Annotated in this window: 106 protein-coding genes, 5 tRNA genes and 1 other annotated feature (2 of these 112 only partly in view); of the genes, 32 read left to right on the forward strand and 79 right to left on the reverse strand. The window is 57.9% G+C overall.

What is annotated here, in order from left to right:
- The 6 genes from ACL2XM_RS17225 to tal form a co-directional block, all read right to left on the reverse strand.
- A protein-coding gene (locus ACL2XM_RS17225; RefSeq protein WP_410016466.1) for a catalase family protein crosses the window boundary here: on the reverse strand, positions 1 to 502 show its beginning. 599 nt of this gene lie to the left of the window's left edge; the window shows 502 of its 1,101 coding nt (coding positions 1-502); the start codon lies at positions 500 to 502; its stop codon lies beyond the left edge, outside the window.
- 169 nt (positions 503 to 671) lie between these two features.
- Positions 672 to 1,808, reverse strand: coding sequence for a molecular chaperone DnaJ (dnaJ, locus tag ACL2XM_RS17230; protein WP_413722114.1), 1,137 nt, complete (start codon positions 1,806 to 1,808; stop codon positions 672 to 674).
- A gap of 109 nt (positions 1,809 to 1,917) precedes the next feature.
- On the reverse strand, positions 1,918 to 3,837 hold the full coding sequence (gene dnaK, locus ACL2XM_RS17235) for a molecular chaperone DnaK (protein ID WP_410016468.1): 1,920 nt from the start codon (positions 3,835 to 3,837) through the stop codon (positions 1,918 to 1,920).
- 327 nt (positions 3,838 to 4,164) lie between these two features.
- The gene (locus ACL2XM_RS17240) at positions 4,165 to 5,475 is read right to left on the reverse strand and encodes an MFS transporter (RefSeq protein WP_413733234.1); all 1,311 of its coding nucleotides are present in this window, start codon (positions 5,473 to 5,475) and stop codon (positions 4,165 to 4,167) included.
- Positions 5,476 to 5,603: 128 nt separating this feature from the next.
- Positions 5,604 to 6,191: a molybdopterin adenylyltransferase gene (gene mog / locus ACL2XM_RS17245; RefSeq protein ID WP_410016469.1), complete on the reverse strand. Its 588-nt coding sequence runs from the start codon at positions 6,189 to 6,191 to the stop codon at positions 5,604 to 5,606.
- A gap of 154 nt (positions 6,192 to 6,345) precedes the next feature.
- Complete coding sequence (gene tal / locus ACL2XM_RS17250; protein ID WP_410016470.1) at positions 6,346 to 7,299, reverse strand: transaldolase; 954 nt, start codon at positions 7,297 to 7,299, stop codon at positions 6,346 to 6,348.
- 212 nt (positions 7,300 to 7,511) lie between these two features.
- Between tal and ACL2XM_RS17255 the strand changes: the two genes are divergently transcribed.
- Positions 7,512 to 8,954 carry an alanine/glycine:cation symporter family protein gene (locus ACL2XM_RS17255; RefSeq protein ID WP_413727168.1) on the forward strand — a complete coding sequence of 481 codons (1,443 nt, stop codon included), beginning with the start codon at positions 7,512 to 7,514 and terminating at the stop codon, positions 8,952 to 8,954.
- A gap of 55 nt (positions 8,955 to 9,009) precedes the next feature.
- Positions 9,010 to 9,783: a peroxide stress protein YaaA gene (gene yaaA, locus ACL2XM_RS17260; protein ID WP_413731289.1), complete on the forward strand. Its 774-nt coding sequence runs from the start codon at positions 9,010 to 9,012 to the stop codon at positions 9,781 to 9,783.
- Between the two features lie 150 nt (positions 9,784 to 9,933).
- Here yaaA and thrC read toward each other — a convergent pair whose 3' ends face one another.
- The 5 genes from thrC to ACL2XM_RS17285 all read right to left on the reverse strand — a co-directional run bounded on the left by thrC (position 9,934) and on the right by ACL2XM_RS17285 (position 15,661).
- Positions 9,934 to 11,223, reverse strand: a complete 1,290-nt coding sequence (thrC, locus tag ACL2XM_RS17265) for a threonine synthase (RefSeq protein WP_413731291.1) — start codon at positions 11,221 to 11,223, stop codon at positions 9,934 to 9,936.
- A gap of 3 nt (positions 11,224 to 11,226) precedes the next feature.
- Positions 11,227 to 12,156 (reverse strand): homoserine kinase, encoded by a 930-nt coding sequence (gene thrB, locus ACL2XM_RS17270; protein WP_413722111.1) that lies wholly within the window; start codon positions 12,154 to 12,156, stop codon positions 11,227 to 11,229.
- Between the two features lies 1 nt (position 12,157).
- On the reverse strand, positions 12,158 to 14,617 hold the full coding sequence (thrA, locus tag ACL2XM_RS17275) for a bifunctional aspartate kinase/homoserine dehydrogenase I (RefSeq protein ID WP_410016474.1): 2,460 nt from the start codon (positions 14,615 to 14,617) through the stop codon (positions 12,158 to 12,160).
- A 27-nt stretch (positions 14,618 to 14,644) separates the two neighbouring features.
- Positions 14,645 to 14,762 (reverse strand) — a sequence feature (Thr leader region).
- Positions 14,701 to 14,769 carry a thr operon leader peptide gene (thrL, locus tag ACL2XM_RS17280; protein WP_410016628.1) on the reverse strand — a complete coding sequence of 23 codons (69 nt, stop codon included), beginning with the start codon at positions 14,767 to 14,769 and terminating at the stop codon, positions 14,701 to 14,703. Its footprint overlaps the feature before it by 62 nt.
- A gap of 190 nt (positions 14,770 to 14,959) precedes the next feature.
- Positions 14,960 to 15,661: a tRNA/rRNA methyltransferase gene (locus ACL2XM_RS17285; protein ID WP_410016475.1), complete on the reverse strand. Its 702-nt coding sequence runs from the start codon at positions 15,659 to 15,661 to the stop codon at positions 14,960 to 14,962.
- Between the two features lie 452 nt (positions 15,662 to 16,113).
- Here ACL2XM_RS17285 and arcA point away from each other — a divergent pair, with 452 nt between their 5' ends.
- The gene (gene arcA / locus ACL2XM_RS17290) at positions 16,114 to 16,830 is read left to right on the forward strand and encodes a two-component system response regulator ArcA (protein ID WP_162364033.1); all 717 of its coding nucleotides are present in this window, start codon (positions 16,114 to 16,116) and stop codon (positions 16,828 to 16,830) included.
- Positions 16,831 to 16,893: 63 nt separating this feature from the next.
- On the opposite strand, the gene creA is transcribed toward arcA, so the two are convergent.
- Entirely contained in the window at positions 16,894 to 17,376 is a 483-nt protein-coding gene (gene creA / locus ACL2XM_RS17295) for a protein CreA (protein WP_413727171.1), read from the reverse strand.
- Positions 17,377 to 17,573: 197 nt separating this feature from the next.
- On the opposite strand from creA, the gene robA reads away from it, so the two are divergent.
- A complete protein-coding gene (gene robA, locus ACL2XM_RS17300; RefSeq protein ID WP_410016477.1) occupies positions 17,574 to 18,443 on the forward strand; it encodes an MDR efflux pump AcrAB transcriptional activator RobA in 870 nt (289 codons plus the stop codon).
- Here robA and gpmB read toward each other — a convergent pair.
- A complete protein-coding gene (gene gpmB / locus ACL2XM_RS17305; RefSeq protein WP_413722107.1) occupies positions 18,440 to 19,087 on the reverse strand; it encodes a 2,3-diphosphoglycerate-dependent phosphoglycerate mutase GpmB in 648 nt (215 codons plus the stop codon). The genes robA and gpmB overlap by 4 nt on opposite strands.
- A 50-nt stretch (positions 19,088 to 19,137) precedes the next feature.
- Here gpmB and yjjX point away from each other — a divergent pair, with 50 nt between their 5' ends.
- Positions 19,138 to 19,674, forward strand: coding sequence for an inosine/xanthosine triphosphatase (gene yjjX / locus ACL2XM_RS17310; protein WP_410016479.1), 537 nt, complete (start codon positions 19,138 to 19,140; stop codon positions 19,672 to 19,674).
- Here the strand turns inward: yjjX and trpR are convergent.
- Complete coding sequence (gene trpR, locus ACL2XM_RS17315) at positions 19,671 to 20,000, reverse strand: trp operon repressor (RefSeq protein WP_410016480.1); 330 nt, start codon at positions 19,998 to 20,000, stop codon at positions 19,671 to 19,673. The genes yjjX and trpR overlap by 4 nt on opposite strands.
- Before the next feature lie 57 nt (positions 20,001 to 20,057).
- The gene (gene sltY / locus ACL2XM_RS17320) at positions 20,058 to 21,992 is read right to left on the reverse strand and encodes a murein transglycosylase (RefSeq protein WP_410016629.1); all 1,935 of its coding nucleotides are present in this window, start codon (positions 21,990 to 21,992) and stop codon (positions 20,058 to 20,060) included.
- 574 nt (positions 21,993 to 22,566) lie between these two features.
- On the opposite strand from sltY, the gene ACL2XM_RS17325 reads away from it, so the two are divergent.
- Both ACL2XM_RS17325 and ettA read left to right on the forward strand, forming a co-directional pair.
- Entirely contained in the window at positions 22,567 to 24,084 is a 1,518-nt protein-coding gene (locus tag ACL2XM_RS17325; RefSeq protein ID WP_413731293.1) for a hypothetical protein, read from the forward strand.
- Positions 24,085 to 24,216: 132 nt separating this feature from the next.
- Positions 24,217 to 25,881 (forward strand): energy-dependent translational throttle protein EttA, encoded by a 1,665-nt coding sequence (gene ettA / locus ACL2XM_RS17330; protein ID WP_410016482.1) that lies wholly within the window; start codon positions 24,217 to 24,219, stop codon positions 25,879 to 25,881.
- Between the two features lie 116 nt (positions 25,882 to 25,997).
- Here the strand turns inward: ettA and nadR are convergent, their stop codons facing one another.
- Genes nadR through serB form a run of 3 tightly spaced genes read right to left on the reverse strand, consistent with a single transcriptional unit; the run spans position 25,998 to position 29,709 of the window.
- Entirely contained in the window at positions 25,998 to 27,227 is a 1,230-nt protein-coding gene (gene nadR / locus ACL2XM_RS17335; protein ID WP_410016483.1) for a multifunctional transcriptional regulator/nicotinamide-nucleotide adenylyltransferase/ribosylnicotinamide kinase NadR, read from the reverse strand.
- 60 nt (positions 27,228 to 27,287) lie between these two features.
- Positions 27,288 to 28,673: a DNA repair protein RadA gene (radA, locus tag ACL2XM_RS17340; RefSeq protein WP_410016484.1), complete on the reverse strand. Its 1,386-nt coding sequence runs from the start codon at positions 28,671 to 28,673 to the stop codon at positions 27,288 to 27,290.
- Between the two features lie 58 nt (positions 28,674 to 28,731).
- Positions 28,732 to 29,709 carry a phosphoserine phosphatase gene (serB, locus tag ACL2XM_RS17345; RefSeq protein WP_410016485.1) on the reverse strand — a complete coding sequence of 326 codons (978 nt, stop codon included), beginning with the start codon at positions 29,707 to 29,709 and terminating at the stop codon, positions 28,732 to 28,734.
- Between the two features lie 111 nt (positions 29,710 to 29,820).
- On the opposite strand from serB, the gene ACL2XM_RS17350 reads away from it, so the two are divergent.
- A complete protein-coding gene (locus tag ACL2XM_RS17350) occupies positions 29,821 to 30,516 on the forward strand; it encodes a YtjB family periplasmic protein (RefSeq protein ID WP_410016486.1) in 696 nt (231 codons plus the stop codon).
- A 94-nt stretch (positions 30,517 to 30,610) separates the two neighbouring features.
- On the opposite strand, the gene deoD is transcribed toward ACL2XM_RS17350, so the two are convergent.
- The 10 genes from deoD to ACL2XM_RS17400 form a co-directional block, all read right to left on the reverse strand.
- Complete coding sequence (gene deoD / locus ACL2XM_RS17355; protein ID WP_410016487.1) at positions 30,611 to 31,330, reverse strand: purine-nucleoside phosphorylase; 720 nt, start codon at positions 31,328 to 31,330, stop codon at positions 30,611 to 30,613.
- Between the two features lie 78 nt (positions 31,331 to 31,408).
- A complete protein-coding gene (gene deoB / locus ACL2XM_RS17360; RefSeq protein WP_410016488.1) occupies positions 31,409 to 32,638 on the reverse strand; it encodes a phosphopentomutase in 1,230 nt (409 codons plus the stop codon).
- Between the two features lie 114 nt (positions 32,639 to 32,752).
- Positions 32,753 to 34,081, reverse strand: coding sequence for a thymidine phosphorylase (gene deoA / locus ACL2XM_RS17365; RefSeq protein WP_410016630.1), 1,329 nt, complete (start codon positions 34,079 to 34,081; stop codon positions 32,753 to 32,755).
- An 83-nt stretch (positions 34,082 to 34,164) separates the two neighbouring features.
- Entirely contained in the window at positions 34,165 to 34,944 is a 780-nt protein-coding gene (gene deoC / locus ACL2XM_RS17370) for a deoxyribose-phosphate aldolase (protein ID WP_413722101.1), read from the reverse strand.
- A gap of 301 nt (positions 34,945 to 35,245) precedes the next feature.
- Positions 35,246 to 36,034, reverse strand: coding sequence for a TatD family hydrolase (locus tag ACL2XM_RS17375; RefSeq protein WP_413731295.1), 789 nt, complete (start codon positions 36,032 to 36,034; stop codon positions 35,246 to 35,248).
- A gap of 239 nt (positions 36,035 to 36,273) precedes the next feature.
- A complete protein-coding gene (locus tag ACL2XM_RS17380) occupies positions 36,274 to 36,435 on the reverse strand; it encodes a DUF1328 domain-containing protein (RefSeq protein ID WP_162364050.1) in 162 nt (53 codons plus the stop codon).
- A 167-nt stretch (positions 36,436 to 36,602) separates the two neighbouring features.
- Positions 36,603 to 37,199, reverse strand: coding sequence for a molecular chaperone OsmY (gene osmY, locus ACL2XM_RS17385; RefSeq protein ID WP_413731296.1), 597 nt, complete (start codon positions 37,197 to 37,199; stop codon positions 36,603 to 36,605).
- Between the two features lie 414 nt (positions 37,200 to 37,613).
- Positions 37,614 to 39,203: a peptide chain release factor 3 gene (gene prfC, locus ACL2XM_RS17390; protein WP_410016492.1), complete on the reverse strand. Its 1,590-nt coding sequence runs from the start codon at positions 39,201 to 39,203 to the stop codon at positions 37,614 to 37,616.
- A gap of 111 nt (positions 39,204 to 39,314) precedes the next feature.
- Positions 39,315 to 39,758 (reverse strand): ribosomal protein S18-alanine N-acetyltransferase, encoded by a 444-nt coding sequence (rimI, locus tag ACL2XM_RS17395; protein ID WP_410016493.1) that lies wholly within the window; start codon positions 39,756 to 39,758, stop codon positions 39,315 to 39,317.
- On the reverse strand, positions 39,727 to 40,140 hold the full coding sequence (locus ACL2XM_RS17400) for a DNA polymerase III subunit psi (RefSeq protein ID WP_410016494.1): 414 nt from the start codon (positions 40,138 to 40,140) through the stop codon (positions 39,727 to 39,729). The genes rimI and ACL2XM_RS17400 overlap by 32 nt, the downstream gene beginning before the upstream one ends.
- 120 nt (positions 40,141 to 40,260) lie before the next feature.
- Between ACL2XM_RS17400 and rsmC the strand changes: the two genes are divergently transcribed.
- The 6 genes from rsmC to ACL2XM_RS17430 all read left to right on the forward strand — a co-directional run bounded on the left by rsmC (position 40,261) and on the right by ACL2XM_RS17430 (position 44,044).
- On the forward strand, positions 40,261 to 41,319 hold the full coding sequence (gene rsmC, locus ACL2XM_RS17405; RefSeq protein ID WP_410016495.1) for a 16S rRNA (guanine(1207)-N(2))-methyltransferase RsmC: 1,059 nt from the start codon (positions 40,261 to 40,263) through the stop codon (positions 41,317 to 41,319).
- Positions 41,320 to 41,475: 156 nt separating this feature from the next.
- Positions 41,476 to 41,562: transfer RNA gene (locus ACL2XM_RS17410), tRNA-Leu, on the forward strand.
- Positions 41,563 to 41,610: 48 nt separating this feature from the next.
- Positions 41,611 to 41,697, forward strand: a tRNA-Leu gene (locus tag ACL2XM_RS17415).
- Positions 41,698 to 41,789: 92 nt separating this feature from the next.
- Positions 41,790 to 41,876 (forward strand) — tRNA-Leu (locus ACL2XM_RS17420).
- A gap of 302 nt (positions 41,877 to 42,178) precedes the next feature.
- Positions 42,179 to 43,273 (forward strand): GGDEF domain-containing protein, encoded by a 1,095-nt coding sequence (locus ACL2XM_RS17425; protein WP_410016496.1) that lies wholly within the window; start codon positions 42,179 to 42,181, stop codon positions 43,271 to 43,273.
- Positions 43,274 to 43,522: 249 nt separating this feature from the next.
- Positions 43,523 to 44,044, forward strand: coding sequence for a type 1 glutamine amidotransferase domain-containing protein (locus ACL2XM_RS17430; RefSeq protein WP_410016497.1), 522 nt, complete (start codon positions 43,523 to 43,525; stop codon positions 44,042 to 44,044).
- A 22-nt stretch (positions 44,045 to 44,066) separates the two neighbouring features.
- Here the strand turns inward: ACL2XM_RS17430 and ACL2XM_RS17435 are convergent, their stop codons facing one another.
- On the reverse strand, positions 44,067 to 44,540 hold the full coding sequence (locus ACL2XM_RS17435; protein WP_410016498.1) for a YhbP family protein: 474 nt from the start codon (positions 44,538 to 44,540) through the stop codon (positions 44,067 to 44,069).
- 242 nt (positions 44,541 to 44,782) lie between these two features.
- On the opposite strand from ACL2XM_RS17435, the gene ACL2XM_RS17440 reads away from it, so the two are divergent.
- Positions 44,783 to 45,142, forward strand: coding sequence for a GIY-YIG nuclease family protein (locus ACL2XM_RS17440; protein ID WP_413731298.1), 360 nt, complete (start codon positions 44,783 to 44,785; stop codon positions 45,140 to 45,142).
- Here ACL2XM_RS17440 and ACL2XM_RS17445 read toward each other — a convergent pair.
- Both ACL2XM_RS17445 and ubiT read right to left on the reverse strand, forming a co-directional pair.
- Positions 45,123 to 45,632, reverse strand: a complete 510-nt coding sequence (locus ACL2XM_RS17445; RefSeq protein ID WP_410016500.1) for a GNAT family N-acetyltransferase — start codon at positions 45,630 to 45,632, stop codon at positions 45,123 to 45,125. The two genes, ACL2XM_RS17440 and ACL2XM_RS17445, sit on opposite strands and share 20 nt — an antisense overlap.
- On the reverse strand, positions 45,626 to 46,150 hold the full coding sequence (ubiT, locus tag ACL2XM_RS17450) for a ubiquinone anaerobic biosynthesis accessory factor UbiT (RefSeq protein ID WP_410016501.1): 525 nt from the start codon (positions 46,148 to 46,150) through the stop codon (positions 45,626 to 45,628). Before ubiT ends, ACL2XM_RS17445 begins: the two co-directional genes overlap by 7 nt.
- Before the next feature lie 292 nt (positions 46,151 to 46,442).
- Between ubiT and ubiU the strand changes: the two genes are divergently transcribed.
- The 3 genes from ubiU to ACL2XM_RS17465 all read left to right on the forward strand — a co-directional run bounded on the left by ubiU (position 46,443) and on the right by ACL2XM_RS17465 (position 49,486).
- Positions 46,443 to 47,438, forward strand: coding sequence for a ubiquinone anaerobic biosynthesis protein UbiU (gene ubiU / locus ACL2XM_RS17455; protein ID WP_410016502.1), 996 nt, complete (start codon positions 46,443 to 46,445; stop codon positions 47,436 to 47,438).
- Positions 47,439 to 47,451: 13 nt separating this feature from the next.
- Positions 47,452 to 48,330 carry a U32 family peptidase gene (locus ACL2XM_RS17460; RefSeq protein ID WP_413731300.1) on the forward strand — a complete coding sequence of 293 codons (879 nt, stop codon included), beginning with the start codon at positions 47,452 to 47,454 and terminating at the stop codon, positions 48,328 to 48,330.
- A 145-nt stretch (positions 48,331 to 48,475) separates the two neighbouring features.
- A complete protein-coding gene (locus tag ACL2XM_RS17465; RefSeq protein ID WP_413722096.1) occupies positions 48,476 to 49,486 on the forward strand; it encodes a luciferase-like monooxygenase in 1,011 nt (336 codons plus the stop codon).
- A gap of 95 nt (positions 49,487 to 49,581) precedes the next feature.
- Here ACL2XM_RS17465 and ACL2XM_RS17470 read toward each other — a convergent pair whose 3' ends face one another.
- The 12 genes from ACL2XM_RS17470 to ACL2XM_RS17525 all read right to left on the reverse strand — a co-directional run bounded on the left by ACL2XM_RS17470 (position 49,582) and on the right by ACL2XM_RS17525 (position 63,724).
- Positions 49,582 to 51,510 carry a DEAD/DEAH family ATP-dependent RNA helicase gene (locus ACL2XM_RS17470; RefSeq protein WP_413722095.1) on the reverse strand — a complete coding sequence of 643 codons (1,929 nt, stop codon included), beginning with the start codon at positions 51,508 to 51,510 and terminating at the stop codon, positions 49,582 to 49,584.
- Between the two features lie 173 nt (positions 51,511 to 51,683).
- Entirely contained in the window at positions 51,684 to 52,568 is an 885-nt protein-coding gene (gene nlpI / locus ACL2XM_RS17475) for a lipoprotein NlpI (RefSeq protein WP_410016506.1), read from the reverse strand.
- 149 nt (positions 52,569 to 52,717) lie between these two features.
- Positions 52,718 to 54,835, reverse strand: a complete 2,118-nt coding sequence (gene pnp, locus ACL2XM_RS17480) for a polyribonucleotide nucleotidyltransferase (RefSeq protein WP_410016507.1) — start codon at positions 54,833 to 54,835, stop codon at positions 52,718 to 52,720.
- Positions 54,836 to 55,073: 238 nt separating this feature from the next.
- Positions 55,074 to 55,343 carry a 30S ribosomal protein S15 gene (gene rpsO / locus ACL2XM_RS17485; RefSeq protein ID WP_331123068.1) on the reverse strand — a complete coding sequence of 90 codons (270 nt, stop codon included), beginning with the start codon at positions 55,341 to 55,343 and terminating at the stop codon, positions 55,074 to 55,076.
- A gap of 117 nt (positions 55,344 to 55,460) precedes the next feature.
- A complete protein-coding gene (truB, locus tag ACL2XM_RS17490; RefSeq protein WP_413722094.1) occupies positions 55,461 to 56,402 on the reverse strand; it encodes a tRNA pseudouridine(55) synthase TruB in 942 nt (313 codons plus the stop codon).
- On the reverse strand, positions 56,402 to 56,815 hold the full coding sequence (gene rbfA, locus ACL2XM_RS17495) for a 30S ribosome-binding factor RbfA (RefSeq protein ID WP_410016509.1): 414 nt from the start codon (positions 56,813 to 56,815) through the stop codon (positions 56,402 to 56,404). Before rbfA ends, truB begins: the two co-directional genes overlap by 1 nt.
- Positions 56,816 to 56,879: 64 nt before the next feature.
- Positions 56,880 to 59,588, reverse strand: a complete 2,709-nt coding sequence (gene infB, locus ACL2XM_RS17500; RefSeq protein WP_410016510.1) for a translation initiation factor IF-2 — start codon at positions 59,586 to 59,588, stop codon at positions 56,880 to 56,882.
- Between the two features lie 25 nt (positions 59,589 to 59,613).
- Positions 59,614 to 61,101, reverse strand: coding sequence for a transcription termination factor NusA (gene nusA, locus ACL2XM_RS17505; protein WP_410016511.1), 1,488 nt, complete (start codon positions 61,099 to 61,101; stop codon positions 59,614 to 59,616).
- Between the two features lie 21 nt (positions 61,102 to 61,122).
- Positions 61,123 to 61,575, reverse strand: coding sequence for a ribosome maturation factor RimP (gene rimP / locus ACL2XM_RS17510; protein ID WP_410016512.1), 453 nt, complete (start codon positions 61,573 to 61,575; stop codon positions 61,123 to 61,125).
- A gap of 217 nt (positions 61,576 to 61,792) precedes the next feature.
- Positions 61,793 to 61,869, reverse strand: a tRNA-Met gene (locus ACL2XM_RS17515).
- 373 nt (positions 61,870 to 62,242) lie between these two features.
- Positions 62,243 to 63,331, reverse strand: coding sequence for a hypothetical protein (locus tag ACL2XM_RS17520; protein ID WP_413731301.1), 1,089 nt, complete (start codon positions 63,329 to 63,331; stop codon positions 62,243 to 62,245).
- Between the two features lie 306 nt (positions 63,332 to 63,637).
- A tRNA-Leu gene (locus tag ACL2XM_RS17525) sits at positions 63,638 to 63,724 on the reverse strand.
- Here ACL2XM_RS17525 and ACL2XM_RS17530 point away from each other — a divergent pair.
- The gene (locus ACL2XM_RS17530; protein ID WP_410016514.1) at positions 63,699 to 63,827 is read left to right on the forward strand and encodes a hypothetical protein; all 129 of its coding nucleotides are present in this window, start codon (positions 63,699 to 63,701) and stop codon (positions 63,825 to 63,827) included. The genes ACL2XM_RS17525 and ACL2XM_RS17530 overlap by 26 nt on opposite strands.
- A gap of 114 nt (positions 63,828 to 63,941) precedes the next feature.
- Here the strand turns inward: ACL2XM_RS17530 and secG are convergent, their stop codons facing one another.
- The 5 genes from secG to rlmE form a co-directional block, all read right to left on the reverse strand.
- Complete coding sequence (gene secG, locus ACL2XM_RS17535; protein WP_410016515.1) at positions 63,942 to 64,274, reverse strand: preprotein translocase subunit SecG; 333 nt, start codon at positions 64,272 to 64,274, stop codon at positions 63,942 to 63,944.
- 201 nt (positions 64,275 to 64,475) lie between these two features.
- On the reverse strand, positions 64,476 to 65,813 hold the full coding sequence (glmM, locus tag ACL2XM_RS17540) for a phosphoglucosamine mutase (protein ID WP_410016516.1): 1,338 nt from the start codon (positions 65,811 to 65,813) through the stop codon (positions 64,476 to 64,478).
- Positions 65,810 to 66,655, reverse strand: a complete 846-nt coding sequence (gene folP / locus ACL2XM_RS17545) for a dihydropteroate synthase (protein ID WP_413722092.1) — start codon at positions 66,653 to 66,655, stop codon at positions 65,810 to 65,812. The genes glmM and folP overlap by 4 nt, the downstream gene beginning before the upstream one ends.
- A 246-nt stretch (positions 66,656 to 66,901) precedes the next feature.
- Complete coding sequence (gene ftsH / locus ACL2XM_RS17550) at positions 66,902 to 68,833, reverse strand: ATP-dependent zinc metalloprotease FtsH (protein WP_410016518.1); 1,932 nt, start codon at positions 68,831 to 68,833, stop codon at positions 66,902 to 66,904.
- A gap of 55 nt (positions 68,834 to 68,888) precedes the next feature.
- Positions 68,889 to 69,518, reverse strand: coding sequence for a 23S rRNA (uridine(2552)-2'-O)-methyltransferase RlmE (gene rlmE, locus ACL2XM_RS17555; RefSeq protein ID WP_413722091.1), 630 nt, complete (start codon positions 69,516 to 69,518; stop codon positions 68,889 to 68,891).
- Between the two features lie 146 nt (positions 69,519 to 69,664).
- On the opposite strand from rlmE, the gene yhbY reads away from it, so the two are divergent.
- The gene (gene yhbY / locus ACL2XM_RS17560; RefSeq protein WP_162364080.1) at positions 69,665 to 69,958 is read left to right on the forward strand and encodes a ribosome assembly RNA-binding protein YhbY; all 294 of its coding nucleotides are present in this window, start codon (positions 69,665 to 69,667) and stop codon (positions 69,956 to 69,958) included.
- 107 nt (positions 69,959 to 70,065) lie between these two features.
- Here the strand turns inward: yhbY and greA are convergent, their stop codons facing one another.
- A complete protein-coding gene (gene greA / locus ACL2XM_RS17565) occupies positions 70,066 to 70,542 on the reverse strand; it encodes a transcription elongation factor GreA (protein ID WP_410016519.1) in 477 nt (158 codons plus the stop codon).
- A gap of 256 nt (positions 70,543 to 70,798) precedes the next feature.
- On the opposite strand from greA, the gene dacB reads away from it, so the two are divergent.
- On the forward strand, positions 70,799 to 72,232 hold the full coding sequence (dacB, locus tag ACL2XM_RS17570; RefSeq protein ID WP_413728890.1) for a serine-type D-Ala-D-Ala carboxypeptidase: 1,434 nt from the start codon (positions 70,799 to 70,801) through the stop codon (positions 72,230 to 72,232).
- Between the two features lie 127 nt (positions 72,233 to 72,359).
- On the opposite strand, the gene cgtA is transcribed toward dacB, so the two are convergent.
- The 4 genes from cgtA to rplU form a co-directional block, all read right to left on the reverse strand.
- A complete protein-coding gene (gene cgtA / locus ACL2XM_RS17575) occupies positions 72,360 to 73,541 on the reverse strand; it encodes an Obg family GTPase CgtA (RefSeq protein ID WP_410016521.1) in 1,182 nt (393 codons plus the stop codon).
- A 16-nt stretch (positions 73,542 to 73,557) separates the two neighbouring features.
- The gene (locus ACL2XM_RS17580) at positions 73,558 to 74,541 is read right to left on the reverse strand and encodes a DMT family transporter (protein WP_413728891.1); all 984 of its coding nucleotides are present in this window, start codon (positions 74,539 to 74,541) and stop codon (positions 73,558 to 73,560) included.
- Positions 74,542 to 74,673: 132 nt separating this feature from the next.
- Entirely contained in the window at positions 74,674 to 74,934 is a 261-nt protein-coding gene (rpmA, locus tag ACL2XM_RS17585) for a 50S ribosomal protein L27 (protein ID WP_162364084.1), read from the reverse strand.
- A gap of 15 nt (positions 74,935 to 74,949) precedes the next feature.
- Positions 74,950 to 75,261 (reverse strand): 50S ribosomal protein L21, encoded by a 312-nt coding sequence (gene rplU, locus ACL2XM_RS17590; protein WP_162364085.1) that lies wholly within the window; start codon positions 75,259 to 75,261, stop codon positions 74,950 to 74,952.
- A 257-nt stretch (positions 75,262 to 75,518) separates the two neighbouring features.
- On the opposite strand from rplU, the gene ispB reads away from it, so the two are divergent.
- On the forward strand, positions 75,519 to 76,490 hold the full coding sequence (gene ispB, locus ACL2XM_RS17595; protein WP_410016523.1) for an octaprenyl diphosphate synthase: 972 nt from the start codon (positions 75,519 to 75,521) through the stop codon (positions 76,488 to 76,490).
- Between the two features lie 54 nt (positions 76,491 to 76,544).
- On the opposite strand, the gene ACL2XM_RS17600 is transcribed toward ispB, so the two are convergent.
- Positions 76,545 to 76,931: a DNA-binding protein gene (locus ACL2XM_RS17600; protein WP_410016524.1), complete on the reverse strand. Its 387-nt coding sequence runs from the start codon at positions 76,929 to 76,931 to the stop codon at positions 76,545 to 76,547.
- Between the two features lie 183 nt (positions 76,932 to 77,114).
- On the opposite strand from ACL2XM_RS17600, the gene ACL2XM_RS17605 reads away from it, so the two are divergent.
- Complete coding sequence (locus tag ACL2XM_RS17605) at positions 77,115 to 77,378, forward strand: helix-turn-helix domain-containing protein (protein ID WP_410016525.1); 264 nt, start codon at positions 77,115 to 77,117, stop codon at positions 77,376 to 77,378.
- 48 nt (positions 77,379 to 77,426) lie between these two features.
- Here ACL2XM_RS17605 and ACL2XM_RS17610 read toward each other — a convergent pair whose 3' ends face one another.
- Both ACL2XM_RS17610 and mdh read right to left on the reverse strand, forming a co-directional pair.
- Positions 77,427 to 77,810 carry a DNA-binding protein gene (locus ACL2XM_RS17610; protein WP_410016526.1) on the reverse strand — a complete coding sequence of 128 codons (384 nt, stop codon included), beginning with the start codon at positions 77,808 to 77,810 and terminating at the stop codon, positions 77,427 to 77,429.
- Positions 77,811 to 78,317: 507 nt separating this feature from the next.
- Positions 78,318 to 79,256, reverse strand: coding sequence for a malate dehydrogenase (gene mdh, locus ACL2XM_RS17615; RefSeq protein WP_413722089.1), 939 nt, complete (start codon positions 79,254 to 79,256; stop codon positions 78,318 to 78,320).
- 453 nt (positions 79,257 to 79,709) lie between these two features.
- Between mdh and argR the strand changes: the two genes are divergently transcribed.
- Positions 79,710 to 80,180: a transcriptional regulator ArgR gene (gene argR / locus ACL2XM_RS17620; protein ID WP_410016528.1), complete on the forward strand. Its 471-nt coding sequence runs from the start codon at positions 79,710 to 79,712 to the stop codon at positions 80,178 to 80,180.
- A gap of 446 nt (positions 80,181 to 80,626) precedes the next feature.
- Positions 80,627 to 80,890, forward strand: coding sequence for a peroxide/acid stress response protein YhcN (gene yhcN, locus ACL2XM_RS17625; RefSeq protein ID WP_413722088.1), 264 nt, complete (start codon positions 80,627 to 80,629; stop codon positions 80,888 to 80,890).
- 274 nt (positions 80,891 to 81,164) lie between these two features.
- Here yhcN and mpl read toward each other — a convergent pair whose 3' ends face one another.
- On the reverse strand, positions 81,165 to 82,538 hold the full coding sequence (gene mpl / locus ACL2XM_RS17630; RefSeq protein WP_410016530.1) for a UDP-N-acetylmuramate:L-alanyl-gamma-D-glutamyl-meso-diaminopimelate ligase: 1,374 nt from the start codon (positions 82,536 to 82,538) through the stop codon (positions 81,165 to 81,167).
- Between the two features lie 265 nt (positions 82,539 to 82,803).
- Here mpl and fbp point away from each other — a divergent pair, with 265 nt between their 5' ends.
- Positions 82,804 to 83,808, forward strand: coding sequence for a class 1 fructose-bisphosphatase (gene fbp / locus ACL2XM_RS17635; protein ID WP_410016531.1), 1,005 nt, complete (start codon positions 82,804 to 82,806; stop codon positions 83,806 to 83,808).
- A gap of 2,008 nt (positions 83,809 to 85,816) precedes the next feature.
- On the opposite strand, the gene ACL2XM_RS17640 is transcribed toward fbp, so the two are convergent.
- Positions 85,817 to 87,421, reverse strand: coding sequence for a methyl-accepting chemotaxis protein (locus tag ACL2XM_RS17640; RefSeq protein ID WP_410016532.1), 1,605 nt, complete (start codon positions 87,419 to 87,421; stop codon positions 85,817 to 85,819).
- 270 nt (positions 87,422 to 87,691) lie between these two features.
- Here ACL2XM_RS17640 and ppa point away from each other — a divergent pair, with 270 nt between their 5' ends.
- Positions 87,692 to 88,219, forward strand: coding sequence for an inorganic diphosphatase (gene ppa, locus ACL2XM_RS17645; RefSeq protein WP_410016533.1), 528 nt, complete (start codon positions 87,692 to 87,694; stop codon positions 88,217 to 88,219).
- A gap of 69 nt (positions 88,220 to 88,288) precedes the next feature.
- Here the strand turns inward: ppa and ACL2XM_RS17650 are convergent, their stop codons facing one another.
- From ACL2XM_RS17650 to tamA, 3 genes are read right to left on the reverse strand one after another with little or no spacing between them, the layout of a single operon-like run.
- On the reverse strand, positions 88,289 to 88,636 hold the full coding sequence (locus ACL2XM_RS17650; protein ID WP_410016534.1) for a gamma-glutamylcyclotransferase: 348 nt from the start codon (positions 88,634 to 88,636) through the stop codon (positions 88,289 to 88,291).
- A gap of 2 nt (positions 88,637 to 88,638) precedes the next feature.
- Positions 88,639 to 92,454: an autotransporter assembly complex protein TamB gene (gene tamB, locus ACL2XM_RS17655; RefSeq protein WP_413731302.1), complete on the reverse strand. Its 3,816-nt coding sequence runs from the start codon at positions 92,452 to 92,454 to the stop codon at positions 88,639 to 88,641.
- Positions 92,451 to 94,187 carry an autotransporter assembly complex protein TamA gene (gene tamA / locus ACL2XM_RS17660; RefSeq protein ID WP_410016536.1) on the reverse strand — a complete coding sequence of 579 codons (1,737 nt, stop codon included), beginning with the start codon at positions 94,185 to 94,187 and terminating at the stop codon, positions 92,451 to 92,453. The genes tamB and tamA overlap by 4 nt, the downstream gene beginning before the upstream one ends.
- Positions 94,188 to 94,416: 229 nt before the next feature.
- On the opposite strand from tamA, the gene msrA reads away from it, so the two are divergent.
- Both msrA and ACL2XM_RS17670 read left to right on the forward strand, forming a co-directional pair.
- Positions 94,417 to 95,058 carry a peptide-methionine (S)-S-oxide reductase MsrA gene (gene msrA / locus ACL2XM_RS17665; RefSeq protein ID WP_410016537.1) on the forward strand — a complete coding sequence of 214 codons (642 nt, stop codon included), beginning with the start codon at positions 94,417 to 94,419 and terminating at the stop codon, positions 95,056 to 95,058.
- Positions 95,059 to 95,347: 289 nt separating this feature from the next.
- The gene (locus ACL2XM_RS17670; RefSeq protein WP_410016538.1) at positions 95,348 to 96,679 is read left to right on the forward strand and encodes a hemolysin family protein; all 1,332 of its coding nucleotides are present in this window, start codon (positions 95,348 to 95,350) and stop codon (positions 96,677 to 96,679) included.
- 118 nt (positions 96,680 to 96,797) lie between these two features.
- Here ACL2XM_RS17670 and ACL2XM_RS17675 read toward each other — a convergent pair whose 3' ends face one another.
- Positions 96,798 to 97,004: a DUF1107 domain-containing protein gene (locus ACL2XM_RS17675; RefSeq protein ID WP_162364102.1), complete on the reverse strand. Its 207-nt coding sequence runs from the start codon at positions 97,002 to 97,004 to the stop codon at positions 96,798 to 96,800.
- 297 nt (positions 97,005 to 97,301) lie between these two features.
- On the opposite strand from ACL2XM_RS17675, the gene ACL2XM_RS17680 reads away from it, so the two are divergent.
- On the forward strand, positions 97,302 to 97,871 hold the full coding sequence (locus ACL2XM_RS17680; protein ID WP_413731304.1) for a YtfJ family protein: 570 nt from the start codon (positions 97,302 to 97,304) through the stop codon (positions 97,869 to 97,871).
- Positions 97,872 to 97,878: 7 nt separating this feature from the next.
- On the opposite strand, the gene cysQ is transcribed toward ACL2XM_RS17680, so the two are convergent.
- Together cysQ and ACL2XM_RS17690 are read right to left on the reverse strand one after the other, a co-directional pair.
- Entirely contained in the window at positions 97,879 to 98,625 is a 747-nt protein-coding gene (cysQ, locus tag ACL2XM_RS17685; protein ID WP_410016540.1) for a 3'(2'),5'-bisphosphate nucleotidase CysQ, read from the reverse strand.
- Between the two features lie 120 nt (positions 98,626 to 98,745).
- Entirely contained in the window at positions 98,746 to 99,366 is a 621-nt protein-coding gene (locus tag ACL2XM_RS17690; protein ID WP_410016541.1) for a peptidylprolyl isomerase, read from the reverse strand.
- Positions 99,367 to 99,569: 203 nt separating this feature from the next.
- On the opposite strand from ACL2XM_RS17690, the gene ACL2XM_RS17695 reads away from it, so the two are divergent.
- Positions 99,570 to 100,220 (forward strand): LysM-like peptidoglycan-binding domain-containing protein, encoded by a 651-nt coding sequence (locus tag ACL2XM_RS17695; RefSeq protein ID WP_410016542.1) that lies wholly within the window; start codon positions 99,570 to 99,572, stop codon positions 100,218 to 100,220.
- Between the two features lie 150 nt (positions 100,221 to 100,370).
- Here the strand turns inward: ACL2XM_RS17695 and rplI are convergent, their stop codons facing one another.
- From rplI to yjfP, 5 genes are all read right to left on the reverse strand, one after another.
- A complete protein-coding gene (gene rplI, locus ACL2XM_RS17700) occupies positions 100,371 to 100,823 on the reverse strand; it encodes a 50S ribosomal protein L9 (RefSeq protein ID WP_410016543.1) in 453 nt (150 codons plus the stop codon).
- Between the two features lie 38 nt (positions 100,824 to 100,861).
- On the reverse strand, positions 100,862 to 101,089 hold the full coding sequence (gene rpsR / locus ACL2XM_RS17705) for a 30S ribosomal protein S18 (RefSeq protein WP_048637617.1): 228 nt from the start codon (positions 101,087 to 101,089) through the stop codon (positions 100,862 to 100,864).
- A gap of 4 nt (positions 101,090 to 101,093) precedes the next feature.
- Positions 101,094 to 101,411, reverse strand: coding sequence for a primosomal replication protein N (gene priB, locus ACL2XM_RS17710; RefSeq protein ID WP_331120002.1), 318 nt, complete (start codon positions 101,409 to 101,411; stop codon positions 101,094 to 101,096).
- Positions 101,412 to 101,417: 6 nt separating this feature from the next.
- Positions 101,418 to 101,813, reverse strand: a complete 396-nt coding sequence (gene rpsF / locus ACL2XM_RS17715) for a 30S ribosomal protein S6 (protein ID WP_162364108.1) — start codon at positions 101,811 to 101,813, stop codon at positions 101,418 to 101,420.
- Positions 101,814 to 102,264: 451 nt separating this feature from the next.
- Positions 102,265 to 103,011, reverse strand: a complete 747-nt coding sequence (yjfP, locus tag ACL2XM_RS17720; protein WP_413731305.1) for an esterase — start codon at positions 103,009 to 103,011, stop codon at positions 102,265 to 102,267.
- A 72-nt stretch (positions 103,012 to 103,083) separates the two neighbouring features.
- Here yjfP and bsmA point away from each other — a divergent pair, with 72 nt between their 5' ends.
- Positions 103,084 to 103,389, forward strand: a complete 306-nt coding sequence (gene bsmA / locus ACL2XM_RS17725) for a biofilm peroxide resistance protein BsmA (RefSeq protein WP_413727190.1) — start codon at positions 103,084 to 103,086, stop codon at positions 103,387 to 103,389.
- A 70-nt stretch (positions 103,390 to 103,459) separates the two neighbouring features.
- Here the strand turns inward: bsmA and rlmB are convergent, their stop codons facing one another.
- The 10 genes from rlmB to mutL all read right to left on the reverse strand — a co-directional run.
- Complete coding sequence (gene rlmB, locus ACL2XM_RS17730; protein WP_410016546.1) at positions 103,460 to 104,197, reverse strand: 23S rRNA (guanosine(2251)-2'-O)-methyltransferase RlmB; 738 nt, start codon at positions 104,195 to 104,197, stop codon at positions 103,460 to 103,462.
- 82 nt (positions 104,198 to 104,279) lie between these two features.
- Positions 104,280 to 106,787, reverse strand: coding sequence for a ribonuclease R (gene rnr, locus ACL2XM_RS17735; RefSeq protein WP_410016547.1), 2,508 nt, complete (start codon positions 106,785 to 106,787; stop codon positions 104,280 to 104,282).
- A 409-nt stretch (positions 106,788 to 107,196) separates the two neighbouring features.
- Positions 107,197 to 108,495 (reverse strand): adenylosuccinate synthase, encoded by a 1,299-nt coding sequence (locus ACL2XM_RS17740; protein ID WP_410012151.1) that lies wholly within the window; start codon positions 108,493 to 108,495, stop codon positions 107,197 to 107,199.
- Positions 108,496 to 108,595: 100 nt separating this feature from the next.
- Positions 108,596 to 108,796 carry a DUF2065 family protein gene (locus ACL2XM_RS17745; RefSeq protein ID WP_410012152.1) on the reverse strand — a complete coding sequence of 67 codons (201 nt, stop codon included), beginning with the start codon at positions 108,794 to 108,796 and terminating at the stop codon, positions 108,596 to 108,598.
- Between the two features lie 407 nt (positions 108,797 to 109,203).
- Positions 109,204 to 110,220 carry a protease modulator HflC gene (hflC, locus tag ACL2XM_RS17750; RefSeq protein ID WP_410012153.1) on the reverse strand — a complete coding sequence of 339 codons (1,017 nt, stop codon included), beginning with the start codon at positions 110,218 to 110,220 and terminating at the stop codon, positions 109,204 to 109,206.
- 3 nt (positions 110,221 to 110,223) lie between these two features.
- Positions 110,224 to 111,489 carry an FtsH protease activity modulator HflK gene (hflK, locus tag ACL2XM_RS17755; RefSeq protein WP_410012154.1) on the reverse strand — a complete coding sequence of 422 codons (1,266 nt, stop codon included), beginning with the start codon at positions 111,487 to 111,489 and terminating at the stop codon, positions 110,224 to 110,226.
- A 57-nt stretch (positions 111,490 to 111,546) separates the two neighbouring features.
- Positions 111,547 to 112,827: a ribosome rescue GTPase HflX gene (gene hflX / locus ACL2XM_RS17760; RefSeq protein WP_410012156.1), complete on the reverse strand. Its 1,281-nt coding sequence runs from the start codon at positions 112,825 to 112,827 to the stop codon at positions 111,547 to 111,549.
- Between the two features lie 96 nt (positions 112,828 to 112,923).
- A complete protein-coding gene (gene hfq, locus ACL2XM_RS17765; RefSeq protein WP_331121869.1) occupies positions 112,924 to 113,235 on the reverse strand; it encodes an RNA chaperone Hfq in 312 nt (103 codons plus the stop codon).
- A 115-nt stretch (positions 113,236 to 113,350) separates the two neighbouring features.
- Positions 113,351 to 114,283 (reverse strand): tRNA (adenosine(37)-N6)-dimethylallyltransferase MiaA, encoded by a 933-nt coding sequence (miaA, locus tag ACL2XM_RS17770; RefSeq protein ID WP_410016631.1) that lies wholly within the window; start codon positions 114,281 to 114,283, stop codon positions 113,351 to 113,353.
- A 4-nt stretch (positions 114,284 to 114,287) separates the two neighbouring features.
- Positions 114,288 to 115,343: the 3' portion of a DNA mismatch repair endonuclease MutL gene (gene mutL, locus ACL2XM_RS17775; protein WP_413731307.1), read on the reverse strand. Its footprint extends 870 nt past the window's final position; 1,056 of the gene's 1,926 nt are visible here — the last part of the coding sequence; its start codon lies beyond the right edge, outside the window; its stop codon occupies positions 114,288 to 114,290.

Genomic DNA, 115,343 nt, shown 5'->3' on the forward strand with positions numbered 1-115,343 from the left:
CTGCTTTGGCCCACTCCGCCCGACCGGTGGTCGCGGCCAGCAGCTTCAGGTTTTTCAGGAACGCCCGGCTGTCCGCTGCGGTAAAGGCGGGTCCCGTGGCCAGTAAAAAATCCTGGGTCAGGTCGTTTTCCGACCCGGGCAACCGTTCCCCTGCCACATCCAGCACCTTGATCGCCAGGCCACGCGGCAGGGAAACCCCGTCGCGCAACACGTCGCCGGGGATGGTCGAAATACGCAGCAGCACGTCATAGCTACGCGGCCTGGCAAAAATACCCTGGGCCAGCTCAGGCGCCAGGGAGCTGTGCACAACCAGCCGGCCTTGCAGCAGGGCGTGGCTTTTGGCATGGACGCCACGCTGGGCATGGCCCAAATCACGGTGTGTCTTGCCGATGATGTGCTTAAATACGTCGGCGATTTGCCGATGGGTCTGCTCTTCGTCGGGTCGGTACGTCTCTACGGACGGCGTGAAGGGGACTGCCGGGCGGAGTGCGGCACGGGCCATGGCGTCTATCTCCAGAGAATTATTCCCCCTAAATTATAGCGGCCATTATCGATGTCGTACCGGCAACAGCGCTTAAGCAGGAGAAAGCCTCGGGTGGACAGGCAAAGGCCAAAAAAAATCCCCGGCCGCTGGGCCGGGGATCGAAAGACACCGCCGATGGCGCAAAAATTCAGCGCGTCAGGTCGTCAAAAAACTTCTTCACGCCGTCCAGAAAGCTTTTGGAACGCGGGCTGTTCTGATCGCCGCTCGGGCCGCCAAAACTCTCTTCCAGTTCACGCAGCAGCTGTTTCTGTTTTTCGTTAAGCTTCACCGGCGTTTCGACCACCACGCGGCACAGCAAATCGCCCTGGTTGCCGCCGCGTACCGATTTCACCCCTTTGCCGCGCATACGGAACAGCTTGCCGGTTTGCGTTTCCGCAGGCACCTTCAGCTTCACCCGGCCGTCAAGCGTGGGAACTTCGATCTCGCCGCCCAGCGCCGCCATGGCGAAGTTAATCGGCACTTCGCAAAACAGGTTATTGTCTTCACGTTCAAAGATGGGGTGCTGACGCACCTGAACCTGTACGTACAGATCCCCCGCCGGCGCGCCCTGCTCGCCCGCTTCGCCTTCGCCCGACAGACGGATGCGATCGCCGGTATCGACGCCCGCCGGAATTTTCACCGACAGCGTCTTGGCCTTTTCAATACGACCGTGGCCGTGGCATTTGTGGCACGGTTCCTTGATAATCTTGCCGTGTCCCTGACAGGTGGGACAGGCCTGCTGCACCGCAAAAAAACCTTGGCGCATCTGCACCTGGCCTGCGCCATGGCAGGTAGGACAGGTAACGGGGGAAGTGCCGGGCTTGGCGCCGCTGCCATGGCAGACGTCGCATTCCTCAAGCGTCGGGATGCGGATTTCCTTGGTTACGCCACGGACCGCTTCCTCGAGGGTAAGCTCCATATTGTAGCGAAGATCCGACCCACGGCTGGCGCGCTGGCGGCGCCCGCCACCAAAGATATCGCCGAAGACGTCGCCGAAGATATCGGTAAAGTCCGCGCCGCCGGCGGCGCCGCCGCCATAACCACCGCCCATGCCGCCCTGTTCGAAGGCGGCGTGGCCGTATTGATCATACGCGGCGCGCTTTTGCGCGTCGGTCAGGATTTCATAGGCTTCTTTCGCTTCTTTGAACTTTGCTTCGGCGTCAGCATTCCCTGGGTTACGATCCGGGTGGAATTTCATTGCCAGGCGTTTGTAGGCCTTTTTGATTTCACGCTCTTCCGCATCTTTGGAAAGGCCTAAAATCTCGTAATAGTCTTTTTTCGCCATTGTCTCTTCCTGCCCTCAACATGCTTGCACGGGCGTAAGGTTTCCCCGACGCCCGTGCCTGTTGCCAGCCACGGCATTACTCACCGTGGCTGTGCCCGCTCAAGGGCGATTATTTTTTATCTTTAACTTCTTCAAATTCGGCGTCGACAACGTCGTCATCCTTTTTGCCCGCATTGGCTTCAGCGCCAGCTTCCGCCGCGCCGGCCTGAGCCGCCTGCTGCTGCGCCACTTCCAGCAGCTTGCCGGAAACCTGGATCAGCGCCTGCATCTTGGCTTCGATCTCAGCCTTATCCTCGCCTTTCAGCGCGGTTTCCAATGCGCTCAGCGCGGATTCGATGGCCGTTTTGTCATCGGCGGGCAGTTTGTCGCCGGCTTCTTCCAGCTGCTTGCGGGTGCTGTGCAGCTGATGGTCGGCCTGGTTACGGGTCTGCACCAGTTCCTCGAACTTGCGGTCGGATTCCGCGTTGGCTTCCGCTTCACGCACCATTTTCTGGATTTCATCCTCGGTCAAACCGGACGACGCCTTAATGGTGATTTTCTGTTCACGGCCGCTGTTCTTATCCTTGGCGGACACATGCAGGATGCCGTCGGCGTCGATATCGAAGGTGACTTCGATTTGCGGCGTACCGCGCATGGCGGGGGCAATCCCGTCCAGGTTGAACTGGCCCAGGGATTTATTATCCGCGGCGCGTTTACGTTCACCCTGCAGCACGTGGATGGTCACCGCGGACTGGTTGTCTTCCGCCGTAGAGAACACCTGGCTATGCTTGGTCGGTACGGTGGTGTTCTTGGCGATCAGCGGCGTCATGACCCCACCCATGGTTTCAATGCCCAGCGACAGCGGGCTGACGTCCAGCAACAGCACGTCCTTCACGTCGCCGGCCAGCACCCCGCCCTGCACCGCGGCGCCGATAGCCACGGCTTCATCCGGGTTAACGTCTTTACGCGGTTCCTTACCGAAGAAATCGGTAACGGTCTTCTGCACCAGCGGCATACGGGTCTGGCCGCCCACCAGGATAACGTCCTTGATATCGCCGACCGACAGTCCGGCGTCTTTCAGCGCCATCTTCAGCGGGTCCATGGTGCGTTTTACCAGGTCTTCAACCAGCGATTCCAGTTTGGCGCGGGTCACCTTGATGTTCATATGTTTCGGACCGGTGGCGTCCGCCGTGATGTACGGCAGGTTCACGTCGGTCTGCTGCGCGGAGGACAGCTCGATCTTGGCCTTTTCAGCGGATTCCTTCAGACGCTGCATGGCCAGCGGATCGTTGCGCAGATCGATGCCCTGGTCTTTCTTGAACTCATCCACCAGGTAATTGATCAGGCGGCTGTCGAAGTCTTCGCCACCCAAATGGGTGTCGCCGTTGGTCGCCAGCACTTCAAAGGTTTTTTCACCGTCCACGTCATCGATTTCGATGATGGAAATATCGAAGGTACCGCCGCCCAGGTCATAGACCGCGATGGTGCGGTTGCCCGTTTCTTTATCCAGGCCGTAAGCCAGCGCCGCGGCGGTAGGTTCGTTAATAATACGTTTAACTTCAAGGCCCGCGATACGGCCGGCGTCTTTGGTCGCCTGGCGCTGGGCGTCGTTAAAGTAGGCCGGCACGGTAATAACCGCTTCGGTAACCGGCTCACCCAGATAATCTTCCGCGGTCTTCTTCATCTTTTTCAGGATTTCAGCGGACACCTGCGGCGGGGCCATTTTCTGGCCTTTCACGTCCAGCCAGGCGTCGCCGTTGTCGGAAGCGATAATTTTATACGGCATGATATTTTTATCACGCTGTACTTCTTCATCCTCAAAACGACGTCCGATCAAACGCTTGATGGCGAACAACGTGTTCTGCGGGTTCGTAACGGACTGACGTTTAGCTGGCTGGCCAACCAGAATTTCACCGTCCTGCGTGTAAGCAATAATGGAAGGGGTAGTACGATCACCTTCGCTGTTTTCAAGCACCCGAGGTTTGGAGCCTTCAATAATTGCGATACAAGAGTTGGTCGTACCCAAGTCGATACCAATAATTTTACCCATCTAAACATCTCCACTAAAAAGTCATATTCGTTGTGGTCGTAAACCTGATATGTGGCCGGTTAACTTTTTTTCAAGCCAGCGACACGTTTTTGTTAGCAGGTTAAACAACGTTGGTTGCAAATAAGATGGGGTCACCGCGCCGCGCATCAAGGGGGAGCAGGAAAAAAAAAGCGTTCTGCGCGCTCCCGGCGCCCCCGGGCGCCGCGCATCGCTGAGCGGCTGGCGCGCAGTCCTTTGATATACAGGGCATTTTTATAAAAATGACTAAATCGTTCCCAAAAGTGCCATGACAAACAGGAACCTATTTATTTCACGCCGCACGTAAAATCAGGCGATGGAATTCAATCCACCGGCCAGCGGCGGCTTATGCCGCAGTCCGGACGGCAGGCAAATGCCGAGCAACACCCCCATTACCGATAGCCCGAGCACATACCAGGAAGGCGCCATCGGCGAGATGCGCATCAGCATGGTGACCATCACCGGGGTCAGTCCGCCAAAAATGGCGTACGCCACATTATAGGAAAACGAAATACCGCTGAACCGCACCGGCGAGGGAAACGCATGGACCATAACATAAGGCACGCCGCCCACCACGCCGACGCTCAGGCCGGCCAGCGCATAGGTGATGTACAGCGGCAACGGCCGATCCGCGCCGGTGTGGTAAAACAGCCAGCTGAAGACGCCCAGCATCACGCAGCCGGTGATAAAGGTTTTGCCCGCGCCCACGCGGTCGATGACGGCGCCGGTTATCACGCAGCCCACGGCCAGCGCGATAATCGCCGCGCAGTTGGCCTTGAGCGCCAGGGACGGGGTAGCGCCCATTTGCTGCTGCAGCCACAGGGGCGCCATCAGGATCACCACCACGATGCCGGCGGAGAGCAGCCAGGTCAGCAGCATGGAAATCAGCACCGCTTTTTTATGGTTCATCACCACGGATTTCAGCGGCAATTCCTGCGCCAGCGCTTTGCGGATCTGCATCTCGATAAACACCGGGGTCTCACGCAGCCAGCGCCGCAGGTACATGGCGACCAGTCCGAAGAAGCCGCCGAGGAAAAAAGGAATGCGCCAGCCCCCCTGGAGCACGCCCTGCGGCGTCATGAAGGTGTTTAATAAGGTGGCGACAAAGGATCCTAATAAAATGCCGATGGTCAGGCCGGCGGTTAACGTGCCGCAGGCGAACCCGATGCGCTTGTGGGGCACATGTTCGGCGACGAAGACCCAGGCGCCCGGCACTTCGCCGCCGATGGCCGCGCCCTGCAGGATGCGCAGCGCCAGTAACAGCAGCGGCGCGGTGACGCCGAGGGTTTCATAAGTGGGCAGCAGGCCCATCATCAGCGTCGGCAGCGCCATCAGCAGAATGGACAGGCTGAACATTTTTTTCCGGCCGGCTTTATCGCCGAAATGCGCCATGATAATGCCGCCCAGCGGCCGGGCCAGGTAACCGGCGGCAAAAATACCGAAGGTCTGCAGTTGCCGCAGCCACTCCGGCAAATCCGGCGGGAAGAACAGTTTTCCCATCACCCCGGCAAAGAACACGAAGATAATAAAGTCGTAAAATTCCAGCGCGCCGCCCAGGGCGGCAAGCGACAGGGTTTTGTAATCCTGTCGGTTCAATCGGCGTTGCGGGTCGGCAGGCATAGTCATTCGCGTCGGGCCAGAGAGAAAAAAGAAAAAAATATAGCATACAACGTAAAGGTAATCTTACTGCGCGGAAATATAATTTCACACCCTGGGGCGGCGTTTACCGCCGCCGCCGCGCGCCGCGGTTACTCCGGGTCGGGGCGCCGGGCGTTTTTGGGACGAAACGCCGCCACGATCGCGGGATCGGTCTCGATATAAGGCCCTTCCAGCAGTTGAATGCAATAAGGGATGCTGGCAAAGATGCCGTGCACCACCACGTTCCCCTGCGCGTCCCTGACGCCCGCCAGCGTTTCCTGGATAGCCCTGGGCTGGCCCGGCAGATTCAGGATCAGCGCCTGTTTGCGGATCACCCCCATTTGCCGGGACAGGATAGCCGTGGGCACAAAATGCAGGCTGATCTGGCGCATTTGCTCGCCAAACCCGGGCATTTCGCGATCCGCTATCGCCCGCGTGGCATCCGGCGTGACATCACGCCGCGCCGGGCCGGTGCCGCCGGTGGTCAGCACCAGATGGCAACCCATTTCATCCACCAGCTCGCGCAGAGTTTGCTCAATCAGCGGCTGCTCGTCGGGCACCAGCCGTGTTTCCAGCGTAAAAGGTGAAATCAGCGCCTGCCGTAACCAGGATTCCAACGCGGGGATGCCCTGATCCTGGTAGACGCCGTTGGCCGCGCGATCGGATATGGATACCAGGCCAATACGGCAAATTTGCATAGAACGTCCTCCGGTCGACATGATTTTTCCATAATAGCAATTTAACGGCGAAGCGCCGTGCGCACAAATAAAAACGGCCCGTTACCTACGGGCCGCCATGGCGCTGATAAACGGGTCCCGCGCCGGCTTGCCTGCCCGGCCAGGGCCACGGTGATTACAGCAGGTCTTTAATCATCGCTTCCAGCTTTTCCTGGTCGACGGCGAACTTGCGGATCCCGTCCGCCAGTTTGTCCACCGCCATAGGATCCAAGTTGTGCTGCCAGAGGAATTCAGCCTCGGTCAGTTTGGCCGGACGCGGCTTGATCTCGCCCGTATAGGAAAGTTTACGCTCAAGGGTGCCTTCGGTGGCGGCCAGCTCTTTCAGCAGCGGCGGCGCGATGGTCAGGCGATCGCAACCGGCGAGTTCAATAATCTCGCCCACGTTGCGGAAGCTGGCGCCCATTACCACGGTGTCATAACCGTGTTCTTTGTAGTAACGGTAGATTTCCGTCACGGAAATCACGCCCGGATCCTGCTCCGGGGAAAACTCCTTGCGTTCGCCGTTGGCTTTGTGCCAGTCAAGGATGCGGCCGACGAAAGGCGAAATCAGGTAGGCCCCGGCCTCGGCGCAGGCGCGGGCCTGGGCGAAGGAAAACAGCAGCGTCAGGTTACAGTTGATGCCGGCCTTTTCCAGTTGCTCGGCAGCGCGGATACCCTGCCAGGTCGAGGCCAGCTTAATCAGGATGCGATCGTTGCCGATGCCGGCGTCGTTGTAGAGTTTAATCAGGCTTTTGGCTTTGGCGACGCTTGCCTCGGTGTCATAGGACAGTCGGGCGTCGACTTCCGTGGAAACGCGCCCCGGCACCAGCTTAAGAATTTCCAGCCCGATGTTGACCGCCAGTTTATCGGTGGCGTATTTGACCTGTTCCGCCGCGTCCCGGCTTTGATCACGCGCCCAGGCAACCGCCTGGTCGATATAGCCGCGGTATTCGGGAATCTGCGCCGCGTTCAGGATCAATGAAGGGTTGGTGGTTGCATCCTGGGGCTGATACAGTTTAATGGCGGTGATATCACCGGTATCAGCGACAACGGAGGTCATCTTGCGTAGGGCACTAAGTTTATCTGTCATGGTGGAATATCTCATTGTGAAGGGTGTGCATATCTTATGGCGTTGCACTGCCTTTTTTGATAATACCACGCGCAAGCATGGGTGCAAGCGAGGCGCCAGCGTAATGGCACCGCCCCGGCGGCAGCGCATTATGCGGCCATGGCAGGATAAAATCGGCCGCTGCCGGCCGCGGGTCGGCATAAGCGCCGCTTATCAGGGAAGACGAGGAATAAATGGCTGAACTCTTCAACTTTATCGACGATTTGTTATGGAATTCAGTGTTAATTTACCTGCTGATTGGCACCGGTCTTTGGTTTACTTTCCGCTCCGGTTTTATTCAGTTCCATTACTTCGGCCACGTGTTTTCCATCTTGAAGGGATCGGGCCGCGCCGACGGCGCGGGCATTTCACCGTTTCAGGCATTATGCACGACGCTTGCGGCGCGCATCGGCTGCGGCAACCTGACCGGCGTGGCGTTGTCCCTGGTCATCGGCGGGCCGGGAGCGATATTCTGGATGTGGCTGGCCGCGTTTATCGGCATGGCCACCGCCTTCTTCGAAAGCACCCTGGCGCAATTATATAAGGTGCGCGACGGCCGCGGCCATTACCGGGGCGGCCCCGCCTGGTATATGGAAAAGGGCCTGGGCCTGCGCTGGATGGGCGTACTCTTTACCTGCTTTCTACTCATAGGCTACGGCGGTATATTCAGCGCGGTGCAGGCCAGCGCCATTACGCAGTCGCTGCATGACGCCTGCGGATTCGCGCCTTACCAGACGGGGCTGGGCCTGGCGGCGTTAAGCGGACTGGCCATGTGCGGCGGCCTGCGTCTTATCGCCCGGCTTTCCCAATGGCTGGTCCCGCTGATGGCCTTGTGCTATGTGCTGCTGGCGGCCTGGGTGATGGCGCAGCATGCCGGACGCCTGGGGGCGGTGGCGGAGCTGGTGTTCAACAGCGCGTTCGGCCTGCCGCAGGCCGCGTCGGGAATCCTGGGCTATGGTTTTTCCCAGGCCATTTTCCAGGGCGTGCAGCGCGGGCTGTTTTCCAACGAGGCCGGCATGGGCTCGGCGCCCAATATCGCCGGCGCCGCCACGCCCTGGCCGCCCCACCCCGCGTCGCAGGGATATATCCAGATGCTGGCGGTGTTTATCGATACCATCGTCATCTGCAGCGCCACCGCGGCCATTATCCTGACGTCGGGCGCACTGGAACAGGCCGCGCCCGATCTCGGCGGCATCGCCCTGATCCAGCGGTCATTGCTGGCGGCGACGGGACAGTGGGGCACGCCGTTTATGGTGATGGTGGTATTTATTTTTTCCTTTACCTCGATTATCGCTAATTACGCCTACGCGGAAAGCAGTCTGCGTTTTTTCCGCCATCGCTCCAAACGGCCGGTGCAGATATTGCGCGTCGTGGCATTGGCGACGGTGATGTTGGGCTGTCTGGCGGAAGTACCGGTATTATGGCGGCTGGCGGACCTGGCGATGGGCCTGATGACCCTGACCAACCTGATTGCGCTGCTGCTGCTGTCGCGCATCGCCCTGATGCTGGCGCGCGATTACAATAGCCAGCGCGCGGTCGGCAAACTGCCGACGTTCTACGCCGCGAATTTCCCCGCTATCGCGGCGCAGCTGGCGCCCGGCAGTTGGGACCGCCCGGCGGCGCGCAAATCAACATGACCGCCGCTTATCATCCCGCTGACCTCCAGCCCTTAAGAGACAGGAACAGTACGACATGCTAATCGTTATCTCTCCGGCCAAAACGCTGGATTACACCAGCCCGCTGGCGACCCGGCGTTATACCCAGCCCGAGCTGCTGGCCCGCGCCGAAAAACTGATGCGCGTGTGCCGCAAACTGACCCCGGCGCAGTTATCCGGCCTGATGGGCATCAGCGATAAGCTGGCCCAGCTTAACGCGGGGCGCTTTCAGTCTTGGCGGGCGGATTTTTCACCCGACAACGCCCGGCAGGCGATCCTGGCGTTTAAAGGCGATGTCTATGCCGGCCTGGCGGCGGAAAGTTTCAGCGAGGCGGATTTCGACTTCGCCCAAACCCATTTGCGCATGCTGTCCGGCCTGTACGGCATACTGCGCCCCCTGGACCTGATGCAGCCCTATCGCCTGGAAATGGGTATCAGGCTGGCGAACCCGGCCGGGCCGGACTTATACCATTTCTGGGGAAATACCCTGACTCAAAAGCTCAACGAGGCGCTGACGGCGCAAGGCGACAACGTGCTGATTAACCTGGCGTCCGGGGAGTATTTTAAGGCGGTGATAAAGGACCAGTTGGCCGCGCGGGTGATCAAGCCGGTGTTCCTGGATGAAAAAAACGGCAAGTATAAAGTGATCAGTTTCCACGCCAAAAAAGCGCGCGGCATGATGAGCCGGTTTATCATCACCCGGCGGCTGACGCAGCCGGAACAGCTGGCCGCGTTCAATGACGGCGGTTATGCCTATGCGCCGGAGGAATCCAGCGGGTCGGAGATGGTCTTTAAACGACCGGCACGCTAGGACGGCGGGCGCGATGCGCGATAACGCGTCCGTCCTATCGCACGGCGGCGCGGGCCCGAATGCCCCGCGGTGAAACCGGCGCGGCGGTACGGCCATGGCGGCTGTACCACCGCGCCGGCCGGCGGCTGAACCGGCGGCGGTCGTGGCGGATTACTGCGGCAAGGCCATCAGCAGGGCGCGCAGCTGACCAAAGTCCGCCGGCAGCCGGCTTGACAGCAGCGGCAGGGTCGCCCGCAGCGCCAGCGCCTTGGGCAGCGGCAGCGATTGGCCCAGCACCGCGTCCACGGTTTCCTTAAACTTCGCCGGATGCGCGGTGCCAAGGAACAGGCCGGACTCCCCTGGCTGGAGCTGGTCGCGCAGTAACCGGTAGGCAATAGCCGCATGAGGTTCCGATATATACCCCAGTCCCGCCAGTTCGCGCATCGTGTCGCGGGTAATATCGTCATTCACGCAGCCGTAGGCCAGGGTATCAAGGCGCCAGTTCTTACGCCGGAACAATTCCTCCACGCGCGGCCAGTTGTTCGGCTGGCTGACATCCATGGCATTGGATAATGTCGCCACGGTGGCGTTGGGCAACCATTTCCCGTCGGCGAGAAAGCGCGGCACGGTATCGTTGGCGTTGGTGGCGGCAATAAAGCGTTTAATCGGCAGGCCGAGGGATTTTGCCAATAGGCCGGCGGTCAAATCGCCAAAATTGCCGCTGGGCACCGAAACCACCAGTTGATTGCGTTGCTCCTGCGAGAGCTGCGCCGCCGCTTCGAAGTAATAGCAAATCTGCGCCAGCAGGCGGCTGATATTAATCGAGTTGGCGGAGTTCAGCCCCAGTTCGTGCTTGAGCTGCTCGTCGTCGAACGCATGTTTGACCAGCGCCTGGCAGGCGTCAAAGTCGCCGTCAATCGCCACGGTATGGATATTGCCGCCCAGGGTGCAGAACAGTTTTTCCTGCAGCGGGCTTATCTTGCCGTGGGGGTACAGGATCACCACCCGGACATTTTCCAGCCCGTAGAAGGCGTGCGCCACCGCGGCGCCGGTATCGCCGGAGGTGGCGGTGAGGATGGTGACCGGCTGGCCCCGGGCGACTTCGGTCAGCATCTGCGCCATAAAGCGGCCGCCGAAATCCTTGAACGCCAGGGTCGGGCCGTGGAATAGCTCCAGGACCGATATATCCTCGCTCACCTTGACCACGGGGGCCGGGAACTCGAAGGCGGCCTGCACCCGTTTATGGATAACGTCCAACGGCAGCTCGTCGCCGATATAGGCCGACAGGATGCGCGCGCTGCGGGTCACCAGATCGAGATCCAGCAGGGCGTCGATTTCCGTCGAGGCGAACTCCGGGAGATCGACGGGGAAAAACAGCCCCTGCTGGCGTCCCAGCCCCTGCTTTATCGCCTGCGCGAAGCTGACCTGCTCGTTATGATCTTTAATATTATACAGTTTCATACGTTATCCCATCACTCGCGCGCCGGTGGTATCCAGGCGGCATATATGAACAAAACCCTCATCATTTTGCAGGTAGTGCTGCTCCAGCCAGCCGGCCAGGCGCTGCGCGGTATCTTCCCGATCGCAGACCGCAAACAGCGTCGGTCCCGAGCCGGAGATGCCGCAAGCCAGGGCGCCGATACTGGCGCAGGCCTGGCGCGCTTCGGTAAATCCCGGCAGCAGTTTAGTGCGGTAAGGCTCGGCAATCACATCCTTCATCAGTTTTGCCGCCAGAGCCGGCTGCTGGGTATGGCTGGCGTGGATAAAACCCGCCAGGAAACGCCCGTGGCTGATGCAATCCTGCCGGCGATATTGAGCGGGCAGGATTGCCCGCGCCTCGGCGGTGGAGACCTTGATGCCCGGATAGGCCATGACCCACAGCCATTCGCTGAAACCGGGCACCTGCTGGCTGATGATACTGTTTTCCTCCAGCATCAGCTGGATGCCGCCCAGGAAACAGGGCGCCACGTTATCATAATGAACGCTGCCGGAAATACGGCCTTCCATTTCGCCCATCAGCGTCAGCATCTGGTTTTCATCCAGCGGATAACCGCAATGGGCGTTCATCGCCACCAGCGCCGCCACCACCGAACAGGCGCTGGAGCCCAGTCCCGAGCCGATGGGCATGTTTTTTTCCAGCCGCATGGCCACCGGGACGGTTTTACCCACCGCCTGGCAAAAACGTTCCCAGCATTGATAAACAATATTCTGCTCGGTTTCAGCCGGCAGCTTGCCGGCGAAACGCCCTTCGTTGCACAGGCTGAACGCCGCCGCGTCCTCCACCGTCACGCAGTCCCCGAGCAACGTACCGTCCACGGGCGATACCGCGGCGCCCAGCACATCAAAGCCGACACTGACATTGCCGATCGAGGCCGGCGCATACACCTTAACCATTTTAGACTCCCAGCTTCCATGACAACGTACGCAGAAGATCCGCGAATACGCCCGCGGCCGTCACATCATTGCCGGCGCCGTAGCCGCGCAACACCAACGGCAACGGCTGGTAATAACGGGTATAGAACGCCAGCGCGTTTTCGCCATCCTTCACTTTGTACAACGGATCGTTGCCATCCACCGCCGCTATCTTAACCTGGCAGCGGCCATCCCGGATGCTGCCGACATAACGCAGCACCTGGCCCTGTTCCCGCGCCATGGCGACTTTAGAGGCAAAGGCGTCGTCAAGACCCGGCAGCCGCGCCAGGAAACTGTCGGTATCGCCGGCGCTGTCAAAATCCGCGGGCAGCACCGGCTCGACGTCGATGGACTCCAATTCAAGCTGATAACCCGCCTCGCGCGCCAGAATCAATAACTTACGCGCGACGTCCATCCCTGACAAGTCATCGCGCGGGTCCGGTTCGGTATAACCGAGCGCCCTTGCCGCCAGCGTCGCCGCCGACAGCGACATGCCCTCGTCCAGCTTGCCGAAGATAAACGACAGCGACCCGGAGAGAATACCGGAAAAACGTACCAGTTCATCACCGGCGTTAAGCAGGTTCTGCAAATTTTCGATAACCGGCAGGCCCGCGCCCACGTTGGTGTCGTAAAGGAATTTACGCCGCGACCTGGCGGCGGCGGTGCGCATCTGCCGGTAATAATGCATCGAGGCGGTATTGGCTTTCTTATTAGGCGTCACCACGTGGAAGCCGTCGGCCAGGAAGTCCGCGTACTGGTCGGCCACCGCCGCGCTGCTGGTGCAATCGACGATCACCGGATTAAGCAGATGATACTCCTTTACCAGACGGATCAAGCGTCCCAGGTTGAACGGCTCCTTGGCCTGCGCCAGCTCCTCGCGCCAGGTTTCAAGCGAGATGCCGTGCACGCTGGTCAGCAACGCCCGCGAGTTGGCGATGCCGCAGACGCGCAAATCGATATGCTTCGCTTTCAGCCACCGATGCTGGCGATGGATCTGCTCGATAAGCGCGCCGCCCACGCCGCCGGCGCCGATGACAAACACCTCGATCACCTGGTCGGTGTTAAACAGCATCTGGTGCGCGACACGCACCCCGGTGGTGGTGGCGTCGTTATCCACCACCACCGAAATCGACCGCTCGGACGATCCCTGGGCGATGGCGACAATATTGATATTGGCGCGCGCCAGGGCCGCGAACAGCTTGGCGGACAGGCCGCGCTGGGTGCGCATACCGTCGCCGATGACCGAAATAATCGCCAGTTGGGTCATGACGTCGAGCGGCTCCAGCAGGCCGTCCTTCAGTTCCAGGTAAAATTCGTCTTCCAGCGCCTTGCGCGCGCCGTTCAGCTCATGATGCGGCACGCAAAAGCTGATGCTGTATTCCGATGAGGATTGGGTAATCAATACCACCGAACTGCCGGCCCGGGACATGGCGGCGAAAACCCGCGCCGCCATGCCGATCATCCCCTTCATGCCGGGGCCGGAAACATTGATCATCGCCATATTGTTTAAATGGGTGATGCCCTTAACCGGATTATCGCTGTCGGGATCGCTCTGGCCGATAAGCGTGCCGGGCGCCTGCGGGTTTTCGGTATTTTTTATCAGGCAGGGTATCTGGAACTGGGCAATCGGGGCGATGGTGCGCGGATGCAGCACTTTGGCGCCGAAGTACGATAATTCCATGGCCTCCTGGTAGGACATGGATTTCAATAACCGCGCGTCCGGCACCTGGCGGGGATCGCAGGTGTATACCCCATCCACGTCGGTCCAGATTTCACAGCAGTCGGCGCGCAGGCAGGCGGCCAATACCGCCGCCGAATAATCGGAGCCGTTACGACCCAGCACCACCAGCTCGCCTTTCTCATTACCGGCGGTGAACCCCGCCATCAGGATAATATGGTCGGCGGGAATGGCGGCGTCGTTAATGCGCCGCGTGGATTCCACGATATCCACGGTGGACTCCAGATAGCTGCCCTGCGCCAGCAGTTTTTCCACCGGATTTATTACCGTCACGGCATAACCGCGGGCGACGAACACCGCTTCCATAATGGCGATGGAGAGCTTTTCCCCACGGCAGATAATGGCGGCGTTGATACTGTCCGGACATTGCCTGAGCAAGGTAATGCCGTGCAGCAACTGCTTAAGCTGGCCGAACTCCTGATCCACCAGCTTGCGCAGGGCGGCGAAGTCAAAACCGGGCTGGGCCTGGGACAAGCCCTGCAGCAGCTCGGAGAAAATACGCTCGGCGTCGTTCATGGCGGGCTGGATATCCAGCCCGCCGAGCGTCTTGTCGATCATCGACACCAGGTGATTAGTGATCTTTGCGGGTGCGGAGAGCACGGCGGCGACCTGTCCCTGACCTGTATTACTTTCAATGATATCGGCAACGCGAATAAAACGTTCCGCATTGGCGACCGAGGTACCCCCGAATTTCAGTACGCGCATTTCTTTTCTCTCTCCTGGATTGAAGCTTAAAAAAAAGCCCGCACTGGTTAGGTGCGGGCTTTTTTCTGTTTATCCTGTATGCGTCAGCCCGCACCGCTACTTGTGGTATCGGTGGTGGTAATAATAATGGTGTTCAGGCTGATAAAACGCATGTCTTAAGCAATCTATATTATTTTTTAATGGCTTACTGGTAAAGCAATTGCCGTAAAAAGTCAATGTTAATTTGCGTTTGGCTATTTATCACTCAGCGCAGCGGTCGGAATTTTACTGTTCGCAATGCCCAATAATCATATAATAATGTGGCTGAAACGTATTCATAGAGTTTTAAACGCCAGGTTATCGCTACGCCGTGGTATTATTTACTGGCAATACTTTTTCTATATCCTGCAGCAGTTGGTGCAACATCGCGATGTCCCGCTGGGTCGCCAGTCCAAGCCGCTGATGCAGCCAATCGGTTAATTTATGATCATCGCCGACGCTTAATTGCGTGAACAGCCGATCGAAGCGCTGATGCAGCGCAGCCAGTTGCCCGGGTATGGCCGGCGGGTGCTCCTGAGGCGCAATCCGGTTCAGCGCCGCCAGTTGATAACAGTAAACCATCACCGCCTGCCCGAGATTCAGGGACGGATAGCCGGCCTGCATCGGCACGCCGGTCAGGATATCGGCCAGCGCCAGTTCCTCGTTGGTCAGGCCGGTATCTTCCCGTCCGAATACCAGCGCCGCCTGCGTTATCCACTGTTGTTTTTCCTGCATTTGCGGCAGCAATTGCGCGGCGGTGCAGTAATAGTGGAACCGGGCCCGGTGACGCGCGGTGGTGGCCACCGTAAAATCCACATCCGCCAGGGCGGCCGCCAGCGTGTCGAAATGAACGGCCCGTTCCAACACCTCGGTCGCGCCGTGGGCGACCCGGGCGGCGGCGGGCTGAAGGTGCGCGCGGCTGTCGACGATACGCAGCGAGCCGAACCCCATGGTTTTCATGGCCCGGGCCGCGGCGCCGACATTCTCCGGACGCGCCGGGGATACCAGGATAATATGCAATTGCATGGTGAGTCTCTTAAATCGCGGCGAATGACGCCGATATTATCATCATTCCACCGCTATTTCAGACCGCGTCGTTAAAGCTGAATCGAATTGGCGCTCTTGGCAAAAATGCTTAAATATGCTGGTATTTAAGGGATTTTCCGGAAATGCGCGCTGTCGTGGACGGTAATTTGATATATGTCAGCAAAATGAAATTTTCTTGCGTGGCAATTTCGTTTCGCGCTGTTATAGTGTTGTTAATAAGGGTAAGCTATACGGCATTTGAGCTTGAGAAAAAGCGGACCAAAATCAGGTTAGCGGTGCCAAGGTTATCCGTCGTTCGTCATCTGGAGCACGTTTATGTACTTTAGCCTCATGGCGTTGGGGATGCGGCATTATGCCCCGGGCAATGTTGTAGATAACCGCGGCTTTTGTACTTCCTCTTCCAATTTTGTTAGTAATTTTAGGTAGCAAACATGCAGACCCCGCACATACTTATCGTTGAAGACGAGTCAGTTACCCGCAATACCCTCAAAAGCATTTTCGAGGCCGAGGGCTACATGGTTCATGAAGCCACCGATGGCGCTGAAATGCATCAGATTTTGTCGGAAAACGACATCAACCTGGTAATTATGGATATTAACCTGCCGGGTAAAAATGGTTTACTGCTGGCGCGTGAATTACGTGAGCATGCAAGCGTTGCGCTGATGTTTTTGACTGGCCGCGATAATGAAGTCGATAAAATCCTCGGCCTGGAAATCGGCGCCGACGATTATATTACCAAGCCGTTCAATCCCCGCGAGCTTACCATCCGCGCGCGCAACCTGTTGTCGCGCACCATGAATCTCGGCGGTGGCGGCGAAGAGCGCAAACTGGTGGAAAGCTATAAATTCAACGGTTGGGAACTGGATATCAACAGCCGCTCATTGTTAAGTCCCACCGGCGATCATTACAAGCTACCGCGCAGCGAATTTCGCGCCATGCTGCACTTTTGCGAAAATCCGGGCAAAATTCAATCCCGCGCCGAACTGCTGAAAAAAATGACCGGGCGCGAACTCAAAGCACACGATCGTACCGTGGATGTCACCATCCGCCGCATCCGCAAGCATTTTGAATCCACCCCCGACACGCCGGAAATCATCGCTACCATCCATGGCGAAGGCTATCGTTTCTGCGGCGATCTGGAAGAATAATCGCCCCATGGCATCACCACATCGGGCGTCCGCATGGGCGCCCGATGTTATTATTGACCGGCTTTATTCATGCTGTGTGGTCCAGGGAATAATCGGCACCGCGCTCAGGGCATTTTTCGGCGATCCTTCCACCACCCGGTCCGAGTAGGACAGGTATACCAGCGCATTACGCTTCGCGTCATAAAAACGAACCACCTGTAGCCGCTTAAAAACCAGCGATGTGCGTTTTTGGAATACAACGCTGCCGGTCTGTTTACCGTTCTTGATTTTATCCGTCAGGGTAATGGGACCGACCTGCTGGCAGGAGATGGCCGCGTCCGAGGTATCCTCGGCCAGGCCCAATCCTCCCTTGATGCCGCCGGTCTTGGCCCGGCTGAGGTAGCAGGTGACATTCTGCACATCAGGGTCGTCAAATGCCTCCACGACAATCTTGTGATCGGGGCCAAAGAGTTTGAAAACAGTGTCAACGGAGCCGACTTCCTCGGACCGGGCGACGCCGGTGGCTGTCAAACTGAGCAGCAATGCGGAAAAAAACAGTTTATTCATAGAGATAGACTTCTTTTCAATGGACGGATCGGCGGCGGGGCGAAGACCGCGTACGGGCTTCACTACCGGTGGTGAATTGCTGCTATCATGGCAGGTATTAATTAGCTAATAAATCTTTGACGGTCGAACTGCAAAAAAATTGCTATCATGCGTCAACTTTTTTCATTGTGCCCTAAATGCTTTTTTGAGGATGATCTATGGATCAAGCCGGTATAATTCGTGATCTGTTAAGCTGGCTGGAAGGACATCTTGACCAGCCGCTGTCCCTGGACAATGTCGCCGCAAAAGCCGGTTATTCCAAATGGCATTTGCAGCGGATGTTCAAAGAGGTAACAGGTCATGCCATCGGTGCGTATATCAGGGCCCGCAGGTTATCCAAAGCGGCCGTGGCATTGCGTCTAACCAGTCGGCCGATCCTGGATATTGCCCTGCAATACCGGTTCGACTCGCAACAAACCTTTACGCGCGCGTTCAAAAAACAGTTCACCCAGACGCCCGCGTTATACCGCCGGGCGGAAGAATGGGACTCCAGCGGCATCCGGCCGCCGATCCGGCTGGAAAAATGGGAAATGCCGCAGCCGCAATTTATCGTCCTGCCGCCGATGCAGCTGGTGGGCCTGACGCAAAGCTATTCCTGCACCCTGGAGCAGATCACCACGTTCCGTAGTGAGTTGCGCATTCAGTTCTGGCGCCAGTACCTGGGCGAGGCAAAAACCATTCCGCCGGTACTGTACGGCCTGAACCACTCGCGGCCCAGCCAGGAAAAGGATGACGAACAGGAGATCCTGTATACCACCGCCATCGAACCCCAGGACGTGCCCGATAATGTACAAAACGGCCAGCCGATCGCGCTGGACGGCGGCGACTACGCGCAGTTTATCTATAACGGCGCGTCCGACGGTTTGCAGAGCTTTATTTTAACGTTGTATGGCACCTGCCTGCCGATGATGAAAATGACCCGCCGCCGGGGACATGATATCGAGCGTTTCTATCCGCAGGAAAGAGCGCCCGATGCGCCCGTGCCGCATACCATCCGCTGTGAATATCTGATACCGGTGCGACGCTAACGCTGGATTTCATCCAACGCCGGCATATCCAGATGCGAGGTGTCGCCCGCGGTCTCCACCACCCAGCCGGGCGCAAGCCAAGGGCTTTGCTGGAAGTCCATGCGGGAAATAGAGCAGTTGCGTAACCGTAGCCGGCGCTCGGCATAGGGCGGCAAGCCCAGGACGGTACTGATAAGGCACCCCAGCGCCATGCCATGGCTCACCAGCAGGGGCATGCTGCCGGCGGGCAGTTCACGGCAGCTGTCCAGCGCCGCGTGCATGCGCTGCGCCAGTTCGGTCATCGATTCCCCCTTGGGAATGCGCCCGTCGGGCGTTCCGTTAACCAATTGCTTGCGCCAGCTTTCTTCTTCCGGCGTCAGGGTATCGATATCGCGCATTTCCAGCACGCCCATGTCCAGCTCGCGCAGCCGGGGGTCCGGGCGAACATCGCAGCCGCAGGCCCGGGCGATGATATCGGCGGTATGGCGCGTGCGTCCGAGGTCGCTGCTGATGATATGGGTAATACCCATACGCTGCACGCGTTCAGCGACCTGTTGCGCCTGGCGCTGGCCTTTGGCGGTTAACGCGCTGTCGGATTGTCCCTGGATACGGCGCAAGGCATTCCATTCTGTTTCGCCATGGCGAACAAGATAGACCTGTAACATGGTTTTTTTCCGTTATACTGCGTGAAAATGACTGGAGTGATAAAAACATTATGTATTATGTGGTGGCTGCAACGACTAACCCGGCTAAAATCAATGCCATTCTCCAGGCCTTTAACGACACCTACGGGCCCGACAGCTGCCGCGTTGAAGGCATAGATGTCGACAGCGGCGTGCCGTCGCAGCCCATGGGCGATGTCGAAACCCGCAGCGGGGCGCGGAATCGGGTCATGGCCGCGCGTCAGGTTTGTCCCGAGGCGGATTTCTGGGTCGGTGTCGAGGCGGGTATTGCAGATAATATGACCTTTGCCTGGATGGTTATTGAAAATACGCACCTGCGCGGTGAATCTCGCTCCGCCAGCTTAATATTACCAGAAAGTATATTACAGGGAATCATTGAAGGGCGGGAATTAGGCCAGGAAATGGCCAGATTGACCGGAATTACGGATATTAAACGCCAGGGCGGCGCCATCGGCGTGTTTACCGCCGGCAGGCTGACCCGCAGCAGCGTCTATTATCAGGCCCTGCTATTGGCGCTGGTGCCGTTTAATAACGCCATCTACCAGACCAGCCGCGGCCACGGCGGTTAATCCGGCAAATGCCGCAGATGATGCTCCAGCCACTGTTTTAATTCAGGCGATGCGGCCTTGAGGCTATTGGAACCACGGGTGATGGTGGCAATGCCGGTGCCAAGGGAATTCTTTAATTCGCGCTGGCTCATCTCGCCGTCCAGCAGCGCCCGGATAATGCGGATGCGCGTGCCGATGGCTTCGCGCTCATCGGCGGTCAACATCAGTTGCAGCAACGGCACATGCATACCGTCGGCAAAAGCCTGCCCCAACAGCACGGCAAAATGCCGCCACTCCTGCTCATGCCGCGGCACATCGCCGGCAACGGAGGTGGTAATGTCATTCATAAGCGCCCGCCATACCTGTTAACGAGTACAGCAGTCTACCCTATTTTCCTCGCCGGTTCAGTAACGCCGTTGCCACTCTGCGTCCGTCAGCACTTTTGCGGGCTGACGCAGGAAATAACGGTAAAAGACGTCATAGGCCAGGACATTTTTCACGTAACCGCGGGTTTCCGAAAACGGAATGCTCTCAATAAAAGCCACCGCGTCGATACGCCCCGCGCTGTTGCCAAGCCAGGTGTTCACCCGCCCAGGGCCGGCGTTATAGGCCACGCTTGATAAGATCCGGTTGCGGCCGAACATCTGGTACACATATTCCAGGTAAGTGGTGCCCAGCTCGATGTTGGTCTGCGGATCCAACAGCTGGCTGGTGTTCATATAACTGCTGATATTAAACATTTCGGCGGTATGCTTGGCCGTGGCGGGCATCAGCTGCATCAGGCCGGCCGCGCCGACCGGCGACAGCGCCTTAGGATTCCAGGCGCTTTCCTGGCGGGCTATCGCCATGGCGTAACTCTGGCTTATCCCTTTATCGTCGGTGGCGCGGCGAAATTCATTATGCCAGGCCAGGGGAAAACGCTCTTCCAGATGATCCCACAGCTTGCCGGTAATCGTCGCCTGCACGCTCAGGTCGGGCCATTGCTGTTCAAAAGCGTAACGCGCCAGACCTTCCTGTTCCGTCCGGCTCAGGCTGGCCACGAGGGAGCTCCATTCGTTCCTGGCCAGGTTATCCATATTCCAGTACATCAGCTCGCGCACGCGGGCGATTTCCGGCCGTTTGATAAGTTCGGGGGCCGGCGCGACCGCGCGCGCCACATTGACGGCATAATTGACGCCCAGTTCCTGTGCTGCGACCATAGGGTAAAAACCGCGTCCCTGCATCAAATCACGCAGTATCGGCTCGCCGTCGCTTTTGCGCCCCTGGTTGATAAGCAATACCGCGCGCCAGTAGCGCCACTCCTCTTTCTGGCGGGCGTCCTCCGGCAGGCGGTCCAGCCAGGCGGCCACCGCGCGCATATCGCCTTGTCCCAGCGACATGCGGATACGCCGCTCGAGCAATGCGGTGGAGTGGCCGCGTAAAATAACGTTGTCGCGCCAGGCGGCCTGTTCCGGCGTGGCGTCGGTGCCCATCAGGCGCCAGGCGACGCTTTCCTCGAGATCGAGGCGATCGCCGTCGTCCATTTTCTGCAGCCGCACCAGGGTCGGCAGCATGGCGCGGGCATTTTCCACATCGTCGCGGGCCAGGCGCGCAAAGGAGATAATCGTGGCCTGGCGGGTTAAATCCGTCGGTCCCACGCTTCTGGCAAAGCCTTCCAGGGTCGCGGGATTATCCTGTAATGCCGCCAGCGCGCTGCCCATGGTCTGGTATTCAATCGGCAATTGTTTCGACAGCGCGTTCACCAGGTTGGTATTGTCCTCTTTCATCGCCAGGCGCATCCGCTCGAGGATCGCCAATGGCCCGCGCTGCCCGGCCTGATCCCAGACGCTGAATAATTTGTTGCAGCTTTCCGGCAGGGAATGGCCGTTGAGCCAGATCTCCTTGGCGCCGTCCCAGGCCGCCTGCTGCGCCCCGGTGGCCCATTTGGCGTAATAAAAGTTGCAGCGCGCGGAGACCGGTTTCGGCGGCTGCGGACTGAAGGCCAGCAGCCCCTGCCAGTCCTGGCGCTGGGCCAGCTCATTGACAAAGCGGGCCGACAGCGAGCGCGCAGGCATAAGCGTCGGGTTGGCATCCATAAAGGCCTTAACCTGCGCCGTGCTCGCCTGGGAAAGATCCTGCGACAAGGCGCGGTACTCCAGATAGGGATACAGGGGATAATCACGCAGGGTGGGCATCAGCTGCGACACCACATCCATTTGGTTGCTATCCCACGCCTGCTTAACCTGCTGATAGCGCTGGCGCTGCGCATCGATTGAGTCCGCGTGCGCGCTGCCGGTTGCGGCCACCAGGCTTGCCAGCGCGCAGATAAAACCCGCGCCCACATACCGCCATCCGTCCACCTTGACCATATCCACTCTATCCTCAGCGTAATGTCTTTTTGCCGCGTCCTTTTCCGGACGCCGGCGCATTCATTCAGTTTGCCATAAATCCGGTTGCTGTCACCATGCTAGCTAAGCAACCGGGCGTATGCCAGCGGCAGCGGCGACAATCGTCATTATTTTCGCGGTTATTTTTTTTAGCGGCGATAATAAGCGCAAAGCGGGCCGGCGACGGCAGCGCGCTGGATCACATTACTGATTTTTAACGGTAGCGAACGCGGGTTGCCCCTATACCCGGTTCTGGGGTTGGGTTACGCTGCGCAACTGAGCACGCAACGCGTAACCGTCTATTTACCACGGGCATGTCAACCGTGGGCTGTGGCCCGTGCCTGTTTGCCCCGGTCTAAAAGAATTGCAACTACCGAATGATGTTTGCAACAAACATGCTTTAAGGTGATGGAAAGTGAAATTGAAAAACAACCTGATGCTTATCTTTCTGAGTTTCTTGGTTTTATGCATACTCCTGGTAACGTTAAAAGAAATTGGCATTTGGAACGGGCATGATTGGATCGCTCATTTCCAGAGAATGATTTCGTTGAATAACGAATTGGCGCACAATCAGTTCCCCCCCTTGTTTGATTATTGGTCGCCCGGGCAATTCGGCTACTCATGGCAGCTATTTTATCCGCCGTTGACATCCTTGCTGTTTTTGGCGGCGAAAGCGCTGACATTTAATACCGCTGATATCATTAGCCAGATGAAAATGGTGTATTTCCTCCTCTTCATCATTGCCTTTTTTTCGACCTATTCCGCCGCTAAACGAGAGCATTCGTCTTCCCAGGCCGGGTTGCTCTGCGCCATATTATTTATCACTTCCGGATATTTCCTGACCAATATCTATGTTCGCTTTGCCCTGGGCGAAAGTTTGGCCATGTCGCTGATGCCGCTGTTTATCAGGGGCTGCAGTTCCCTTATCCGCGATCGCCGGGATATCTGGCTGCTGCCGTTTAGCGCCTTAGGCGTATTTTTAGCCAATATCCCGAGCATGGTGGTGCTTTTAGTGTTTTTTGTTTTATTTTGCCTGCTCAACGCCCGGGCAGTTTTTATTAAAGCCAATATAACTTTTTTTCTGATGTCGTTTCTCATTGTCGTCTCGATTAGCGCATTTTATTGGGCGCCTTTGTTTTATCATATCCATAATTCAGATATTTTCGCCACCAGCGGCAAGCTGCTTAAGTACGACGACCTGTTAAAGTTCAGCAGCGGCCTGACGGAAACCCTGCTGTCGCTGTCTTCTACCTACGGCGTATCCGAACCGGGCATGTTTTTATCGGTGGGCGTTATCCAGCTGCTGCTCGCCGTGGCCTATCTGAAATGGGGTAAATCCGGCGCGTCGAAGAAAATGATCCTAATAGCTTTATTGTTTATCATTGCCACTACCCACTTGATACCCTGGAATAAAATTCCCGATAGCGTGCCGGTGTTAAAATTAATCCAGTTCCCGTGGCGGCTGCTGTCCTGCGCCACCGCCATCATCGCGTTGCATGTGTCGGGCATGCTGGCGGCGATGATGGCGCGGAAAAAAGCGCTGGTCATGCTACTGGCCTGCCTGTGCATCGCGGGGATGTATCCTCTTATCCATAAGGCCTTAAGCGTACGTTATTTGAATGTGGATACGTCCTCTCTTTATGATGATTACCTCAATAACCACAACGTGCGCCCCGAGAACTTCGATCATCTGAAAATCAACGACTTCGCTTTCTTCGCCAACCCCGCAGCCGCCATTATCGGCACTACCTATCGCCAGGGCTATCCGGCGATGATCATACGGGCGCAGGGGACGCAAACCGTTACCCTGCCCTATATTATGTATGCCGGCTATTACCTGCTGGTGGACGGCAAACGGCGGGACACCGTCCGGCTGGACAGCGGGCTGGTCGGCGTTGCCCTGACCGACGGCGAGCACAGCGTCACGTTAGCCTATCATCGCTCTATTGTGATTATCCCCGCGGTCACCAGCCTGCTGTCTTTGCTGGTGACGGTGCTGTATTTTACCCGCCGGCGCATACGGGCCTCCGCGCTGCCGGCGCACGATACCAACATCGTCCGGTGATGGCTGGGATCGCATGCGAAAACGGGCTAAACTGGGCGCTTATCCATTGCGACACTTGGCGCACTGCCCGTACATGCTCCGCGCAGGCCGCGGGGCATAGCTAAAACCAGATAGAAAGAGGCTCTTAACAACGTGGCTCAATACGTCTATACCATGCATCGCGTCGGCAAAATCGTGCCGCCGAAACGTCATATCCTGAAAGATATCTCGCTCAGCTTTTTTCCCGGCGCCAAGATCGGCGTGCTGGGGCTCAACGGCGCCGGTAAGTCCACCCTGCTGCGCATCATGGCCGGCATCGACACGGAAATTGAGGGCGAGGCGCGGCCGCAGGCGGGTATCAAAATCGGTTATCTGTCCCAGGAGCCGCAGCTGAATTTAGAGCAAACCGTGCGCGAGGCGATTGAAGAGGCGGTTGGGGAAGTCAAACAGGCGCTGACGCGCCTGGACGCGGTCTATGCCGCCTATGCCGAACCGGATGCGGACTTCGATAAGCTCGCCAGGGAACAGGGCGAACTGGAAGCCATTATCCAGGCCCATGACGGCCATAACCTGGAGAACCAGCTGGAACGCGCCGCCGATGCGCTGCGCCTGCCGCCCTGGGATGCGAAGATAGCCACCCTGTCGGGCGGGGAACGCCGCCGCGTGGCGATTTGCCGCCTGCTGCTGGAAAAACCGGACATGCTGCTGCTCGATGAGCCGACCAACCATCTGGATGCGGAGTCGGTCGCCTGGCTGGAGCGGTTCCTGCTGGATTACGAAGGCACCGTGGTGGCCATTACCCATGACCGCTATTTCCTGGATAACGTGGCCGGCTGGATCCTGGAACTGGACCGCGGCGAGGGCATTCCCTGGGAAGGCAACTATTCTTCCTGGCTGGAGCAAAAAGATCAGCGCCTGGCGCTGGAAGCCTCATCGGAAACGGCTCGGCGCAAATCCATCGAGAAGGAACTGGAATGGGTGCGCCAGAATCCCAAGGGACGCCAGTCCAAAGGCAAGGCCCGTCTGGCGCGCTTTGAAGAGCTTAACAATGTGGAATACCAAAAGCGCAACGAGACCAGCGAGCTGTTTATTCCACCCGGACCGCGCCTGGGCGACAAAGTGCTGGAGGTGGAAAACCTCAGGAAATCCTATGGCGACCGGCTGCTGATAGACAACCTGTCGTTCTCGATCCCCAAAGGGGCGATCGTCGGCATTATCGGCCCGAACGGCGCCGGCAAGTCGACCCTGTTCCGTATCCTGTCCGGCAAGGAACAGGCGGACAGCGGTACGGTAACGCTGGGCGATACGGTGCAGCTGGCCTCGGTTGACCAGTTCCGCGATAGCATGGATAACAGTAAAACCGTCTGGGAAGAAGTGTCCGGCGGCCAGGATATTATGCGCATCGGCAACTTTGAAATGCCGAGCCGCGCTTATGTCGGCCGTTTTAACTTCAAGGGCGTCGATCAGGGCAAACGCGTCGGCGAACTGTCCGGCGGCGAGCGCGGGCGGCTGCATCTGGCCAAACTGCTGCAGGTGGGCGGCAATATGCTGCTGCTCGATGAACCGACCAATGACCTGGATGTGGAAACCCTGCGCGCGCTGGAAAACGCCCTGCTGGAGTTCCCCGGCTGCGCCATGGTGATCTCCCATGACCGCTGGTTCCTCGACCGCATCGCCACCCATATCATTGACTATCAGGATGAAGGCAAGATCGAATTCTTTGAAGGCAACTTTACCGAATACGAAGAGTGGAAAAAACGCACGCTGGGCGCGGAAGCGCTACAGCCGCACCGGATTAAATATAAAAAAATGTCCTGATAGCGCCAGCGATGGGCGCCTCATGCCAATGAGGCGCCCTGGACCGGCGAATTTTTTCTTCATTGACGCAGGCAACCTTGGCGGGGGTTTAGTTTAGCTTGCGGCTGGCGCCAGGCTTACCGTTGCCCCAGCAGGTCCCGCACCAGATCGATGCATTGCAAAAAGCGCTGGTCATAGTCCGGCGCGTCGATGCGCACAAAGGGAATATTATTCGCGTTAAGCAGGTCCTCCAGCAGCCGCTGGAAACCGTCGCGATCCACCGGATTGCCCAGGCTGCGCAACCCGTCGGCCACCCAGGGCGTATTATTCTTTAATAAAATAACCAAATCAAAACGGTACTCGTCAATCATCGCCTGGACAAAGGGATGCTCGCGGCCATGATAGCGTTTGCAGAACGCCTGGCTGGTAACGAAATCCGTGTCGATAAACGCCACTTTATTGGCGTATTTCACCGCGAAGTCGATATATTGCGCCTGGCCCAGGGCGATCTTGTCGTAGTCGGAATACTGCAGCGCCATTTCATCGCCGCCCAGATGGGAGAAAATGTATTCACGGCCGTACTCCCAGGCGCTGCTGGTATTAAAGATATTGGCCAGTTTATTGACCATGGTGGATTTACCGCTGGACTCGCCGCCGATTAACGCCACGGTGCGTACAAAGAACGGCTTGACCTCAGTCGGGATATATTCCCAATAACGGAACGGATCCTGGCGGATTTGCTCGCCGCTGATCGACATAAACGACCGGTTGGGGTCGACCAGTATGGTCTCGATGCCCAAATGCTCGCGGTAGCGCGACACGTCCCGCGCTTCGCTTGAATAGATAAACCCCGGCGCGATGCCCTTCTCTTTCATAAAGGAGGTAATGCCGCGGCTCCAGACATCCCAGCCGTGCGGATAAGGCTCCATGCCTTGCTCGTTAAAGGCGTGGATATGGATATTCTTCTGGTATTTAAAGGTTTGCAGCAGCCAGCGCAGCCTGTCGCTGACGGTGGGCTGCTGCGACATGGCGCTGTCTTCAAATAATTTGCGATCGCGCGGCTCGTCGTAGCCGAGGATCACGTGCAGCTCGTCCACCTGGCTGCACGCCCGCTGGATCAGGTAGATATGGCCGGTATGCAGGGGATAGAACTTGCCGAAAATAACGCCGATTTTCCTTTCCCGCCGCGGAAACTCCAGCCCGAGGAAACGGTGGATGGCCTCCAGCTTCTGCGCGCTGGGGCTTTTGATTTTGGCGTTCAGCAACTGGCTGAGGTAGCCTTTGGTCATGCCGCTGGCCTCGGCGACCTGCTGTAGGGTACATCCCTGTTGTTTAATCGCACTCTTCAGGTAATCGAATGACGACATACGCCTCCCTCTGATGGCTTAAGCAAAAATCCGCATGGCGTCAGCCGGTAAATGCGCCGGTCATTCAAGCTCGGCAAGGATGTCCAGCGCGTCGGCCAGCTTTTTCACGCCAAAAATCTGCATATTGTCCTGCGCTTTTTTCGGCACATTGGCAAAGGGCACGATGGCGCGGCGAAAACCGTGCTTGGCCGCCTCCGCAATGCGCTCCTGGCCGCTGGGCACCGGGCGGATCTCGCCGGCCAGCCCCACTTCGCCAAATACCACCAAATCCCGCGGCAACGGACGATCGCGCAGGCTGGACACCATCGCCAGCATCAGCGCCAGGTCGGCGCTGGTTTCCGTCACCTTGACGCCGCCGACCACATTGACAAAGACATCCTGATCGGCCATTTGCAAGCCGCCGTGGCGATGCAGCACCGCCAGCAGGATCGCCAGACGGTTTTGCTCCAGGCCCACCGCCACCCGGCGTGGATTGGCCAGCATGGAGTGATCCACCAGCGCCTGGATTTCCACCAGCAGGGGACGGGTGCCTTCCCAAACCACCATCACGCTGCTGCCGGGCGTCATCTCCTCGCCGCGGCTGAGAAAAATGGCCGACGGATTGCTGACTTCCCGCAATCCCTGTTCGGTCATGGCGAACACCCCCAGCTCGTTCACCGCCCCAAAGCGGTTTTTATGACTGCGCAGGGTGCGGAAACGGGAGTCCGAATCACCGTCGAGCATGATGGAACAGTCGATACAGTGTTCCAGTACCTTGGGGCCGGCCAGGGAGCCATCCTTGGTCACGTGGCCGACCATCAGGATCGCCACGCCCTGGGTTTTGGCGAACCGGGTCAGGTAGGCGGCGGTTTCCCGCACCTGCGAAACGCTGCCCGGCGACGACTGGATGTCCGCCATATGCATCACCTGGATGGAATCGATCACCATCAGGCGCGGCTTTTCCTCGGCCGCAATCAGACAGATTTGCTCGATGCTGGTTTCCGAGAGCATGTTCAGGCCGCCCGTGGGCAGCGCCAGCCGGTGCGCGCGCATGGCGACCTGCTGCAACGACTCCTCGCCGGTGACATACAGCGTTTTCATCTGTTCGGACAATTTACACAGGGTTTGCAGCAGCAGGGTGCTTTTACCGGCGCCGGGGCTGCCGCCGATCAAAATGGCGCTGCCCGGCACCACGCCGCCGCCCAGCACCCGGTCGAACTCCTTGAACCCCGTGGAAAAACGGGGCAGTTCCTCGGGACTGATATCCGCCAGCCTGCGCACCCGGCTGACGCCGGCTTCGCCGGAATAGCCGCTGAAGCGGTCGTTACGCACGGCGGCGGGGGTAGACGCCACCCGGACCTCGGTGATGGTATTCCAGGCTTCACAGGCGCTGCACTGGCCCTGCCAGCGCGGATATTCCGCCCCACATTCATTACAGACAAATGCCCGTTTCGCCGCTTTAGCCACAATGACCTCGGAAATGAGAAAACAATGAAGACCCGCCTAGGGAACACATGGCGGCCGCCTAGCGCTCTTCATTCTTAAGATTGCCGGTCAGGATACACAGCACGCCCAGCAGATCCGCATGGCGGATAATGACCTTACTCTGCTTATTCACCTTGGGCTTGGCATGATATGCGATACCCAGGCCCGCAGATTGTAGCATCAACAGGTCATTGGCGCCGTCGCCGATGGCCACCGTCTGGTGCAGCGGGATTTCCAGCCGCTCCGCCAGGGTGGTCAGCATGCGGGCTTTATAGGCGGCATCGACGATGGGCCCCACCACCTCGCCGGTGAACTTACCGTCGCGGATGCCCAGTTCATTGGCCGCCACGGCGACCAGGTGAAACCGATCGCGCAGGTAGTCGGCGAAATAAGTAAATCCGCCGGAAGCGATGGCTATCTGCCAGCCCAGGCTTTGCAATTTGGTCACCAGGGAGCCCAGGCCCGGCGTCAACGGTAAACCGTCCCGCACCTGGCGCAGGATATCGGCGTCGGCGCCCTTCAGGGTCGCCACGCGCTGGCGCAGGCTGGCGGCGAAATCCAGCTCGCCGCGCATGGCGCGTTCGGTAACGGCGGCGACTTCCTCGCCCGTGCCCGCCAGTTTGGCGATTTCATCAATGCATTCTATCTGGATGGCGGTGGAATCCATGTCCATGACCAGCAGTCCCGGGGCATGCAGATGCGGCGTTTTGCCAAACGGCGCGACATCCAGCTCCATCTCCGCGGCCAGCTGCGCGGCCAGCCCGGTCAGCGGACCGGCCAGCCTGACCACCTGGTAGTCTTCAACATGCCAGGCGGAGACGATAACCATCGCCGCGCCCAGGCGACGCTGGAAACGGGTAAGGGAAAATTTATCCAACGCCTTGCCGTACAGCAGCCAGCCGGTATGACCGGCCCGGTAATCCAGCGGCATGACCTCGTCGCCGCTTAATGATAACGGGAGACCCGGCCACTGTGAAATCCCGGCGGGGAGATCGCAGTACGTCAAACTAATAGGCATCAATCACTCCTGTAGTCATGGATAACCGTCATGATAAAACATCGCGCATCAAGCTATCCTATCGTCGACGCTTCTGGCAACATAAAGCGTTCAGAATAGTAAAGGAATCCCATGCTCCGGGCCAGACACTCGTTTCGTTTACACCGCACCGCCATCGTGCTTATCTGCGTGACGCTGCTGGTCTTCCTGATGCAGGGCGCGTCCTGGTTCAGCCTGAGCCATCAAATGGCCCGCTCGGCGCAGGTGGATGAGCTGGCCGGCACCCTGATAGGACAGCTGGCGGGGCAACTGGCGCCGCTGATGGCCGACAGCGAGGAAAACAATGCCCCCATCCAGTCGATACTGGACACCCTTACCCAGGGCAGCCGTATCCTGGATGCCAGCGTATACAGCATGGACGGCAGCCTGATAGCCCGCGCCGGGGAGACCATCAGCGTGCGCGACCGGCTGGCTATCGAACACCAGCGCGCCGGCAGCTATTTTAACCATCAGCTGGTGCGTACCATTATCGATAAGGACGGGCCCAGCGGTTTTATCCGCCTGACCCTTGATACCCATGTGCTGGAAACCGAAGCCAAACAGGTGGATAACACCACCAACCTGCTGCGCCTGATGATTCTGCTGGCGCTGGCCATCGGTATTATCCTGGCCCGCACCCTGCTGCAAAACCGCCGCAGCCGCTGGCAGCAGTCCCCGTACCTGCTGACCGCCAGCACGCCGTTGGCGGAACGCAAAGGGGACGAAAACGACGCGCCGGCCCCGGCTGCGGCCACGCCCGATGATCCTGCGCGGACCAAAACCGACTAAGCGCGCGCATCAGGCACGCCTTGCGCCGTTGCCAACCTGCGCGTCTTGACCGGCGGAACAGCGCGTTGACGCCTTGCCGCCGGCCGCGTGGTCTTTATGCCGCGTCGCCGCGCAGCACCGACTCCAGCGCGATTTCGATCATCTCGTTAAACGTGGTCTGGCGATCCGCCGCGCTTAAGGCCTCGCCGGTACGGATATGGTCGGACACGGTGCAGATGGCCAGCGCCCTGGCGCCGAATTCCGCGGCCACGCCGTAGATACCGGCGGCTTCCATTTCCACGCCCAGGACGCCGTATTTTTCCATGACGTCGAACATCTGCGGATCGGGGGTATAAAACAGATCCGCCGAGAACAGATTGCCGACGCGCACATTGACCCCCGCCGCCTTGGCCGCGTCCACCGCGTGGCGCAGCAGGTCATAATCGGCAATGGCCGCAAAGTCATGATCCTTGAAACGCATGCGGTTAACCTTGGAATCGGTGCAGGCGCCCATGCCGATCACCACGTCGCGCACATTGACATCGCCGCGCAGCGCGCCGCAGGACCCGACCCGGATGATCTGTTCAACCCCGAACTCGGTAATCAGCTCCTTGGTGTAAATGGAGCAGGACGGGATGCCCATGCCGTGGCCCATAACTGAAATGGCCCGGCCTTTGTAGCTGCCGGTATAGCCCAGCATGCCGCGGACGTTATTGACTTCGCGCGGTTGCGTGAGGAAGTGATTGGCGATGTGCTGCGCCCGCAGCGGATCGCCGGGCATCAGGACCACATCGGCAAAATCACCTCGTTCAGCGTTAATATGCGGCGTCGCCATGTTGGTTTTCCTTATACTCAATAATAAAAAATAACGTTGTCCCGGCCCGCGCCGGGACAGGCAAAATCCTGACTACCTTCATGCCTGGAGGATGGATTTACCATAATCCATGGGTGTCAGGCCAAAATAATCCGCCACCGTCTGGCCGATATCGGCGAAGGTCCGGCGGTGCCCATAGGACCCCGGCCGGATGGCGGGGCCGTAGAGTAACACCGGCACGTGCTCGCGGGTATGATCGGTGCCGCGCCAGGTGGGATCGCAGCCGTGATCGGCGGTCAGAATGATCATATCCTCGCCGGTCACCCGCGCGAGCAGTTCCGGCAGGCGGCGGTCGAACAGCTCCAGCGCCGCCGCATAGCCGGCCACGTCGCGGCGGTGGCCATAGGATGAATCAAAATCGACAAAGTTGGTAAAGACGATGGTGTTATCGCCCGCGAGTTCCATTTCACGCAAAGTAGCGTCGAACAGCGCATCCAGGCCGGTGGCCTTGATTTTTTTGGTGATGCCCACCTGGGCGTAGATATCGGCGATCTTGCCCACCGACACCACCTGCCCGCCCTTTTCTTCCACCAGCTTTTGCAATACCGTGGCGGAGGGCGGCTCCACCGCCAGATCATGGCGGTTGCCGGTGCGCTGGAAATGACCGCTTTTATCGCCGGTAAACGGCCGGGCGATCACCCGGCCGATATTGTAGCCGCCGGCGGTCAGCATCTCCCGGGCCAGCTCGCAGAGGTCGTACAAACGTTGCAGGCCGAACCGTTCTTCATGACAGGCTATCTGGAAAACCGAATCGGCGGAGGTATAGAAAATCGGCTTGCCGGTACGCATATGCTCCTCGCCCAGTTGATCCAGGATCACCGTGCCGGAAGAGTGACAGTTGCCCAGATATCCCGGCAGCCCGGCATCGGCGACCAGCCGGTCCAGCAGTTCCTGCGGGAAGCTGTTCTGGGGATCGGGGAAATAGCCCCAGTCAAACATCACCGGTACCCCGGCGATTTCCCAATGTCCGGACGGGGTATCCTTGCCCGAGGAGATTTCGCTGGCGTAGGCATAGGCGCCGATAATGTCCGCGTCGCGGTCAAGCCCCGGGGGAAAATGCCCGGTGGATTCCTCGGCGGCCTTTCCCAGTCCCAGGCGCGACAGGTTGGGCAGCCGCAGCGGTCCGCTGCGGCCCTGGTTGGCCTCGCCGCGCTGGCATCGTTCGGCAATATGGCCCAGGGTATCCGAGCCGCTGTCGCCGAATTTTTCCGCATCCGCGGCGGCGCCGATGCCGAACGAGTCGAGCACCATGATATAGGTACGTTTCATTGTCTTCTCCAACTGATTGATCCGCCCGCCGGATAAGGGCCCCTGCCCGGCGGATCAGAAAAAATCGCATGTATCCCGGCGAACGATATCGTCGCCGGAAGCGTCCCCGCGCCGTCAGTCATCCGCCGCGATACGCCGGTAAATCACCGGCAGGGCTTCAGGCGGCTGCGGCGTGAGGGTAATGGCCGCGCGCACCGTCTCCGCCGCCTGCATCCAGCCGGCTTCGCTGGCGGCGTGGATATTCGCCAGCGGCTGTCCGGGCTGCACCGCATCGCCCAGGCGCGCCATGTCGGTTAAACCGACGCTATAGTCGATGGCATCGCCGGCGCGCCGGCGCCCGCCGCCCATAGCCACCACGGCCAGGCCCAGGGCGCGGGTGTCCATGGCGCCGATAAAACCCGCTTGTTCGGCGAGCACCGGCTTGCTCAGCGTGGCTTTGGGCAAATAGTGCTCATAACGGCTGATAAAATCATGCGGACCGCCCTGTGCCGCGATCATGCGGCCAAAACGCTCCGCCGCTTCCCCGTTGTCCAGTACCTGCTGCAGCCGCGCCATCGCCAGCGGTTCGGTGGCCGCCAATCCCGACGACACCATCATTTCGCTGCACAAGGCCATGGTGACCTCATACAGTCTGGGATTACGCTGTTCGCCGGTAAGGAAGCGCACCGCCTCGCGCACTTCCAGGGCATTGCCGGCGCTGGACGCCAGGACCTGGTTCATATCGGTCAACAGCGCCGTGGTCTTGCACCCGGCGCCGTTGGCGACGCCGACGATAGCGCGCGCCAGCGCTTCGGACTGCGGGTAATCGGGCATCAACGCCCCGGATCCGACTTTCACATCCATCACCAGCGCATCCAGGCCCTCGGCCAGTTTTTTGGCCAATATCGAGGCGGTAATCAGCGCAATGGAATCCACCGTGGCCGTGATGTCGCGGACGGCGTAAAACCGTTTATCCGCCGGCGCCAGGGAGTTGGTCTGGCCGATGATCGCCACGCCGACCTGTTTTATCATCGCGCGGAACGCCTGATCGTCAGGGAAAATATTCAGCCCCGGGATCGATTCGAGCTTATCGAGCGTGCCGCCGGTATGGCCCAGTCCGCGGCCGGAAACCATCGGCACGTAGCCGCCGCAGGCGGCAATCATCGGCCCCAGCATCAGCGAGGTGACATCACCCACGCCGCCGGTCGAATGCTTATCCAGCACCGGCCCGCCCAGGGCGCTGTTCTGCCAGTTAAGCACATGGCCCGAGTCGCGCATCGCCAGCGTCAGCGCCACCCGTTCCCGAATATCCATGTCGCGGAAAAAAACGGTCATCGCCAGGGCGGCGATCTGCCCTTCCGAAACCGTATTATCGCGGACCCCATTGATGAAAAACCGAATCTCTTCTTCACTCAGCGGCTCGCCGTCGCGTTTTTTACGAATAATTTCTTGTGCCAGGAACACGGTTACCCCCTGCAAAACAAAAATGGCTATCGCCCGGAAACGGGCGGGTTTGTCATTGCCTTCTCCAATGCTCAATCAGGGGATCAATAACCGTTATCCGTGACCTGCATATCCTGGCCCAATACGGTGAGCAGGCTGGCCAGCAGGCTTGATGCGCCGAAGCGGAAATGCCGGGCGTCAGCCCACAGCGGCCCCATGATCCGGTCCGCCAGCGCCAGGTAGGCCGCCGCTTCCGCCGCGGTGCGCACGCCGCCCGCCGGTTTTACGCCCACGTGCGCGCCGACGCCTTTGTCATGGATAACCGACAGCATGATTTCAACGCTTGAAAGCGTGGCATTGACCGGCACCTTGCCGGTGGAGGTTTTAATAAAATCAGCGCCGGCGTCGATGGCGATTTCGGCGGCGCGCCGGATAAGCTCCGGACGGCGCAGCTCGCCGGTTTCCAGGATCACCTTCAGCAGCACGCCGCTGTCGGCGCACAGCGCCTTGCAGCCGGCGACCAGATCAAATCCCAGTTGTTCATTGCCGGCCATCAGCGCCCGGTAGGGAAACACCACATCGACTTCATCCGCGCCGTAGGCTACCGAAGCGCGTGTTTCCGCCAGCGCAATGGCGGCATCGTCATCGCCATGGGGGAAATTGGCGACCGTGGCAATCCGAATGTCCGGCGTGCCCTGGCGCTGCAAGGCGCGTCTGGCGATGGGAATAAAGCGGGGGTAGATGCAAACGGCGGCGGTATTGCCGGCCGGGCTTTTCGCCTGTCGGCACAGGCTGACGACGCTGTCGGCGGTATCGTCATCATTCAGGGTGGTAAGATCCATCAGACCCAACGCACGGCGGGCCGCAACGGTTAAATCAATCATAATACTCTCCAACTTTTCGGTGTGGCGACGTAGCAACCGAATCTGTAAAAGGGGCGTCATGGCTATCGCGATAACGCGCCGTAACGTTGGCGAGCGGACTTGGTTCCATGAAGAAAGACCCGGAACCATGCTGATTTCCGGGCGTTAAAGATCCCTCTCACCGCATAAGCCTGAATCAAAGACGCAGGGTAAACGCATCCTGCCTTACGCGCTGGCTCTATTTTTCCACAATCGACGATAATAAGCTGCTTAAGGATTGAGATTTATGCGTGCGATCCCGATTATCAGCCGGAAAATTTTGCTATTGACAGGGCAAACCGAATAAATCCAGGGTATTGCGGTATATTATTTCGGCAATCTGCTGCGGCGGCTCCGGCCTGAGCGCGCATAACGACGCAAAGGTCACGCGTAGGCGTTCGGGACGATTGGCCTGCCCCTGAAAGCCGGACACCGGCATATCGGGCGCGTCGGTTTCCAGCAGCAAGCGGTCCAGGGGCAGCCTGGCCATTACCTGGCGTGTTTTATTGGCGCGCTCATAGGTAATGGTGCCGCCGACGCCGATATAATAACCCAATTTGGTAAACGCCACCGCCTGCTCGTAGCTGCCGGCGAACCCGTGCACCACCCCGGTGCGCGGTAAATCATGGCGCCGCAAAATCTGCGCCAGGCGATCGTGGGTGCGCCGGGAATGCAGGATCACCGGCAGATCATGGCGGCCGGCTAACTGGAGTTGGGCCGCCAATAACGCTTCCTGGCGCGGCATCATGGGCTCCGCCATATAATTGTCCAGGCCGATTTCCCCCACCGCCACCAGTCGTGGATGAGGCCGGCGCAAATGATGCGCCAGGGCCGACAGCCCGGCGTCATCATGGCGGGTGATGGCGATGGGGTGCAGGCCCAGGGCGGCATACAGCGCCTCATGGGCGTCGGCCAATGCCAGCACGGCGGCAAAGCGCTCCGCCTCCACCGCCGGCACGATAATGCGCTGCACGCCGGCCGCGGCGGCCAGGGCGAGGCTGTCGGTTTCGTGACCGCTGAAGGGGGCAAAATCAAAATGGCAATGGGTATCGATAAAGACCGGATTTATCATGGCGTATTACCTGCGCGTGCCTGGCGCACCCAAAAGGGAGGAGGAAAAGTAAATAGTAGCATCTTTAGCACGTGCGCGGAGAGGAAAGGGAACCACGGATTAACGGCTGGGAGGGGTGGTGCGCGGGGACCTGAAAAACGCTCCGGAGAGGTCGTCAACATGATGCGTATTGACTCCCTCTCCGGATAATAACCCTATCTATCGGTTACTGCTTAACGGACCGGGGCCCGCTGATAAGGCTACATACGGCGACGGCCGGTAAACAGGCTTATCAGGAACAGGATAATACCCACGACGAAGACGATTTTAGCCGCCCATGCCGCCGTGCCTGCCAAACCACCGAACCCTAATGCTGCCGCAATCAAGGCAATGACCAGAAAAATAATGCCCCAACGAAACATAAGCTTCTCCTTACCCAAATGATGGAAATACAATTCTCGTGTTACCGGGAAACACGGACGTTAAACGCCCCGGACCGGCTTAATACTATTGGTTTTGCCGTACACGGTATCGCCCTGCGCTGCGCACCGGCAACGCAAAGCGACATTGACCGTTGGTTCTTTAGAGATTAGTACTTAAGATCGTTTTTGACACTTTTCACGCCGTCAACTGCTTTGGCGACGCTTTCGGCGCGCGAGGCTTCACGGGCATTTTTAACGTGGCCGCTCAGTTGCACGATGCCGTCGGACGTTTCCACTTTCACGTTGCGGGACGGGACGATGCTATCGGCAAGCAGCTTGGCTTTCACTTCGCTGGTAATCGCCGTGTCGCCGGCATAGGTTTTCACCGAAGCGTTGGTCGTTTCCTTCACGTGCAGCTTGTCGCTGACCGAGGTCACGCCTTCAACGGATTTGGCGGCGGTAACGGCGCGTTCAGCCTGGGCCTGGTTGGTCACAAAGCCGCTCAGGGTTACTACGCCGTTATTGGTCACCACGGAAATGTCGGTGCTGTTGATACCTTTATCGCCGACCAACGCGCTTTTCACCTTGGCGGTTACCGCGCTGTCGCCCATATAGTTTGAGGCGGTCTTCATCGTATTATCGATTTTGGCGCCGGCGCTGTTCGCCTCTGTCTTGATGGTATCGTTAGCCATCGCGGTGGAAGCCGCCAGGATGGAACCTAAAACCATAGCCGTGAGCGTTTTTGTCATCGTGATCTTATTCATTGATGTTTCCTTTTTAACTTGCCACCCGAATCAGGGTGTTTTCGCCACAAATAGCGGCCGGTCTAACTGCCTCCCGCGTTCGGCTGGGGAAGCATCCAAAAATGCAGAAATACCGCTCTCGTGATAAAGAGCAGCGTATCATACTGATTTGCACGGTTTTATTAGCTTATTTAACCGCTCCGTCAGAGACAATTTAACTATAGACTAGAAATAACAAATTGCATTGTTATCCGGGAAAAAAAGCTTAAATCCAATGATTAAGCAAGGATTTAGGAACATTCCGCACCCCGGCGCGGACATAACCATTCCGGCCGCAAGGCGCGGCGCGACAGGAAAGGCGGTGGATTCCGTCCCCACGCCGCGGCTAAAAAAGGCGGGCGCGCGGGGACGGGCGAAAAACCCGCGCCGGGAGGATCAATGCTCGCGGGTTTTGTGGAAATGGATGTCGGGATAGCGTTCCTGGGTCAGGTTGAGGTTAACCATGCTCGGAGCAATATAAGAAAGGTTATCGCCGCCGTCCAGGGCCAGGTTCAGTTCGTTCTTGCGCTTGAACTCCTCGAGTTTTTTCACATCGGCGCATTCGACCCAGCGGGCGGTGGACACATTGACCGACTCATACAGCGCCTCGACGTTGTATTCGCTTTTCAGGCGGGCCACCACCACTTCAAACTGCAACACCCCGACCGCGCCGACAATCAGGTCGTTGTTGGTCAGCGGGCGGAATACCTGAACCGCGCCCTCTTCCGACAGCTGGACCAGCCCTTTCAGCAATTGCTTTTGCTTGAGCGGGTCGCGCAGGCGGATACGGCGGAACATTTCCGGCGCGAAGTTGGGGATGCCGGTAAACTTCATGTCCTCGCCCTGGGTGAAGGTATCGCCAATCTGGATGGTGCCGTGGTTGTGCAGGCCGATGATATCGCCGGGATACGCCTCTTCGATATGCGAGCGGTCGCCGGCCATGAACGTCAGCGCATCGGCAATCACCACATCCTTGCCCGTGCGGACCTGGCGCAGCTTCATGCCGGTTTCATAGCGTCCCGACACCACGCGCATAAACGCCACGCGGTCACGGTGTTTCGGGTCCATATTCGCCTGGATCTTAAACACAAAGCCGGTAAATTTTTCTTCATCGGCGGTGACGACGCGGGTATTGGTCTTGCGCGGCATCGGCGGCGGCGCCCATTCAACCAGGCCGTCCAGCATATGATCGACGCCAAAGTTGCCCAAGGCGGTGCCGAAAAACACCGGGGTCAGCTCGCCGCGCAGGAAAGCCTGCTCTTCGAACTCGTGCGAGGCGCCCTGCACCAGCTCCAGCTCCTCGCGCAGCTGCGCCGCCAGATCCTCGCCGATGGCCGCGTCAAGATCCGGATTATGCAACCCCTTGACCGTGCGCACTTCCTGGATGGTATGGCCTTTACCGGTCTGGTAAAGATAGGTCTCATCCTTGTAGAGATGATAAACCCCTTTAAACAGCTTGCCGCAGCCAATGGGCCAGGTGATGGGCGCGCAGGCGATGCGCAGCTCGTGTTCGACCTCGTCGAGCAGTTCCGTCGGATCGCGGATATCGCGATCGACCTTGTTCATAAAGGTCAGGATCGGCGTATCGCGCAGGCGCGTCACCTCCATCAGTTTACGGGTACGATCTTCGACGCCTTTCGCGGAGTCGATGACCATCAGGCAGCAGTCCACCGCCGTCAGCGTGCGGTACGTATCTTCGGAGAAATCTTCATGCCCCGGCGTATCGAGCAGGTTGACCAGGGCGTCCCGGTAAGGGAATTGCATCACCGAGGTGGTAATGGAAATGCCGCGCTGCTTTTCCATTTCCATCCAGTCGGATTTGGCATGATGGCTTGAGCCGCGGCCCTTTACCGTACCGGCGGTAAGAATGGCGTGCCCGAATAACAGCACTTTTTCGGTGATGGTGGTTTTACCGGCGTCGGGGTGCGAAATAATCGCAAAAGTGCGCCGAGCCGCAACTTCCGCGGCGTAAGTGGCATTCTTCATCTTCTGTTTCTCGATGGGTACATACAAATTATGGGCTGGATCGCTGGTGCTAGATTCTACATGGAGAAAGTGCGCATTGATAGTGTGCGCACTGGCGCGCGGCGGTGCGGTTCACCCCAGCGGCAGCGCCATGATGATGGCATCCTCGCGCCCGACGGCGGACGGGTAGTAATCACGGCGCACCGTGACATCGTTAAAGCCAAGGGACCGGTACAGCGCGATGGCGGGCCGGTTGGATTGCCGCACCTCCAGCCACAGCGTCAGGATATCTCGCTGTTCCAATTGGGCGATGAGATGTTCCAGCAACGATCGGCCCAGGCCGCGGCGCTGGAAATCCGGATGCACGGCAATGTTGAACAGCGTCGCCTCGTCCAGCACGGTCTGGGTGATGGCGAACGCCGCCAGGGTATCCGCCACGGTCAGCTTGAGATTCAGGTAACGCTCGCCCTGGTTGCTGGCAAAGGTTTTCGCCGTCCAGGGGAATGCGTGGCTGGCCTGCTCTATATGCCAGGCGGCGGCCAGGTCAGAGACCGTCAGCGCGGAAATCTGGTTCATGATGACAAATCTGCCGCCAAAGATCGCGCTTGGCTGCTGCGTTGCCCAGCAGTTCAGCCAGCGGCGGGGTGAAAAGGGAGACACCGGACAGGGGACGCGTCGCCTCGCGCCCGAGCCACCAGCTATGGCAGCGGGTGTCTTCCGGCAGCATCGCCACCTGTTCCGGCGTGAGCGGATACAGCTGACCGGGCGCAAGATCCAGGCTGCGCGCCACATCGCCCACCAGGGGATGGTCGATGGGCGGCAAGGGGCTGGCTATCAGCAGCAGGCGGACATCGGCGGGCAGGACGACCGCCACTTCTCCCTGCAGGGACGCGGGGCGTCGCAACGCCCATTGCGTGATGCCCAATTGCTGTAACTGCCAGTCTCGTCTCGACGCCATACTGATCCTATTCGCGGTCGTTGCATATCAATCCATCGCACATCAGGCGATAAAGTCCATCGAACATCGGACAATAAAGCACTATACTCCCCGCTCAGATTAATGAGGAGCCTTTGTCGCATGTCAGTATTAACACCAGCCAGTGAAGTCATACTCCGTCACGAGGACATTTTTTCAGATAAACGCGTACTGTTCGCCGGCGATGTGCAGGATCTCCTGCCGGCGGAACTGGACGCCCAAAACGTATGTGTCCACACCGCCTGGTATCACCACTGTCTGGCACTGCGCGATAAAATGGACGATGGGTCCGTGCAGTACGGCCTGGTCGCCGACGCGGAATTTGTCCGCGAATGCGATACTTTACTCTATTTCTGGCCGAAAAATAAGCCGGAAGCACAGTTCCAGCTCACCAACCTCCTCGCGCTGCTGCCGGTGGGCAGCGATGTCTTCGTGGTGGGGGAAAACCGCAGCGGCGTACGCAGCGCCGAGCCGTTCCTGGCGCCCTACTGTCCCCTGGTGAAAATCGACAGCGCCCGCCGCTGCGGCCTGTATCACGGCCGGCTGGAAACAGCGCCGCGCTTCGACCTCGAGTCTTACTGGAACGAATATCAGCTCAACGGGTTGACGGTGAAAACGCTGCCGGGCGTATTCAGCCGCGACGGGCTCGACAGCGGCAGCCAACTGCTGTTGTCCACCTTTGATCAGCCGCTCAGCGGCGAGGTGGCCGACATCGGCTGCGGTACCGGCGTCCTGGCCGCCGTCCTGGCGAAACGCTCGCCGGGCATCAAGCTGACCCTCGGGGATGTACACGCGCCGGCGCTGGCCGCAAGCCAGGCCACGCTCGAGGCGAACGGCCTGACCGGCAACGTGGTCGTCAGCGATGTGTATTCAGCGATGCCGGGACGTTTTGACCTGATTATTTCCAACCCGCCGTTCCACGACGGCATGCATACCAATCTGCAGGCGGCCGAAAACCTGATCCGCGGCGCGTTAACCCATTTGCGCATCGGCGGGCAGTTGCGCATCGTCGCCAATGCGTTTTTGCCCTATCCGGCCTTGCTGGATTCCATTTTCGGCAGCCATGCCGTGCTGGCGCAAAATGGCCGCTTCAAGGTTTTCCAGGCGGTCCATACCGTCTCGCGCGGCAAGGATAAAGATAAAGCCGGCAAACGCGGCTAACGGGCAACCCTCCCGCCGCCGCCGCGCGCGCCGATGCGGCGGCGGCTATTTTTTTGCGCTAAATACCCGCTTTGGCTTAAATAATTATTGACGTTGACGCTAAAACCTCTAGAATTCGCCTCCGTGGTGGCAGGGCTTATGCCTTGCCGGTGCCGGGCGATGGTGGCGGAATTGGTAGACGCGCTAGCTTCAGGTGTTAGTGTCCTTTCGGACGTGAGGGTTCAAGTCCCTCCCTTCGCACCAAATACAACCACGATGTTATTAGCATAAAAAGATGTTGCCGGATTGCACGCGATGGTGGCGGAATTGGTAGACGCGCTAGCTTCAGGTGTTAGTGTCCTTACGGACGTGAGGGTTCAAGTCCCTCCCTTCGCACCAATCGGTAACCAGAACGAAAGCATGCCGTACCCCGGTACAGGCGGCCTGTTCTGAATAAAAAGTTTTACGTGTAAGTATGAGATGAATAGCCTGCGATGGTGGCGGAATTGGTAGACGCGCTAGCTTCAGGTGTTAGTGTCCTTACGGACGTGAGGGTTCAAGTCCCTCCCTTCGCACCATATTCATGCTCGTTTTTTCACGGTAGATACCGCAGCGCCGCTGACCCTTCGTCAGTCCGTCGCGTCGGTCAGGCATGCAGCTACGCTGCGCCCCTCCAGCCTCTGCGGCTTCTTTTCCCCTGTTTTCGCATCACGCTCCATCGGCGAGTGACAGCCACGTGTAAAGCTGTTAAATTATTCTATTAATTTTCTAAGCCAAACTTTCATAATAACGATACCAAATTATTAATAATCATAGTTTATTCAGAATTCTTGTCGTCTGTTATTGCCATAGTGGACAGCCGGGGCTAAAAAGTTAAGACATGATAAATACCTACAGCTATGAAGAACTCCGCAGGAGTAAGCTTCGCCTGTCGTTGCTATTGTTTTTGCTGCTTAATATCGCTTTTTCGGTTTTTTATGTCGCCACCGCCCTGAATAATACCCATTCTCCCACGCCGCCATCCATACTGGTGGCGATCGTTTGTGTAATTACTTTAATGATGAGTAATTACAAAATGAGAAATTATGCTCATCAACTGAATGTTTTTGCAATTATTATTGGCTTACTCTGGGCCTGGCATATCGCCGTGCGCTATAACCAGCTTCAGCCCGCTGAGAATAATTTCCTGCTCTTCAGCCTGATGATGGTATTTTTCATCAGCGCTATTTCGCTGGCCGATTATTTCGTGGCGTTTTGCCTGCACAGCCTGCCGCCGGCGCTGATGGTTATCGTGCTGGATCAGTTCAACCATATCCTGGTCTTGCTGTTCACCATTGCGCTGCCGCTGATAAGCTTTACGCTGCACAGCCTGATGCAAAAACGCAGCGAAGCCTTTACGGCGGAACTGGTCAACCGGCTCAGCGAAGAACGGGAAAAATTCAGCGATCTCAGCATGATAGATCCCCTTACCGGCCTGTTTAACCGCCGGGGCCTGCAAAACAAGCTCAGCAACCTGACGGGCAACGGCCCCACCAGCCATTATATTCTGCTGCTGGATATCGACCATTTCAAAGCCTACAACGACAATTACGGCCACACCATGGGCGACAAGGCCTTGGTCGCCGTAGCGGTGGCTATTCGCGATGCGGTGCGCTCCCGGGACATCGTGGTGCGCTACGGCGGCGAGGAGTTCCTGATACTGCTGATAGACGTCGATGACGGATATGCCCTGACCTGTGCTGAAAATGTCAGGCAGGCCGTGCTGGATTTAAAAATCCCGCATTTATTTAACGATCAGGTTTCCACCACCGTGACCCTTAGCGCCGGAATTGCCATTATGGCCGACAGCGATATAGAAGCTTCGCTTACCGCTGCCGATGGCGCCCTATATTTGGCAAAAAAACGCGGCAGGAATTCGGTCGAAATCGCCCCGTTAAATTCTTTTAGGCAAAATACCCAAACGGCTGAATCCTGATATGAATGCCCGGGCCGCGTTCAATGCCGCGGCCCGCCATTATTTATAAGGCCGCCGGGAGAGACATTTATATTTCAGCAAAATATCCCTCAGTATTATCTTAATAATCCGCACCCGCGCCTACCCCAATATCCCGCCGTCAATTAACGCTAACCGATTATATTATATACAGTTAATAAACAAACTTGCTGACGGGCCAATCCGGCACTAGGCTTAGGACAGTTCATTATTCATCTGACGGAGGACAGGATGAGCAAAAAAATCGCAGTCTTAATTACTGATGAATTCGAAGATGCGGAGTTTACCTCGCCGGCCCAGACCTATCAGCAGGCCGGACACCAGGTCATCACCATCGATAAAAAAGCGGGCCAAACCGTCACCGGCAAGCGCGGCGAGGCCAAGGTGACCATTGATAAGTCCATCGACGAGGTCAATGTCGACCAATTCGACGCCCTGTTGTTGCCCGGCGGCCACTCGCCTGATTCCTTGCGCGGCGACGACCGTTTTGTTGATTTCACGCGGGCCTTCGCGCAAAGCGGCAAACCGATTTTCGCCATTTGCCATGGCCCGCAGTTGCTGATAAGCGCCGATGCGGTACGCGGCAAAAAAATGACCACGGTAAAAGCGGTGGCGGTGGATTTAAAAAATGCCGGCGCCGACTTCTTTGATAAAGAAGTGGTCATTGATAACGATACCCTGGTAACCAGCCGCACACCGGATGATTTACCGGCGTTTAACCGGGAATCGCTGCGTATTCTCAATAAGAAATAACCCAGGGCATCCGCCCTGGGTCTCAGGCCTGGCGACTGGCCAGGCCTGTATCAGCTTCATCGTCTTCGCGCTTCCAGCTCAGCTTGGTGCCGAACCCCAGCTTATTGTTGGTCAGCTTAATTTCATCCAGACGCAAACGCCATATGGGCGAGGTCGCGAGCTTGGCCAGCGGGAAGCGCGCGGTATACTGCTTGCGCGCCGTCTGGGCCGCGTCGCCGGTGATTTGATTAACCTCGCCGCTATACTGTATGCCCTTGATAAGACTGATGGTAACGGTCTGATCGCTGATGGTGCCGGCGACATGTTGATTCTCCGCCAGCAGGATGCCGTGGCGGGTGGTATGATCCGTTAACATATATAACGACAGATCGGGTTCGTTCAGCACATAGAAGCAATTGGCGCACCATAAGGTCTGCGCGTCGCCGGTGCAAAGCGTTAAAACATGCTGCTTTTTCAGGTAAGCTACGATGGCTTTCAGGGGGTCGTCCGTTCGCACGATAATCTCTTATCCTTTATAAGGTTATAACCAGCATATCGCCACGCGTTCTTACATGTCCAATTAATTATGCGCAACTTTTGCAAACCTTGCACAGCGTATTACGGGCTTAATATCGTCCTTTACGCCTGACGGTTAAAGTAGGTACCATCATAGCTGTTTCTGGAAATATTACCCATGGACTCTTTGCCCAAGAGGCCATTTCCCACTAGATTTCGTTTGGCTGCTTAAGGCGCAATTCCATGACCCCATGCTGGCATATTTACCTGATTCGCACCGCCGGCGGCGCCCTCTATACCGGCGTTACCACCGATGTGGCCCGGCGGCTGGCGCAGCACCAACGCGGCAGCGGCGCCAAGGCCCTGCGCGGCAAAGGTCCGTTGCTTCTGGTCTACCACTGCCCGGCCGGCGATCGGGGCGGGGCATTGCGATGGGAGTATCGCATCAAGCAGCTGACGCGGGCGCAAAAGGAGCGGCTGGTCGCGAGCCAGGCTTCAACGCTTGAGGCGATCTGGCCGAGCCTGCAGCCGCACCGGCGTACCGGCGACGGAGACTCTCCGGGAAATAGCGGGCAGCCGGCCGTCAAAGCGCCAGCTGATTAAACGGCTCGGCGTATTCCACCCGGCCGCTGACGCCCTCCAGCGCATCCTCCGCCAGGGTAAACAGCTGGAAGGCGGCTTCCGCGCCGGGCCAGCGGCAATGCAGCTGTGAACGCGCCGCGGGAATGAAACCAAAGCGCGAATAATAGTCGGGCGCGCCCAGGACCACCACGGCGCGATAACCGAACTCGTTAAGGGTGTCCAGCCCCTCATAGATCAGCTGCCGGGCGATGCCCTGGCGGCGGAAAGCGGCCTCCACCGCCAGCGGCGCCAGGCCGACCCACTGACAATCCTCGCCGCCAATCCACACCGGGCTGAACGCCGCGTAGCCGATAACCCCGCCTTCGTCGTCCGTGGCCACGATACCCAGGGTCAGCAGCCCATCCTCACGCAGGCGATGGACCAGCTCCGCCTCGGCGTCGCGCCCGAAGGCCCGCCGCAGCAGGCTGTCGATTCCCGGCGCATCCACCGGTATTTCCACGCGTATCAGCACGGCTGGGATACGTGGATGCCCTCGGCATCCACGCCCTCCTGCAAGCCGGCCTGAATAAAGGCGGCAATCTGCATCAGCGCCGCGCGCAGCAAGGGCGGCATGGTGGCCAGATCAATCGAATCCATGAGATTTTTCACGTACAGGCCAAGCTCGGTATCGCCTTCGATGCGCAGCCGGCGCTGGAAAAACAACGTGTCGGGGTCCTCCTTACGGGCGGCGATAAGGATCAGATCGTTGGCATTGCCGCTGAAGCTGACATCGGCCCGCGCCTGGCGGCTGACCTTCAGTTGCTCATTTTCGACGGTCATATACCATACCAGCGCGATATCCTCGACCTCGATCCTAAGCCAGCGCCCCTCCAGAAAAGCCAGTTCACCCTCGGCCAGCGCTGCGCGAAACTGCCAGCGCAGCGCCTGTTCCAACACCTGACGCTGCAACGCGAACGGTGTCAGTGTGATCGGCAAGCGCAACAGCGACGGCCCCCGGCGCACCAAGTGTGCTCGTAGTTTTTCCAACACTGTTTCTACTCCTCTTAACGAATCTGCGCCTATTTTGCCACAGTGGTTAAAACCAGTCGGGGTCTACATCAATTATTCATAAAGAAAGATTGCTTATTTAAGCATAGCCGTCGCAGCTTTAAATGCTGTCATTACGCCATAAGCTGCCTCAAATCAATCTTTCCCGCGCCAACCTTATTTAGAATTGCCATGACGACTATGCATCATTTGCTGCTAAAACAACCCGTTGGCTAATGATCCTTTACGGCATGACACGCTCTGCGCCCATGCCAACACACTATTCGGGAGCTTTATGGAGCTGCTCTGTCCCGCCGGAAACCTTCCGGCCCTCAAGGCTGCCGTCGATAACGGCGCCGACGCGGTGTATATCGGCCTGAAGGACGATACCAACGCCCGCCATTTCGCCGGCCTGAATTTTACCGACAAACGTCTGCAGGAAGCGCAGGAGTACGTGCATCGCCACGGACGAAAACTGCATATCGCCATTAATACATTTGCCCACCCTGACGGTTACGCGCGCTGGCAACGCGCCGTGGATATGGCGGCCCAGGCGGGGGCGGACGCGCTGATCCTGGCGGATCCCGCCATGCTGGAATACGCCGCCGCGCGTTATCCGCAGATTGAACGCCATGTCTCGGTGCAGGCGTCCGCCACCAACGAGGCGGCCATCCGCTTCTACCAACAGCATTTTGACGTGGCGCGGGTGGTGCTGCCGCGCGTGCTGTCGATGCATCAGGTGAAACAGCTGGCGCTTATCAGCCCGGTACCGCTGGAAGTGTTCGCCTTCGGCAGCCTGTGCATCATGGCGGAGGGGCGCTGCTATCTCTCCTCCTACCTGACGGGCGAATCGCCCAATACCGTCGGCGCCTGTTCGCCGGCGCGTTTCGTGCGCTGGACGCAAACCGGCTCCGCCATGGAATCGCGTCTGAACAACGTCCTTATCGACAGCTACGGCCCGGACGAAAACGCCGGCTACCCGACGTTGTGCAAGGGCCGCTATTACGTGGACGGACAGAAGTATCATACGCTGGAGGAGCCGACCAGCCTCAATACGCTGTCTTTGCTTCCCGAACTGCTGGCGGCCAATATCGCCTCGGTGAAAATCGAAGGACGGCAGCGCAGCCCCGCTTACGTCAGCCAGGTGACCAAGGTCTGGCGCCAGGCTATCGACAGCTGTATCGCCAATCCCCAGGATTTTGCGCCGCTGCCCGCATGGACCGAGGCGCTGGGCGCGGTGTCCGAAGGAACGCAAACCACGCTTGGCGCCTATCATCGCCGCTGGCAGTAACAGGAGACCCGACATGAAATATGCATTGGGGCCGGTACTCTATTACTGGCCGAAACCGGATATCGAAGCCTTTTACCAGGCGGCGTGCGACAGCAGCGCCGATATCATTTATCTGGGCGAGACCATTTGCAGTAAACGCCGCGCCATGAAAACCGGCGATTGGCTGTCGCTTGCCAAAGCGGTGGCGTCCGCCGGCAAGCAGGTGGTGATTTCCACGCTGGCGCTGATTCAGGCGCCATCGGAATTAAGCGAGCTGAAACGTTATCTGGACAACGGCGAGTTTCTGCTGGAGGCGAACGATATCGGCCTGGCGCACCTCGCGGCGGAACACCGGCTGCCGTTTGTCGCCGGTCCCGCCTTGAATTGCTATAACGCCTATACCCTGCGCATCCTGCACCGCCAGGGCATGGTGCGCTGGTGTATGCCGGTGGAGCTGTCCAGGGAATGGCTGGGCAATATTCTGGCGCAATGCGACGAGCTCGGTTTTCGCGGCAGGTTTGAAGTGGAACTGTTCAGCTACGGCCACCTTCCCCTGGCCTATTCCGCCCGCTGTTTTACCGCGCGTTCGGAAAACCGGCCGAAAGACGAATGTGAAACCTGCTGCATTAAGTATCCGCAGGGGCGCGAGGTCTTGTCGCAGGAACAGCAGCGGGTATTCGTCCTCAACGGCATCCAGACCCAAAGCGGCTATTGCTATAACCTGATTAACGAACAGACCTCCATGCAAGGTATGGTGGATGTGGTACGGCTGTCGCCGCAGGGAATGGATACCCTCGCCATGCTGGAGCGTTTTAGGGCCAACCAGCAGGGACAGCAGCCCCTGGCGCTGGCGCGCGACAGGGACTGCAACGGCTACTGGCGGCGTATCGCCGGGCTGGAACTGGTGGAGTAGCGGGCGTCCCCAAGGCGTGCGCCGCGGATTCGGCGGTCGATAACCCTACAAATATTAGTAGTATCGGAAAGCGGAAAATTGGGTAATACTCATAGTTATCATTAGCCCGCAAAGCTATGGGCGACGACTGACTGTGAGTTTACTTATGATTAAACAACAACCTATCGCTTTTTCGCTGCTCGACCTGGCGCCGGTACCCCAGGGCTCCACGCCCCGGCAGGCGTTTGAATGCTCGCTTGATCTCGCCCGCCACGCCGAGGCCTGGGGCTATCATCGTTACTGGGCGGCCGAGCACCACAATATGACCGGTATCGCCAGTGCCGCCACCGCGGTGCTGCTGGGCTATATCGCCGGCGGCACCACCACGCTGCGGGTAGGCTCCGGCGGCGTGATGCTGCCGAACCATTCGCCGCTGGTGATTGCCGAACAGTTCGGCACGCTGGCAACCCTTTACCCCAAACGTATCGATCTGGGCCTGGGACGCGCCCCGGGCACCGATCAGCGTACCATGATTGCCCTGCGCCGCCATTTGGCCGGCGAGGTGGATAATTTCCCGCGCGACGTGCAGGAGCTGTTGGGCTATTTCGACGACGCGAAGCCGGGCCAGCCGGTGCAGGCCGTGCCGGGACAGGGATTGCATGTGCCAATCTGGCTGCTGGGCTCCAGTCTGTACAGCGCCCAGCTGGCGGCGGCATTGGGGCTGCCGTTTGCCTTCGCCTCGCATTTCGCGCCGGACCTGTTGTGGCAGGCATTGGATCTCTACCGCCGGAATTTCAAACCGTCCGCCTCCCTCGAACAGCCTTACGCCATGGTGTGTATCAATGTGGTGGCCGCCGACAGCGAACGCGACGCGCGTTTCCTGTTTACCTCCATGCAGCAGCAGTTCATTAACCTGCGCCGCGGCCGGCCCGGCCCGCTGCCGGCGCCGGTGCAGGACCTCGACGCGTTATGGTCGCAAGGCGAGCAATATGGCGTGGAACAGGCGCTGCGCATGTCGGTGGTGGGCGATCGCGATCAGGTGCGCGCCGGGCTGCAGGCGATTATCGATAAAACCGGCGCGGATGAGCTGATGATCAATGGCCAGATTTTTGATCACCAGGCCCGGCTGCGCTCGTTTGAGCTGGCGATGGCGGCGCGGTCGGCACTGACGGCGTAATCGCTTGTTAAATCCCACCTGACCCTGCCCCCCGAGCCGGGTTGCCTTCAGCCATAAAAAAACCCGCCGCAGCGGGTTTTTTTATCATTCAGCGATTATGCATCGCGGCGACGCGTGGTCGGCGCGGCGGCGGCATCGCCTTCGCGACGCGGCCCGCGCTGGCCGTCACGGCTGCCGCTGAAACGACGTTCCGCCGGCGCGCCGCCTTCACGGCTGCCGCTGAAGCTGCGACGACCGGCGGGAGCACCGTTGCCGCCTTCACGACGTTCGCCGCCAAAGGCGCCACGCGGCGCACCGGCACCGGCACCGCCGCCACGGCGTTCACCGCGCGGCGCGGCCACTGCTTCGCCGACAAACTGCATGTTCATCGGTTTATTCAGGATGCGCGTACGGGTGAAATGCGACAGCATATCGCCCGGCATGCCTTTCGGCAGCTCAATGGTGGAGTGGGAAGCAAACAGCTTGATATTGCCGATATAGCGGCTGCTGATATCGCCTTCGTTGGCAATGGCGCCCACGATATGACGTACTTCAACGCCGTCATCACGGCCCACTTCAATGCGGTACAGATCCATTTCGCCAACGTCGCGACGTTCACGGCGGGCCGGACGTTCGCCACCGCGATCGGCGCCTTCAGGGCGACGTTCGTCACGATCGCGGAACTCGCTGCGCGGACGACGATTAATGACCGGATCAGGCGGCAGGATCAGCGGGCGTTCGCCCTGGGCCATTTTCAGCAACGCGGCGGCCAGCGTTTCCATATCCAGCTCTTCCGCCGGCTGCAATTTAGCCAGCAGCGCGCGGTACATATCCAAATCGCTGCTTTCCAACTGGGCCTGGACCTTGGCGGCGAATTTAGCCAGGCGACGCTGGCTCAGGACGTCACCGGTCGGGATTTCCACTTCCGGAATGGTCAGCTTCATGATGCGTTCGATATTACGCAGCAGGCGGCGTTCGCGGTTTTCAACAAACAGCAGCGCACGGCCGGCGCGGCCCGCACGGCCGGTACGGCCGATACGGTGAACGTAGGACTCAGAATCCATCGGGATATCGTAGTTCACGACCAGGCTGATGCGATCAACATCCAGGCCGCGCGCCGCGACATCGGTGGCAATCAGGATATCGAGGCGGCCGTCCTTCAGGCGGTCCAGCGTTTGCTCACGCAACGCCTGGTTCATATCGCCGTTCAGCGCCGCGCTGTTGTAGCCGCTGTGCTCCAGCGCTTCCGCCACTTCCAGCGTGGCATTTTTGGTGCGCACGAAGATGATGGCGGCGTCAAAGTCTTCCGCTTCCAGGAAACGGACCAGCGCTTCATTCTTACGCATGCCCTGCACCGTCCAGTAGCTCTGGCTGATGTCCGGACGGGTGGTGACGCTTGATTGAATGCGCACTTCCTGCGGGTCGTTCATAAAACGACGGGTAATGCGGCGAATCGCTTCCGGCATGGTGGCCGAGAACAAGGCGGTCTGATGCTTGGCCGGGATCTGCGCCATAATGGTTTCGACGTCTTCGATAAAGCCCATGCGCAGCATTTCATCGGCTTCGTCCAGCACCAGTCCGCTTAATTTGGACAGGTCGAGGGTGCCGCGTTTCAAATGGTCGAGCAAACGACCGGGCGTGCCCACCACCACCTGCGGACCCTGGCGCAGGGCGCGCAGCTGCACGTCATAACGCTGGCCGCCGTACAGCGCCACCACGTTAATGCCTTTCATGTGCTTGGCAAAATCGGAAATCGCTTCCGCGACCTGCACAGCCAGCTCACGGGTCGGCGCCAGCACCAGCACCTGCGGTACAGCCAGTTCGGCATTGATATTGTGTAATAAAGGCAGGGCAAACGCGGCGGTCTTGCCGCTCCCGGTTTGCGCCATACCCAAGACGTCGCGTCCCGCGAGCAGCTGCGGAATACATTCTAACTGGATCGGCGATGGTTTTTCATAACCCAGGTCGGTCAGGGCGTTCAGGATGGGGGTGGAAAGCCCCAGATCGGCAAAATTAATTTCTGCTTTGGTTTCAACTTCAGACATGTACACGTGCCTCATTTCATCATGGCGGCCAGTCTACATACCTCGTCGTGAAAACATTCATTCATTTTCATCAAAAGTGTGAACCGGCTCAAATTGGATTTAAAACGAACAAACAAGCCCTCACCCTTGCAGATGATAAAAAAGGTAATGGGCTGAATAGTTTAGTTCGTCAGCTATTGCTGGTCCGATTCTGATAGGTCGTCTTGCCCTTGGCCTAAGAGCGCCAATTCCAACAATGCATAGCGGTGCTCAACAAAGTTATGTACGTTGTTAGCGACCGTCAGTTTGAACAGCGCCGAAGCGGAGTTCTTGTCCCCCAGACTTAGGTAATGCTTACCTAAATAGAAGTCAGTTTCACTGAGATGCTCGGCGAGCGAAGTGTTATCCGTTGCGTCCGCCTTAAGGCGCTCCATCAGCGTAGTTTCACTGATGTCCCCCAGGTAGAACTCGACAATATTCCATCCCCATTGCCCCCTGTTCGCTTTTTTATAGCGCTGAGTCAGCGCGTCTTTGGCTTTGTTGGTATCGATTTGTTTCTCAACCAGATAAAGCCACAGCGAACGGAAAGGATCATTTGGGTCGTCGCGATAAAACGCCTGCAGATCATCCTGCGCCAAACGGTAGCGGCCTCCATAATACAAGGCAATGCCACGGTTTAAATACGCGTAGTTGTAAGTTGGATCAAGCTCTAGTACAGAATCAAACGCTTCATAGGCAGCATCAAAATTGCCTGCCTGCGTCAAATAAATGCCGAGATAGTTAAAAACCTCAGGCATATCAGGCCGGATAGCCAACGCTTGTGAAAAATCATTTCGCGCCAGCGCTCTCAACCCGAGACTATCATACAGCACTCCGCGCTCATATAATAGCTGTGCTCGTTCATCATCGGTTAGTGCCCGGCTCGCCAGGATTTGTTCCATGCGTGCCAGGATGACTTCCTGTTGTAACGTCGGCTGTAATGGCACAGCTAAAACGTCATCTTTACGCCAATCAATGTTGCTGCATCCTGCCAGCATAAACGCCATCGCAACGAACCACCAGCGCAAGTAAGGCCTCATTTCCCACTCCCGAAGAAAAACATTGGATGAACGTCCTGTCCCCCATCGGCTTAACACAAGGCGTCCCGCCCTTGTGATACGAACAGCTCCCTACCCGGTAAGGAGCTGTAAAATGCGCTAACAGTTATTCTACTCTAATTCCGTGCTGATTATTCTACTTCCGGCACAACCTGATCCTGCCCGGGCGCGGTCGCTTCCTTGATGCTCAGGCGCACACGCCCCTGGCGATCGACTTCCAGGACCTTAACCGGGACTTCCTGACCCATCTGCAGGAAGTCGGACACTTTCTCCACGCGCTTGTCGGCGATTTGCGAGATATGCACCAGACCTTCCTTGCCGCCGCCGATGGCCACAAACGCGCCAAAATCAACGATACGGGTCACTTTACCATTATAGATGCGGCCCACTTCGATTTCAGCGGTAATCTCTTCGATACGACGAATGGCATGACGGGCTTTTTCACCATCGGTCGCCGCCACCTTCACCGTACCGTCATCTTCGATTTCGATGGTGGTGCCGGTTTCTTCGGTCAGCGCGCGGATAACCGAGCCGCCTTTACCAATCACGTCCTTGATCTTGTCGGGACTGATTTTAATGGTATGGATACGCGGCGCGAACTGGGAGATATCGCCGCGCGGAAGGCTGATAGCCTGTTCCATCACGCCCAGGATATGCAACCGGGCGCCTTTGGCCTGGTTTAACGCCACCTGCATGATTTCGCGGGTGATGCCTTCAATCTTAATATCCATTTGCAGCGCGGTCACGCCTTCACGGCTGCCGGCCACCTTGAAATCCATGTCGCCAAGATGATCTTCGTCGCCCAGGATATCGGACAGGACCACAAAATTGTCGCCTTCCTTCACCAGGCCCATCGCGATGCCGGCAACGGCCGCCTTGATAGGTACCCCTGCGTCCATCAAGGCCAATGACGCGCCGCAAACGGAGGCCATGGACGAAGAACCGTTGGATTCCGTAATTTCCGATACCACACGCACGGTATACGGGAATTCACTCGCTTTAGGCATTACCGCCAGCACACCGCGTTTCGCCAGGCGGCCATGGCCGATTTCGCGACGTTTCGGCGAGCCGACCATACCGGTTTCGCCAACGCAGTACGGAGGAAAGTTATAGTGTAGCAGGAAACGGTCGGTACGCTCGCCGGTCAGCTCATCAATGTTCTGGGCGTCGCGTTCGGTGCCGAGGGTGGCGGTCACCAGCGCCTGGGTTTCGCCGCGGGTAAACAGGGCGGAGCCATGGGTGCGCGGCAGTACGCCGGTACGGATATCCAGGCCGCGGATCATGTCTTTTTCGCGACCGTCGATACGCGGTTCGCCACGCAATACGCGGCTACGGACCACGGTTTTTTCCAGGCTGCCCAGCAGTTCCTTGATGTCGCCTTCGTCGAGGGTGTCGTCCTCGGCCTGCAGCGCGGCAACCACATCGGCCTTGATGGCGTTGACCTGGGCGTAGCGCTCAAGTTTTTCCGTAATATGGTAAGCATCGCCCAGGCGGCCTTCAGCCAGTGCGGCAACGCGGCTTTGCAGCGCGGCGTTGACTTCCGGGGCATGCCATTCCCATTTCGGTTTGCCGGCTTCGGCAACCAGGGCATTGATATTGTCGATGACAATCTGCTGTTGTTCGTGGCCGAACACCACCGCGCCCAGCATTTCGTCTTCGCTTAGCAGCTGCGCTTCGGACTCAACCATCAGCACGGCGTTCGCGGTGCCGGCGACCACCAGGTCCAGACGGCTTACGGCCAGTTCGGCCATGGTCGGGTTCAGGACGTACTGGCTATCGATATAACCGACACGCGCCGCGCCGATCGGGCCGCTGAACGGAATGCCGGACAGACTGAGGGCGGCGGAAGCGCCAATCATCGCCACGATATCCGGGCTTACCTGGGGATTGACCGATACCACGGTGGCAATCACCTGGATTTCATTGAGGAAGCCTTCCGGGAACAGCGGGCGAATCGGACGGTCAATCAGACGGGAAATCAGGGTTTCGCCTTCGCTGGGACGGCCTTCGCGACGGAAGAAGCCACCCGGGAAACGCCCGGCGGCATACGTTCTTTCCTGGTAGTTCACGGTCAGCGGGAAAAAACTCTGTCCCGGCTTGGCCTGCTTGGCCCCGACCACGGTAACGAATACCGCGGTGTCGTCCATGCTGACCATCACGGCGGCGGTCGCCTGGCGAGCCATCATACCGGTTTCGAGGGTGACGGTATGTTGGCCGTATTGAAACTTGCGCACGATCGGATTTAGCAAAATGATATCCTTTTTCAGGGTGAGCATAATCAGAAAAACTCACCGATGACTAACCCATCTTCTTATCGCATCCTCGCGACTAATGACAATCCTTACCCTGCGGATAAAGTCTCTCATTAGCCGCGCGTATGTCAGCAATTGAAGAATCTACTTAAGCAACAACGCATTACCGGGAAAGGTTATTGCTCCCTAGAAGAAAGGGGCCACATAAGGCCCCTTTCTACCGAAACTGTCTGGCTTAGCGACGCAGGCCCAGGCGCTCGATCAGGCCGGTGTAACGTGCGACATCTTTACCTTTCAGGTAGTCAAGCAGCTTACGACGCTGTGAAACCATACGCAGCAGGCCACGACGGCTGTGGTGATCTTTTTTATGTTCCGCAAAATGGCCTTGCAAATGGCTGATTTGAGCGGTCAAAAGAGCAACCTGTACTTCGGTGGAACCGCTATCGTTGGCATCACGGCCGAAATCAGTAACAATTTTAGCTTTCGCTTCAACACTTAGAGACATTATAACACTCCAGATTTATTGTGAAATACACAGGCGCCGATCTCTAATTCAGCAACCCCATTCATAAGCCGCGCTATTCTACTCTTAGCGCACCCCGATCGCAAGGCGCGCACTCAATCAAACGCGCGGTTCGGCCACCAGCCGCCGGGGGGCGACCAGGCCGGTTTCGGTGATTTCCCCCACGCCGAAAAAGCGCCGTTCCACCCCTTCGGTCAACCGGACCATACCCGTCCGCGCCGCATCGGCCGTGGCGACCGTTTGGCCCATTCTGACCAGGCCGGCGGCGGCCGGCGGCAAATTGAGCTCGGGCATATCATCCACCGCGCTGTCCATCGGCAGCAGCAGGCTGTCAAGCGCGGCGAGGGTGGCCGGCGCCAGCGGATCGGCGGCGGCCAGTGCCTGCAACTGTTCCAGCGTGACCATGCGCTCCGCGGGATAACGCGCCACCGCCAGGCGGCGCAGGACAATCACATGGGCGCCGCAGCCCAGCATTTCGCCCAGATCGTCGACGATCGTGCGAATATAGGTGCCTTTCGAGCAATGGATTTCCAGCTCGACGCTATCCTGATCCCAGCGGATCAACTCCAGCGCATACAGGGTAATCAAACGCGTGGGACGGGGTACATCTATTCCCTGGCGCGCATATTCATACAGCGGTTTGCCCTGGTATTTCAGCGCCGAATACATCGAGGGCGTTTGCGGCGTTTCGCCGCGAAAGCGCGCCAGGGCCTGCTCCAGCCGGACCTGATCGATTGCCACCGGGCGCTCGCTGATGATAGTGCCCTCGGCATCGGAGGTATCGGTGCGCTGGCCCAGCCGGGCCACCACCCGGTAGCGCTTGTCCGCATCAAGCAGATGCTGGGAGAATTTAGTCGCTTCCCCCAGGCAAATGGGCAGCATACCGGTGGCGAGCGGATCCAGCGCGCCGGTGTGCCCGGCTTTATTGGCGTGGAACAGCCGCTTAACTTTTTGCAGCAAATCGTTGGAGGAGAGGCCCATCCCCTTGTCCAGCAATACGATGCCGTCAATATCGCGGCCGCGACGACTTGGGCGGCCCATCAGTCTTCCTTGCCCTCGCCGCCCTCGTCGGGTTCGGCTTCGCTGCGGCGGGCGCGATCTTTTTGCACCACCTGGCTGACCAGGTTGGACATGCGCATGCCTTCCACCAGCGAGTTATCGTAGGAGAAGGTCAGTTCCGGCACGACGCGCAGGCGCATGGCCTTGCCCAGCAGGCTGCGGATAAACCCGGAGGCGTCCTGCAGCGCGGTGATGCCGATTTTTATCTGCTGTGGTTCGTTATCATTAAGGAAGGTCACGAACACCTTGGCGTAGGCCAGGTCGCGCGACACTTCCACGCCGGAGACGGTGGCCATGCCGACGCGGGGGTCCTTGATTTCGCGCTGCAGGATGATGGCAATTTCTTTTTGCATTTCCTGGGCGACGCGCTGGGTTCGGCTATATTCTTTTGCCATTATAATTTCTCCAGACAAAACAGGGGGCATAAGCCCCCTTGCATCAATAAATGTTCGCGGCGGTTTACTCGATGGTGCGTTGAATCTCGATGGTTTCGAAGACTTCAATCACATCACCCGGACGGACATCGTTGTAGTTCTTCACGCCGATACCACATTCCATGCCGTTGCGCACTTCGTTGACGTCATCCTTAAAGCGGCGCAGGGATTCCAGCTCGCCTTCGTAGATCACGACATTGTCGCGCAGCACGCGGATACGGTTGTGACGCTTCACCACGCCTTCCGTCACCATACAACCGGCGATGGCGCCGAACTTCGGCGAGCGGAACACATCGCGCACTTCGGCCAGACCGATGATTTCCTGGCGATATTCCGGGGCCAGCATACCGCTCATGGCCTGTTTGACTTCATCAATCAGGTCATAGATAACCGAGTAGTAGCGCAGGTCCAGGCTTTCCGCTTCAACCACCCGGCGGGCGGAGGCATCGGCACGAACGTTGAAGCCCAGGATGATGGCGTTGGACGCCGCGGCCAGGGTGGCATCGGTTTCGGTGATGCCGCCGACGCCGGAGCCGACAATCTTGACCTTAACCTCAGCGGTGGACAAGGCTTCGAGAGCATCGCAAATCGCTTCGGTGGAGCCCTGAACGTCGGCTTTCAGCACGATATTCAGCTCGGAGACTTCGCCTTCGGTCATATTGGCGAACATATTCTCCAGCTTGGACTTCTGCTGGCGCGCCAGTTTGACTTCGCGGAATTTGCCCTGACGGTATAAGGCCACTTCCCGCGCTTTCTTCTCGTCACGCACCACCGTGGCTTCATCACCCGCGGCGGGCACGCCGGACAGGCCGAGGATCTCTACCGGGATGGAGGGGCCGGCCGAGGAGACTTCACGTCCCAACTCGTCGCGCATCGCGCGCACACGGCCGTACTCAAAGCCGCACAGGACGATATCGCCTTTATTGAGCGTGCCTTCGCGCACCAGTACGGTCGCAACCGGGCCGCGGCCCTTATCCAGGAAGGATTCAATCACCGCGCCGCTGGCCATGCCGTTGCGGATGGCTTTAAGCTCCAGCACTTCGGCCTGCAGCAGGATAGCGTCAAGCAGTTCGTCGATACCGACGCCGGATTTCGCCGACACGTTGACGAACTGGCTTTCGCCGCCCCATTCTTCCGGGATCACGCCGTACTGGGTTAACTCGTTCTTCACCCGATCCGGATCGGCTTCGGGTTTGTCGATTTTATTCACCGCCACCACGACCGGCACCTTCGCCGCCTTGGCGTGCTGAATGGCCTCGATGGTCTGCGGCATCACGCCGTCGTCAGCGGCCACGACCAGCACCACGATATCCGTCGCCTGGGCGCCGCGCGCACGCATGGCGGTAAACGCCGCATGTCCGGGGGTATCCAGGAAAGTGATCATGCCATTCTCGGTTTCCACATGGTAGGCGCCGATATGCTGGGTGATGCCGCCGGCTTCGCCTGCCGCCACTTTCGTGGAGCGGATATAGTCGAGCAACGAGGTCTTACCATGGTCGACGTGACCCATAATGGTCACCACCGGCGCGCGGGGTTCGGCCGCCGCGTCGATATCGCGGTCGCTCATCACCATTTCTTCGAGTTCATTCTCGCGGCGCAGGATAACTTTATGGCCCATTTCCTCGGCCACCAGCTGCGCGGTTTCCTGATCGATAACCTGGTTGATGGTCGCCATGGCGCCGAGTTTCATCATCGCCTTGATAACCTGGGAACCTTTCACCGCCATTTTATTGGCCAGTTCGGCAACGGTGACGGTTTCGCCAATCACCACATCGCGGTTAACGATCTGGGCGGGCTTATTAAAGCTCTGCTGCAGCGTGCTTGGCTTGCGCTTGCCTTTACGGCCCACGGCGCGCGCTTCTTCACGGTCGGCCTTGGATTCGGACAGACGGCTGGTCTTTTTCTGTTTGGTCGCCTTGCCGCCGCGCGTGCGGGCGCGACGCTCACCTTCGACCTTACGGTCGTTTTCATCTTCCGCCTCGCGGGCGTGATGAGAGGTGGTGACGTGATAGTCACTGGCATCTTCTTCCGTCGGTTCCGGCGTGGCAACCCAGGTGCCGCCGTTTTCTTCCGCCATCCGCTTGGCTTCTTCGACGGCGAGGCGTGCACTTTCTTCAACCTTGCGACGCGTTTCCTCTTCCGCTTTACGTCTAAGCTCAGCGGCCTCGGCTTCACGGCGGGCTTTTTCGACCGCCTGTGGTGACTTAGTCATATTATTGGTCTGCTGGTTGGTCAATTTTTCACTTTCCGCTGCCACACGCTTCGCTGTATCAGCGGCCTCACGTTTGGCTTTATCGTCGGCCGCACGTTTTGCTTTTTCTTCGGCTTCATGCTTGGCTTTTTCAGCGGCTTCATGCGCAGCACGCTCTTCAGCCTCACGAAGGGCCAGTTCTTCCGCTTCACGTTTAGCCAGCTCTTCCGCTTCCGCCTGTTCGGCAGACTGGGGATCGCGTTGCACGTACGTGCGTTTCTTGCGGACTTCTATTTGCACCGATTTACTTTTACCGCCTGTACTCGGAATATTCAAGGTACTGCGGGTTTTACGCTGTAAAGTGAGTTTATTCGGCGCGCTGCCCCGCTCACGGTTCAGGTGCGCTAATAACGTTTGTTTTTCATGCTGGGTCACAGAATCGGCTTCGGTCTTGTCGATACCAGCATCAGCAAACTGCTGTACCAGGCGATCGACCGGAGTCTGAATTTCTGCGGCGAGCGATTTTACGGTTACATCTGTCATGCTGTTCCTTTCCTGCTACAGTTTATTACGCGTTGTCGCCAAACCAACAGATATTGCGCGCGGCCATAATCAGCTCACCGGCTTTTTCACTACTCAGCCCTTCAATATCTGACAGGTCATCGACACCCTGTTCGGCAAGATCTTCCAGCGTACAAACACCGCGCTCCGCCAGCTTGAACGCCATTTCGCGCTCAAGCTCCGGTAGACTTAACAGGTCTTCAGCCGGCTTGCCCCCGCCGCGATTCTCTTCCTGCGCCAGGGCGAGCGTGGTCAGGGCGTTTTTCGCCCGCTCACGCAACGCTTCTACCATTTCTTCATCAAGCCCTTCGATTTCCAGCAGTTCCTTCATTGGGACATACGCGAGTTCTTCCAATGAGGAAAAGCCTTCTTCAACCAGTACCGTGGCGAATTCTTCATCAATGTCCAGATACTTGGTGAAGATATCGATGGCGGCATGGGCTTCGGCCTGATGTTTCTCCTGCAGATCCTCGACGGTCATCACGTTCAGCTCCCAGCCGCTTAGCTGCGAGGCCAGGCGGACGTTCTGCCCGTTACGGCCGATGGCCTGGGCCAGGTTGCCGGATTCCACCGCGATATCCATCTGGTGCTTGTCTTCATCGACCACGATGGAGGCCACGTCGGCCGGGGCCATGGCGTTGATGACAAACTGCGCCGGATTATCATCCCACAGGATGATATCGATACGTTCGCCGCCCAATTCGCTGGACACCGCCTGTACGCGCGCGCCGCGCATACCGACACAGGCGCCGACCGGATCGATACGCTTGTCGTTGGTTTTCACGGCGATTTTAGCCCGTGAACCCGGATCGCGGGCGGCGGCCTTGATCTCAATGACCTCTTCGCCGATTTCCGGTACTTCGATACGGAATAATTCTATCAGCATTTCTGGGCGGGAACGGCTCACAAACAGCTGGGCGCCGCGTGCTTCCGGACGTACTGAATAAAGAACACCGCGGATACGATCCCCGGGGCGGAAGTTCTCGCGCGGCAGCATGTCTTCACGGCCAATCACCGCTTCGGCGTTGCTGCCCAAATCGAGGCTGATATTGTCGCGATTGACTTTTTTCACTACGCCGGTGACGATTTCGCCTTCATGCTGGCGGAACTGATCCACGACCATGGCGCGTTCGGCTTCACGCACTTTCTGGACGATAACCTGTTTAGCGGTTTGGGTCGTGATGCGGTCAAATACCACGGATTCAATTTCGTCCTCGACGTAACCGCCTAATACGGCCGCCGGATCTTCAAACTGCGCCGCGTCAAAGGTGATTTCGCGCGTCGGCTGCGTGACTTCATTCACGATGACCCAACGGCGAAAGGTTTCGAAATCGCCGGTTTTCCGATCGATATTGACACGAACCTCAATCTCTTGCTCGTATTTTTTCTTTGTTGCCGTAGCCAGTGCAGTTTCCAGCGCTTCAAAAATTTTTTCGCGCGGAACCGCTTTCTCATTGGAAACTGCTTCAACAACAGCCAGAATTTCTTTATTCATCCTAGTTGCCTCATTAAAACGTTAAAAGTGGGGTACCAGGTTCGCTTTCTGGATGTTGCTTAAAGCGAACACTTCATCTTTTCCTTCCACCGTCACCGTGATCATTTCGCCGTCAACCGTTTTAATGATTCCCTGCCATTTGCGACGGTTTTGCACCGCAATGCGCAAAACCACGCTGACTTCTTCACCGATGAACTGCGTATAATGCGCGGCGGCGAATAACGGACGATCGAGACCCGGAGAAGACACCTCGAGGCTGTAGGCCACTTGGATCGGATCCTCGACGTCGAGCACCGCGCTGACCTGGCGGCTGACATCAGCACAATCATCGACGGTGATACCCTTGTCACTATCAATATAGATGCGTAACGTTGACTGCCGGCCCCGGATGAATTCTATGCCTACCAGCTCATAGCCCAAGGCTTCCACCGGTGCGGCGATCATCTCAGTCAATTTTTGTTCTAATGTGGACAAGCCCACCCCCAAGACATAAAAAAAGGGCTAAAAAGCCCAGTATTTCTGTAGTTTAATAACAAAAAACCCCGAAAATTCGGGGCTTTTTGCGACTGGGACCCTGTAAGCCGCAAAGCGGCTTTACAACATTCCATAGAATCTTTTTTCAAACGCCGCTGCGATATCAAACAGTATAACGTACTGGGCAGTATATTTGAAAAAGAACTCTAAGGGAAAGTGGTTGCGGGGGCCGGATTTGAACCGACGACCTTCGGGTTATGAGCCCGACGAGCTACCAGGCTGCTCCACCCCGCGTCTGAAAACGTTGCAAATATTACGCCGATAACCATAAAAAAGCAAGTTATCATTACATAACAAACGGTAACGTTGAGCAAAAGATCCCGCCAATCTCATGTATTTACGGCCTTTTAAGGGCCATAGCGTTTTTTTCCTAGCGGAAAATGACGCCGGCAAACCACCGATACTGCAACGCCTGGTAGAAACCGCACGCGGCTGACGTTAGCGATTGGGGAGGCAGAGTATTTCATAACACCGGCGGTCGGGCAAGCCTTCTTTCAGCGCGCGCCGACATCCGGTGATGGGAAGAGAGCGTCGACCCGCGGGGGAAAAGCACAGCGCGCGCGGCTATGCTTTTCCCGGCCAACCATCACAGGCAATACCGCGAGAGTCATGGCTTATCAAATAGCTTGCGCAGCTCTGCCACGCTCTTGCCGGCATCGTGGACCGTTGGTCCCGCGCGCCCAACCGGCGCATTAACGGCGCCGTTATTAACGCCCCCGGCAATGGTGGACTCAGTACCCGCCGTCCGGTTTGGAACCGCTACTGACCTGGCGTTGCTAAGCCATGGCGGACGCGGCGGGACCACCGGCTTTTCAGGCGCGCGCGCCGCAGATGCCGGTTCGCCGGGCGGCGTGACGTTCCGGTGAAGCGCCGCAGGGGTAAACCAGGGCTTATAGGTATCCGTTCTGGGGTCATATGCCACCAGGCTATTGATCGCCGATTCGTACTTCGGCGTTACCAATGCCTTCCTCACCGACGGTTGGTTCAACTGGTCAGCGATAAGCTGCGCGGTGCGCATCTTCACGACGTTGAGCTTGTCGTTCACGGTCATTATTGCGCATAACTCAGCCAGGCTGCCGAAGATTGCTTTGGGATCCTGCAAAACCTCCCTTAGCGCGCCGAGTACCTCGCCGCTGTGGCTATCCCGGCTATCCAGGGTCAGCCCGGTAATGGTCATCGCGGTACCCGGGATAGTCTCCGGCTGTATGAAGCTAATGGTGTGTCCGGTAATCTTGATATTGCCGGAGGCAAAAAGGGGACTGCCGGGGTTATTGATTAAATAGTCCCTGATTTCTTTACCATTGACTGCCAGTGAATCGCCGTCATTCAGCAAGGGGCCGATAACATGGTCAGGCCGCACGGTCCTATAGACCGGCTTGGTGAGCATATCCCTAGCGCTTGCATGGGAAGAGCGGCGCGCGGCGGCGGCTATCCTCTTGCCGGCGATGGCGAGTTTATCCAACAGACGCGCCATGCCATGTCCAACCGCCCAGGATGTTTGTTTAATACCGGAGCGCAGCGTCAGCAGTGAATTCTTTGCCCCGGAGAGTTTACCGACAAACGCGGAACCCATGTTTTTTAGCGCCCGCCCGGCGGCGGCGGCGTCGATTTTATCTTGCTCAGTGCGCGTTAACCGCTCTTGCCAACCCCTGTATTCCGGGGGCTGTTGCCCTGGCGTAAAGGATACTGTTGTCATTTTACTCCCCCACTTTTTCATTAAATGCTCGGATGCATTTTGGCGACAATACTCTTGGCGCGATCCGCCATCCCGGCCCAAAGCCGGCCATGTAAAATTATTTCGCTGCTAATTTCTCATATCGCATGGGCGTATAATTGTATAAATCGCTTATGGTCAAATGAATGCCGGCACGGGAAAGAGGGGTGTCATTCAAGGGGGAAGATTAGGGTAACATCGAATTGAAGAAGGGTAAGCCTGTTTGCCCGCCGGTTTGACGGTGCTTAAAAAGCAAAAAGACGTCCAGCGACGTCTTCTATTTAAACTTGGTACCGAGGACGGGACTTGAACCCGTAAGCCCAATCGGGCACTACCACCTCAAGGTAGCGTGTCTACCAATTCCACCACCTCGGCACTGATTTTTTCACATCCGCTGCATTGCGCAACCAGTTATCTTTTTATCCGGCTGGTTACCGGTTATTTTCAGGTATTACTTAACGCCGTGACGCTATTGTGAGATACCGGCATTTCTGCACACCGACATCTCTGGACACCCGCACTTGGGCATACCAGCATTTGCTCACTCCGGCGTGTTTCTTTTCGCCCGTCGCTTCAGATAAAACGGTACCTATTACTGCGGGATATCGTTATTCGGTTTCGCCGGCGCTTCGGACGGTGCCTTTTGCGCTTGCGGAGCCTGGTTCAAATTATCCCACTCGCTGCCTTTCTGGCTGTGGCTGCCGCTAAGGTTGCCCAACACCAGACTGAGGATAAAAAACAGCGTTGCCAGCACGGCCGTCACACGGGTCATGAAGTTACCGGAACCGCTCGAACCGAACAGGGTCGCGGAAGCGCCTGCGCCGAAAGAGGCCCCCATATCAGCACCTTTACCTTGTTGCAGCATAATCAGCGCAACCAGCCCGACAGCTATCAACAGGAATATGACTAACAGAGCTTCGTACATAATCTTTTCAGTATCCTTGCGGGTTAAACCGCGCGTTAGGCTATGGCCCCAATCCGGTTGTCACAATCTCCGACTGGAGCGGGTGTGAATACTAACTAAAGCCGTTAAGTCGTGCAAGGGCAAATTGCGGCTAACGCGCTGATTGCGGAAAAAAACGTCATCCGCGCAGCGGGAAGCGCGCTTGCCCGCGCGCCATGCCGCTTAATCCGCCGCTTTTACCGCATCGGCAATAAGATGCGCCAGGCGGTTAACTTGTTCCGCGTCCTCCCCCTCCACCATAACCCGGATCAGGGGTTCGGTACCGGATTTACGCAGCAGCACCCGGCCCCGCCCCGCCAGGGCTATCTCGACGTCCGCCTGCGCCTGTTTTACCGCCGCCGATTCCAGCGGGTCGCCGATGCCGGCAAAGCGCACATTCACCAGGATTTGCGGCAGCAGACGCATGCCGCTGCACAGATCGTGCAGGGTCATATGATTGCCCACCATGGCGGAGAGAACCTGCAATCCGGCGATAATGCCGTCGCCGGTGGTGGTCTTATCCAGCAGGATCACGTGGCCGGAATTTTCCGCGCCGATGCGCCAGCCCTTCTCCTGCATTTTCTCCAGCACGTAACGGTCGCCTACCTTGGCGCGCACAAACGGGATACCCAACTGCCTAAGCGCCAGTTCCAGCCCCATATTGCTCATCAGCGTACCCACCACGCCGCCGCTGAGCTGGCCCTGGCGCAGTTTTTCCCGGGCGATGATATAGAGGATCTGATCCCCGTCCACCTTGTTGCCCAGGTGGTCGATCATAATCACCCGATCGCCGTCGCCGTCATAAGCAATGCCAAGATCGGCCTTGTCTTCCAGCACGCGCCGCTGCAACAGGCGCACGTCGGTGGCGCCGCACTCCTGGTTGATATTCATGCCGTCCGGCTGGCAGCCTATGGCCACCACCTGCGCCCCCAGTTCGCGCAGCACGCTTGGGGCGATGTGGTAAGTGGCGCCGTTGGCGCAATCCACCACGATTTTTAATCCCTTCAGGCTGCTGTTGCTGGGAAACGTGCCTTTGCAGAACTCGATATAGCGGCCCGCCGCGTCGACAATGCGGCTTGCCTTGCCCAGCTCGGCGCTTTCCACACAGGTCAGGTTTTTTTCCAGCTCGGCTTCGATGGCCTCCTCCACCGCATCCGGCAGCTTGGTGCCGTCGATGGAGAAAAATTTGATGCCGTTGTCGTAATAGGGATTATGGGAGGCGGAAATGACAATGCCCGCTTCCGCCCGGAAGGTACGGGTCAGGTAGGCAATGGCCGGGGTGGGCATCGGCCCGGTAAAGGCGGCGGACAATCCCGCCGCGGCCAGCCCCGCCTCCAGCGCCGACTCCAGCATATATCCCGAAATGCGCGTGTCCTTGCCGATAATGATTTTACGCGAACCATGTCGCGCCAGTACCTTGCCCGCCGCCCATCCCAGCTTCAGCACAAAATCAGGGGTAATGGGGCTTTCGCCGACCTTGCCGCGAATACCGTCGGTGCCAAAGTATTTATGGTTACTCATACAAATAGTGATTCCTTCGCTAAAAGAGTCGCGGTGACGATTTGCATCGCCTCGACGGTTGCCTTGACATCGTGGACGCGAATTATCTGCGCGCCCTGCATGGCGGCAATCACCGCGCAGGCCACGCTGCCGATAACGCGTTGTTCCGCGGGCGCCTGGGTAAGTTGGCCTATCATGGATTTGCGCGACATCCCCACCAGGAGCGGCAGGCCGAAATGATGGTAATCCCCCACCCGGGCCAGAAGGCGGTAATTATGCGCCAAATCCTTGCCGAAACCGAAACCCGGATCGAGCAATAGCTTGTTTTTCGGGATTCCCGCCGCCACGCAGTCGGCGATACGCCCGGCGAAAAAGCGATCTACCTCCGCCAGGACATCGTCATAATGCGGCGCCTGCTGCATGGATCGCGGTTCACCCTGCATGTGCATCAGGCAAACCGGCAGTCCGCTGTCGCGGGCCGCCTCCAGGGCGCCAGGATCGCGCAGGGCGCGGATATCGTTTATCAAATGGGCGCCCGCCGCCGCGCTCTCGCGCATCACCAGCGCGCGCGAGGTATCCACCGAGATTGCCACATCCAGCCGCTGCGCCAGCGCGCTGACGACCGGCAGCACGCGGTCAGCCTCTTCCTGGTCGCTTACCGGGGCGGCGCCGGGCCGGGTGGATTCCCCGCCGATATCAATCAGCGTCGCGCCGGCCGCAACCATGGCCTGCGCATGGGCCAGCGCCGCGTCAAGCCGGCGATACTTGCCGCCGTCGGAAAAGGAGTCCGGCGTGACGTTCAGGATCCCCATCACCTGCGGGGAACCCAGATCGAGTACGCGCTGGCCAAGCTGAAGTTGCATACGATTTTCTCCTTTGAGCAATACGTGGTGCGAATCGGCGTCCTGGCGTCATCGTCGTTAAAAACATAATGGGAAGAGGCCGGAATACGGCCGCGGGCATATCTTAGCATTGCGATGCGCATTAGGACACCGGCAGGAGCACAACGCGACCAGGGACGCGCGCCGGCCGGCCAGGCATAAAAAAGCCCCGGCTGCTGAGCCGGGGCTGTTGGAGGAGAGTACGGGCACCACGCTTTGTTTAGGCGCTTAGTTGTTGCCGAACTGCTCCGACATGGTGTTGCCGGTCGGGGTGTTGGGTTCATCCACCGGCGTCGGCGCTTTAGGCGTGCCGCCGTTGTCGGAGGAGTGATTGCTCGGCGAATCATCCCAGCCCGCGGGCGGACGCACTGCTTTACGGCCCATTAAATCGTCGATTTGCGGGGCGTCGATGGTTTCATATTTCATCAGGGCATCCTTCATCGAATGCAGGATATCCATATTTTCCATCAGCAGAGTGCGCGCCCGGGCATAGTTGCGTTCAATCAGGGATTTCACCTCCTGGTCGATAATACGCGCCGTCTCATCGGACATATGCTTGGCCTTAGCCACCGAGCGGCCCAGGAACACTTCGCCTTCTTCCTCGGCGTAAAGCAGCGGCCCCAGCTTTTCGGAGAAGCCCCACTGGGTCACCATATTGCGCGCAATGGACGTTGCCACCTTGATATCGTTGGACGCGCCGGTGGAAACCTTCTGCACGCCGTAAATGATTTCCTCAGCAAGACGGCCGCCGTACAGCGTGGAGATCTGGCTTTCCAGCTTCTGGCGGCTGGCGCTGATGGCGTCGCCTTCCGGCAGGAAGAACGTCACGCCCAGCGCGCGGCCGCGCGGAATAATCGTCACCTTATGCACCGGATCATGCTCGGGCACCAGGCGACCGATAATGGCGTGGCCCGCCTCGTGGTAGGCGGTGGATTCCTTTTGCGCTTCGGTCATCACCATGGAGCGGCGTTCGGCGCCCATCATGATTTTATCCTTGGCCTTTTCAAATTCCACCATCGAGACCACGCGTTTGCTGCCCCGGGCGGCAAACAACGCGGCCTCATTGACCAGGTTGGCCAAATCGGCGCCCGAGAAACCGGGGGTGCCGCGGGCAATAACCGACGGGTCCATATCAGTGGACAACGGTACCCGGCGCATATGGACTTTCAGGATCTGCTCACGGCCGCGCACATCCGGCAGGCCGACGACCACCTGGCGGTCAAAACGGCCGGGACGCAGCAACGCCGGGTCCAGCACGTCGGGACGGTTGGTCGCCGCGATAACGATGATGCCTTCATTGCCTTCGAAGCCATCCATTTCCACCAGCATTTGGTTCAGGGTCTGTTCGCGTTCGTCATGACCGCCGCCCAAGCCCGCGCCGCGCTGGCGCCCCACCGCATCGATTTCATCGATAAAGATGATGCATGGCGCGGCTTTCTTTGCCTGTTCAAACATGTCGCGCACACGCGACGCGCCGACGCCGACAAACATTTCCACGAAATCCGAGCCGGAAATGGTGAAGAACGGGACTTTGGCTTCACCGGCAATGGCCTTGGCCAGCAGGGTTTTACCGGTCCCGGGCGGCCCGACCATCAGCACGCCTTTAGGGATTTTCCCGCCCAGCTTCTGAAAGCGGCTCGGTTCACGCAGGTAATCGACCAGTTCGCTGACTTCTTCTTTTGCTTCGTCGCAGCCCGCAACGTCGGCAAAGGTGGTTTTGATCTGATCTTCAGTCAGCATCCGGGCCTTGCTCTTGCCGAAGGACATCGCCCCCTTGCCGCCGCCGCCCTGCATTTGACGCATAAAAAAGATCCAGACGCCTATCAGCAACAGCATCGGGAACCAGGAAATAAAGATCGAGGCCAGCAGGCTTGGTTCTTCCGGCGGCTCACCGACGACTTTAACGTTCCGGGTCAGCAGGATATCCAACAACTTGGGATCATTGACCGGGATAAACGTGGTATAGCGGTTACTGTCTTTCTTGGTAACGTTAATTTCACGTCCGTTAATTCGCGCTTCCCGAATCTGATCCTGATTTAATTCAGACATAAAGGTAGAGTAATCCACCTTACGGCTATTGGACTCGCTGGGCCCGAAGCTCTGAAATACAGACATCAGCACTACTGCGATGACCAACCAGAGAATCAGGTTTTTCGCCATGTCACTCAAGGGATTAACCTCATATTACAACGGTGTTAACAATTAGCGTAGGGTACTATAATTTGCGCCCTGTCGCCACAATGTACACTTCCCGCGATCGTGCGCGCGAAGCGTCTGGCTTACGAATCTTTACCTTCGTAAATAGGGAGCGAATTTCCCGCAGGTATTCATCAAAACCTTCTCCCTGAAAGACTTTAACCAGAAAACTGCCGCCAGGTGCCAGTACATCCCGGCACATCTCCAAGGCCAATTCGACTAAATACATGGCCTTGGGAATATCAACGGCCGGCGTGCCACTCATATTAGGGGCCATATCGCTCATGACCACCTGTACTTTGCTTTCGCCTACCCTATCAAGCAAGGCCTGCAGCACCAGCGGGTCGCGAAAGTCGCCTTGCAGGAAATCGACGCCCACGATGGGATCCATGGGGAGAATATCACAGGCGATGATACGCCCTTTCTTGCCAATTTGCGTGGCGACATACTGCGACCAGCCGCCGGGCGCGGCGCCGAGATCCACGACAGCCATATCCGGTTTGAACAGTTTGTCGCCCTGCTGTATTTCTTCAAGTTTAAACCAGGCACGCGAACGCAGTCCTTTTTTTTGTGCCTCGAGAACATATTTATCGCTAAAGTGTTCCTGTAGCCATCGACTGGAGCTTCCAGAACGCTTTTTGGTGGTCATCGTGTTTTCCAACTATCCTGAAAGAGTGCATTTGTGATGGGATGCGGGCACTCGTGCGCCAGATACAATCACGACCGATTTGGTGATAACCATGAGATGGCGGTAGAATGTACCGTTTTCAATCCCAACGTAAGCAAAAAAGACAAATGAATCTTAATAATAAGCAAAAACAGCACCTGAAAAGCCTGGCTCATCCGCTAAAACCGGTCGTCATGCTGGGCAATAACGGCCTGACCGAAGGCGTGCTGGCAGAAATTGAACAGGCTCTTGAACATCATGAGCTTATCAAAGTGAAAATTGCCGCGGAAGAACGCGAGACCAAAACGCTTATCGCGGATGCCATCGTGCGTGAAACCGGCGCCGTTAACGTGCAGGCCATCGGCGGCGTCCTGGTTCTGTACCGGCCGGGTAAAGACCATAAAATCACTTTACCGCGCTGAATACACCTTTTCTGCTGAAAAGGTGCCATGTTCCCCGATAGAGGAAAAGGCCGCTTACGGCCTTTTTCCTTTCTTTACAAATCATCTCATTCCGCTTTTTCAGCGTATTAAAGATATTCTATCTGCAAAATCTCATATTCCACATCGCCGCCGGGTGTCCGGATCAGGGCGATATCGCCGACTTCCTTGCCGACCAGACCCCGCGCCATGGGGGAATTGATGGAAATAAGATTTTGTTTAAAATCGGCCTCGTCGTCGCCAACGATGCGATAGGTCTGCTCGTCTTCGTTTTCCAGGTTCTGGATAGTGACCGTAGCGCCAAAAATCACCCGGCCGCCGGCCGACATCTTGGTGACATCGATAATCTGCGCGTTGGACAGCTTCGCTTCGATTTCCTGGATACGGCCTTCGCAGAACCCTTGCTGATCGCGCGCGGCATGGTATTCCGCGTTTTCCTTCAGATCGCCGTGCGCGCGAGCCTCGGCGATGGCCTTGATAATTTCCGGGCGGCGGACGCTTTTCAAAAACTCGAGCTCTTCCCGCAGCTTATCGGCACCACGCAAAGTCATCGGAATTGGTGTCATGGCAATACCTCTAAATGAATACATCCTGCTAAAATAGTCGCCGTCCTGACGGTACTGAATGTTGTCACGGCGTAGCCGTTTGCGCTACCACCTAAGCGAAAAGCAAAAAAAACCGCACCTGGCGCAACGAGCCTGGTCAGTCTTGGTTTGCATTTTGATACGTATTTTAACCCAGAGTTCCCGATGGGTCATCGTTTACTTTAACCCTGTTTGCACCGTAGTATGGCACCACGTTACTTTGCCGTTGCACAATATTATGCGTTTTGTAGGAATACTCACAGGATTGACCGGCGTTATTATGCTGTCCGCGCACGGCGCGCCGGTGGAAAATTATACGGAACTGTTACCCGACGGCGCCAACCTGGCATTGATTGCACAAAAAATCGGCGCCCCCACGCCGGCCATTGATTATCACAGCCAGCAGATGGCCCTGCCGGCCAGTACCCAGAAAGTGATCACCGCGCTGGCGGCATTGTTGCAACTGGGGCCGGCCTATCGTTTCAGCACCACCCTGGAAAGCGACGGCACGGTCGGCAACGGCGTGCTGCGCGGCAACCTGATCGCCCGTTTTAGCGGCGATCCGACCCTGGGGCGCCAGCAGTTGCGCAATATGGTCGCCGAACTGCGCAAGCAGGGCATCCGCCAGGTTTCGGGCAATCTGCTCATCGACACCTCCGCCTTCGCCAGCCACGATAAAGCCCCGGGATGGCCGTGGAATGACTTGACCCAATGCTTCAGCGCGCCGCCGGGCGCGGCCATCGTCGATCGCAACTGCTTCTCCGTTTCGCTCTACAGCGCGCCCAAGGCCGGCGATAATGCGTTTATCCGCGTGGCCTCGTATTACCCGGTGCAGATGTACAGCCAGGTACGCACCCTGGCGAAAGGGTCCCCCGAGGCACAATATTGCGAGCTGGACGTGGTGCCGGGCGAGCTGAACCGCTTTACCCTGACCGGCTGCCTGCCCCAGCGCGCCGAACCCCTGCCGCTGGCGTTTGCCATCCAGGATGGCGCAAGCTATGCGGGAGCCATCCTGAAAAGCGAGCTGAAAGAAGCGGGTATCGAGGTGGCGGGCACCCTGCTGCGTCAAACCGTTCCCGGCGCGCCGGGCAAGATACTGGCGCAGACGTATTCCGCGCCCCTGCATGATTTGCTGCGGGTGATGCTGAAGAAATCCGATAACATGATTGCCGATACGGTATTTCGCACCATCGGCCGCGAGCGTTTCAAGGTGCCCGGCACCTGGCGCGCCGGTTCGGACGCGGTACGGCAAATCCTGCGCCAGCAGGCCGGCATCGATCTGGGCAATACCATTATCGTCGACGGTTCCGGCTTATCGCGCCACGATCTGATTTCACCGGCCACCATGATGCAGGTGCTGCAATATATCGGCCAGCATGACCAAACCCTGGATTTCATCTCCATGCTGCCGCTGGCGGGATATGACGGCACGCTGATGTATCGCGCCGGGCTGCACGAGGCGGGCGTGGACGGTAAAGTCTCGGCCAAAACCGGCTCGTTGCAGGGGGTTTATAACCTGGCGGGCTTTATCACCACCGTCAGCGGCCAGCGCATGGCTTTTGTGCAGTATCTCTCGGGATACGCGGTGCCGCCCGAGGATCAAAAGGCCAGGCGCATTCCCCTGGTACGTTTCGAAAGCCGGTTATATAAAGATATCTATCAAAACAACTGATTGGCGCCCCCCTCGTCCATAAAAAAACGCCCCCCCGCAAACAGCGGTAGGGGCGTTGTAGCGGCGGTGAGGCCGCCCGGGCGCGTATTAATGCAACCCGTGCAGGATCGCGGCAAATCCAGAACCGTCAGCGGTGATAGATAAATTCCACGCCTTCTTCATCATCTTCATCCCAATCATCATCGTCCAGATCGTCCTCTTCAGCGACGATCTCGGTTTTTTCCAGCTGTTCGCGGTGATAGTCATCCCACATAAACTCAACCTTGACCGGGGCGGCGGCCTCTTCAGCCGGCAGATCGTGGGGATGGCTGTTAATGAAGGCCATCACGTCCCAGCACAGCGCTTTAACGCCCTGCTGGCTGGCGGCGGAAATAATATAAAACTGTTCCTGCCAGCCGAGCGCCGCGGCTATGGCCTTGGCCCGGCGATCCGCTTCTTCGGGGTCGAGCAGGTCGATCTTATTAAATACCAACCAGCGCGGCTTGGCGGCCAGCTTTTCACTGTAGCGCTCAAGCTCCTTGACGATGATCCGGGCGTTTTCGATGGGATCCGATTCATCGATGGGGGCGAGATCGATCAGGTGCAGCAGCACCCGGCAGCGCTCAAGGTGTTTCAGGAAACGAATGCCCAGGCCGGCGCCTTCGGACGCGCCCTCAATCAGGCCGGGGATATCGGCGACCACAAAGCTCTGCTCATTATCCATGCGCACCACGCCAAGGCTCGGCACCAGGGTGGTGAAGGGATAATCGGCCACCTTGGGTTTGGCGGCGGACACCGCGCGGATAAACGTCGATTTGCCGGCATTGGGCAGACCGAGCATGCCGACATCGGCCAGCAGCAGCAGCTCGAGCTGCAGTTCGCGGTTTTCGCCCTTGGTGCCGTCGGTTTTCTGGCGCGGGGCGCGGTTAATGGAAGATTTAAAGCGCGCGTTGCCCAAGCCGTGGAAACCGCCTTTCGCCACCATGACGCGTTGCTCATGGCGGGTCATGTCGGCCATGGTTTCACCGGTGCCCTGGTCGAGGATACGGGTGCCCACCGGGACTTTGATGGTAATGTCCTTGCCGCGTTTGCCGGTGCAGTCCCGGCTTTGGCCGTTTTGACCGCGTTCAGCGCGGAAGGATTTCTCGAAGCGATAATCGATCAGGGTGTTCAGGTTCCGGTCCGCCAGCAGATAGACATCGCCGCCGTCCCCGCCGTCGCCGCCGTCAGGACCGCCGTTAGGAATATATTTTTCCCGCCGGAAACTGACGCAACCGTTGCCGCCGTCGCCCGCGACCACCACGATGGCGGCCTCATCTACAAACTTCATGGAAACTCTCCGTAATTCATTTGCCGGGCGGCTTAATGGGCAGCACCGGTCCTGTGTTGGCCCGCACGGGCAGGAGCCGATGGCCCGCCGCAGAAAACATCGCACCCGCCACCACGACAAACGCGCCCAGATAACCGACAATATTCAGCGCCGGAGCAGCGAAATAATCCGGCCAGGCCAGTGACAGCAAATCCGAAAAAAGTAAGGTGAACAGGGGCGTCAGCGTGACGATAGCGCTGACCTGCGCCGCCTGCCAGCGCGCCATGGCTTCCGCCAGCGCGCCGTAACCAACCAATGTATTGGCACCGCAAAATACCAGGCAGGCAACCTGCCACAAGCTTAGGTGCATCACCGCCGCGGGCTTGGCCACGACGGATAAGGCTATTGTACACAAAACATACAGTAAAAACAGGATCTGTTGCGAGGCCAGCCGGCGCAGCAGAACCTTTTGCGCCACGCCGTAACAGACCCAGACCGTCGCCGCGCAAACCCCCAGGATCACCCCCAGGGTGTAGTCGGTCAGCCGGGTAAAGATCTCCAGCAGGCTGGTATTAAAAAACATCACCAGGCCGCTTATCAGCATCAACGCCCCGATAATCTGGGTGCCGCGCATGCGTTCCTTAAGGATCAGCACGCTGGCGAACATCATGCCCACCGGCGAAAGCTGGCCGATGACCTGCGACGCGGTCGGGCTAAGGTATTGCAGCGACGAACTGAAGAAAATAAAGTTGCCCAGCAAGCCCGCGGTGGCGATAACCAGCATCATCAGCCAGCGCCAGCGCAAAAACAGCGTTAATGACGGCAGTTGGCGACGCGGCGCCAGGATGACGGCCAGACCGATACCCGCCATGATGAAACGGTACCAGACCACGGTATACGGCTCCATGTCGGTGAGCACCTGTTTCATGGCGATGGGCAACGCCCCCCAGCACATTGCGGTGGTGAGCGCCAGCATGATGCCCACCCCTGCCTGCTGTCCCGCCTGCTGATTTGTCTTCATGAGTGTTTAACGCGAAACGTGGCCGGAAAGAAAAGTAAAAAGCCCCGCAAGAATTGCGGGGCTTTGCTCTGTTATCGGGACGTGTTGCCTGGGCCGGGCTATCGGAGCCGCGGCCAGCAAAAAACGGAAAATTTATTCAGCTGCTACGATGCTGACAAACTTGCGGTTTTTCGGTCCTTTAACTTCGAACTGGATTTTACCAGTAGCCAAAGCAAACAGAGTGTGGTCTTTACCGCAACCAACGTTGGTGCCGGGGTGGAATTTAGTTCCACGCTGGCGAACGATGATGCTGCCTGCTAAAACAGCTTCGCCGCCGAAGCGTTTGACGCCCAGGCGTTTACTTTCTGAGTCGCGACCGTTACGAGTCGAGCCGCCAGCCTTTTTGTGTGCCATGAGTGTGCTCCCCTGTTAGGCGCCGATACCGGTAATTTTCACGTCAGTGAACCACTGACGATGGCCTTGTTGCTTACGATAGTGCTTACGGCGACGAAATTTAACAATCGTCACTTTATCGCCACGACCATGGGCAACTACTTCAGCTTGAATCTTTCCGCCATTGACGAAAGGAACGCCGATCTGAATGTCATCACCGTTGGCAATCATCATCACCTGGTCGAATTCAACGGTTTCACCCGTTGCGATGTCCAGCTTTTCAAGGCGAACAGTCTGACCTTCGCTGACCCGGTGTTGTTTACCACCACTTTGGAAAACCGCGTACATAAAAAACTCCGCTTTCCGCGCACTCAACTTAGATTCGTCCACAGTGCGCTATAAATATTCACAATAGGGCGCGAATTCTACGCAAAAAAGCGCCCTATGACAAGTGCAGAATACATACAGGAGACGAAAAAAGCGCAGTTTCTTCACCGGCATTTATCTCTGGCATTTTTCAAGTACAATCAGTAACACAGTTTCTACCATCTGGCCCCATGAGCAGCGTTACTATCTAACGGTTAAAATAAAGCCTAAAGACAATAATGAACCTTGATCAAATTACAGAACTTACCGCACATGATATGGCGGACGTCAACGCGATTATCCTCGAGCAGTTGAACTCCGAAGTCGCGCTTATCAATCAGCTTGGCCACTACATCATCAGCGGCGGGGGCAAGCGCATCCGCCCGATGATAGCCGTGCTGGCGGCCAGGGCCTTGCATTACGACGGCAAAAAGCATGTGACCGTGGCGGCGCTGATTGAATTTATCCATACCGCCACCTTATTGCATGACGACGTGGTTGACGAATCCGATATGCGCCGGGGCAAGGCCACGGCCAACGCGGCGTTCGGCAATGCCGCCAGCGTCCTGGTGGGGGATTTTATCTACACGCGCGCCTTCCAGATGATGACCGGCCTGGAATCGCTGCGGGTCCTGGCGCTGATGTCGGAGGCGGTTAACGTCATTGCCGAAGGCGAAGTATTACAGTTAATGAACTGCAACGATCCCGATATCAGCATCGAGAGCTACATGCGGGTGATTTACAGCAAGACGGCCCGCCTGTTCGAGGCGGCGGCGCAATCTTCCGCCATTTTGGCCGGCGCCACCCCCGAGCAGGAAAACGCCCTGCGGGATTACGGCCGTTACCTGGGCACCGCCTTCCAGCTAATCGATGATCTGCTGGATTACGGCGCCGACGGCAAGACCCTGGGCAAAAACACCGGCGACGACCTGAATGAAGGCAAGCCCACCCTGCCGCTGCTGCATGCCATGCGCCACGGGGACGCGCGGCAGGCGGCGATGATCCGCGAGGCCATTATCCAGGGCAACGGCCGCCACCTGCTCGACGCGGTACTGGAAACCATGCATCAGTGCGGTTCCCTCGAGTACACCCGGCAGCGTGCGGAAGCGGAAGCGGATAACGCCATCACCTGCCTCGCCTGCCTGGAGCCGACCCCTTTTCGCCAGGCGCTGGAAAGCCTGGCGCACCTGGCGGTGCAACGGCAATTTTAGGAAACCGGCGGCCGATAGCGGGAAACCCGCCGGCAAATCCGTTCCCGGTGATTATCAGCGCTTGGGCGTCATGCCCAGGCGCGTCAGAAACCCCGTAATCCCCTCGCGCAACACCAGGCTGATGACCTCATCCCGTTCCTCCGGTTGAAATTGCTGATATATAGCCATCCAGGCCCCGAGAGGGTCTTTTTCCGGCGCCTTGCGCGCGGGATTGATCAGGTATTCGGCAACGGGCGTTTCCTGCATTTGCCGGCTGGTGAGCTCTTGTTGCACTTCGGCTGGTAAACTCTCAATGGCGAATTCCAGGCCTTTTCCCTGCACGCCCACGACCGGACGGCGGATCCAGTTTTCCCGCCGTGCCCGCGCGGTAATGCCTTGCCGGGTACCCGGAAGCTTGGCTACACCAATGAGTTCACAGGTCTTAAACCAGGCTTTTTTCATATCTTTTGCATTCCAAAAAGGGACGTCCATAGCAAAATTTGACATCATTGAGAAAATGGTGGAAAAACTTTAGGAAAAAATGTGCTATAAATTTTCCGGTGGCATAGTGAAATCAACTACGGGTTACTTACTTATGCTAATTAGTGCATTTACCTACCCTCAGTGAGCAGCAAGGGATTGAATATGTGTGAAAGGATAAAAGATTGGCACTCCGCCGATATCATTGCAGCGTTACGTAAACGCGGCACCACGCTTGCGGCCGTCTCTCGGGATGCAGGCTTGAGTTCGTCAACCCTGGCGAACGCCATGACCCGCCCATGGCCGAAAGGCGAATGGCTTATAGGGAATGCCTTGGGCATACACCCACTGGAAATCTGGCCCAGCCGTTACATTGATCCGAAGACGAATCAGTTGGTTGACAGAAAAAGCCTGATACGCTCCCGCTGACAGTAAACCAGGCCGGAATACGCCCCCGGGCGCGCCGGTCTTACCCTCCTACTCCCGATCGAGTCCCGCCAGGGATTCATCGGGATAATCCAGGCGTTTTAACAGGTTTAAAACGCCCTCCCTTAAAATAAACGACACCACGAAGTCGCGTTCCGCGCAGGAGAGCTGTCGGTGAATTTCCAGCCAGGTGGAAGAAGGTTCCTGCTGCGAGACCTTATATTCAGCAGTACCGGAACGGAGCGACAGCGTTTTTTTTACCGTGTCGGGCAGGCTTTGCCATGCATATTCCACAGCCTTGCCGCGTGCCCCTTCGCGTCGCCTTTTATGCCAGCCTTCTTCGCGCGCCCGCCGGTTCAGCCCTTGGCGCGTTTTAGGCAACCCACCGACGCCTATCAGTTCATGCGTGGCTATCCATTCCTTTTTTAGTGCCATCGTTTCCCTCCTTGTCTGGTAATAACTCTCGTTATCTCCATTCCGCAATACCTGTAAAACCCTTTTAACGCAGCGGTCTTACCCAGGCACGGTTCCGTTATAGGTTCGCTTTTGCAGTTTAGCCATTACGGCTTGCCGTTACGTCAATTACAACACAAAAAAAGCAGTAAGCGCTACAACGGATGTAAAAATGAGATCGTGGTTGGTTTTTATCCCATAAACTGAAAATAAACACTATTTATCAATAGAATAATTAAGTAAGGCAATTAACCTGGCGGCAGGAAAAACGCATTTTTAATTGCAGAAATCGCCGATAAGACATGCTGGTAAATGATGAAAAACATGTCCACATAAGCTGGGGTAAAATACGTTTAACCTGATGAAGAAGGGACCAAATGAAGGGGAAAGGGTCGGAGGCCGGCAGATGACCGGCGCGTCCCACCGCCGGCACGTGCGATGGCGATCGCTAACAGCCGCGGCCCAGGGTTCCGGGTCGCGGCGTACAGGCTACTGATTGATGAATTTTTCGCCCAGTTCGATATCTTTCTTCAGCACATCCTTCATCTGTTCCAGCGCCTGCTGTTCGAACGCGCTCAAGGTACCGATGGATTGACGTTCTTCCAGCCCTTGTCTGCCCAACAACAGCGGTTGGGCAAAGAAACGGGTAAATTCGCCGTCCCCTTCAACGTACGCGCATTCCACCACGCCGGCTTCACCCTGCATGGCGCGCACCAACGACAAGCCGAACCGCGCCGCCGCCTGGCCCATTGATAACGTGGCCGAACCGCCGCCGGCTTTCGCTTCCACGACCTCGGTGCCGGCATTCTGGATACGGCGGGTGAGATCGGCGATTTCCTGCTCGCTGAAGCTCACGCCTTTCACCTGTGACAATAAAGGCAGGATAGTGACGCCGGAATGGCCGCCAATCACACGCACTTCCACGTCCTCGGGCCGCAAGCCTTTCAGCTCGGCGACAAAAGTATTGGAACGGATGATATCCAGGGTAGTGACGCCGAAAAGCTTGCGTTTGTCATACACCCCGGCTTTCTTCAGCGCTTCAGCGGCAATCGCCACGGTGGTATTGACGGGATTGGTGATAATGCCGATTAACGCCGTGGGACAGGCTTTCGCCACCTGGTTGATCAGGTTGCGTACAATGCCCGCATTGACGTTAAACAGATCGGCGCGATCCATGCCGGGCTTACGCGCCACGCCGGCGGAAATAAGAACGATGTCCGCCCCTGCCAAGGCGGGGGTTGCGTCCTCGCCGCTAAAGCCCTTAATCTTGACCGCGGTGGGAATATGGCTGAGATCGACCGCCACGCCGGGCGTTACGGGGGCGATGTCATAAAGAGAGAGTTCTGAACCTGGAGGGAGCTGGGTTTTGAGCAACAGGGCAAGGGCCTGGCCTATGCCACCCGCTGCGCCGAGAACTGCGACTTTCATTCTAATCTCCTTATTATTATAGGAAAAATTAAATGCCGTCAAATCATCTGGTTATGATCATAGAGACATAAACGGGTAAAAACAAATCAGCGATCGCAAATTTGAGAATTGACGCATTAACTTCCCTTTTTTATCCCTATTAGCCGCCCGAATTCCCATGCCGGATGACCTCACCGGATAATGCCTGTCGCCGCCGTTCAATACCCGTGGTTAGCGTCCACACTACACCGACAGCAATGGTTAAAACAACATCAAATTAATAACATTCTCTTTACTTTTAACGGCCATGAAATATGGGAGCCCGGTCATGGTCGGTTTGAATAGATATTGCTAAGCTGATTGTTTTGCCGACTTAATTTGGCCATCCTGGCGGTGGCTGCGCATTGTTATTGCATAAAAATGCAAATTTATGCATAATTCGTCGTACAATACTGGCTACTGGTTTGGGAAAATATGCGCAACCACTTTAAACAAGAAGAACTGGTGAAAGCTTTTAAGGCCTTGCTTAAGGAAGAGAAATTCAGCTCCCAAGGTGAAATCGTTTTTGCATTGCAAGAACAGGGATTTGAAAATATTAACCAGTCCAAGGTATCAAGGATGCTGACTAAATTCGGCGCGGTAAGGACCCGCAACGCGAAGATGGAAATGGTCTATTGCCTGCCGGCGGAACTGGGCGTGCCCACCACCAGCAGTCCGCTGAAAAACCTGGTGCTGGATGTCGATCACAACGACGCGGTTATCGTTATCCATACCAGTCCCGGCGCCGCCCAGCTTATCGCGCGGCTGCTGGATTCCCTGGGTAAATCCGAAGGCATCCTGGGCACCATAGCCGGGGACGATACGATCTTTACCACCCCCGCCAAGGGTTTTAGCGTAAAGCAGCTTTACGAAGCCATCCTTATTCTGTTTGAACAGGAACTCTAAGCCGACGATCGGGCGCTTTATAACGCCAGCGCCTAACATTCGTGCTTTTCATCTCTTTTATGCCGCTGCAAAAGCGTCATCACGCCACAAATGATGCTGCCTTTGTGGCCCTAAGCCCCGCTAATATTCTCTCTAGGGTTTCACCGCGGCGGTTTCCACCGCCGGAAGCCGGCCAGACAGCACGTTTGGCTAAAAACCGCTATCTGATTGAAATTACAATTATTTAACATTAATTGTATATTATTCAACCACTTTTAATAGCTTTTTCTTATATCATGCGAAAGTACAGAAATAAAGTTTCATAATAAATTATGAGCAAACTACTAATACCTGCCGTTACTAGTGTATACTTTGTTTCGTGATGAACATCACGTTTTACATCCTGTTGTCAGCAATAAAGAACAGCATGAAGAACGTCAGTCAAAAGAATAGTAGAGGTATAAAACATGAAAATTAAAACCGCAGTATCACTGATGACCGTAATGTCAGCCTTATCTTTCGGCGCCTTCGCCGCAGAATCAATCTCGCAGGATCAGGCCAGCGGCTTGCATTCGTTCGGCACCGTAAGCGTAGGCGGGATCGCGGGTGCGCCTTCCGACATCCATCAGGCGCTGAATCAAGCTGCTCAAGCCAAAGGCGCAACGGCATACCACATCACGGAAGCCCGTGAAAATGATACCTGGCACGCCACGGCCGAGTTGTATAAATAAGCGCATGGATGGAGGGCACCGGCAGCGACTTGCCGCCGCGCCCTGGGCTGAATTGCTGAAAGCCGGCGGGTTCGTCAAGGCTTGAAACAATAATCAATAACGCAGTGCAGAAAGAGTTTACTCCAGAAGTCAAAGCGGTTATGCCGTCGTCGCCCTCAGTTATTCCTGTGTCCAGTAATAACCCAAGACGCGGACAGCCGATTCCCTCTCGTCGTCCTATCCGGCGAACCTTTTCCCCCGCTTGCGGGGGTTTTTTTTGGCTTGCGCACGGCGCCTACACCGCCAGGCCGGCTTTCAGGTTTAACTGCGCCAGCAGTTTTTCATGAATGCCGCCGAAGCCGCCGTTGCTCATCACCAGAATGTAATCGCCCGGTTGCGACGTCTTGACAATCATTTCCACCAGCGTATCGACATCGGCGCTCCAATGCGCCGGCTGTACGCACGCCTCCGCCACCTCGCTCACCTGCCAGGGAATATGCTGGGGCTGGAATAAAAATACCTCGTCGGCGCGGCCCAGCGAAGGCGCCAGCTCATTTTTATTCAAGCCCATTTTCATGGTGTTGGAGCGCGGTTCCAGCACCGCCAGAATACGCGCGGTACCGCCAACTTTACTGCGCAACGCGGCTAGGGTCGCCAGGATTGCCGTGGGATGGTGAGCGAAATCATCATAGAGTTTCACGCCGTTGGCAGTCCCTTTAAGCTCAAGACGACGGCGGGCATTGATAAAGGATCCCAACGCCCGGCAGGCATCGGCCGGCTGCACCCCCACGTGACGGGCGGCGGCAATCGCCATCAGGCCATTATGCATATTGTGCTCGCCCACCAGATCCCACTGCACGTCGCCCATCAGCTCGCCTTGCAGGAAGACCTGGAACCGGCTGGCGTCCGCCGCGCTTTTTTTCGCCCGCCAGCTGCCTTCCTCACCGACATATTCCTGCTCGCTCCAGCAGCCCATCGCCATCACCTGCTTCAGATGCGGGTCGTTATCGGGCAGGATGATTTTCCCTTTGCCGGGCACCAGCCTGACCAGATGGTGGAACTGTTTTTGGATGGCTTTCAGATCGTCAAAAATATCCGCATGATCGAACTCAAGGTTATTAAGAATCAGGGTGCGCGGGCAATAATGGACAAATTTGGAACGCTTATCAAAAAACGCACAATCGTATTCATCCGCTTCCACCACGAAAAACGCGCCGTCGCCTAAACGTGCGGAAACGGTAAAATTCCCCGGCACGCCGCCTATCACGAACCCCGGCTGATAGCCGCACTCCTCCAGGATCCAGGTTACCATGCCGGCGGTGGTGGTTTTGCCATGGGTGCCGGCCACCGCTATCACCCAACGCTGCTGCAGCACGCGATCGTGCAGCCACTGCGGGCCGGACATGTAAGGAATACCCCGCTCCAGTACCGCTTCCACACAGGGATTGCCGCGGCTCATCGCATTACCGATAATGACCAGTTCCGGCTCGGGCGTCAGCTGCGCCGGATCGTAACCCTTGATCAGCACAATGCCCTGATCCTGCAGCAGCGTGCTCATCGGGGGATAGACGTTATCATCGGACCCGGTCACTTCATGCCCCAACGCGCGCGCCAGCATCGCCAGCCCACCCATAAATGTGCCGCAGATCCCGAGAATGTGTATGCGCATAATTTTTCCATTTTTTAACACGAACTGCGGCTCATTCTACCGCTGCGGCCGACTGATATAAACGGATTTGATGATGTACTCGCATTCGTTTAAGCTAAACTGCATTACATACGTAAGCGGCAAATCGATGAGTGTTAGCTCTGTCAGGTTAACCGGACTGTTACTCGGTCAGTGAAATCGGTCAGTGAAATTGGTCAGTGAAAATCGATTGTACCGCTTTTCATCCTTAGCAACATGGTCATTCTTTGGATCCAGGGAAAGTGATATGAAAACGTTAGGCGAATTTATCGTAGAGAAACAGCACGAATTTCCACATGCCACCGGTGAACTTACCGCGTTACTCTCCGCGATAAAATTAGGGGCGAAGATCATTCACCGCGATATTAATACAGCGGGTTTGGTGGATATCCTCGGCACCAGCGGCGTATCCAATATCCAGGGCGAAGTGCAGATGAAACTCGACCTGTTTGCCAATGAAAAATTAAAAGCGGCGCTGAAGGCGCGCGGACAGGTAGCGGGCATTGCTTCCGAAGAAGAAGACGAAATCGTTATTTTTGACGGCGAGCGCTCCACCAGCGGCAAATATGTCGTGCTGATGGACCCGCTGGACGGCTCATCCAATATCGATGTCAACGTCTCGGTAGGCACGATATTTTCCATCTACCGCCGGGTCACGCCGGTGGGCACGCCGGTGACGCTCGAGGATTTCCTCCAGCCCGGCAGCAAGCAGGTCGCAGCGGGTTACGTAGTATACGGCTCGTCCACCATGCTGGTTTATACCACCGGCTGCGGGGTCCACGCTTTTACCTACGATCCTTCCATCGGCGTATTTTGCCTCTCCCACGAAAGCGTACGCTTCCCGGCCACCGGCAATATGTATTCCATTAACGAAGGCAACTACATCAAGTTCCCCAACGGCGTTAAAAAATACATCAAATACTGCCAGGAGATGGACGAGGCCACTCACCGCCCCTACACTTCCCGCTACATCGGCTCGCTGGTATCCGACTTCCACCGCAATTTGCTCAAGGGCGGCATCTACCTTTATCCCAGCACCGCCACGCATCCGCAGGGCAAACTGCGCCTGCTGTATGAATGCAACCCGGTCGCGTTCCTGGCCGAACAGGCCGGCGGCAAGGCCAGCGACGGCAAAAACCGCATCCTGGATATCGTGCCGCAACAGCTCCACCAGCGTTCGCCGTTCTTTGTCGGCACCGAATCCATGGTCAACGACGCTGAGCGCTTTATGCGCGATTTCCCCGACGAATAATAACCACGCCTCGCGGCACGGCAGGTCCGCTAACGCTGAACTCAACGCAGACGTGTTAAAGGGAGAGCGTGCCGATGGGGTCGAATCGGGCGTGGTGTTCCCGCCCGACCGAGGCCCCATGGCGCGGTAGGCCCGCCAACACTCATCTCAAAGCAGACGTGTTCAAGGGAGACCGTGCCAATGGGGTCGAATCGGGCGTGGTGTTCCCGCCCGACCGAGGCCCCATGGCGCAGTAGGCCCGCCAACGCTCATCTCAAAGCAAACGTGTTAAAGGGAGACCGTGCCGATGGGGTCGAATCGGGCGTGGTGTTCCCGCCCGACCGAGGCCCCATGGCGCGGTAGGCCCGCCAACACCCATCTCAAAGCAAACGTGTTAAAGGGAGAGCGTGCCAATGGGGTCGAATCGGGCGTGGTGTTCCCGCCCGACCGAGGCCCCATGGCATGGTATGCCCGCCAACACTCATCTCAAAGCAGACGTGTTCAAGGGAGACCGTGCCAATGGGGTCGAATCGGGCGTGGTGTTCCCGCCCGACCGAGGCCCCATGGCATGCTAGGCCCGCCAACACCGAACTCAACGCAGACGTGTTCAAGGGAGACCGTGCCAATGGGGTCGAATCGGGCGTGCTTTTCCCGCCCGACCGAGCGCCCCATGGCGCGCTAGGCCCGCCAACACTCATCTCAAAGCAGACGTGTTCAAGGGAGAGCGCGCCCATTAGGGCTGCTGCGTATACAGCACGCCGTAACAGAGATAGACGAACCTTTTCGCCTGCATTTGCCTGCATTTAAATGGAAAGCGGCCAGCTTTGGCTGGGATTTCGCTGGCGCTTGCGGGGGGCTTATGTTGCCGCAGTGCGGGTTTCGCTTGCCGTGCGTTCGGTGGTTATATGGCGTGCCCGGTGCCGGCAAGCGACAAAGAGGCCGTACCGCGACGGCCTCCTTGACCTCCGCGCGCCCGGCAGGTCGCGCGTCGCTGCGCGATGCCTTCCGCCGCCCATGCCCCCGTTATGCACCGGCCCGGTTAGCGCTCCCGGCGCCACCGGGCCTTTCGCCGCTCCCGGCGGCTCATGCCGGGGGCACAGGCGCCGTCAGCGCGCTTTATGCCGGTCCACATGTCGCTGTTCGTACTGCATGTTATGAAGCGATAGCGGCGCTGTTGCTTAGGATAAGGTCAGGCGTCGGCATAGGACTAACTATTATGGGATGCAACGAGTAGGGAATACAGCTGGCGCAGCGAAAAACCGGTTATTCAGACATGCCCTTACCCGTTATCGTTATGCAGTCGAACAGTAAAACATTCATCATTCAGCGTTAAGTTTTAGCAGTAAAAAATACGCTTTCAGCCATCAGCCACTAAAAAAATGAATACTGATAGTTTTCCCGGTAAGCGCATACCGCTAAGAACCCCAAAACGCCGATTTGCTCACAGGCGATGGTGTTGACGTGATGCCGGCATAGAGTGCGCCGGCGGCGCGCATCGCGGCTGGATGAGCCGCCGGGAGCGGCGAAAGCCCGGATTGCGCTGGGAGCGCATATCGGGCGGTCCAAAAAGCCGGGATGCAGCGCTGCCGGGAACCGCGCAGCGGCGCACGATCTGCCGGCCGCGCGGAGGTCAAGGAGGCCGTCGCGGTACGGCCTCTTTGTCGCTTGCCGGCACCCGGCACTGCATATAACCACCGAACGCACGGCAAGCGAAACCTGCACCGCGGCATCATAAACCTTACCACAACGACATAACCCTCACCGCGGCATCATAAACCTTACCGCAACGACATAACCCTCACCGCGGCATCATAAACCTTACCGCAACGACATAACCCTCACCGCGGCATCATAAACCTTACCGCAACGACATAACCCCCGCCGCAAGCTACACCCCCCCGCCGTGGCGACATCCATATTCACGGGTGCCCAATATGATGGCCGGACCATATCTGCCCGCCAACGCCGAACTCAACACAGATATGTCCAAGGGAGCACGCGCCAACGCCAGATCAGCGGTACTACACCTTCAGGCCGCCGCCTCCACGTCACTCACTTCTTCCGCCACTGCCGCCACCTCCTCAAGCTGAAACACCGCCATACTCTTCGCCAACTGCTGCGACTGCGCCTGCAGCGAACGCGTCGCCGCGCTTGATTCCTCCACCAACGAGGCGTTCTGCTGCGCCACCGCGTCCATCTGCGACACCGCCAGGCTAATCTGTTCAATGCCGCGGCTCTGCTCATCGGTGGCATTGGAAATCTCACGCATCAGCTTGGTCACCCGCATCACTTCCTCGGAAATTTCATCCATGGTCTCGCCGGCGGTATGGGCCATCTCCGACCCCTCGTTAACCCGCCCCTGCGACTCTTGGATCAACCCCTTGATCTCCTTCGCCGCCTCCGCGCTGCGATGGGCCAGGTTACGCACCTCCCCGGCCACCACCGCAAATCCCCTGCCCTGCTCGCCGGCGCGCGCCGCTTCCACCGCCGCGTTCAGCGCCAGGATATTGGTCTGGAACGCAATACCGTCAATCACGCCCAGGATATCGGCGATACGACGCGAACTCGCGGTAATCGCCTGCATCTTTTCAATCACGTAACAGACCACCTCGCTCCCCTTGTCGGCGGTATCGGACACCGCCCTGGCCAGCTCATGGGCCTGACGGGCATGCTCGGCATTCAGTTTCACCGTCTGGGTCAGCTGCTCCATACTCGCCGCCGTCTGTTCAAGCGCCGCGGCGGAGGCTTCTGTCCGCTGGGAAAGATGGGTATTGCCCTGGGCCAATTCCCGCGTGCCGGTATCGATTTGGCCGCCCGCCACACGCACCTCGCTCACGGTGCCGGCCAGCGCATCCTGCATCAACGACAGCGCATTGTTCAGACGCGCCAGCTCGGTGGCTTTACTGGCGCTCACCGGATAATACAGCGAGCCGGCGGCAATATGTTCCAGATGGACAATGGCGCCATCCAGCGGACGCAGGATAAATCTGCGCACCGCCAGCCAGGCTATCACCGACAACACCAGGGCCAGCACACAGGCGACAATCGTCAGCATCAACTGGATACGGGCGGCATCGGCGGCGTCACGCTGGATCTGCTGCCCGGTCTGCAGCGCATAGTGCTGAAAAGTGTCCAGCGCCTTATCCATCTCCAGGCTGAGCGGAGTAAGCTGCGTCTCCAGCACCTGATAATACCCGTCCGGATTCGCATTATTCAGGGCGACCATGACGGGCTTGACGCCCTGTTCATTATAACGCTGATACACCAGGTTCAGCTGCTGGGCGCGCCTGGCGCCCTCGGCGGTCACCGAACCGGTCGCCAGAAACGCCGCCATATCTTGGTCGGCCAGCTTGGCCAACGCCTTGACATTGGCCGTCGATGCCTGGGCTTCGTTGATAAGGCCGGTCTCATACTGCCTTACCGCCAGTGACGCCTCTGTGCGCGCCCTGAGCGAAGCGTTATAGCTGCGGGATAACAGGCCCAGCTCCTCGCCCTGAACCTGGTTAATGGCTTGCAGGGAACGTGAACTTTGCTGAATGGTACGAATGCCGATACCACCGACAATAAATAAAATAATGGTCATCACGATCAGCCAGGTCAGTAATCCAACCTTGACGCTCATGGTTTTCAACATAGCTCCGCCCCTGCATTTTCAGATGTTGATGAATACAAATCACCCGGCAGAGGCTGTACACTCCGCCCTGCATCGGTTATCGGTGGCACCGGCGAAGACTTTATCGATTCAGCGGGGATCAATCCGTTATATATCCGTTATGTGAGTCACCTCACAGGCCGGATTGGGTCGGTTAATTCGCCGCAGGCAAGTATTCGGCGGTGAACTACCGCATTTTTTGGTTATAATAGGCGCTAGGCCATTATTATTGGAAAGGTTAAGGAAACTGACATGAGCTTGAATCTGGTACCGGCAGGAAAAGATCTTCCCGAGGATATTTACGTCGTGATTGAAATCCCGGCCAACGCTTCCCCGATCAAATACGAAGTTGATAAAGCAACCGGTGCGCTGTTTGTCGATCGTTTCATGTCCACCGCGATGTTTTACCCTTGCAACTACGGTTACATCAACCATACCCTCTCGCTCGACGGGGATCCGGTCGATGTATTGGTGCCGACGCCGTACCCGCTGCAACCCGGTTCCGTTATTCGCTGCCGCCCGGTAGGCGTGCTCAAGATGACCGACGAAGCCGGCGAAGACGCCAAGCTGGTGGCGGTGCCGCACACCAAAATGACCAAAGAGTACGACAATGTGAAAGACGTGGAAGACTTGTCTCCGCTGCTGCGGGCGCAAATCACCCATTTCTTCGAACATTATAAAGATCTGGAAGCAGGCAAATGGGTGAAAGTGTCGGGCTGGGAAAACGCGGAAGCCGCTAAAGCGGAAATTATCGCCTCCTTCGAACGCGCTAAGAAATAAGTTACGCCTGTCCCTGTCCAGGAAATGCGCAAAGCCTGGTTTGCGCATTTCCTTGCCATCACTCAGGGTTCAGGATTCTTCGGCGCGTTTTACCCAGTCCCCACTCAACAACCGCCGCAATCCCTCCACCGGCCGCTGGTAGACATACATCCAGGCGCCGCCGTAAGGCGTCGCGATCAGGGCCCGTTTATACTCGCCGCTTTTGGTGCGCAGGGCATCCAACTCGGCCAACGTCGAGGAATCAATGCGATATACCTCACAATATACCGTTCCCGTGCCGGGGACGACCGCCGGATAATGACCGAGATCGTATAATTCAAAGCCGGAGATCACGTGATCGCCTAACCACTGGCCGTTCGTCATCCAATGACTGTTGCCTTGATTGCGTCGCAGACTACCGTAGACAATTATTCGCATTGTTAAAACTCAAACTGATAGAGCAAGTCCAATGCCTGATCGAGACCAGACACGGCTTCCAGATAAAGTCTCGGCATTAAACGGTAACGTAACGTTAACGTTGCCAATGAATCAAAAATACCGACCCCATATTTAACTTGCAAGCCGGGTGCAACATAACCACTGACCACGACCTGGGACTCGTCGCCGACACCTTGCGTATCCAGGGTTAAATTACTTACCCCGAACGCTGCGCCGATTTTACCCACAAGTTGCCCACTTTGCGCAACCCCCATCCCGATTAACATCGACGTCATCGCGCTGCTGTCGGCGCCGGGCGTATTAAGCCCCTGGCCCCGCAGCAGGTAAGACAGCGCCTCCTGCTGCGATTTCACCGGTTCGGTGAACACCTCAAGCCGTGGCTGATCCGCCATGCCGGTCACCCTGACGCCGGCGATCACACCGTCCGCCGTGTTATCCGGGTTACGAATGGCCTCAACGTTCAGCAGCGGCTGATCCGGCGGACCGGCGAACATCAATTGCCCGCGCCGGACGCTCAAATCCTGCCCATAGGCCCGGAAACGGCCGTACGGGATATTGATCTGGCCGTTCAGGCCCAGGCCCTGCTTATCCTGGATCATTTTCAGATCGCCCTCCAGCCGCGCCTTCAGTCCGAAGGCATCCAGCCGCACATCGCGGCCGACATGGATAACCAGGTTGCTGTTGATAACCGTGTTGACCTTTGCCTGTTCCACCGGGCGCAGCTGCTTATCGAGGATCACTTCGTCGGGCGACACGCCCACCGCGCTCGGCGGCAATTCCTTCACCTCGATCCGCGCCCAGGGTATATCGACCCGGCCGTTAAGGGTAAAGACCTGCGGCGCGGCCTCCAACACAATATCAGGTGAGACATCCATGCGCACCATGGGCGGCACGGTAATTCTTATCCCGGAGCCCTGGGCGGCGATCCGCGCGCGCCAGGCGCTGATATTGCTCCAGTCGGCGCTGCCGCCAAGGTTAAGCTGTCCATGGGTGGTATGGATAACCCCTTGCAGTGTCGAACTGGTGCCGTTGAACACCATCGCCAGACGGCTCTCATTCATGGCAAACGGCATCCAGTTGCCGCGCATCAGCAGCCGGTCCAGGCCCAATTGCCCATACAGCTGCGGCCGGGCGACGCTGCCGCCGACGCGCAGACGGGCGTCCAGGATGCCGGCGGCGCTTTCTCCCCGCGACAAAATGGGGTTAAGGACAGACAGCGACAGCCGGCTGATAGTAACGTCGCCGGAAAGCGTGCGCCGCCCCTGGGGATCGGCCACCGCCACCTGGCCGGTAAACTGGCCGTTGCCGGCGATGCCCACCTGCCAGTCCAGACGCGCGCGGTCGTGATCCAGGCCGGCGTTGAGATTTAACGTCTCGAAGGCTATCGGCAACGCATTGCCCTGGACATTTTGTACCACCTTTACCCCCCTGCCCACCAGGGCGATTCGCGCCTGGGGCAATCCGCCGCCCGGTTGCCAGCTCACCTCCGCCCGGCCGGTAAACAGGCCGCCCAGCGCGGTGTCCGCCGGCAGGAAGGGACGGATCATCGCCAGATCGAAACGCTCGAGCACCACCGCGGCCCGGCCGCCGGCGCCGGCGTCGATGGCGGCGGGAACACAAAGCCGGGCGTTGGGATTCTGCCAGCAGTGGGGGCCGATAACGACGCGCTGCGAGCTATGCTGATAATCCAGCGTCATGGCGCGGGTTAACCGCCAGTCGCCCACCGGCGTGCCGATACGCGTCTGGGTCAGGGCGCCTTGCCAGCGCTGCCGCTGCCGATCATACCCGCCGTTAAGCGATAGCTCGCCGGCAATCGGATCGCCCTGCAAATTCAGGCGCAGCTGGTGGCGGCGCTCGTCGCCGGTTACCGCCAGGCTAAGCTGGCGCACCAGCAGGTTATCCTGCTGGAGTTGATCCAGGCGCAGGTTCAGGTCGCCGCGCACGATATCGCTAACGCGGAGATTGCCGGCCAGGGCGATGCGACGCACGGCCAGGGACTGCCAGCGCAGCCCGACGGCGTTCAGATCCATGTTGACCTGCGGCGTCTGCCGCTCGCCCCGTACCGTGAACCGGCCGCGGGCGGTGCCGGCAAGGCCGGGCAGGACGCCGTTCAGGTTCGGCGCATCGAGCACGGCGTCGAGAGCCAGTTGCTGGTTTAAATCACCCTTGATATCCAGGCTGTTGCGCCCCAGCGCCAGCCGGAGATCGGGAATATGCCACTGCCCGGCGGCGTTGCCGCTCAGGGAACCGCGGGCGGTCACCGGGTTTTGTTTGATATTGCCGTTAAGCGTCAGTTCGGGGATACGCAGCTGCCAGCTGCCGCCGTGGATGCTGCCCCGGGTGGAAATCTTGCCCGCGAGCCGGGCCGGCCAATCGGGCCATTGCCGGGCGGTATTGATGCCGCTGAGCGTCAGTTCGCTCCGCCAGCTCACCGCGTCGCTCCAGTCAATCACCGCCGTCAGATCGGTCGTTCCCTCCAGAGCCGCCACGCGCAGGCGCGTCAAGGTAAACTGCGTGGGATTGCCTTTCCCCTCAAGGGACAGATCCGCCGGCGGCAGGCCCTCGCCGCTGACGGCGCCCTGCATGGCAAGCGTATAATCCACCGCCTTGCCATCAACCTTCAGCGCCAGATCGCGCAGGCGATACTGCGGTTCGCCGGTCAATGGCCACTGCGCGCCAGGACTGGCGAACGTCACCTCCAGCGGCAGGCCGCTGTCGGCCAGGCGCAGGCCGGCATTGATTTGCGCCTTGACCGGCCCCGAAAAATTCAGGGCGGTATCCAGGCGATCGCGTAAACTGCCGCCGACCGTCAGCCTGATCCTCTCGCCCTTGACCGGATCGATATTCAGTTGGGTGTTAACGGTTAATTCCAGCGGCCATTGTCCCTCCAGGCGCGCCTTGCCGCTGGCGCTCAGCAAACCCTGCACGGCGTCGATGCGCAGGCGTTCCAGGGTGATCTCCCGATCCAGCGTCCGCCCCTGCATCAGGAAGCTTGTTACCTGGATATCGGTATCGCCGGTAAGCCGCAGGTCCGTACCGCGCAGTTCCTGCAATTGGATATTGAGCGGCACCTGGATATCCGGCAATCCGGGCAACACGGGGGCGGCGAATAGCGCCTTTAAGGTTTCCGCCAAGGGCGGCGCCTGTGCCGCCGCCTTTTCGGCCGCCAGGCGGGCGGCGGCGCGTCGTTGCTCATCGGTCTGGGCCACGGCGTCGATTGCCTGGTCGGCCAGCACCGCCGCCGCTTTCGGCAGGGCCACCAGCAGGCCATTAATCTCCGTGGGCGTGACGATAAGCGTATTGCCGCGAAAATCCATGCCGCTGTGGAACCTGTCCAGGGCGATGACCGTATGGTCGATTTGCACCCGCACCCCGTTGACGCTGAGATTACGCAGGATCAGCGGATAGGGGGTACTTATCGCCGTGGTGTCCTGCGCCGCGGCCGGGGCGTCCGGCTGGCCCGGCGCCAGCGCGGCGGTGTCAATCGCCACATCCACCCCGCTCAAGGCAAGATCGTTGACGCACAGCGCACTGTGCCGAAAGCAGGAGAAATCAAGCGCGAGATGCAGCTCGTTCGCGTTTACCGTCATGCCCGGCTGCTGATAGCGCACCCCCTTCAGCGTCAGATCGCGCCAGCCGCCGCTGACGCTGACGATGTCCAGTCCCGGCACCCAGCGCGCGGCGCCGTTCAGCAGCAGATGCAGGCCGCTGGTGGTGCCGATCAGATACGCCAGCGCGCCGAGCAGCAGTACGATAACGGTCAGGATGCCGAGGCCGATTTTTTTTGCAAGACTCATAGTTCTGTCCCTAATCCTATGTAGAACTGCAATCCATGTTCCTCGGGATCGCCTACGGGCGCGGCCACGTCCAGTTTGATCGGGCCTACCGGCGACTGCCATCTTACCCCGACGCCGGCGCCGGTTTTCAGGCTGGTCTGCCGGAAATCATTCACCGCCTGGCCGGTATCGATAAAGGTGGCTCCCCACCACCTGCCGGTCACATTGTATTGATACTCCAGGGAACCGGTGGCCAGCTTCGAGGCGCCGGTTAGCTTGCCATCCTCGTCGCGGGGAGATATGGCCCGGAACCGGTAGCCGCGGATGCTGCGATCGCCGCCGGCGAAAAAACGCAGGGACGGCGGCACGCGATCAAAATTATTGGTTTCGATCCAGCCCAGGTTATAGCGCGCCACGAAACGGTGTTTATCCGCCAGGGTGCGTACCCAGACGTTTTGCGCCTGCAGAATGAAAAAATCCACATCCGAGCCCCAGGTGGTATCGGACACGTCGATGGAATAACGCTGGGAGTCGCCCCAGGTGGGCATCAGCCCGCCGCGCTGCCGGGTACGGTTAACCGTGAAGCCGGGATAGAGCAGCATGGTGGTATCGGTGACATTGGCCTGGGTAAAATGGTCCAGGCTCCAGCGCAGGTTGACCGAGCGCTGCCAGCCGGAAGAAGAATCCCAGAAGCGCGCCACGTTGACCGTGGTGGCATCGGATTTGGTATCGTTAAGGTCTTCGCGCTTAAACCCGCTTTGCACCACATAATATTGCTCCAGCGGGCTTTTTTGCAGCGGGATTTTATAACTGAAATCCAGCGCCTGCTCGGGAGCGGATACGCTCAGCGTGGTCTGCAGGCTATGGCCCCGGTCGTTGAGCCAGGGCCGGTTCCAGGTGGTTCTGACCCGGGGCCCGACGTCGGAGGCAAATCCGACCCCGGTTTCGATAATATTGCGGCTGCGCGGCGTTACCACCGCGTCCAGCGGCAGGACCTTATTGGTTTTCCCGGCGCTGAAATCGGGCGAGACCACCACCGAGTTAAACCAGTTGGTGGCGGCAAGCTGGCGGTTAAGCTCCGCCAGCGAGACGGCGCTGTACTCGTCGCCCTCGCGGATAGCGGGAATATTCTGCAGGTAGTCCTCGCGGATTTGCGCGCCGTGAAAACGCACCTTGCCGAAGCGGTAACGCTGGCCGCTGTCAAAGATCACATCCCAGAACGCTTCGTGGCGTTCCGGCGATACGCCAAGCTGCCGCTTGGGGAAATCCGCGTCAAAATAACCGTTGCGTACCGCCAGGCCGGTCATGCCGCTGATAAAATTGGTGTAATCGCCATGATTGAGCACGCTGCCGATGGCCGGCCGGCTGCGCCGCACCAGGCCCAGGTAATCCCTATCGGTGCGCGCGTCGCCGCGCAGACTGATGTTCACGCCGGCGATTTTCACCGGCTGGCCGGGCGCAACCTTGGCCAGCAGCACGGGCCGTCCGCCGTTGACCGCCGGGCGGAACTCAAAATCGATTTGCGGCGAGTAGTAGCCCAGGGCGCGCAGCCCTTCCCGCACCACGCCGTCGACGCGCGCCTGGAATCGCGCATCGGCCGTGATTTCATCCGCGCCGATGGTGGACAGGCGCGCGCGGACATTACGCTGCAATTCTCCCTCCAGTCCTTCCACCTGCAACCGCACGTTGGCGGCGTAGGACCATGGCGTAGCCAGTAGAATGCAAAACAGGCAAAGAAGGCGATTATTTGGCACGCTGGCTCCTGAATTTTCTTACTTTCCCGCGGGTGGATTCCTTACGCGCACAATCGCCGTCATATTTATTATTAAACGACCCTGGGGTTGTTTTTAGTCCTTTTACCCTAAAATACAGTCATAAGCTTACAGCTTAACGTAATATTGGCGTTTATTGTCTGTAAAGAAAGTGTACAAGACAACAGGCAATAGCCCATTATTTCGATAATCGTCTCAACAGGAGTCTATCGTGGCGCAGAATTTTGATAAAACCCAGCTTGTATCACAAAGCGAAGCCCTGCCGGGCCGCCTGACGCCGATGCCGGTGGCGACCACCCATGTGGTTAACGGCCATTCCATGACTCACGTTCCCGATCATATGGAGGTGGCGCTGTTCGCCATGGGATGTTATTGGGGCGTGGAGCGTTTGTTCTGGCAGATCCCGGGGGTTTACAGCACGGCGGCGGGGTTTGCCGGCGGCTATACGCCGAACCCCACCTATCGCGAAGTCTGTACCGGCCAGACCGGCCATGCGGAAGCGGTGCGGGTGGTGTTTGACCCGGCAATCATCAGCTATCGCGAGCTGTTGCAGTATTTCTGGGAAAATCACGATCCGGCGCAGGGTATGCGCCAGGGCGGCGATATCGGTTCGCAATATCGCTCCGCGATTTTTGTGCTGACCCCGGAGCAGGAACGCGAGGCGCAGGCCAGCAAACAGCGTTTCCAGCAGGCGATGGAGCAGGCCGGCGATCGGCGCGCCATCACCACCGCCATCGAACCGGCCACGCCGTTCTACTATGCCGAGGACGAGCACCAGCAATATCTGCACAAAAATCCGCAGGGGTACTGTAATCTCGGCGGCATCGGGGTATGCATGCCGCCGCAGGCGTAATCTCGCCAGCGGGGCCTGTTGATAAACCGGCTCTGGCCAAGACGCCGGAAACCATCATGTTATTAATCTTAGCAGCCCCCAGGGGGCTGCTGTTATACTGTGCCCACTGTCGGTCGGGCAGTTGATGACGTCGCGTATCCGCAACGGGCTGACCATTGTCGCTGCAGGCTGCCCGCAGCCGTAAATGACGTTTCGGCTCCCCGTAACAGACTGAAATATGTTATCTTTAACCAACACGTTGCCCTTCAAAGGCGCGCTGGCATAACTGTCAGCCCGAAGTGGTCGAATTATGCTAAACAGTATCCTGCTTATCCTGCTATTAATCGCGGTGAGCGCATTTTTTTCCGTATCGGAAATCTCCCTCGCCGCTTCGCGCAAAATTAAACTCAAGCTGATGGCGGATGAAGGGAATATCAACGCCAAACGCGTGCTTAAGCTCCAGGAGACGCCCGGCATCTTCTTTACCGTCATCCAAATCGGCCTGAACGCGGTGGCTATCCTCGGCGGTATCGTGGGCGATGCGGCGTTCTCACCTTCCTTCGCCTCCATTCTTATTCGTTTTATGTCGCCGGAGATGGCCGATCAAATCAGTTTTATCTGTTCATTTACGCTGGTCACCAGCCTGTTTATCCTGTTCGCCGATTTAACCCCGAAACGCATCGGTATGATTTCACCGGAGGCTTGCGCCATCCGGATTATCAACCCGATGCGCTTCTGCCTGCTGGTTTTCCGCCCGCTGGTCTGGCTGTTTAACGGTTTGGCCAACGTCATTTTCCGCATGCTGAAGCTGCCGATGGTGCGCAAGGACGATATTACCTCCGATGATATCTACGCGGTGGTGGAGGCCGGCGCACTGGCGGGCGTGCTGCGCAAGCAAGAGCATGAGCTCATCGAGAATGTGTTTGAGCTGGAGTCCCGCACGGTGCCCTCGTCCATGACGTCGCGCGAAAGCATTATCTATTTCGATTTGCGCGAGACCGAGGACAGTATAAAAGAAAAAATCTCAACGCATCCTCACTCAAAGTTTTTGGTCTGCGACGCCAACATTGACCATATTGTCGGTTATGTGGATTCGAAAGATTTGCTTAACCGCGTGCTGGGCAACCAAAGCCTGGCGTTGAACAGCGGCGTCCAGATCCGCTCGGCGCTGATCGTACCGGATACCCTGACCCTGTCGGAAGCGCTGGAAAGCTTCAAGACCGCGGGCGAGGACTTTGCGGTGATCCTTAACGAATACGCGCTGGTGGTGGGCATCATTACCCTTAACGACGTGATGACCACCCTGATGGGCGACCTGGTGGGACAGGGGCTGGAAGAGCAGATCGTTACCCGTGACGAGAATTCGTGGCTTATCGAGGGCGGCACGCCCATCGACGACGTGATGCGGGTGCTGCATATCGATGAGTTCCCGCAGGCGGGAAATTATGAAACCATCGGCGGGTTTATGATGTTCATGCTGCGCAAGATACCTAAACGTACTGATTTTGTGCGCTATGGCGGCTATAAATTCGAAGTGGTGGACATCGACAGCTATAAAATCGATCAGCTGCTGGTGACCCGTATTGAGGAAAAATCCACGCTGGTGCTGGCCAAGACGACGGACACCTCGCACGTTGCCTGAGGCGAAAGTCCGGTCCACGTCCCGCCGTTAGGCGCGATTTATCCTGCCCCCGGGCGCGCAGTCGCCGGGGGGCAGGTCATTATCGTATTGCGGACAAGGTAATCAGGAAAAGGGCCGGTCAGCCCATGTCGGACTGGAGCCGCATGACCTGCCGGTTGACTTCCGACATGACGTGGAAATGCTGCTTGTCGCGCACCTTCGGCAGCAAAATCTTGCCTTTATCAAATTCGAAGGCGCCGAAGCCTTTGATATAAATACGACCGCGGAATAAAGTCTTAACGTAGGTTGCTACCTTGATAGCGTTATAGCGATGGAAGATTCTCATTTTTTTACTCAACTCCCGTTATTTTTCTCGTCCTGCCGTTGCGTTGTTAAACCCGGCAAGGGAACTCACACTAGCACTTTATAAGAGTCTTCATATGTGCTTAAGTTCACGCAACAACAGAACACTGAGCTGCTTTTACACAATTTGACAGAATGCTATAAAAGCCCTATCTATTACAGCAGTACTAATATGCTGAAAACGCATTAGCTTGGTCATCCGGCGCAATACGGCGATCGGGGTGGTAACCCCCTCGCCCGGCGCCGATCCGGGCCTCCCTTCGCTTAAAGGAGCCGCATCATGCGCTGCCCGTTAATCGTATTACTCCTGGCATGGCCGCTATCCTGCGGCGCCCTTGCCCATAGCCTGGTTATCGGCAAGACCCTACCTAAGGTGGCGGTCGCCGAACAAGGCGAATTGCTGCTCCAGAAAGAGAAGTTTAGCTATAAATTCTGGGATAGCTCGCAGCTCGCGGGAAAAATCAGACTGGTGCAACATATTGCCGCCCAATCCTCCGCCAGCGAGATGAACGCCGCGATGATTGAGGCGCTCAAGAAAACCAACTTACCGGCTAAATATTACCAAACGACGACAATCATCAACGAAAACGACGCCGTCTTCGGCAGCGGGCCCTCGTTCGCCCGCAACTGGGTGGAAAATCACAAGACCATTTATCCCGGTTCCCAGTTTATTCTGGATGCCCATGGCAATGTACTGCAGGCGTGGCATCTGCAGCCGAAAAGCTCGGCGGTCATGGTATTGGATGCCCAGGGGCGGGTACGGTATGCCAAGGAGGGCGCGCTGTCGTTTGCCGAGATACAGCAGGTCACCACGCTACTGCACCGCCTGTTGCCAGGCGGCGCGCATTAAGGCCGGTTCAGAACAACGACACCCTGAAACCCGGATTCAGAAAGGATTCGCGGGGATGGTAATCCAACGTGCGTCCGGTCCAGTCGTTGACCAGCGCGCCGGCGGCGGCGGCCACCGCATGGCCGGCGGCGGTATCCCAGACGCTGGTCGGTCCGAAGCGGGGATAAAGCTGCGCGCTGCCTTCCGCCACCAGGCAAAACTTCAGCGAGGAGCCGATGGTCACCGTTTGATGCTCGCCCAGTTGGGCCAGATAATCCTGTAATTCGCTATCGTCGCTGTGCGAACGGCTGATGACCACCAGCGGGGGCCGGGCCTCCTTGCAGTGGATGGCCAGCCGTTCGCCGTCAGGCGTTATCTTCCAGGCATTGCCGGCGTCGGCGGCGTAAAGGATATCGGTGGCCGGGGCATACACCACGCCCATTACCGGCTGGCCGTCTTCGATCAAGGCAATATTCACCGTGAACTCGCCGTTGCGCCGCAAAAACTCCTTGGTGCCGTCCAACGGGTCCACCAGCCAGAAGCGGGTCCAGCCGCGGCGCACGTCCCACGCCGGCGGGTCCTCTTCGGACAGAATGGGAATATCGGGCGCCAGCGCCTTCAGTCCGGCGACAATAACCCGATGCGCCGCCAGATCGGCGGCGGTGAGCGGTGAATCGTCGGTTTTATGGGTCAGCTCGACGGGCGCACCGCCATCGTAGACCCGCATAATCGCAGCGCCCGCCTCACGCGAGAGCCGGCTAATCTGTTCAATCATGTCTCACCTCTGGATCATTACATCATATTCACCAGACTAGCTTTTTTTCACAAAATAGCCATCGGAATAATCTAGCGGCGGGTGTCGGCGGCGGGGCGCGCCAAACGCGCCCCGCGGGGATCAGAGGATTTCCAGCAGCTCGACTTCGAAGATCAGCGCGCTGAACGGCGGTATGGACGCGCCGGCGCCGCGCTCGCCGTAGGCCAGGTTGTGCGGAATGTACAATTCCCACTTCGAGCCGACCGGCATCAGCGTCAGGGCTTCTATCCAGCCGGGAATAACCCCGTTAACCGGAAACTCCGCCGGCTGGCCGCGCTGTACCGAACTGTCGAATACCGTGCCGTCCAGCAAACGCCCGGTATAATGGACGCTCACGCGGTCCTGGCGGCTCGGTATGGCGCCGTCGCCCTGCGCCAGGACCTTAAACTGCAAACCGGACTCCGTCTGGCGCACGCCCTCTTCCTTGGCATTGGCGTCCAGGAATTGCTGTCCCGCCACCGCCAGATGCTGCTGGCGATCGAGACGAACCGCGTCCGCGCGTTCATGGATAATGCGCAGGGCGCGGTGGATGGCGTCAACCGGCACCGCCGGGGAATTGCCGGCCAGCGCATCGCTCAGCCCGGCCAGCAGGGCCTCGGGCAGCAGGCCTTCCAGTCCCGACTCCTGCAACTGCTGGCCCACTTGTAAACCAATGCCGTAACTGGCCTGGGCTTCCACGCTGTCTAAAGAAGGTACGCTCATGTTTTTTCCTTGAAATGGTAAAAAGCGAAAGGCGCAGCATAACAGCGCAGGCGTTTGGGGTAAAATCCTCTATGATGAATATGAGTCCTGCATCGGGCAGGCAGGCTTCTTGCTTACCGGTCAATTAAGCTATGGAGGTTCCCTGTGCGCCGCTTTATACTCGCGAGGGTTACAACAGGTAAACCATTGCAAGAGAGGTTATCATGGGCAGAATTTCGCCCGGGAAAAACAAAACCCCACGTTTTTCCCCGTTGGGTTACGGCGGATTCAAATGGAAGTGGCCTCTGCGTCTGCTGCCCGATGATGATTCCAACGCATCAGGCCGGCCAATGCTGACCCTGCTGAAAAGAGTATGGCACTTACCCGACGGTTTCCAGTGGATGGGTCCGTTACCGCCGCTGCATCGCCGTCTGGTGCTGATTGCCGCGTTGATTATCGCGGCGGCGATACTTTGGCCCTATTCGCCCTCGACGGATACCACGCCCGCCCCCGGTGCGAAAACCGCGGCCAATGGCCAGGGAACGGTTATCCAGGCGGAGCTGGTGGACAATAACCGGTCCGCCGCCCCGGCCCCGGCGCCCGCCGCCGGCGACGGCCAGCTGCATCGCTATCGCATCGTCGAGGGCCAGACGCTGGCGCAATTGTTTCGCGAGCATAACCTGCCGGTAGGGGATGTATTCGCGATGGCGCAGGCGGAAGGCGACGACAAACCGCTTAGCAGCTTGCAGGCGGGTCAGCAGGTGGAAATCCAGCAGAATGCCCAGGGTGTCGTGCAGACGCTGACGATTGAAACCGGCGCCAACAGCCGCATACGTTTTGTCAGGCAGGCCGACGGCAGTTACCTGCGTCATTAAACGCGGGCCTTAACCCCGGCCAGGCTACCCTTCCCCATGAACGCGCAGAAATTCGCCACCGGCAGTTGACCGCCCATGGCGCGTTCTCCGGGCGCCAGACAGCAAAACGCCGGCATAAGCCGGCGTTTTATCAATCGCTTAATCTTTCGATTAGGCTTCAGCCACCACGATAACATTCAGGGTAGCGAAAACTTCGCTGTGAACCTGGATGCTGACATCATGGTCGCCGATGGTGCGCAGCACACCGTTAGGCAGGCGCACTTCACTTTTGGCGACGTTGACGCCGGCAGCGGTGATGGCGTCGGCGATGTCGCGCGTACCGATAGAACCGAACAGTTTACCTTCGTCGCCTGCTTTAGACGCAACGGTAACACTTCCCAGTTCAGTGATTTTATCGGCGCGAGCCTGGGCCGCGGCCTGAACTTCAGACAGCTTGGCTTCCAGCTCAGCACGACGCTCTTCAAAATACTCAACGTTTTTCTTGGTGGCCGGAACGGCTTTACCTTGCGGTACCAAGTAGTTACGGGCATAACCCGCTTTAACGTTAACTTGTTCGCCTAAGCTACCCAGGTTGGCAACTTTATCAAGCAGAATAACTTGCATTACCTTATCCTCTCAAAGTCTTAGTGGACAGTGACCGATTACTGATGACGATCAGTGTACGGCAACAGAGACAGGTAGCGCGCGCGTTTGATCGCACGGGCCAACTGGCGTTGGTATTTGGCACGAGTACCGGTGATACGGCTCGGGACAATTTTACCGCTTTCGGTGATGTAGTTTTTCAGCGTAGCGATGTCTTTATAGTCAATCTCAATAACGCCTTCCGCGGTGAAACGGCAGAATTTGCGACGACGGAAATAACGTGCCATTTGGCTAGTCTCCAGAATCTATCAATTCAATCTGCTCGGCATGCAGGACCATTTTATTCAGCCCATTGCGGCCTTGATGGCTGCAAATGAAACCGTGGATGGTGAGCTGCGTACCGACCGTTATACTGCGAGTAATCTCTTGCGATTGTTTTCCACTGACCACCACGGGCATACGGCACCATGCTTGCCGTGAAAAACCGGCTTCCTGTTGCTGCGAGCGGTGCTCAAGCACAAACTGGCAGTGAGGAATACCCGACGGACTGACCTTTCGAATGGGTGCCTTGCACACGGTGCCGGACAGCATCAGACGGTTCGCCGTCATCATCGATTACTCTTCAGAATCCCCAGCATCATTGTCATCGTTGGCTTCGGTGGCGAAATCTTCACGGCGATCGCGGCGTTCATCTTTTGCTTTGACCATCGGGGAGGCTTCGGAAACCGGATGTTTAACGCGCATGATCATGCTGCGAATAACGGCGTCGTTGAAGCGGAAGTTTGTTTCCAGCTCATCGATCACTTCCTGCGAGGCTTCTACGTTCAACAGAACATAGTGGGCTTTGTGCAGTTTATTGATCGGGTAAGCCAGTTGACGGCGGCCCCAGTCTTCCAGACGATGAATGATGCCCTGCGCGTTGGTGATAACACCGGTATAACGCTCGATCATTCCTGGAACCTGTTCGCTTTGGTCAGGATGAACCATAAAAACGATTTCGTAATGACGCATACAGAATTGCTCCTTACGGATTATTCAGCCTCCTGTCAGGGTCAACCGCGGCCCATGGAAGCAAGGAACGTGATAATTGTGCGGCTGAAAAATGACGCGCAATCTTACATTTATGCGGCGGCAAATACAAGGACCGATGCGCAGGGAAAGCGGCGGTGAACGGGCACAGTTATATAGAAAAGCATTAATTAGCAAAAAAACTATTCAATATGTATGTTTTTTGTTCAAAAAAACTGATTTATTCAATCAATAAAGTGTTATTTCCCTCCCCTGCGCGCTGGCATATACTGTTTAATAATAAATCACTGGCGACGGTGAACAGTCGCCGGCGCCGCCGGGATAAGGCGGCGATAGAATCCCCAACACCAGGGAATCATCAATAATTATAAAGTAAGTTTATTTTAGCCCCCCTGTGGGGCTTTTTTATTCGCCGTCGACGCCGGATGCCGGGTTAAAGGTGCCGCCCGAAAAACGTCACGGCGGCGGACAGCGCGGTTACCGTAATTTTATGGCCGATGCCGGGTTCGGTGAGGTATGTCGCCTGATGAGGCCCACGCGCCTCCAGCGCCTGGTACAGGCGGCGGCTTTCCGTGGCCGGGACCAGTGGGTCGGCTTCGCCATGCCAAATCAACAGCGGCCGGTTTGCCAGCTTATCGAGCTGATGGAAGACTTCGTAGCCGGCCAGGGGGGCCATCTGGCGCTCAAACTCTTTTTGCCCGGCGCTTGACGTCAGCGCCACGGGCGGGAACAGGGTTTTCGCCAGCCGCAGATAATCTCCCGAGCCCATAAAGTCCGCCGCCACGCGCAGCCAGTCATAGCGCGCCATAGCGCCCAGCGCGGTCATGCCGCCCATGGACGCGCCGCATACGCCGATGCGCCCGTCATCGATAAGCCCCCGCTGCTGGTAATGTGTTTTCATGGCGGGCATCTCGTCGATATTAGCGCGTAGAATTGCCCAAAAATGGGCCAGGCGCCGCTGCTCGTCGCCGTCAAACCGCGCGCCGTGCATGGCGGCATCCGGGAGGATAACGCGAAATCCGGCCTTTGCCAGGGCATAACCAAAATAGCTGTATACCTCTTTTGACGAGGTATAGCCGTGGTAAAAGAAAATTGTCGGCAGCGGCAGCGGGTATCCCCCCGCCGGCACCGCATGGATGACGTCGATACCGCCGACGGACTCCTGATGCATTTCAACCATATTGCCCCCCCTTCGCATTATTCTTTTATACTATCTCTATCTCACTGCGTTGTTTTTTTATGGCCGACATTGATGAAACCACTTTACCCTATAATCCTGCTCCTGAGCATGCTGACGGCGGGCTGCAGCGTGCTTGAAGGCAAGCCTGTCCCGCCGCCTGCGCCCACCGCCCAGGCGCAGGAAATCAGCCGCAATCAGGCCGGCACCTTGACCAAAATAGGCCGGATCGCCGTCGAGGAACGCGGCAGCCCGATGGATGCCGAAGCTGCGCTGCGCGCGCAGGCCAATGCCCGCCAGGCCCGCTATTATCAGATCATTATGCTGTCGGAAGACGTTATCGCCGGCATTTGGCGCGGCGAGGCCATTTTATATCGTTAAGCGGGAAGGGTCATGGCGCCGGACGCTCGCCGCCAGCCACGTTGTCCGGCGCCGGCGGCGGCAGGCCCATTCAGGGAAGCTGGCGCTGGCGCACGGCCTCAAACAGGCAAACGCCCGCCGCCACGGAAACATTAAGCGACGAGACCGAGCCCGCCATCGGGATACCGATCAGCTCATCGCAGTGCTCGCGGGTCAGGCGGCGCATGCCCTCGCCTTCCGCGCCCATGACCAGCGCCAGCGGGCCGGTCAGCTTGCTTTGATACAGATGATGATCCGCCTCGCCCGCGGTGCCGACGATCCAGACGTTGTGTTCCTTCAACATGCGCAGGGTGCGCGCCAGGTTGGTGACGCGAATCAGCGGTACGGTTTCCGCCGCGCCGCTGGCCACTTTCTTGGCGGTGGCGTTGAGCTGCGCCGAACGATCGCGCGGCACGATAACCGCATGTACGCCGGCGGCATCGGCGCTGCGCAGGCAGGCGCCGAGGTTATGCGGGTCGGTAATCCCGTCCAGCACCAGCAGGAAAGGCGCGGCATGCTGTGCCAGCAGCCCCTCCAGATCATTTTCCTGCAGCTGGCGCCCTTCCTGCACCCTTGCCACTATGCCCTGGTGCACCGCCCCTTCAGCGGCCTCATCCAGCCATTGGCGATTGGCCACCTGGATGACGATACCGTTGGCTTCCAGCGCCACCACCAGCTCATGCAGGCGGCGATCGTCGCGGCCCTTCATGATATACACATCGAGAAAACGCTGCGGATCGCGTTCCAGTAAAGCTTTAACGGCATGAATACCGTAAATGATTTCGCTCATGTTGCTCTTTTATCACCGAATGGGCCGTAACGGCCCATGGATTAAGGTCTGCCGGCGGTCGCCGGCACGCTGGCGCCCGGACTTATTGCTGGTCCGGCTTGCTTTCCGCGCCGCTTTTTTTCCTGCTGCGCCGTGGTTTGCTGGCCGACGGCTTTTTAGGCGGGTTATCGCCGGTGGCGGCGTCCGACGCGCCTGCGCTGGCCGCCCTGGACGGCGCGCTTTTAGGTTTGCTCCCTTTGCCATCGTTCGGCCGAAAGGCGCTGTCCGGTTCGAAGTTACCCGCCTTTGGGCCGGAGCGGCGGCGGCGCGGCGGCTTGCCGTCGCTACCGGTGCCGCCAGTGGCGCCGCGTGCGGCCTGCTGCGTGCGCACACGTTCGGTTTTACCCGCGCCTCTGGGCTGCCGCTTGCTGGAGATCAGGGAGAAATCGATTTTACGCTCATCCATATGGACCGCCTCAACCTTGATTTCCACCACGTCGCCGAGGCGATAGACCCGTCCGCCCGACTCGCCAATCAAGCGCTGGCCGATATTGTCATAGCGGTAATAATCGTTATCCAGGGTTGAAACGTGCACCAGGCCGTCGATAAACAAATCATTCAGACGCACAAAAAAGCCAAAGCCGGTGACGCTTGCGATAATGCCGCTGAAGGTCTGGCCGACGTGATCCTGCATAAAGTCACATTTCAGCCAATCGGCCACATCGCGGGTCGCTTCGTCGGCCCGCCGCTCGTTCATGGAGCTTTGCTGGCCCAACTGCAGCATTTCCGCCATTTCGGCATGCCAGCCGCCGGTGGGGGTGGACCGGCCTTTGGCCTCGCCTTCCTGCTTCGCCAGCAGATATTTAATACTGCGGTGCAAAGACAGATCCGGATAACGGCGGATGGGCGAGGTAAAGTGCGCGTAAGCCTGCAGCGCCAGACCGAAGTGACCACGGTTTTCCGGGTCGTAAATCGCCTGTTTCATCGAGCGCAGCAGCATGGTTTGCAGCATCTCGTGATCCGGACGCGTGGAGACGATATTCATCATCTCGGCGTAGTCTTTCGGCTCCGGTTTAATCCCGCCGCCCAGCGTCAGGCCCAGTTCGGCCAATACGGTGCGCAGCGCGGTGATGTGATCGTTGCTGGGACGGTCATGCACCCGGTACAGCGCCGGCTCGTCGTTTTTCTCGACAAAACGCGCGGCGGCGATATTGGCCAGGATCATGCATTCTTCAATCAGTTTGTGCGCGTCGTTGCGCTTCACCGGTTCGATGCGATCGATGCGGCGCTCGGCGTTAAAGATAAACTTGGCTTCGTCGGTTTCAAACGAGATGCCGCCGCGCTGTACCCTGGCCTGTTCCAGCGTCTGGTACATTTCATGCAGCGTTTGGATCGGCTTGACCAGCGGATGGTAGTGCTCGCGCAGTTCCCGATCGCCCTGCAGGATCTGCCATACCTTGGTATAGGTCAGCCGCGCATGGGAATTCATCACCGCCTCGTAAAATTTATAGGAGGAGAGCCGTCCCTGCGCGGAGATGGTCATTTCGCAGACCATGCATAAACGGTCCACCTGCGGATTCAGGGAACACAGGCCGTTGGAGAGTTTTTCCGGCAGCATCGGGATGACCTGCGACGGAAAATACACCGACGTGCCGCGACCGCGCGCCTCATTGTCCAGCGGCGTATTGGGACGGACGTAATAACTGACGTCGGCGATGGCCACCCACAGACGCCATCCGCCGCCGCGTTTCTTTTCGGCGAACACGGCGTCATCGAAATCGCGGGCATCCTCGCCGTCGATGGTCATCAGCGGCAGGCTCCGGAGATCCACCCGCCCGCGTTTTGCCGCCTCGGGCACCTCTTCCTTCAGCTCCGCGACCTGGCTTTCCACTTCCGGCGGCCAGACATAGGGAATATCATGGGTACGCAAGGCGATATCCACCGCCATGCTGGTACCCATATTGTCGCCCAGCACCTCCACCACCTTGCCGACCGCCTTGGTGCGCCGCGTGGGGCGCTGGGTCAGTTCGACCACCACCACAAAACCCATGCGAGCGCCGCCGGTGCTTTCCGGCGGGATCAGGATATCAAAACTCAACCGGCTGTCGTCGGGCACCACAAAGGCGCTGCCGGCGTCGGTAAAATAGCGGCCGACAATCTGGCTGGTCTTGGGCACCAGCACGCGCACAATGCGCGCTTCGCGCCGGCCTTTACGATCGGACACCAGGGGCTGCGCCATTACCACGTCGCCATGAATGGCCATTTTCATCTGTTCCGCGGACAGGTAAAAATCGTCTTTGCTGCCTTCCACTCGTAAAAAACCAAAACCATCGCGATGGCCGATAACCGTGCCACGCAGCAAATCCAGGCGTTCAGGCAGCGCATAGCACTGCCGGCGGGTAAAAATCAGCTGGCCGTCGCGCTCCATGGCGCGCAGGCGGCGGCGCAGGCCTTCAACCTGGTCTTCGCCGGTAATGCCCAAATCCTGCGCCAACTCTTCGCGACTGACGGGCGTTTCCCGTTTGGCCAGGTGCGCCAGGATAAACTCCCGGCTGGGGATGGGAAATTCGTATTTTTCTGCCTCTCGTTCGAGAAAGGGATCTTGTGACATGCGCTACCTCCATTGTCCAAAACAGGTTGCTGTGCCGATATCATTCAACAAGCAATAATGTGTAGAGCGGCGGATTTCCTGTTTTAAACAGCTGGCTGGGACGATTCGACCACGTTCCGCACAACATCCACGCTATATCCGCACTACAACAGATCAATATTATTGATCGGGGTTTACGTCCTGCTAACCGCACTTCTGCTATCCCTAACAGCGGGCATGGCGACAAGAGGACAGATAACAAGAAAACGATGGTAATAAGAGTAACCTTTAGGAACCAATCAGGCTATAAGACTTGTCAACTGCTGGGGAGGAGACAGGGGCTACCGACGGGCTAACTTATTGATAATAAATATAAAACCGGGCAATGCCCGGTTTGTTACATTTTTTGGCTTTTACGATTTAACCGCGATCACGCGTCAAAAGGATCACGTAAAATCATGGTTTCCGTGCGATCCGGACCGGTAGAGATAATATCAACCGGTACGCCGGTGACTTCCTCGACACGGCGAATATAACGCCTGGCCGCTTCCGGCAGCTTATCAAACTCTTTTACGCCGAAGGTGGATTCGCTCCATCCCGGCAGGCTTTCATAGATAGGTTCGATACCTTCCCATCCTTCGGCCGCCAGCGGGGTGGTCTTAAGTTCGCGGCCATCCGGCATGCGGTAGGCAATGCAGATTTTCACTTCCTTCAGGCCGTCAAGCACATCAAGCTTGGTCATGCAGAAACCGGAAAGAGAGTTAATCAGCACCGCGCGGCGCACCGCAACCGCGTCCAGCCAGCCGGTACGGCGGCGGCGGCCGGTGGTCGCGCCGAATTCGTTGCCTTTGGTGCAAAGGTATTCGCCGACGTCATCGAACAGCTCGGTGGGAAAGGGGCCTGCGCCGACACGCGTGGAATAGGCTTTAACAATGCCCAGCACGTAGTCTACATAACGCGGGCCGATACCCGAGCCGGTGGCAACGCCGCCCGCGGTGGTATTGGATGAGGTGACATACGGATAGGTACCGTGATCGATATCCAGCAAGGTGCCCTGGGCGCCTTCAAACATGATCAGCTCGCCGTTTTTACGGGCGGTGTCCAGCAGCTCGGACACATCAACCACCAGGCCGGTGAGGATATCGGCAACCGCGAGAACGTCGTCAAGGATGGTCTGGTAGTCCACCGCTTCCACTTTATAATAATTCACTAGTTGGAAGTTATGGTATTCAACAATTTCCTTAAGCTTGGCGGCGAAGGTGGTTTTGTTGAACAGATCGCCGACGCGCAGGCCGCGGCGCGCAACTTTATCTTCGTAGGCGGGGCCGATGCCGCGTCCCGTGGTGCCGATGGCTTTGTCGCCACGGGCTTTCTCACGCGCCATATCAAGAGCAACATGGTAGGAAAGGATCAGCGGGCAGGCTTCGGAGATCAGCAAACGTTCACGTACCGGTACGCCGCGCGCTTCAAGTTCGCCCATCTCTTTCATTAAGGCTTCCGGCGATAATACGACGCCGTTGGCAATGATGCTGGTTACGTTTTCACGCAAAATACCAGAGGGGATCAAATGAAGTACGGTTTTTTCACCGTTGATAACTAAAGTATGACCGGCATTGTGTCCGCCTTGGTAGCGAACCACATATTTTGCCCGTTCAGTCAGCAGGTCTACGACCTTGCCTTTACCTTCGTCACCCCATTGGGTGCCCAGTACGACAACGTTCTTACCCATCTCTCAATTCACCAGATTGCTTAAAAAAGGATTCTAACATCTCAGTCCCGGGCTTTCAGTACTTTTTAACCTCAGGCCGGACTGTTTTTTATCTGTGCGATCATCCTCCCATTCTGCTTCGCAACATGTAGTAGATTACACCGCCGGCCACCACTAGACCGCCGCCGAAGCGACGTAATAATTTATCCGGCAGCGTGGTCATGGCGCCGATCATTTTGCGCCAGGCGCCCGGAAACAGCAGAGGACCGAGGCCTTCCAGCACCAATACCAGCCCCAACGCCATCCATACAGTAGGATTCATGACGACCTCATAAAAAAAAGGCCCGTACAAACGGGCCCGTACTTGATAACAATACCGTGTTAACCCTGGCAGGAGCGCGCCAACACCCATCGCCAAGCAGGCGTGTTAAAGGGAGACCCCATGGCAGGGCAGGCCCGCCAACACCCATCGCCAGGCAGGCGTGTTAAAGGGAGACCATGCCGATGGGGTCGAATCGGGCGTGGTTTTCCCGCCCGACCGAGACCCCATGGCAGGGTAGGCCCGCCAACACCCATCGCCAGGCAGGCGTGTTAAAGGGAGACCATGCCGATGGGGTCGAATCGGGCGTGGCTTTCCCGCCCGACCGAGACCCCATGGCAGGGCAGGCCCGCCAACACCCATCGCCAGGCAGGCGTGTTAAAGGGAGACCGTGCCTGGGGTTTAGCAACTCAACGACCCAACGGCGTCGTGGTGGTCGTGGCCGGTGATTTCATAAATCGGAAGAAATCACTATCCGGACTCAGCACCATGATGTCGTTATTGCTGCTAAAGCTGTTCTCGTAAGCCCGCAGGCTGCGGATAAAAGCGAAGAACGCCGGATCCTGGCTAAACGCGTCGGCAAACAGCCGGGCGGTTTCCGCATCGGCCTCGCCTCGGGTGATAAGCGCGGTACGCTCAGCCTCCGCCAGCGTACGGGTCACTTCATAGTCCGCGGCGGCGCGCAGCTTTTCCGCCTCTTCCTGTCCCTGCGAGCGATGGCGACGGGCTACCGCCTCACGCTCCGCCCGCATCCGCTGGAAAATGGCGTCCGACACTTCGGCCGGCAGGCTGATCTGCTTAATACGCACATCCACCACTTCGATACCCAGCGCCGCCATGCTGTTCGAGTTCACCGCCGGCTGCGCGCCCTTGGTTTCCCGTTCCACACGCGCCGCCGCCGACGCGATAGCGTTATCCGCCGCGGTGGTTTCCACCTCGCCGTCGCCCGCGGTCCCGCTGTTAAGCGCCTCGCGCACATCGGTCATCAGACGGTTACGCGAATCGGTAACGATCCCTTTCACGTCCAGACGGCCCAGTTCGGAACGCAACCGGTCGCTGAATTTACGTTTCAGCAGCACCTCGGCCTGGGACACATCGCCCCCGCCCGTCGCCAGGTAATACCGGCTGAAGTCGCTGATACGCCATTTGATATAGGAATCGACAATCAGATCTTTCTTTTCCATGGTGACGAAACGATCGGCCTGGTTTTCCATGGTCTGGATACGCGCGTCAAGGGTTTTTACCGTTTCGATAAACGGAATCTTGAAATGCAGGCCGGGCGAGAAGATTTCCGGCTTGTTTTCGCTATCGCGCAATACCTTGCCAAAGCGCAGCACGATGCCGCGCTGGCCTTCCTGCACCACGAACAACGAGGCGTACAACACCACCAGCGCCACGACAACAATAAGGATTAAAGGCTTACGCATCGGTTATTCCCTCCCTACGCGAGTGGTGGTGTCACGCTGGGCGTTGGCCCTGCGCTGGTCCATGACGGAACCGGAACCGCTGTTTTCATTCTGGCCCGGCTCCGCCACTCCAGCGGCGTTGACGGACAGCGGCGGCAGGCGCAGCAGGGTACTGGCGCTGGTATCCTTACGGCTGGCGTCGGGGGCCGGCGGATTGCGCAGCAGTTGATCCAACGGCAGCACCATCACATTGTTGCCGCCTTTATCGTTCACCAGAATTTTACGGGTATGGCTCAATAAACGCTCCATCGAGTCGATGTAAAGACGCTCGCGGGTAATTTCCGGCGCGGCTTTGTATTCAGGCAACAGCTTGGCGAAACGCTGCACCTCGCCTTGTGCCTCCAGCACGGTGCGGGTCCGGTAGGCGCGGCCTTCCTCAAGGATGCGCTGGGCCTGGCCGTTGGCGCGTGGCTGCACCTCATTGGCGTAGGCTTCGGCTTCACGAATATACTGCTGCTCGTTTTCGCGGGCGGCAATGGCATCGTCAAACGCGGCTTTGACTTCCTCGGGCGGGCGGGCGGCCTGGAAGTTGACGTCCAGCAGGGTAATGCCCATGTCGTAAGGACGGATGGTTTCTTCCAGCACACGCTGCGTATCGCTTCTGACCACGGTACGACCCTCGGTGAGGATACGATCCATGGTGTATTTGCCGATCACGCCGCGCAGGGCGCTGTCGGTTGCCTGGCGCAGGCTGTCATCGGCATTGGTGACGCTGAACAGATAGCGCTCGGGATCGGTAACCCGGTACTGCACGTTCATTTCCACGCGCACCACGTTTTCATCGGCGGTCAGCATCACGCCGGAGGCGGCCAGCTCCCGTACCGATTCGACGTTCACGGCCACCACCTGATCAATAAAGGTGGGTTTCCAGTTCAGGCCGGGCTGGACCAGGCGATCGAATTTGCCAAAACGTGTGACAACCCCGCGCTCCGCTTCCTTGATGGTATAAAAACCGCTGCCGGCCCAGATGATGACCACCGCCAGGACAGCGAGACCGACATAACGGCCGCCGCGCGCGGGACCGCTGACGCCGCCGGTGCTATCCGGTGACTTCTTGCCGCCGAACCCACCCAGCTTCTTGCCGAGCTTACGGAAGATATCGTCCAAATCGGGAGGTCCTTGTTCACGTCCGCCTTTATTATTATTTCCGCCAGAGTTGCCGCTATTATTATTGCTGCTCCCCCACGGGTCGCGGTCATGTCCGTTATTACCGGGCTGATTCCACGCCATGTTTTAGCTCCATTTTACTTAATTAGTAGTCTTCAGGCTTTTGTTCCCAAAGGACGGTCAGACAAGATAGTCCGCCAACTCGTTTTCCTGCTTGCAAAGACGACGCCAGTCGATGATGGGTAACCGGACTATCAAACCCATGCTGCCGTCGTCTTCGATCCATTCTTTTTCAATTGCCTGAAGCTGGTAGAACCTGCTGCGTAGACGTCCCGCCTGCGGAGGCAAGCGCAGCTCGTGCTGAGCAATCTCGCCCGACAGGCGCTCGGTCAGCGCCTGAAAAAGCAACGGAATTCCTTCGCCGGTCTGGGAGGACAACCATACCCGTACCGGCACATTTTCCTCATTGCGATCGATACGCGGCACAAAATCGTCCAGCATATCGATTTTATTCATGACTAATAATTCCGGTATTTCATCCGCGTCTATTTCAGCCAGCACCGCATCCACGGCGGCGATATTTTCCTGGCTGCGCACATCCGACGCATCCACGATATGCAGCAATAAAGTGGCTTCGCGCGTTTCCTGCAGCGTGGCCTTAAACGCCGCCACCAGATCATGGGGCAAATGGCGGATAAAACCGACGGTATCCGCCAGGACCGTATCGCCGACATCGTCGACTTCTATACGCCTGAGCGTGGGGTCAAGGGTGGCGAATAACTGGTCTGCGACATACACCCCCGCCTGGGTCAGCCGGTTAAACAGGGTGGATTTACCGGCATTGGTGTATCCCACCAGCGATACCGTGGGGACATCGGCGCGGTTGCGGGCGCGGCGCCCCTGCTCGCGCGTTTTTTCCACCCGCTCCAGGCGCGAGAGTATCAGGGTAATGCGGTTGCGTAATAACCGGCGGTCGGTTTCAAGCTGGGTTTCACCCGGCCCGCGCAAACCGATACCGCCTTTTTGCCGCTCAAGGTGGGTCCATCCCCGCACCAGGCGCGTGGCAAGATGACGCAATTGCGCCAGCTCAACCTGCAGCTTACCCTCATGGGTACGCGCGCGCTGCGCGAAGATATCCAGAATCAGTCCGGTTCGGTCGATAACACGGCATTGGCACAGGCTCTCAAGATTTCGTTCCTGGGCCGGCGACAACGCATGGTCGAATAATACAACAGACGCACCACTGGTTTTAACCGCTTCGGCGATTTCAACGGCCTTTCCCTCACCGACATAATATTTGGGGTGGGGTGCCTTGCGGCTCCCGGTGATGACGTGCAACGCTTCTACCCCGGCGGAAGATACCAGCGACTCAAATTCCTGTAGATCTTCCGTGTCTTTGTCTTGTGAGAAAAAAATGTGAACCAGTATGGCCTGCTCACCGGTATCGTAACGGTCAAACAAGCGTACAACCTCTCAAACGGATAATCCGCAGTTGTAACGGAGCCTTAGCGTCAGCGACACGCTAAAGCACCGCGGTATGGTTAAGCCGGATGCGCCTTATTCGACGTCATCACTTTCCTGGGGCTGTGCAGGCGCCGCAGGATTGCTGCCATGATGATAATTGCTGCTGCTGGCACCACTGGCCGGATTGTTATTGTGATGCGACACCGCACGCGATGGTACTACCGTAGAAATGGCATGCTTATAAACCATCTGACTAACCGTGTTTTTCAACAAAATGACAAACTGGTCAAATGACTCAATCTGGCCCTGCAATTTGATACCATTCACCAAATAAATAGAAACCGGAACCCTTTCCCGACGCAATGCGTTCAAGAACGGATCTTGCAAAGATTGCCCCTTAGCCATTCTATCTTTTCCTTATGTGCTTGTTGTTTGTAACAAGAACCATGTGTGGCTCTAAAATTAACGATGTAAAAAAAAAACGCGTTCAGTACTTTTCAATTGTACACAATCACCCGACCTATGCACTAACAACCTGTAATACCGTATCTAAGGCTGAATGGGGCTTATCACTATCGAGCCAGTGCACTGACCGCCAACCGCGCAACCATGTCATTTGGCGCTTGGCCAACTGACGGGTTGCGCAAATCCCACGAAACACCATTTCATCGTAATCGATTTCACCTGAGAGATATGACCACATCTGGCGATAACCCACACAACGGATGGAGGGCAGATCGGCGTGCAAATCTCCGCGCAGGTAAAGCGCCCTGGCCTCCTGCTCGAAACCGGCGGCCAGCATCTGGTGGAAACGTTGCTCGATACGCTGATGCAACTCTTCGCGGTTTTGCGGCGCAATCGCAAACTGATGAACCCGATAAGGCAATGCTTCGCCAGATATTTTCGTCAGTTCCGTTAGAGTTTTACCTGAAACGAAAAAAACTTCCAGTGCTCTGGACAGTCTCTGGGGATCATTAGGATGAATACGCGTTGCCGCCACCGGATCAATCGTCTGCAACTGACGATGCATAGCCTCCCATCCCTTAAGACCCGCTTCCAGGGCGATACGTTCCCTAATTTCAGGATTTGCCGGGGGCAAGGGGGATAATCCCTCGAGCAACGCCTTGAAATAGAGCATTGTACCGCCAACCAGTAACGGCATACGTCCGGATGCGGTGATTTCTGACATCGCCTGCAGCGCATCTCGGCTAAAATCCGCTGCCGAGTAGGCTTGCGCCGGATCTTTAATGTCGATGAGCCGATGCGGCGCCTGCGCCAGTTCTTCCGGTCCGGGTTTTGCGGTGCCGATATCCATGCCACGATAGATCAGCGCCGAATCCACGCTGATGATCTCTACGGGCAAATGCCGGCAAAGCGCCATGGCCAAGGCGGTTTTACCCGAGGCGGTCGGCCCCATCAGGAACAGGGCCGTGGGACGGTGCGCGTCGTTCATCACGTCACTCATGCTTCAGGGCCTCTACGGCGGCCTCGAGATCCAGCATCACCAGCAGGTCGCCGGGCGGATTTTTAACCCATTGCGGACACAGCCGCTCTACCTCGGCGAGCAGTTGGATTGCCTGGGAAAGGCTCCAGTCATGCTGCTCGCTGCTCAACCGGCCGGCGATCCAGCCGGCGATAATGTCGGTGGAAACCGCTTCCTTTCCCGACAGATAGCCTAACAGTTCTGGAATCAAGTTTTGTAAATTTTGTTGGCGTAATGGTAAAGGTACGCCATTAAGCGTGGCCTGAAGCTGATGAACCTGCAATTGAATACCCAGTTCAGTCAATAAAGCCTGATGGCGATGGTAGGCGGCCACTTCGGGCTCTTGCAGCGCCATGCGCAAGGGAATCAACAGCGGCTGCGCGCGCAGCCCTTCGCCCTCCGGCGTCAACTGCCGGCGCTTGAGGCAGCGCTCCGCCACCGGCAGCGCGATAAGCGCCAGGCGCCGGCGAAATTCCACCAGGGCATAACAGGGCGGGTAGATGGACAATACCCGGCCGAAACTCTGCGCGTCGCCGGTATCATCCGGCGCGGCGGTCGACGGCAGCGCCGCGGTTTGGCGCGCATCACGCGCCCCTGCCGCGCGATCCTCCCGCGCCGGCGCGCCCGGCTGGATCAGCCGCCGGTATAATTCGCCCTCTTTTTTCTGGTAACCGGGGCCGGCGGGATAAGCCGCCGCCGGTTCGCGCAGGGCGCCCCTGCCGGTCGCCCCCGCAGACACGGCCCCCCGGGCCGGGCCGCCGGCGCGCCCCGGGCGTTCGGCGGCGGGGAATAGCGGCGCCGTGGCGGGGGCGGTCAGGGTATTTTTACCCGCGGCCTGGCGATTTTCCGGCGACCAGTGCGCGGCGGATTGCGCCTCGTCATTGAGGGGCAGCGCCGGCGCGGCGCTTTGTTGCAGCACCGAAATAATGGCCTGGTAAATAAAGTCATGCACCAGGCGCGCCTGGTGGAAACGCACCTCATGCTTGGCCGGATGGACGTTGACATCCACCTGATGCGGGTCCACCTCGAG

It is taken from the genome of Sodalis sp. RH20, assembly GCF_047324205.1.
In the GTDB taxonomy this organism is placed as follows: Bacteria; Pseudomonadota; Gammaproteobacteria; order Enterobacterales; family Enterobacteriaceae; genus Acerihabitans.

Coding starts and splice junctions, on each gene's coding strand:
- serB (WP_410016485.1), bottom strand. CDS start 29,709: ATGCCTATTAGTTTGACGTACTGCGATCTCCCCGCCGGGATTTCACAG.
- arcA (WP_162364033.1), top strand. CDS start 16,114: ATGCAGACCCCGCACATACTTATCGTTGAAGACGAGTCAGTTACCCGC.
- trpR (WP_410016480.1), bottom strand. CDS start 20,000: ATGAATGACATTACCACCTCCGTTGCCGGCGATGTGCCGCGGCATGAG.
- ACL2XM_RS17255 (WP_413727168.1), top strand. CDS start 7,512: ATGGCTGAACTCTTCAACTTTATCGACGATTTGTTATGGAATTCAGTG.
- glmM (WP_410016516.1), bottom strand. CDS start 65,813: ATGAGTAACCATAAATACTTTGGCACCGACGGTATTCGCGGCAAGGTC.
- ACL2XM_RS17640 (WP_410016532.1), bottom strand. CDS start 87,421: ATGTTGAAAACCATGAGCGTCAAGGTTGGATTACTGACCTGGCTGATC.
- deoD (WP_410016487.1), bottom strand. CDS start 31,330: ATGGCGACGCCGCATATTAACGCTGAACGAGGTGATTTTGCCGATGTG.
- dnaJ (WP_413722114.1), bottom strand. CDS start 1,808: ATGGCGAAAAAAGACTATTACGAGATTTTAGGCCTTTCCAAAGATGCG.
- fbp (WP_410016531.1), top strand. CDS start 82,804: ATGAAAACGTTAGGCGAATTTATCGTAGAGAAACAGCACGAATTTCCA.
- hfq (WP_331121869.1), bottom strand. CDS start 113,235: ATGGCTAAGGGGCAATCTTTGCAAGATCCGTTCTTGAACGCATTGCGT.
- ACL2XM_RS17380 (WP_162364050.1), bottom strand. CDS start 36,435: ATGTTTCGTTGGGGCATTATTTTTCTGGTCATTGCCTTGATTGCGGCA.
- ACL2XM_RS17745 (WP_410012152.1), bottom strand. CDS start 108,796: ATGAATCCTACTGTATGGATGGCGTTGGGGCTGGTATTGGTGCTGGAA.
- thrA (WP_410016474.1), bottom strand. CDS start 14,617: ATGCGCGTACTGAAATTCGGGGGTACCTCGGTCGCCAATGCGGAACGT.
- infB (WP_410016510.1), bottom strand. CDS start 59,588: ATGACAGATGTAACCGTAAAATCGCTCGCCGCAGAAATTCAGACTCCG.
- ACL2XM_RS17610 (WP_410016526.1), bottom strand. CDS start 77,810: ATGGCACTAAAAAAGGAATGGATAGCCACGCATGAACTGATAGGCGTC.
- rsmC (WP_410016495.1), top strand. CDS start 40,261: ATGTCAGTATTAACACCAGCCAGTGAAGTCATACTCCGTCACGAGGAC.
- rlmB (WP_410016546.1), bottom strand. CDS start 104,197: ATGAGCGAAATCATTTACGGTATTCATGCCGTTAAAGCTTTACTGGAA.
- dnaK (WP_410016468.1), bottom strand. CDS start 3,837: ATGGGTAAAATTATTGGTATCGACTTGGGTACGACCAACTCTTGTATC.
- rlmE (WP_413722091.1), bottom strand. CDS start 69,518: ATGACCACCAAAAAGCGTTCTGGAAGCTCCAGTCGATGGCTACAGGAA.
- nusA (WP_410016511.1), bottom strand. CDS start 61,101: ATGAATAAAGAAATTCTGGCTGTTGTTGAAGCAGTTTCCAATGAGAAA.
- ACL2XM_RS17375 (WP_413731295.1), bottom strand. CDS start 36,034: ATGATAAATCCGGTCTTTATCGATACCCATTGCCATTTTGATTTTGCC.
- ACL2XM_RS17350 (WP_410016486.1), top strand. CDS start 29,821: ATGCTCCGGGCCAGACACTCGTTTCGTTTACACCGCACCGCCATCGTG.
- greA (WP_410016519.1), bottom strand. CDS start 70,542: ATGACACCAATTCCGATGACTTTGCGTGGTGCCGATAAGCTGCGGGAA.
- ACL2XM_RS17650 (WP_410016534.1), bottom strand. CDS start 88,636: ATGCGAATAATTGTCTACGGTAGTCTGCGACGCAATCAAGGCAACAGT.
- priB (WP_331120002.1), bottom strand. CDS start 101,411: ATGACGGCGAACCGTCTGATGCTGTCCGGCACCGTGTGCAAGGCACCC.
- rimI (WP_410016493.1), bottom strand. CDS start 39,758: ATGAACCAGATTTCCGCGCTGACGGTCTCTGACCTGGCCGCCGCCTGG.
- deoB (WP_410016488.1), bottom strand. CDS start 32,638: ATGAAACGTACCTATATCATGGTGCTCGACTCGTTCGGCATCGGCGCC.
- ACL2XM_RS17240 (WP_413733234.1), bottom strand. CDS start 5,475: ATGCCTGCCGACCCGCAACGCCGATTGAACCGACAGGATTACAAAACC.
- argR (WP_410016528.1), top strand. CDS start 79,710: ATGCGCAACCACTTTAAACAAGAAGAACTGGTGAAAGCTTTTAAGGCC.
- ACL2XM_RS17580 (WP_413728891.1), bottom strand. CDS start 74,541: ATGAAGACAAATCAGCAGGCGGGACAGCAGGCAGGGGTGGGCATCATG.
- ACL2XM_RS17600 (WP_410016524.1), bottom strand. CDS start 76,931: ATGAAAAAAGCCTGGTTTAAGACCTGTGAACTCATTGGTGTAGCCAAG.
- ACL2XM_RS17430 (WP_410016497.1), top strand. CDS start 43,523: ATGAGCAAAAAAATCGCAGTCTTAATTACTGATGAATTCGAAGATGCG.
- ACL2XM_RS17440 (WP_413731298.1), top strand. CDS start 44,783: ATGACCCCATGCTGGCATATTTACCTGATTCGCACCGCCGGCGGCGCC.
- tal (WP_410016470.1), bottom strand. CDS start 7,299: ATGACAGATAAACTTAGTGCCCTACGCAAGATGACCTCCGTTGTCGCT.
- mog (WP_410016469.1), bottom strand. CDS start 6,191: ATGCAAATTTGCCGTATTGGCCTGGTATCCATATCCGATCGCGCGGCC.
- dacB (WP_413728890.1), top strand. CDS start 70,799: ATGCGTTTTGTAGGAATACTCACAGGATTGACCGGCGTTATTATGCTG.
- mdh (WP_413722089.1), bottom strand. CDS start 79,256: ATGAAAGTCGCAGTTCTCGGCGCAGCGGGTGGCATAGGCCAGGCCCTT.
- miaA (WP_410016631.1), bottom strand. CDS start 114,283: ATGAACGACGCGCACCGTCCCACGGCCCTGTTCCTGATGGGGCCGACC.
- yhcN (WP_413722088.1), top strand. CDS start 80,627: ATGAAAATTAAAACCGCAGTATCACTGATGACCGTAATGTCAGCCTTA.
- ispB (WP_410016523.1), top strand. CDS start 75,519: ATGAACCTTGATCAAATTACAGAACTTACCGCACATGATATGGCGGAC.
- rplI (WP_410016543.1), bottom strand. CDS start 100,823: ATGCAAGTTATTCTGCTTGATAAAGTTGCCAACCTGGGTAGCTTAGGC.
- ubiU (WP_410016502.1), top strand. CDS start 46,443: ATGGAGCTGCTCTGTCCCGCCGGAAACCTTCCGGCCCTCAAGGCTGCC.
- gpmB (WP_413722107.1), bottom strand. CDS start 19,087: ATGTTACAGGTCTATCTTGTTCGCCATGGCGAAACAGAATGGAATGCC.
- ACL2XM_RS17520 (WP_413731301.1), bottom strand. CDS start 63,331: ATGACAACAGTATCCTTTACGCCAGGGCAACAGCCCCCGGAATACAGG.
- ACL2XM_RS17400 (WP_410016494.1), bottom strand. CDS start 40,140: ATGGCGTCGAGACGAGACTGGCAGTTACAGCAATTGGGCATCACGCAA.
- creA (WP_413727171.1), bottom strand. CDS start 17,376: ATGAATAAACTGTTTTTTTCCGCATTGCTGCTCAGTTTGACAGCCACC.
- hflC (WP_410012153.1), bottom strand. CDS start 110,220: ATGCGTAAGCCTTTAATCCTTATTGTTGTCGTGGCGCTGGTGGTGTTG.
- ppa (WP_410016533.1), top strand. CDS start 87,692: ATGAGCTTGAATCTGGTACCGGCAGGAAAAGATCTTCCCGAGGATATT.
- rpmA (WP_162364084.1), bottom strand. CDS start 74,934: ATGGCACACAAAAAGGCTGGCGGCTCGACTCGTAACGGTCGCGACTCA.
- cgtA (WP_410016521.1), bottom strand. CDS start 73,541: ATGAAGTTTGTAGATGAGGCCGCCATCGTGGTGGTCGCGGGCGACGGC.
- ACL2XM_RS17460 (WP_413731300.1), top strand. CDS start 47,452: ATGAAATATGCATTGGGGCCGGTACTCTATTACTGGCCGAAACCGGAT.
- ACL2XM_RS17695 (WP_410016542.1), top strand. CDS start 99,570: ATGGGCAGAATTTCGCCCGGGAAAAACAAAACCCCACGTTTTTCCCCG.
- secG (WP_410016515.1), bottom strand. CDS start 64,274: ATGTACGAAGCTCTGTTAGTCATATTCCTGTTGATAGCTGTCGGGCTG.
- ACL2XM_RS17740 (WP_410012151.1), bottom strand. CDS start 108,495: ATGGGTAAGAACGTTGTCGTACTGGGCACCCAATGGGGTGACGAAGGT.
- rbfA (WP_410016509.1), bottom strand. CDS start 56,815: ATGGCAAAAGAATATAGCCGAACCCAGCGCGTCGCCCAGGAAATGCAA.
- ACL2XM_RS17465 (WP_413722096.1), top strand. CDS start 48,476: ATGATTAAACAACAACCTATCGCTTTTTCGCTGCTCGACCTGGCGCCG.
- yjjX (WP_410016479.1), top strand. CDS start 19,138: ATGTATTATGTGGTGGCTGCAACGACTAACCCGGCTAAAATCAATGCC.
- rpsR (WP_048637617.1), bottom strand. CDS start 101,089: ATGGCACGTTATTTCCGTCGTCGCAAATTCTGCCGTTTCACCGCGGAA.
- ACL2XM_RS17680 (WP_413731304.1), top strand. CDS start 97,302: ATGCGCTGCCCGTTAATCGTATTACTCCTGGCATGGCCGCTATCCTGC.
- yhbY (WP_162364080.1), top strand. CDS start 69,665: ATGAATCTTAATAATAAGCAAAAACAGCACCTGAAAAGCCTGGCTCAT.
- rnr (WP_410016547.1), bottom strand. CDS start 106,787: ATGTCACAAGATCCCTTTCTCGAACGAGAGGCAGAAAAATACGAATTT.
- bsmA (WP_413727190.1), top strand. CDS start 103,084: ATGAAACCACTTTACCCTATAATCCTGCTCCTGAGCATGCTGACGGCG.
- mpl (WP_410016530.1), bottom strand. CDS start 82,538: ATGCGCATACACATTCTCGGGATCTGCGGCACATTTATGGGTGGGCTG.
- truB (WP_413722094.1), bottom strand. CDS start 56,402: ATGGGCCGCCCAAGTCGTCGCGGCCGCGATATTGACGGCATCGTATTG.
- ACL2XM_RS17690 (WP_410016541.1), bottom strand. CDS start 99,366: ATGAGCGTACCTTCTTTAGACAGCGTGGAAGCCCAGGCCAGTTACGGC.
- ACL2XM_RS17285 (WP_410016475.1), bottom strand. CDS start 15,661: ATGCAATTGCATATTATCCTGGTATCCCCGGCGCGTCCGGAGAATGTC.
- rpsF (WP_162364108.1), bottom strand. CDS start 101,813: ATGCGTCATTACGAAATCGTTTTTATGGTTCATCCTGACCAAAGCGAA.
- tamB (WP_413731302.1), bottom strand. CDS start 92,454: ATGAGTCTTGCAAAAAAAATCGGCCTCGGCATCCTGACCGTTATCGTA.
- osmY (WP_413731296.1), bottom strand. CDS start 37,199: ATGAATAAGATCACGATGACAAAAACGCTCACGGCTATGGTTTTAGGT.
- thrB (WP_413722111.1), bottom strand. CDS start 12,156: ATGGTTAAGGTGTATGCGCCGGCCTCGATCGGCAATGTCAGTGTCGGC.
- robA (WP_410016477.1), top strand. CDS start 17,574: ATGGATCAAGCCGGTATAATTCGTGATCTGTTAAGCTGGCTGGAAGGA.
- deoC (WP_413722101.1), bottom strand. CDS start 34,944: ATGATTGATTTAACCGTTGCGGCCCGCCGTGCGTTGGGTCTGATGGAT.
- hflK (WP_410012154.1), bottom strand. CDS start 111,489: ATGGCGTGGAATCAGCCCGGTAATAACGGACATGACCGCGACCCGTGG.
- yaaA (WP_413731289.1), top strand. CDS start 9,010: ATGCTAATCGTTATCTCTCCGGCCAAAACGCTGGATTACACCAGCCCG.
- rplU (WP_162364085.1), bottom strand. CDS start 75,261: ATGTACGCGGTTTTCCAAAGTGGTGGTAAACAACACCGGGTCAGCGAA.
- prfC (WP_410016492.1), bottom strand. CDS start 39,203: ATGAAGAATGCCACTTACGCCGCGGAAGTTGCGGCTCGGCGCACTTTT.
- rpsO (WP_331123068.1), bottom strand. CDS start 55,343: ATGTCTCTAAGTGTTGAAGCGAAAGCTAAAATTGTTACTGATTTCGGC.
- ACL2XM_RS17470 (WP_413722095.1), bottom strand. CDS start 51,510: ATGTCTGAAGTTGAAACCAAAGCAGAAATTAATTTTGCCGATCTGGGG.
- ftsH (WP_410016518.1), bottom strand. CDS start 68,833: ATGGCGAAAAACCTGATTCTCTGGTTGGTCATCGCAGTAGTGCTGATG.
- thrC (WP_413731291.1), bottom strand. CDS start 11,223: ATGAAACTGTATAATATTAAAGATCATAACGAGCAGGTCAGCTTCGCG.
- folP (WP_413722092.1), bottom strand. CDS start 66,655: ATGCAACTTCAGCTTGGCCAGCGCGTACTCGATCTGGGTTCCCCGCAG.
- cysQ (WP_410016540.1), bottom strand. CDS start 98,625: ATGATTGAACAGATTAGCCGGCTCTCGCGTGAGGCGGGCGCTGCGATT.
- nadR (WP_410016483.1), bottom strand. CDS start 27,227: ATGTCGTCATTCGATTACCTGAAGAGTGCGATTAAACAACAGGGATGT.
- ACL2XM_RS17425 (WP_410016496.1), top strand. CDS start 42,179: ATGATAAATACCTACAGCTATGAAGAACTCCGCAGGAGTAAGCTTCGC.
- nlpI (WP_410016506.1), bottom strand. CDS start 52,568: ATGAGGCCTTACTTGCGCTGGTGGTTCGTTGCGATGGCGTTTATGCTG.
- ACL2XM_RS17670 (WP_410016538.1), top strand. CDS start 95,348: ATGCTAAACAGTATCCTGCTTATCCTGCTATTAATCGCGGTGAGCGCA.
- ACL2XM_RS17675 (WP_162364102.1), bottom strand. CDS start 97,004: ATGAGAATCTTCCATCGCTATAACGCTATCAAGGTAGCAACCTACGTT.
- ACL2XM_RS17605 (WP_410016525.1), top strand. CDS start 77,115: ATGTGTGAAAGGATAAAAGATTGGCACTCCGCCGATATCATTGCAGCG.
- yjfP (WP_413731305.1), bottom strand. CDS start 103,011: ATGGTTGAAATGCATCAGGAGTCCGTCGGCGGTATCGACGTCATCCAT.